Source organism: Streptomyces sp. SM18 (genome assembly GCF_002910775.2).
GTDB lineage: Bacteria > Actinomycetota > Actinomycetes > Streptomycetales > Streptomycetaceae > Streptomyces > Streptomyces halstedii.
On record NZ_CP029342.1, the window covers coordinates 1715618 to 1830055 of the forward strand.

Here is a 114438-nt window from a genome sequence, read left to right on the forward strand (position 1 = left end):
GAAGGCGGGGCTGCGCGCCGGGGACATCATCACCCGGATCGGTGACACCGCCGTCATGACCATCACGTCCCTCTCGGAGGCCCTGGCGGGTGACAAGCCGGGCGAGAAGGTGACGGTGACGTACACCCGGGGCGGTACGAAGAAGTCGGCCGAGGTGACGCTGGGCGAGGTCTGAGACCGGCGGGACCGTCCGTCGGGCGGTCCCGCCGGGGTGGCCGAGGGCTGCCCTCAGGCTCCCTGGAGGCTCATCGGGCCGTAGATCTTCGCCCCGTCCTCGAAGAGCGTCACCTGGTCCGCGCCGCCTTCCAGGAGTTCCTTCCAGAACTCACCGATCCAGGACTCCGCGTCCCCCTGGGTGGTGAATTCCTCCGGCTGAAGGGCCGGCTCCGTCTCCGTACCGTCGGACTTCTCGAACCGCCACGTCCACGCCATGTCCGCCTCCTGGGTCGTATCGCTGTGCGAAGCCTAGTGGGTGGGGTCCGGCCGGGTCCCGGAGCCGCGGTTCCCGCGCGGTGACCCGGGTGTCCGGTCCCGGGCGCGCAGGCGGGGCGCGGACGCGGGAGGATCAGGACCGTGGAACTGACTCTGCTCGGCACCGGAGCCCCCGAAGGGCTGCCGCGCCCCGACTGCCCCTGCGCCGTCTGCGCGTCGGCCCGCGGCACCGGCGCGCGGGCCGCGACGGCGCTGCTCGTCGACGACGCGCTGCTGCTCGACCTCACCCCGGGTGCCCTGTTCGCCGCCGCCCGCGCGGGCCGCTCCGTCACCGCCGTACGCCAGGTGCTGCTCACCCACCCGCACGACGGCCCGGCCATGGAACTGCCCGCCTCGCTGCCCCCGGCCGGGCGGGTGCCGGACGGCCAGGAACTGACGCTGATCAGCGGACACCGGATCCGGGCGGTGGCGATGGACGCCCCGGGTACCGGGTACGAGGTGACGTCACCGGCGGGCGAGCGGCTGCTCTACCTGCCGCCGGGCGGTGCCCCGGCCGGGCTGGCCGACCGGGCCGCCGACCCTTACGACATGGTCGTCTGCGATGTGGTCGGACGGCCCGACGCCGTGGCCCGGCTGCGGGCCGTGGGCGCGGTCACGGCGGCGACGGAGGTGATCGCCGTGCATCTGGACCATGACGCGCCCCCCGGAGACCAGTTGGACCTGCGGCTGGCGGCGGGCGGGGCGCGGGCGGTGCCGGACGGCACGACGCTGCCGGTGGGTGAGTACCGGGCGGTGCCCGAGATGCCCCGGCGCACGCTGGTGACGGGCGGGGCGCGCTCCGGGAAGTCGCTGGAGGCGGAACGGCGCCTGGAGACGTTCCCGGAGGTGGTGTACGTGGCCACCGGCGGCCGGCGCGAGGGCGACGCGGAGTGGGCGGCGCGGATCGGGCTGCACCGGGAGCGTCGGCCCGCGGTGTGGCGGACCGAGGAGACGTGCGAGCTGGTGGAGTTGCTGGAGGCGGACGGGCCGCCGCTGCTGATCGACTGCCTGTCGCTGTGGCTGACGGACGCGATGGACCGGTCGGACGCCTGGGACGAGGCGCTGTGGGCGGGAGGCGGCCGCGACCGGCTGCGGGCCCGGGTCGCCGGTCTGGTCGGGGCGGTGCGCGGGACGCGCCGTACCGTCGTCGCGGTGACCAACGAGACCGGCTCGGGCGTGGTGCCGGCCACGCCGTCCGGGCGGCGCTTCCGCGACGAACTGGGCCGCCTCAACGCCGCGTTCGCCGCCGAGTGCGAGCAGGTGCTGCTGGTGGTGGCGGGGCTGCCGGTGGTGCTGCGGGGCTGATCCGGGGGCGGTACGAGGGCCCGGGGGCGGGGGAAGGCCGCCGGGTACTGTTTCCGCACAGGAGCCCGCCGCCGGGCTCCGGCCCACCCTGTGACGACCCGCGAGGCAGACCCCCGTGAATCTGGACGACTTCTCCGACCTGATCGAACGCCCCGACGGAGGCGTGCGCCGTGATGCCGAGGAACGCCGGGAACGGCTCCTCGTGCCCCCGGGTTCCCTGGGCCGCCTGGACGAGCTGGGCGAATGGCTGTCCGCCGCCCAGCAGTCGGTGCCGGTCAAGCCGGTCGACCGGCCCCGGGTGGTGTTGTTCGCCGGTGACCACGGGGTGGCGGAGCTGGACGTGTCCGGCCGGGCGGCCGGCGGCGCGCACGAGCTGGTGCGGGCGGTCCTGGACGGTTCGAGCCCGGTCGCGGTGCTGGCCCGCCGGTTCTCCGTACCGGTGCGGGTCGTCGACGCCGGGCTGGACTGCGACCCGGAGCTGCTGCCCGAGGCGGTCGTACGCCACCGGGTGCGGCGCGGCAGCGGCCGCATCGACGTCGAGGACGCGCTGACGGCCGAGGAGGCCGAGCAGGCGGTGCGGCTGGGGATGCGGATCGCCGACGAGGAGGCCGACTCCGGCACCGATCTGGTGGTCCTCGGCGATCTCAGTGTCGGCGGGACGACGGCGGCCTCGACGCTGATCGCCGCGCTGTGCGGGACGGACGCCTCCGTGGTCACCGGGCGCGGCGGCGCGGGCATCGACGACCTGGCCTGGATGCGCAAGTGCGCGGCGATCCGGGACGCGCTGCGCCGGGCCCGGCCGGTGCTCGGGGACCAGGTGGAGCTGCTGGCCGCGGTCGGCGGCGCGGACCTGGCGGCGATGACCGGTTTCCTGCTCCAGAGCGCGGTGCGGCGGATGCCGGTGGTGCTGGACGGGGTGGTCTCGGCGGCCTGCGCGCTGGTGGCCCAGCGGGCGGCGTTCCGGGCGCCGGACTGGTGGCTGGCGGGCCAGGTGAGCGGTGAGCCCGCGCAGGCGAAGGCGCTGGACCGGATGGCGCTGACCCCGCTGCTGGACCACGGCCTGACGGTCGGTGAGGGGAGCGGGGCGCTGCTGGCGCTGCCGCTCGTCCAGGCCGCGGCGGCGCTGGCGGCGGAGCTTCCGGAGCGCGCCGGGGAGACGGAGGACGTGGAGGGCGGGGAGGCCGGGGACGCGGCCGGACCGGGTGAAGCGGCGGAGGACGCGGCGGAGGCCGGGTCCACCGCCTGAGCCGAGCCTGCCGGGGCGGCTTGGGGAGAGCCGCCGGAGCCCTGAGGGCCACCCGCGGAGAGCCACCCGGGGAGAGCCGCCGGACGCGGTCAGGGCCGGGGCCCCGGGAGCGGTGTCCGGTCCGGGGCCCCGCCGATCAGGTCCTGGAACCTGCGGCGCGGGCCCGCCCACCGCACGTCGTGGTGGTAGGCCCGCAGGATGGACCGGGCGCGGGCCCGGTGCCGGCGGCGGTAGAGCCGCCGGGCCCAGGGAGAGGCGGGCCGGGCCAGCCGTACGGCGGCGATCACGGCGACGAACGGGACCAGGGTGCCGATCACGGCCATCCGGACCTTGCCCTTGAACAGCGCGACCAGGACGCACCCGAAGTTGGCGGCGTACGTCAGGACGACGCCCAGCCTGCCCTGCTGCTGATCCCCGCTCAGGTCCTCCACGCCGAGGGGCGAGAAGCCCGCGAGGACGAGCAGGACCAGGGACGCGGTGAGGACGACCACCTCGACGCTCTGGCGGCCCTCCTCGGTCCAGTACACGTCGTCGAGGTGGAGGATCAGGGCGAACTCGTCCAGGACCAGGCCCGCGCCGGTCCCGAAGACCACCGCGCAGACCCCGGCCGCCACGCCGTGCGTGCCGCTCGTGACCGCGCCGAAGCCGCCGACCACCGAGAGCACCACGCCCGGCACCACGTGGTGGATGTGCATCCCGCCGGGGGTGATGTTCCGGAAGGGGCCCTTGCCGGCCCGGATCATCCGGGTGACGAACCGGGTGACGGCGAAGGTGAGCACGAAGGCGGTCAGAGCGAGGAGCAGCGGGAGCTTGCCCGGTTCGACGATGTTCTGGTGCAGCCAGTGACCCATCCCACCCGCTCCTGAGAATCCGGCTCGCGGCTTTTGCGGCGTTCCGCCCAATCTAGTGCCGGACCGCACCGGCTAGCCTGCCCGCGGTGACCTCCCTGAACAGCCACGGCGTCCGTTTCGCCTTCGGCACCCTGACCGTGCTCCCCGTCCGCGTCTCCCGCTGGGACCGCGGGACAGCGCGGGCCGGCATGCTCTGCGCGCCGCTCGCCGGACTCGTGGTGGGGCTGCTCGCCGCCGTCCCCGGGGCGCTGCTCTCCCTCGCCGGGGCCGGTCCCCTGCTCGCCGCCGTCGCCTCCGCGGCGCTGCCCGCCGCCCTGACCCGGGGGCTGCACCTGGACGGGCTGGCGGACACCGCGGACGGCCTGGGGAGCGGGAAGCCGGCCGAGGACGCGCTGCGGATCATGAAGCAGTCGGACATCGGCCCGTTCGGCGTGATCACCCTGCTGTTCGTGCTGCTGGCCCAGGTCGCCGCCCTCTCCGAGCTGTACGGCCGGGGCTGGGCGCACGGTGCCCTCGGGGCCCTCACCGCCGCCACGGCGGCCCGGCTGGCGCTCACGCTGGCCTCCCGCCGCTCGGTCCCGGCCGCCCGGCCGGAGGGGCTGGGGGCGGCGGTCGCCGGGACCGTTCCGGCCGGTGCGGCGGCGGCCGTCGCCGCCGTGGTGGTCGCGGGCTGCGCGGCGGCGGGCGCGGCGACCGGCGGGTACGGGGCGGCGCGGTACGCCCTGGCCGTCCTGGCGGGCCTGGCGGCGGCACAGCTGCTGCTGCGGCACTGCGTACGGCGGTTCGGCGGGGTGACCGGCGACGTGTTCGGGGCGCTGGAGGAGACCGCGGCCACGGCGGTGCTGGTGGTGCTGGTGCTGGGCGGGTGACCGGGCGCCGGGGTGGTGACCCCCTCAGACCCCCTCAGCAGCCCTTACGCCAGGCGTCCAGCTCGTACTTCTTGAGCAGGGAGCTCAGGCGCAGCCGCCGGGACTCCGGGCAGAAGTCGGCCACCGGCAGTTCGTACTCGGCGTGGAGGACGGCCTTGCCCGCGTCGATGAACGGGGTCAGCTCCTCGCACTCCTCGTACTGGGCGCACTGCTCGTTCACCGCGAAGTCGAAGTCGTCGACCAGTTCGGGGATCTGCGGGAGGTCGTTCTTCAGGCCCACGGCCATGCCGTGCCGGTGGGCCAGGTCCGCGATCAGCCGGTTGTAGCGCAGCTGGTGGGCGGCGGTGAGCGGGAAGCCCGTGTCGTTGAGGTAGCCGTCCATGTTGTCCGGCTCCACCGCGTCGAAGCCCTTCTCGGCGCACATCTCGATCCGCTTCTCCATCAGCGGCTCCAGGACGTCGGTGCGGCGGATGTCGAGCCACCACTCCCCCTCCCAGCCGTTGCTCTTGCCGCGTACGGAGGCGGGGAACGCGTCGGCGTCCGGGCGGAAGTCCTCCCAGGCGCCGGTGGAGAGGTAGCAGATGACCTTGCGGTCCTCGGCGTGCAGCGCGGCGACCGTCTTGGCGTCCTGGTCGAAGCCGTCGATGTCGTACACCGGGGCGTCCACGGAGGTGTCGATCCGGCCGGAGAGCTGCCACTGCCAGTCCACGCCGGGCTCCGGCCGCCAGTGCTCGGCCGCCGGTGGCCGGGAAGCCGCGTCCTGGTCGCCGGAGGCGGTGCCCGGGTCGGTGGCGCAGCCCGCGAGCAGCACCGCCAGGAGGGGGACGGCGCGGAGCACCCACCTCGTCCGTGTACCGCCCGACCTGCCGCGCATGGTGCTCCCCCACTCGATCCGTACCGGTGAACGACCCTATAGGCGCTTCGGGTTCCTCCCGCACCGGGCCGGGCACAAGGGCCGTGGCCGAAGGGACGGGAGCACGGACGGACGTGCCCCCGTGAGCGGGACACAAAGGCGCGCGTAGGCTCATTCCCGGCACATTGCGGCGAGGCATACGATGCGCCGGGCACGGTCGGCCCACCCCTCGACCGGCACAGAACTCAACGGAAGCGAGATTTCACCACCGTGACTGCTCTCACTCTCAGCACTGCCGGTGCGGCGACGCTGCGCGCGGACGCGCTCGTCGTCGGCGTAGCCAAGGGCGCGAAGGGGCCGGTCGTGGCACCGGGCGCCGAAGCCGTGGACAAGGCGTTCGACGGAAAGCTCGCAGCCGTCCTGGAGACCCTGGGTGCCAGTGGTGCCGAGGGCGAGGTGACGAAGCTTCCCGCCCCGTCCGGCCTGAAGGCCCCCGTCGTGCTGGCGGTCGGCCTCGGCCGCGCCCCCGAGCGGGACGGCGCCTACGACGCCGAGGCACTGCGCCGGGCCGCGGGCAGCGCCGCCCGCGCGCTGTCCGGTGCGAAGAAGGCCGGTTTCGCGCTGCCCACCGAGTCCGCCGAGGACGCCGGGGCCGTCGCGGAGGGCGCCCTGCTGGGCGCGTACGCCTTCACCGCCTACCAGGGCGGCGAGGACAAGGTCGCCCCCAAGAGCTCCAAGTCGGCCAAGAAGTCCGGCCCCAAGCAGCCGCTGGGCGAGGTCGCCCTGCTCGGCGCGAAGCCGCGTGACAAGGCGTTCAAGGCCGCCGCCGACCGCGCCGTCGCGGTCGCCGAGGAGATCAACCGGGCCCGCGACCTGATCAACACCCCGCCGAACGACCTGTACCCGGAGTCCTTCGCCGCCGTCGCCACCGCGGCCGGCAAGGAGCACGGCGTCAAGGTCCAGGTACTCGACGAGAAGGCCCTGGTCAAGGGCGGCTACGGCGGTCTGATCGGCGTGGGCCAGGGCTCGACGCACGGCCCCCGCCTGGTCAAGCTCGCCTACACGCACCCGAAGGCGGAGAAGACCCTGGCCCTGGTCGGCAAGGGCATCACCTACGACTCGGGCGGCATCTCGCTGAAGCCGGCCGGGCACAACGAGACGATGAAGTGCGACATGAGCGGCGCCGCCGCCGTGTTCGCGACCGTCGTCGCGGCCTCCCGTCTCGGCCTGCGGGTCAACGTCACCGGCTGGCTCGCCCTCGCGGAGAACATGCCGTCCGGCAACGCCACCCGGCCCGGCGACGTGCTGCGCATGTACAGCGGCAAGACCGTCGAGGTGCTCAACACCGACGCCGAGGGCCGGCTCGTCCTCGCGGACGCGCTGACCCGCGCCTCGGAGGAGGCCCCGGACGCGATCGTCGACGTGGCGACGCTGACCGGCGCCATGGTGGTCGCGCTCGGCAACCGCACCTTCGGTGTCATGGCCAACGACGACGCCTTCCGCACGGCGGTCCACGAGACCGCCGAGGAGGTCGGCGAGGCCTCGTGGCCGATGCCGCTCCCGGACGACCTGCGCAAGGGCATGGACTCCCCGACCGCCGACATCGCCAACATCGGCGAGCGGATGGGCGGCGGCCTGGTGGCCGGCGTGTTCCTGCGGGAGTTCGTCGGTGAGGGCATCGCCTGGGCCCACCTGGACATCGCCGGCCCGGCCTTCCACGAGGGCGCCCCGTACGGCTACACCCCCAAGGGCGGCACCGGCTCCTCGGTCCGCACCCTGGTCCGGCTGGCCGAGCGCACGGCCGCGGGCGACCTGGGCTGACGCCCCGCGCGCGGCGTCCGCCGAGGACGTCCGCGCGCACCACCCGCCCGCGCCGTCCGCGGGCGGCGACACGGCCCCGGGCATACGTCCGGGGCCGTGGGCGTTCACCCGGACGGCGCCCACCGGCCGATTTTCCGAAACTTTGTACGCTTGGACCCCGGTGCGGGCCGCAGGCTCGCCCGCCCTGGACCAGGGGCCCGCGTCCCGTCCGTCCCCAACAAGTGCGAAGATGGGTTCTCGGCAGGACAGGGCCCCCACCACAGGGCCGACACTCACCAGCGGCCGCACACCAGCCGACCGGCCGGTCACACCCCAGCGACGGGGCCCGGCGTACGGCGCACATGCATGGAGGACGTGACGTGGCGAACGACGCCAGCACCGTTTTCGACCTAGTGATCCTCGGCGGCGGCAGCGGCGGTTACGCCGCGGCCCTGCGCGGAGCGCAGCTGGGCCTGGACGTCGCACTGATCGAGAAGGGCAAGGTCGGCGGCACCTGCCTGCACAACGGCTGCATCCCCACGAAGGCGCTGCTGCACGCCGGCGAGATCGCCGACCAGGCCCGTGAGTCGGCCCAGTTCGGTGTGAAGGCCACCTTCGAGGGCATCGACATGGAGGCCGTCCACAAGTACAAGGACGACGTGATCTCCGGTCTGTACAAGGGCCTGCAGGGTCTCATCGCCTCGCGCAAGGTCCACTACATCGAGGGTGAGGGCCGTCTCTCGTCGCCCACCTCGGTGGATGTCAACGGCCAGCGCGTCCAGGGCCGCCACGTGCTGCTCGCGACCGGTTCCGTACCGAAGTCGCTGCCCGGCCTGGAGATCGACGGCAACCGGATCATCTCCTCGGACCACGCGCTGACGCTGGACCGCGTCCCGAAGTCCGCCATCGTCCTGGGCGGCGGCGTGATCGGCGTCGAGTTCGCCTCGGCGTGGAAGTCCTTCGGCACCGACGTCACGATCGTCGAGGGCCTCAAGCACCTGGTCCCGGTCGAGGACGAGAACAGCTCGAAGCTGCTGGAGCGCGCGTTCCGCAAGCGCGGCATCAAGTTCAACCTCGGCACCTTCTTCGACAAGGCCGAGTACACCGAGGACGGTGTGCGGGTCACCCTCGCCGACGGCAAGACCTTCGAGGCGGAGGTGCTGCTGGTCGCGATCGGCCGCGGCCCGGTCTCGCAGGGCCTGGGTTACGAGGAGGCCGGGGTCGCCATGGACCGCGGCTACGTCCTGGTGGACGAGTACATGCGGACCAACGTGCCGACGGTCTCCGCCGTGGGCGACCTGGTGCCGACCCTCCAGCTGGCGCACGTCGGTTTCGCCGAGGGCATCCTCGTCGCGGAGCGGCTGGCCGGTCTCAAGACCGTGCCGATCGACTACGACGGCGTCCCGAAGGTGACGTACTGCCACCCCGAGGTCGCCTCGGTGGGCATCTCCGAGGCCAAGGCCAAGGAGATCTACGGTGCGGACAAGGTCGTCGCCCTCAAGTACAACCTCGCGGGCAACGGCAAGAGCAAGATCCTCAAGACCGCGGGCGAGATCAAGCTCGTCCAGGTCAAGGACGGTGCCGTGGTCGGCGTCCACATGGTCGGTGACCGCATGGGCGAGCAGGTCGGCGAAGCCCAGCTGATCTACAACTGGGAGGCGCTGCCGGCCGAGGTCGCGCAGCTCATCCACGCCCACCCGACGCAGAACGAGGCGATGGGCGAGGCCCACCTGGCCCTCGCCGGCAAGCCCCTTCACTCCCACGACTGATCCAGTCCCGGGCGCGACGACCGACCACTTCCGCATTTTCGTAAGGAGCAACTGAAACCATGTCGGTTTCCGTAACCCTTCCGGCGCTCGGCGAGAGCGTCACCGAGGGCACTGTCACCCGTTGGCTGAAGGCCGAGGGCGAGCGCGTCGAGGCCGACGAGCCGTTGCTCGAGGTCTCGACCGACAAGGTCGACACCGAGATCCCCGCACCGGCCGCCGGTGTGCTGACCTCCATCAAGGTCGCCGAGGACGAGACCGTCGAGGTCGGCGCCGAGCTGGCCGTCATCGACGACGGCTCGGGCGCACCGGCCGAGGCCCCGGCGGCCGAGGCCGCCCCGGCCGCCGAGCCCGCCGCCGTCCCGGCCCCGGCCGCCCAGGAGGCGCCCGCCGCGCCCTCCACCGAGACCGAGGCCCCGGCCCAGGCCCCGTCCGCGCAGGACACCGCCGGCGCCTCCTCGGCCTCCGGTACGGACGTCACCCTCCCGGCGCTCGGCGAGAGCGTCACCGAGGGCACCGTCACCCGTTGGCTGAAGGAGATCGGCGAGGAGGTCGCGGAGGACGAGCCGCTGCTGGAGGTCTCCACCGACAAGGTCGACACCGAGATCCCCGCACCGGTCGCCGGTGTGCTGCTGGAGATCGTCGTCGCCGAGGACGAGACCGCCGAGGTCGGCGCCAAGCTCGCCGTCATCGGCGCGCCGGGTGCCGCTCCGGCCGCCGCCCCGGCTCCGGCCGCTCCGGCGCCCGCCCCCGCCGCCGAGAAGCCGGCCGCTCCGGCCGCTCCGGCTCCGGCCGCTCCCGCCGCCCCGGCCGCGGCCCCCGCCCCGGCCGCCCCGGCTCCGGCAGCACCGGCTCCGGCACCTGCGGCACCCGCCGCTCCGGCTGCCCCGGCCGCTCCCGCCGCTCCGGCTGCCCCGGCCGCTCCCGCCGCGCCGGCCGCCCAGGCCCCGGCTGCCCCGGCCGCCCCGGCTGCCCCGGCTCCGGCCGCGACCGCCGGTGACGACGGCGCGTACGTCACGCCGCTGGTCCGCAAGCTCGCCGCCGAGAACGGCGTCGACCTGGGCGCGGTCAAGGGCACCGGCGTCGGTGGCCGCATCCGCAAGCAGGACGTCGTCGCCGCCGCGGAGGCCCTCAAGGCCGCCGCCGCGGCTCCGGCCCCGGCTGCCGCCGCCGCTCCGGCCGCCTCCAAGGCGCCGAAGCTGGAGGTGTCCCCGCTGCGCGGTCAGACGGTCAAGATGACCCGCATGCGCAAGGTCATCGGCGACAACATGATGAAGGCGCTGCACTCGCAGGCCCAGCTGACCTCGGTCCTCGAGGTCGACATCACCAAGCTGATGAAGCTGCGCAACCAGGCGAAGGAGTCCTTCGCCGCCCGTGAGGGCGTCAAGCTGTCCCCGATGCCGTTCTTCGTGAAGGCGGCGGCCCAGGCGCTGAAGGCCCACCCGGTCGTCAACGCCCGGATCAACGAGGACGAGGGCACCATCACGTACTTCGACTCGGAGAACATCGGCATCGCTGTGGACGCCGAGAAGGGTCTGATGACCCCGGTCATCAAGGGCGCGGGCGACCTGAACATCGCCGGGATCGCGAAGAAGACCGCCGAGCTGGCCGGCAAGGCCCGCGGTGGCGGCCTGACCCCGGACGACATGTCCGGTGCCACCTTCACGGTCAGCAACACCGGTTCGCGCGGTGCGCTGTTCGACACCGTCATCGTGCCGCCGAACCAGGCCGCGATCCTGGGCATCGGCGCCACCGTCAAGCGTCCGGCGGTCATCGAGACCGCCGAGGGCACCGTCATCGGTGTCCGCGACATGACGTACCTCTCGCTCTCCTACGACCACCGTCTGGTGGACGGCGCGGACGCCGCCCGTTACCTGACCACGGTCAAGGCGATCCTTGAGGCAGGCGAGTTCGAGGTCGAGCTGGGCCTCTGAGCCCCCGGGTCCTCGGTGGGTCGGGATCCGCGCGATCCGTCCGAGAGGCCCCGGCTGTAACGAGCCTCACCTGCGGCGCCCCCGTCCGGAACACTCCCGGGCGGGGGCGCCGCCGTATTGTCTAGGCACCACCGGCCGTTCCGGCAGCCGTGTTGGTGTATGCAGCACCCGGTTTGCCCCGAAGGAGCCCTTCATGACCCCGCCCGTCGTCCACTCGCTGCGCGAACAGATCCGCGAGCACATCGTGGACGGGATCGTGAGCGGACGCTGGAAGCCGGGCGAGCGCATCGTGGAGCGCCGGATCGCGACCGAGCTGGAGGTCAGCCAGACCCCCGTCCGTGAGGCGCTGCGCGAGCTGGAGACCCTGCGGCTGATCGAGTCGGCCCCCAACAAGGGCGTACGCGTCCGCAATCTCACCGCGGCCGACCTGGAGGAGAGCTACCCGGTGCGCGCCGGGCTGGAGCAGATCGCGGCGGAGCTGGCCGCGCCGGTGCTGGGCGAGGACTGCTCACGGCTCACTCCGCACGTGGCGGCCCTGTACGAGGCGGACCGGACCGCCGACGGGGAGGCCCAGGTGCGGCACACGGTCGCCTTCCACCGGGAGATGGTGCGGGCGGCGGGCAACGCGGTGCTGCTGCACACCTGGGAGGGGCTGGGCATCGAGGTGTTCACGGCCCTGTCGATCCGCTGGCTCGGCACGGTGCAGAAGTCGTACGCCGAGGAGCACCAGGCGCTCATCGACGCGTTCCTGCGGCGGGACCCGCGGATAGCGGTCCTGGTCAAGGAGCATGTCCTGGGGTGCGCCCCCCGCGCCTGAGGCGTGTGCCGGCCGATCGCCATCTGTGTCCCGTCACGCTCGTCCGTGCAGCTCAGCGCCCCTTTTCGACCTAATCGCACCGTCACTCCGTGCCCCGTTACGCGGCACCCCATGCCACTTTTCTTCATATCGAGAAGTTTTGCCTTTCACCCTTTGATCGATCATCGATCGGCCCCTTACAGTTCACTCACGGGCCCACCGGCCCTATCGCCCTGTCCTGCCAGCCAGGGACCTCTCCACCCCCTCCCACTCCGGAAGGCGGCGATCATGACCGACCCCGTAGCACAGCTTCCGAGCGAGCTCGACCAGCTCCCGGACCGCGACCCCGAGGAGACCGCCGAATGGGCGGCCTCCCTGGACGCCGTCACCAAGGCCGCGGGCCCGCACCGTGCCGCGTACCTCATGCGGCGCTCGCTCCAGCACGCGGAGGGCGCCGGTATCGCGCTGCCCAAGCTGCTGGAGACCGATTACATCAACACCATCCCCACCTCCGCGGAGCCCGCCTTCGACGGCGACCTGGAGATGGAGTCCCGGATCACCGCCTGGAACCGCTGGAACGCGGCCGCGATGGTCACCCGGGGCGCGCGCTACGGCGTCGGCGGCCACATCGCCACCTTCGCCTCGGCCGCCTGGCTGTACGAGACGGGCTTCAACCACTTCTTCCGCGGCAAGGAGGGCGACGGCTCCGGCGACCAGATCTACGTCCAGGGCCACGCCTCGCCCGGCGTCTACGCCCGCGCCTTCCTCGACGGCCGCCTCAGCGAGCAGCAGCTCGACAACTTCCGCCAGGAGTCGGGCGGGGACGGTCTGCCGTCCTACCCGCACCCGCGGCGGCTGCCCTGGCTGTGGGAGTTCCCCACCGTGTCGATGGGCCTCGGCCCGCTCTCGGCGATCTACCAGGCGCGCTTCAACCGCTACCTGACGAACCGCAAGATCAAGGACACGTCGAACTCGCACGTCTGGGCCTTCCTGGGCGACGGCGAGATGGACGAGCCCGAGTCGACGGCCGCCCTCGCCCTCGCGGCGCGTGAGCAGCTCGACAACCTGACCTTCGTCATCAACTGCAACCTCCAGCGCCTCGACGGCCCGGTCCGCGCCAACTTCCGCGTGGTCCAGGAGCTGGAAGGCGCCTTCCGGGGCGCCGGCTGGAACGTCGTCAAGACGCTCTGGGGCACCGCCTGGGACGAGCTGTTCCAGCTGGACACCACGGGCGCGCTGGTCCGCCGGCTCCGCGAGGTGCCGGACGCGCAGTTCCAGACGTACGCGACCCGGGACGTGGCCTACATCCGCGAGCACTTCTTCGGCGCCGAGCCCGCGCTCGCCGAGCTGGCGAAGCTGCTGAGCGACGCGAAGATCGCGGAGTGCTTCTACTCCTCGCGCGGCGGCCACGAGGCCCGCAAGGTGTACGCGGCCTACCGCGCCGCCCTGGCGCACAAGGGCGCGCCGACCGTGATCCTGGCGCAGACGGTCAAGGGCTACACGCTCGGCAAGGGCTTCGAGTCCAAGAACGCCAACCACCAGATGAAGAAGCTGTCGGTCGACGAGTTCAAGAGCATGCGCGAGCTGCTCGGGCTCCCGATCCCGGACAGCGCCTTCGCCGACGGCCTGGTCCCCTACGGCCACCCCGGCGCCGACTCCCCCGAGGTCCGCTACCTCCAGGAGCGCCGTGCCGCGCTCGGTGGCCCCGCCCCCGCCCGCCGGGTGCACTCGGTGACCCTGCCCGCGCCGGAGGAGCGCGCCTTCAAGGCCCTGTACAAGGGGTCCGGCAAGCAGGAGATGGCCACCACCATGGCGTTCGTGCGCCTGGTGAAGGACCTGATGCGGGACAAGGAGACCGGCAGGCGCTGGGTGCCGATCGTCCCGGACGAGGCCCGTACGTTCGGTATGGAGTCGCTGTTCCCGTCGGCCGGCATCTACTCGCCGCTGGGCCAGACGTACGAGCCGGTCGACCGCGACCAGCTGATGTACTACAAGGAGGCCAAGGACGGCCAGATCCTCAACGAGGGGATCACCGAGGCCGGTGCCATGGCCGACTTCATCGCCGCCGCCACGTCGTACGCGACGCACGGCGAGACGATGATCCCGTTCTACATCTTCTACTCGATGTTCGGCTGGCAGCGGACAGGCGACCAGATGTGGCAGCTCGCCGACCAGCTCGGCAAGGGCTTCATCGTGGGTGCCACGGCCGGCCGTACGACCCTGACGGGTGAGGGCCTCCAGCACGCGGACGGCCACTCGCACCTGCTCGCCTCCACGAACCCGGCGTCGCTCAACTACGACCCGGCGTTCGCCTACGAGATCGCGGTCATCGTCAAGGACGGTCTGCGCCGGATGTACGGCCAGGCGGCCCCGGGCGAGGACTCGAACGTCTTCTACTACCTGACGGTCTACAACGAGCCCAAGCAGCAGCCCGCGATGCCCGAGGGCGTCGAGGAGGGCATCGTCAAGGGTCTGTACCGCTTCAAGGAGGGCACGCCCGCCTCGGCGGACGCCCCGCGGATCCAGCTGCTCGGTTCCGGTACGGCGATCCACTGGGTGCTGGCCGCCCAGGAGTTGCTGGCCGCCGACTGGGGGGTCACGGCCGACGTCTGGTCCGCCACCTCGTGGGGCGAGCTGCGCCGTGACGCGCTGGAGTGCGACGAGGCGCTGCTCCACGGTGAGCAGCGGGTGCCCTACGTGACCCAGGCGCTCTCCGGCGCCCCGGGTCCGGTCCTCGCGGTGAGCGACTGGATGCGTGCGGTCCCGGACCAGATCAGCCAGTGGGTGGAGCAGGACTGGTCCTCGCTGGGCACGGACGGCTTCGGTCTCTCGGACACCCGCGAGGGTGCCCGCCGGCACTTCGGTGTGGACCCGCAGTCGGTCGCGGTCGCCGCGCTGGCCCAGCTGGCCCGCCGTGGGGAGATCCCGGCGTCCAAGGTCAAGGAGGCCCGGGAGAAGTACGGGCTCTGACACGGGGTGCGGGGCGGCCTTCCGGGTGTTCCCCGGGGGGCCGCCCCGTCGTCGTGTCCGGGCGGGCACGGCCCGCACAATGGCCGCATGCGTGCTGCCCGGCTCATCAAGATGGTCCTGCTCCTCCAGTCCCGGTCCGTCATGACCGCCGCCGAGCTGGCGCGGGAGCTGGAGGTCTCGGAGCGGACGGTCACCCGGGACGCCCAGGCGCTGTCGGAGGCGGGCGTGCCGGTGTACGCGGGCCGGGGCCGGGCCGGCGGCTACCGGCTCGTCGGGGGCTACCGGACGCGGCTGACCGGGCTGGCCCGTGAGGAGGCCGAGGCGCTGTTCCTGTCGGGTCTGCCGTCCGCGCTGCGCGAGATGGGGCTCGACGACGCGGCGTCGGCGGCGCGGCTGAAGGTGACGGCCGCCCTGGTCCCCTCCCTCCGCGACGCCCCCCGGACGGCCGCCCGGCGGTTCCATCTGGACGCGCCGGGCTGGTTCCACGAGCCGGCCGGCCCCGGGCTGCTGCCGGAGATCGCGGAGGCGGTCTGGGACGACCGGCTCGTCCGCGCCCGCTACCGGCGCGGCTCCGGGGACGAGGTCGAGCGCGAGCTGTCCCCGTACGGGCTCGTGCTGAAGGCGGGCGTCTGGTATCTGTGCGCCCGGGTGGAGGACGACGTCCGGGTGTACCGGGTCGACCGGTTCACGGCGGTCGAGGTGTCGTCCACGCGTTTCGAGCGGGACGAGGACTTCGACCTGCCCGGTTTCTGGGAGGAGCGGGCCGCGCAGTTCGCCCGGTCCCTCCTGCGCACCGAGGTGACCGTCCGGCTGTCCGGGGCGGGGATGGAGCTGCTGCCGCGTGCGGTGGACCGGGCGGCCCTGGACGACGCGCTCGCCTCGGCGTCCGCACCGGACGCGGACGGTCTGCGCACGCTCGTCCTGGCGGTGGAGTCGGAGGAGGTCGCCTACGACCGGCTGACGGCTCTGGGGCCTGAGGCGGAGGTCCTGGCGCCCGGCACGCTGCGGGCCCGCTTCGCCGGGGCCGCCGCACGGCTGCACGCCCTGTACGGCTGAGCGCCTGTCACCGGTTCCCGGTCGTGCCGTCTTTGCCCGCTGGGCGTGCGTGGCCCGGCGTCAGGGCGGATGCTGGAGCGGTGATGGACGAGACGGAGTTCTGGGAGATCGTCGACAGCACCCGCGAGGCCGCCGAGGGCGACCCCGACGACCACGCCGAGGTGCTCGTCGAGCGGCTGGTGCGGCTCGATCCCGAGTCCGTGCTGGACTTCGCCCGGCACTTCGAGGCCCGCTACAACCGCGCCTACCGCTGGGACGTGTGGGGCGCGGCGGCCGTCCTGCTGGGCGGTGCGGACGACGACGCCTTCGACTCCTTCCGGTGCTGGCTGATCGGGCAGGGCCGGGAGGTCTTCGAGGGCGCCGTGCAGGACCCGGACACCCTCGCGGAGATCCTGGAGGACTTCGACGAGGAGTTCGACGGCGACGGCGAGGAGCTCGGCTACGCCGCCGACGAGGCGTACGAGCAGCTGACCGGCGTGGTCTCCCCGGACCTGGGCCTGCCGCCGCAGCCTCAGCAGCCGGAGGGCACACCGGTGGAGCCGGACGACGAGGCGGCCCTCGCGGAGCGGTTCCCGATGCTCTGGGAGCGTTTCGGCGCGATGTGACCGGCCGGTCGTGCCGAGCGCCGTCTCACGGGGTCGGCGAACGGTCGCGCCCGGCGCCGTCTCACGGGGTCAGCGAACAGCCCATCAGGACGTCGTCCACGTACCGGCCGTCCAGGAAGATCTCTCCGGGCAGCACGCCCTCGACGGCGAACCCCTCCGAGGCGTAGAGGGCCCGCGCGGGCGCGTTGTGCCCGAGGACCCGCAGGGTCAGCCGTACCGCGCCCTGCCGCCGCGCCTCGGTGTGGGCGGCCCGCAGCAGCGTCCGGGCGAGGCCCTGCCCCCGCGCCCACTCGGCCACGGCCAGGCCTTGTATCTGCCGTACGTGGGCGGTGGCGGCGAGCGGGGTGGGGCAGGCCAGCCGGATGTACCCGGCGAGCCGCCGTCCGCCGTCGTCGGTGTCCGCCTCCGCGAGGAGGAACTCCTCGGGCCGGTGCCGGTCGTCGAAGAACGGGGGGTACGGGGGCCGGGGCCTCGGCTGTACGGAGTGCAGCGTGGACCAGGTGGCCCGGTCGAGCTCCGCGAGCGCGGGCTCGTCGGCGGGACGTGCGGGACGGACGGGGCACAGGGAGCGGAACTGCGGTGCGGACGGCATGGCTGCCACTGTGTCACGCCGTCGCGGTCCGGCGGTGTGGCGGGAGTGGGTGACGTGCCCGCGTACAGGCCGTGTGACCGGCCCGGTGACGGGACTCATGGGGCAGGATGGGCCCATGCCGCCCTCCCGTATCGCCGTCAGCGGATCGACCGGACTCATCGGAGCGGCGCTCGTGCGCTCGCTGCGGACCGACGGGCACGAGGTGGTGCGCCTGGTGCGCCGCCCCGCCACCGCCGGGGACGAGGTGGAGTGGGACCCGAAGCGCCGGTACGTCGACGCGGCGGGGCTGGTCGGCTGCGACGCCGTCGTCCATCTCGCCGGTGCCGGGGTCGGGGACCACCGGTGGACCGAGGCGTACAAGCGGGAGATCCGGGACAGCCGGGTGGACGGGACCGCGGCGATCTCCGAGGCCGTCGCCTCCCTGGACACCCCGCCGAAGGTGCTGCTGTCCGGGTCGGCCGTCGGCTACTACGGCGACACCGGGGACCGGGCCGTCGACGAGAGCGCGCCGCCGGGCGAAGGGTTCCTGCCGTCCGTCTGCGTGGAGTGGGAGGAGGCCACGGCGCCCGCCGAACAGGCGGGCGTCCGCACGGCGCACGCCCGAACCGGCCTGGTCGTCGCCCGCGAGGGCGGTGCCTGGGGCCGTCTCTTCCCGCTCTTCCGGGCGGGCCTCGGCGGCCGGATGGGCAACGGCCGGCAGTACTGGAGCTTCATCGCCCTGCACGACCACGTGGCCGCGCTGCGGCACATCCTGGACACCGAGGCCCTGTCCGGCCCGGTCAACCTGACCGGGCCCATGCCGGTGACCAACGGTGAGGTGACGGCCGCCATGGGACGGGTGCTGCACCGCCCGACCCTCTTCACCGCTCCGGCGCCCGCCTTGCGGATCGCGCTCGGAGAGTTCGCCGGGGACGTGCTGGGCAGTCAGCGGGTGCTCCCCGGCCGGCTCCTCGACTCGGGCTTCACCTTCGCCTTCCCCGGCATCGACGCCGCCCTCCGCGCGGCGCTGCGGTGAACGCACGGTCGTGCGACCCCGTGCACCGGTGCCCGGGTGGTGCGCGGCTGGGCCCCGCCCGGTCCCCGTCCTAGTTTCGAGCGCGGACCCCGGTATTCCGGGGGCCTGTTGGGGGCAGGAGGCACCCAGCGGTCGCGCCGACTCGGGGAGGGGCACGTGCTCAGGGCAGACACGGCACACCACGCGGACGTGGTGGTCATCGGGGCCGGGACAGCCGGCCTGACAGCCGCCCACCAGCTGATCAGCGCGGGGGTGGACACTTGCGTCCTGGAGGCCGCCCCGCGCGTCGGCGGGCGGATGGCCACCGAGGACATGGACGGCTTCCGGCTCGACCGCACCGGTCCCCTGCTCAGCTCCGCCTACCCGGAGCTGCGGCACACCCCGGGGCTCCAGGGGCTGGCGCTCCGGGACTTCTCCCCCGGAGTTCTCGTGCACAGCCGGGGCCGCCGCTACCGGGCCGGTGACGTACGGAGCGCGAGGGGCGTACTGCGAGCGGCGCGCTCCCGTTCGAGCGCCCCTCGTGCCCCGCTGGGGGGTGCGATCGAACAGGCCAGGCTGGGCGCCTGGCTCTCCCGGCTGGCCACCACACCGGTCTCCCGCATCCTGGCCAGGCCCGACGGGCCCGCGCTCGACGCCCTGTCCTCACGGGGCCTCCCACCGCGCACGGTCGACGGGTTCCTGCGCCCCCTGCTCTCGGCGCTGCTCAGCGATCCGGTCCTCGACACGTCGAGCCGCTGCGCCGATCTCGCCCTGCGCAGTTACGCGCGCGGCGGGATCTGCGTACCGGCGGGGGGTGCCGCGGCGCTGCCCGGACTGCTCGCCGCCGCGCTCCCTCCGGGGACGGTGCGGACCGGGGTGCACGTCACGGCCGCCGACATCACCTCCGTACGCACCAAGGAGCACGGTGAGCTGAGCTGCCGCTCGCTGCTGCTGGCCACCGGCGCGGGCGCGGCCGCCGAGCTGCTGCCGGGGCTGCGGGCGCCCGCCTTCCACCCGGTGACGGTGCTCCACCACACCGCGCCCGCTCCCCCGCCGACGGGGGCCCGGCTGCTGCTGGACGCGGACCGGTCGGGGCCGGTCGCGCACACCGCGGTGATGAGCGCGGTCGACCCGTCGCGCGCGCCGCTGGGCCGGACCCTGATCACGTCCACGGTCCTCGGTCCCCCGCCGCCCGACCTGGACCGGGCGGTCCGGGACCACCTCGCCGTGCTGTACGGCGTCCCGACGTACGACTGGGAGCTCCTGGCCGCGCACCACGACCCGGAGGCGGTGCCGGTCATGGCACCGCCGCACGACCTGCGCCGGCCGGTGCGGGTGCTCGCCGGGCTGTACGTGTGCGGCGACCACCGTGACACCAGCACGGTCCAGGGCGCCCTGCACTCGGGGCGCAGGGCCGCCGCGTCGATCCTGGCGGACCTGGGGGTGCGCCCGAAGCCCGCGGGCGGGGAGAGCCTGCCCGCCGCCGCCTGACCGGGGAGCGGCCGGAGGCCGGGCGGCCCGGCCGGGACCGGCCCGGGTCCGGGCTCGGCCCGGGGTCCGGCCGGTTCAGCCCAGGGCCAGGGCCGCGACCCGGTCGCGGTAGCCGCGTACGGCGACCGCGTCCCGGTACGGCTCCAGGCGGCGCTCGAAGTCGCGCACGTACTCGGTGGCGCGCGCCGACCGCATCTCCGACGCCTGCTGGGCCGCCTCGGCACCCAGCAGGCAGGCCTGGTCCAGCTCCCCGGTGCCCAGCCGCGCGGAGGCGAGCACCACCCGGCAGAACAGCCTGCTCCGGGCGTACGCCGGGGCACGCAGCTGGAGCGAGCGCTCGGCGTGCTGGGCGGCGGCCCGGTACTGCTGGAGGTCGAGGTGGCAGTGGCCGAACTCGTCGGCCAGCTGGGCCTCGTCGAAGTGGCGGGCCCAGGGCGGGGTGTCGTCGCCGGGACGGGCGCTCTGCAGGGCGCGTTCCGCCCGTACGAGCGCGGCGACGCAGGCCCTCGTCTCACCTAGGACGCCGTGCCCCCGGGCCTCGACCGCGTGCAGCAGGGCCATGACGACGGGCGGGGCCGAGGAGCCGATGCCCTGCTGGGAGACCCGGGCGAGCTGGACGGCCTCCCTGCCGTGCCCGAGGTAGACGGCCTGCCGGCTCATGGTGATCAGCACGAAGGAGCCGTACGCCCGGTCGCCCGCCGCCTGCGCGAGCCGGAGCGCCTGCACGAAGTAGCGCTGCGCCAGGCCGTGCGCCCCGATGTCGTACGAGGTCCAGCCGGCCAGCCGGGTCAGGTCGGCGGCGGCCGAGAACAGCCGCCGGCCGACCGCCTCGCCGTAGGTCCCGCGCAGCATCGGCTCGGCCTCGTGCTCCAGGTACCTGACGAGGGCCTGGCGGGCGTGGCCGCCGCCGTAGGCGTGGTCCAGGGCACGGAAGAGGTCACCGACCGAGTGCAGGGCGGCGATGTCACCGCTGCCGACCCGCTGCCCGGAACCGCGCTCGGCCCCCCGCTGGCGCGGGACGACGGGGTGCCCGGTCCCCGGGGCGCCGGGCGGGCGGGTGGGGGCGGGGCCCCTGGAGGCGGGCCGGGCCCCGGGAGCGCCCGTGCCGTGGGCACCGGATCCGTGGGAGCCCGCGCCGTGCCCGTGGCCGGGGGCGCCCGTACCGTGCGCGGGGGTCTGGCCCTGCTCGTGGCCGGTCTGGGTGCCGGGGCCGCCCCGGTGTCCCGGGGCGGCGAGGTGGCCGCCCGTCCCGGGGCCGTGGCCGGGGAGCACGCCGTTGGTGCGGGGGCCTTCGGCCGTGCGGGGCCGGTGGGTCTCGACGGAGGGGCGCGGGGCCGGGAGACCGGCCGTGTTCGCCGCCGGGCTCCCGGACTCGCCGTGGGCGACCCATTCGTCGGGCCGCCCGATCAGCCAGTCCCGGCTGGGGACGACCAGTCCGGCCGGGGTGAAGGCGATCTTGCGCAGCTCCGACTGGCTGCCGGAGTCCTTCCGCCACAGCCCGCTGACGATGTCCACGGCCTCGGCGGGCGTGGCCGCGAATTCGAGGCCGGCGTAGACGGGCGCGCAGGCGTCCAGGCCGAGGTCCTGGGCGGAGAGCCTCCGCCCGAGCCGCCGGGTGAACACCTCGGCGATCAGCGCGGGCGTCGTACCGCGCGGCTGCTGGCCCCGCAGCCAGCGGGTCACCGAGGTCTTGTCGTACCGCAGATCGAGTCCGTGTTCGAGGCCCAGCTGATCCACCCGCCGGGCCAGGCCCGCGTGGGAGAATCCGGCTTCCGCGATGAGCGCAGCGAGCCGCCGGTTGGGGGTGCGCTGCGGAGGTCGTTCCGACATCAGCTGTACGGTCTCCTGCCTTCGGGGCCGGGCCGGCGGCCCTAAGGGAACGGCGCGAATGTAACTGCCCCGCCACCACCCCTACCGGCGTTCGCTCCACATTCATCCGATCGTGTGAGGATTGCGTAGCTCGCTGACGCCGGTCCGGGACCCGGGTCCGTCGTCCGGGAGTCCGTGCCGCCCGCCCCGGGGGACCGCTCCAGCGCACGGCCCCGGGGCCGGACATCCGTGACGAACCTGCCGGACGCCTCCCTCCAGAGCGGTCGTACAGTGGCTCGGGGCCCGTATCGGTGCACGGTGACGTGGGTCCGGGAGCGGCCCCGGCCGCCGGCACCCGCGAACAGGAAGGCATCCGAAGTGAGTGAGCTGCGGTTCGTCCGCGCCGGATTCGGCGAGGAGGCGGTGGACTACCGGGAGGCCTGGCAGATGCAGCGCGAGGTGCACGCCGCCCGGTTCGAGGACACCGTCCCCGACACCTGCCTGCTCCTGGAGCACCCGCCCGTCTACACGGCGGGTCGGCGTACGACCGACAGCGAACGGCCTCTGGACGGCACCCCGGTGATCGACGTCGACCGTGGCGGGAAGATCACCTGGCACGGCCCCGGCCAGCTCGTCGGCTACCCCATCCAGAAGCTGCCGCGTCCGGTGGACGTCGTCGCGCACGTACGCCGGCTGGAGGACGCCCTGATCCGTACGGCCGCCGACTTCGGCGTGGAGACCTCCCGGGTCGAGGGCCGCAGCGGGGTCTGGGTGCTCGGGGACCCGGTCGAGGAGCGCCCCTCGCCGGGCGGGCTGTCGCTCGACTTCGACCCGCGCCTGCACGACGAGGAGTTCGACCCCCGGCTGAACGGCCCGGAGTACGCGCCGTCCAACGCCGGCCAGCGCCGTGAGGACCGCAAGCTGGCGGCGATCGGCATCCGGGTCGCCAAGGGCGTGACCATGCACGGCTTCGCGCTCAACGTGAACCCCGACAACACCTGGTTCGACCGGATCGTGCCGTGCGGGATCCGGGACGCGGGCGTCACCTCGCTCACGTACGAACGGGGCCGCGAGATCACGATCGCGGAGGTGCTCCCGGTCGTGGAGAAACACCTCCGGGACGTCCTGGAGAACGCGGAACTCGCGCCCCGGGCCGTCGGGGCGCCGGAGGCCGCCTCCCCCGCCTGACCCGGCGCCGGGGAATAGGCCCTGCCGGCCACAGGTTGGGCAGGCGTAAGACCGTTCTAACGACGGGCGTACCCTGGTGTTCGCCGAAGAATCCAATGCAGTGAAAGCAAAGGGGAGTGCCGGAGTGTCCGCTGTCGCACCCGACGGGCGCAAGATGCTGCGCCTGGAGGTCCGGAACAGCCAGACCCCCATCGAGCGCAAGCCCGAGTGGATCAAGACCCGGGCGAAGATGGGCCCCGAGTACAACCAGTTGCAGAAGCTCGTGAAGAGCGAGGGTCTGCACACGGTGTGCCAGGAGGCCGGGTGCCCCAACATCTTCGAATGCTGGGAGGACCGCGAGGCCACCTTCCTCATCGGCGGGGACCAGTGCACCCGGCGCTGCGACTTCTGCCAGATCGACACGGGGAAGCCGCAGGCCCTCGACCGTGACGAGCCGCGCCGCGTCGGCGAGTCCGTCGTCACGATGGACCTGAACTACGCCACCATCACCGGCGTCGCCCGCGACGACCTGGAGGACGGCGGCGCCTGGCTGTACGCGGAGACCGTCCGCCAGATCCACGCGCTGACGGCCGGGCGGGAGGCGGGCGCCACCAAGGTCGAGCTGCTGATCCCCGACTTCAACGCGGTGCCCGAGCAGCTCGCCGAGGTCTTCTCCTCGCGTCCCGAGGTGCTCGCGCACAACGTCGAGACGGTGCCCCGCATCTTCAAGCGGATCCGTCCGGGCTTCCGCTACGAGCGGTCCCTCGACGTCATCACGCGGGCCCGCGAGGCCGGCCTGGTGGCCAAGTCGAACCTCATCCTCGGCATGGGCGAGACCCGCGAGGAGGTCAGCGAGGCGCTCAAGGACCTCCACGACGCCGGCTGCGAGCTCATCACGATCACGCAGTACCTGCGGCCCTCCCCGCGGCACCACCCCGTCGAGCGCTGGGTGAAGCCGCAGGAGTTCGTGGAGCTGAAGGACGAGGCCGACGCGATCGGCTACTCGGGTGTCATGTCGGGTCCGCTGGTGCGTTCCTCGTACCGCGCGGGGCGCCTGTTCCAGCAGGCGATGGAGCGGCGCGGCGGCACCGCCGCGACGGCCTCCGGTGCTCAGGCGTCCGGTGCCCCGGCGCCGTCCGCGCCCGGTGTGTGAATTCGCGCACAAGCGGCTGTCGAACCGTAGAGACCGAGGCGACGCGGTCCGTACGCCCCCGCAGGTCGGGGCCCGTATGGGCCGCGTCGGCGTGCGCGGCCACGCGATCAGGGTTTCATTGGTGTTTGACCGACCGGTCATGCACTGGTAACACCGAGCAGTGACCCTAGGTACACGGACAGCGGCGGCTTCCCACGGCCGTCGCCGTCACTGCTTCCCGCTACTCAGCGCGCCGAGCGCGCACCCGCTCCGAGGGGGAACCACCACCATGCATGCCGCACCGGTCCGGGCCCACGCGATCCCGTCCGTCACCAACGCCCTGCGCGCCGTGGAGTCGCTGCTGCTGAGCGGCGGCCAGCGCACCGCCCGCCGCAACGCCTGGACCGCGGTCCTGGAGGACCGCCGCCGGGCCAAGGACCGGGTCGAGGCGGAGCACGTGCTGGAGGCCGTGGCCGCCCACCGTTCCTAGGTCACTCAGGGGCCACGTAAACTTCGCTGCATGGCGAGGAAGGCAAACACTGACGGCGCGGACAGCGCCGAGAACGCGGGGCGGCTCAAGCAGATCGCCCTGACCTACAAGATGACCAGGCGGACCGACCCCAAGGTGGGTCTTGTCGTCGCGGGTGTGGGAATCGTCACCTTCGGCGTCTTCCTCGCGATCGGCTTCCTGATCGGCCACCCCATCTACGCGGGCATCCTGGGCTTCGTGCTGGCCTTCCTCGCGATGGCGATCATCTTCGGACGACGTGCCGAGCGCGCGGCCTTCGGGCAGATGGAGGGTCAGCCGGGCGCGGCGGCGGCCGTGCTGGACCGGGTGGGCCGCGGCTGGACCACGACCCCGGCGGTCGCGATGAACCGCAGCCAGGACGTCGTCCACCGCGCCGTCGGCAAGGCGGGCATCGTGCTGGTGGCGGAGGGCAACCCGAACCGGGTGAAGAGCCTGCTGGCGGCCGAGAAGAGGCGGATGGCCCGGATCGTGGTGGACGTGCCGGTGCACGACATCATCGTCGGCGACGGCGAGGGCCAGGTGCCGCTGAAGAAGGTGCGCACCACGATGCTGAAGCTGCCGAGGATCCTGACCGGTCCGCAGGTCACCGCGGCCAACGACCGGCTGCGGGCAATGGGTGACCTGATGAGCAACATGCCGCTGCCGAAGGGGCCGATGCCGAAGGGCATGCGGATGCCGCGCGGCGGAAAGATGCGCTGAGCGTACGTATCGGATGGAACAGGGGGCTGCCCCGGACGGGAAACCGTCCGGGGCAGCCCCCTGTCACACGTACAACGGCCCACACGCACGACGGCCACACCGACAACGGTCACACGCACGACCGGACGACCCGGACCGCGCGCCCCGGACGCGGCTCAGATACGGACCTGGACCGCGCGGGCGAGCCGGTCGTGGAGGCCGCGGCTGTCGCGGTCCCAGACGAGGGCCGGGATCACCAGCAGAAGCAGCACGGTCCGCAGCAGGACCCGCCCGGCGCCGAGCCGGGAGCCGTCGTCGGCGACGACCCGCAGGCCGCAGATGCGCTTGCCGGGCGTGAATCCGACCGTGGTGACGGTGAGCAGGCTCAGCGCGAGGAAGATGCCGAGCGCCCAGTTGCCGGCACTCTGCTGGTCACCCCGGGCGAACAACCCGTATGCGATCAGCATGCAGGCGGCCCAGTCGATGAAGAGGGCCCCGAAGCGGCGGCCGAGCGGGGCCACCGACCCCGGGCCCTCCTGGGGCAGGCCGAGGCGCTGGCCCCGGTAACCGAAGTCGGCGCCCATCTCTTCGGCGGCCGCGCGGGGGCCGGAGAGCCACGATCCGATTGCTTGCCTGTTGTCCACCCGTCCACGGTACTGCGCCCCCGTGTACGACCGGCCGGGCGGGGCACACGAACACGTCGTTGAGGTGCCGCTCACAACCGGGCTGGTTAACTTGAGCGAAACAAACGGGTCATGCTGGAGAAATCCTGCCTGCCTATGGTCGGGGCCGGCGTGTGCCACCGCACTGGCCGCACAACGAGCCGCAACCCCGCCCTTTCCCGGGTCGGGAGTAGGAGGAGTTGGATGTTCCAGAACGCCGACGAAGTCCAGAAGTACATCGCCGACAACGACGTCAAGTTCATCGACGTCCGGTTCTGCGACCTGCCGGGTGTGATGCAGCACGTCACCATCCCCGCGGCGACCTTCGACCCGGCCGAGGAACTGGCTTTCGACGGCTCGTCGATCCGTGGCTTCCAGGCGATCCACGAGTCGGACATGGCGCTGCGCGCCGACCTGTCGACGGCCCGGGTCGACCCGTTCCGCCGCGACAAGACGGTGAACATCAACTTCTTCATCCACGACCCGATCACCGGCGAGTCGTACAGCCGTGACCCGCGGAACGTGGCCCGGAAGGCCGAGGCGTACCTCACCTCGACCGGCTTCGCCGACACCGCCTACTTCGGTCCCGAGGCCGAGTTCTACGTCTTCGACAACGTCCGCTTCCAGACGTCGGCGAACGAGAGCTTCTACCACATCGACTCGGAGGCCGGCGCCTGGAACACCGGCGCCCTGGAGAACAACCGCGGGTACAAGGTCCGCTACAAGGGCGGCTACTTCCCCGTCCCGCCGGTCGACCACTTCGCGGACCTGCGCGCCGAGATGTCCCTGGAGCTGGACCGCAACGGCCTCCAGGTCGAGCGCCAGCACCACGAGGTCGGCACCGCCGGCCAGGCCGAGATCAACTACAAGTTCAACACGCTGCTCGCCGCGGCCGACGACCTGATGCTCTTCAAGTACATCGTGAAGAACGTCGCCTGGCGCAACGGCAAGACCGCGACCTTTATGCCGAAGCCGATCTTCGGCGACAACGGCTCGGGCATGCACGTCCACCAGTCCCTGTGGTCCGGCGGCACCCCCCTCTTCTACGACGAGCAGGGGTACGCGGGCCTCTCGGACATGGCGCGCCACTACATCGGCGGCATCCTGAAGCACGCCCCGTCGCTGCTGGCGTTCACCAACCCGACGGTGAACTCCTACCACCGCCTGGTCCCCGGCTTCGAGGCCCCGGTCAACATGGTGTACTCGCAGCGCAACCGCTCCGCCGCGATGCGCATCCCGATCACGGGCTCCAACCCGAAGGCCAAGCGCGTCGAGTTCCGCGCCCCGGACCCGTCCTCCAACCCGTACCTGGCGTTCTCGGCCCTGCTGATGGCCGGCCTGGACGGCGTCAAGAACAAGATCGAGCCGCCGGAGCCGATCGACAAGGACCTCTACGAGCTGGCCCCCGAGGAGCACGCGAGCGTCGAGCAGGTCCCGACCTCGCTCCCGGCGGTCCTGGAAGCGCTGGAGGCGGACCACGAGTACCTCCAGGCCGGTGGCGTCTTCACCCCGGACCTGATCGAGACGTGGATCGACTACAAGCGCATGAACGAGATCGCCCCGATCCAGCTGCGCCCGCACCCGCACGAGTTCGAGCTCTACTTCGACCTCTGAGCCGCGGATCCCGCACGAAGGCCGCCACCCCGCTCCGGGGCGGCGGCCTTCGCCGCTTCCGGTCGTCATGGCGGTGAGGGCGCACGACGGGGTGACCGGCCGGCTCGCGCGCCCGGGGTGCCGCTCCGGTCCGGGGCGGGTCAGCCTCGCGGTGTGGTGGCCGCGGCGGCGATGCCGGCGGGGAGTACCCGCGCGGCGCAGTGTCGCTCAGCTCAGGTCGATGACGGGGCGCGCGGTGACATAGTCGGACGCCTCTTCGTCCTCCTGGTCGTCGAGGAGGTCGGCCATGGACCGGCTGCGGTGGGCGGTGGCCAGGGGGAGCCATTCCAGGAAGGTGCCGTAGCCGCCGCAGGCCGCCTCGCCGCCGTCACCGCCGTACACGGAACGGGGGTCGGAGGTCAGCTCCGCGGAGTCGTAGACGTCGAAGGCGACGCGCAGTCCGAGGGCGTTCACAAGGCGGTGCGGGCCGGTGCCGTCGGTGCCGTACGGGACGGTGTCGGCCGGGTAGGCGTCGCCCCAGTGGAACAGGGTCGTGGCGCCCGCGCCGCAGGCGTGCTCCCACTCCTCGGGGCTCGGGAGCCGCAGACCCCGCTCAGCGAGCAGTCCCGGGACCAGGCCGGGTGCCCCGGGGAGCGGGGCGGCCTGGACGGCCATCAGGACGGTGGGCAGGGTCGCCGTACGCCGGGGGCTCAGCACGCGCGCCAGGTGGTCGCGCGGGTCCTCGTCGAAGCCGAAGCCGCCCGCGAGGCTCTCCTCGCGGTAGGAGGCGAGCTGTTCGGGCAGCGGCCGCCATGCCTCCGGGTCGAAGCCGACGGTCACCGTGCCGCCGGGTATCAGCGCGTAGGTGTCACCGGCCCGTTCGATCAGGGCGCGGTGGGCGCCGCCGGGGCGGGGAGCGGCGTCCAGCCGGACGAACCGGCCGTCCACCCGGTGGGCGGCCTCCTCGGCGTACCGCGTGGCCGTGCCGCGGTCCAGGGTGCGCCAGTGGTCGAGGGTCAGGCCGGTGAGTGACATGGCGTGCAGTCTGGCATCCGGGTCTGACACCGCGTCCGTGCCCCGGAGGAACACTCGGGGCACGGACGGGGCGTGCGCGGGCGTGGACGGGGGTGTGTCAGCGGCCGTAGCGGATCAGGGCGCGCACCATGCGGCAGGTGGTGTCGGACGGCGGGTGGATGGCGAGGCGCCCGGCCATCGCGTGGATACGGGCGTTGTCGGCGCTCGACGGGTGGTACACACCGGTGTCGAGCAGGGCTATCGCCAGCCGCATGGCCTTCAGGCGGCGGTTGTGCGAGACGTACCACTCGCGGGGCCGGCCCGCGGGGAGCGGGGCCTTCCGCAGGGGTTGGTGCAGCGGCTCGGTCGTGGCTGTGGCAACGGCCATTCGGCAACCTCCTGGCACTGGGTGGAACCCTCACGAACTGCCTCCATCTTACCGCCCGCCACTGACAATCAGCCCTGGCCAGAGGCCATTTCGGCGGTCACTCCCGTACCGTGGGCACCATGGAGATCTGGATCAATCCCGCCTGTTCCAAGTGCCGTGCCGCGGTGGATCTGCTCGACGCCGAGGGTGCCGAGTACACCGTCCGCCGCTATCTGGAGGACGTCCCCTCCCCCGACGAGATCCGCGACGTGCTCGGCCGGCTCGGACTCGATCCGTGGGACATCGCCCGGACCCAGGAGCCGGCCGCGCGGGAGCTCGGTGTCAAGGAGTGGCCGAGGGAGGCCGGTTCGCGCGAGCGGTGGATCACGGCGCTGTCCGAGCACCCGGAGCTGATCCAGCGGCCGATCATCACCGCCCGGGACGGGAGCGCCGTGGTGGCCCGGACGGACAAGGCGGTCAGGGACGCGCTGGGGCGGTGAGGAACTCCTCGCCAGGGCGGGTGCGTTCGGCCGCGACGGCGCGAGCGTGGGCCCGGTCCGGCCCGGCCCGGCTGTGCTGGGCGAGCGGGCCGGGCGTGCCCGGTCCGGTGCGGGCGGGCGTGTGTCCGCCGCCCCTCCGTTCAGGCGGTCGCCTGGTCGAGTTCCGCCTCGGCCTGGGCGAGCACCTCCGTCAGGCGGAGCCCGAACCGTACGTCGCAGGGGTGCGCCACCCCCGTACGCGCCGCGTCGGCCAACGCGTCCACGGCCCGGTGGAAGGCGTCCGGGGCGCCCCCACCGCCCGGGGGCAGGGCGGACACCCCGTGCTCGCCCCGGAATTCGACCTCCGTGCCCGCCGCGCCCCGCGGTGCGTCCAGGGCGAGCGTGACCGTGCTGGACGCGCCGGAGGTGTGGCGGAGCACCAGATGGGTGGCGTCGGCCGGTCCGCGGGCCGCCACCACCTCCGTCACATCGCCGAGGACCGGCATCAGCACCGACAGGGCGTGCGGGCCGCAGTCCCACAGGCCGCCCTTCTCCCGGCGCCAGGGCGAGGCGGCGAAGGCGTTGTCGGTGCCAGGGGCGAACAGCGCGGCGAGCCAGGTCGCGCGAGCGGTGAACCAGCCTCCGGCGGCGGCCTGTTCGGCGATCCAGTCGGCCGTGCCGGCGGCGAACCGGAGGGTGCAGAAGACCACCGAGGCCACCTGGGCCCGTGCGGCGGCCTCCGCGACCTCACGGGCCGCGGCCACGGTGGTGGCCACCGGTTTGTCCAGCAGCAGATGACGGCCGGCGGCGGCCGCACGGGCGGCCAGCGGCGCCTGGACGTCCGGCGGTACGGCGAACGCCACCGCGTCACTCGCGGCGAAGAGCGCGTCCAGGCCCTCCTCACCCGTGTACGCCTCGGTGCCGTGGGCGGCGGCGAGGACCTCCGCCGCCTCGGGCCGCCGGCCCCAGACCCCGCCGAGTACGGCACCGGGGTGGGCGGCGAGCGCCGGGGCGTGGGTCAGGCGGGCCCAGGGTCCCGCTCCGACGAGTCCGACGCGCATCGGTGTTCCGGGGGCGGCCGGGCCGGAAGGTGCTGGTGTGGTCATGCGGCCAGTGTGCCCGGTGGGACCCGGCACGGAACGTATCCGGTCCGCCACCGGTGGCAGGACTCCGGGCGGGCGGGCGCGGGGCCGCGCGACCACCGGCGAAAAGCCCGGTAACACCGGGTTCACACACGGGCAACGGCCGGGAAATCGCGTCTTGCCAAGCTGCGCGGTAGAGACCGCAGCACCCGCAAAGGATGGTTTCCGTGACGTTCAAGGCTGAGTACATCTGGATCGACGGCACCGAGCCGACCGCCAAGCTTCGCTCCAAGACCAGGATCATGGCCGGGAGCCCCACCGAGGACGTGGCGGACCTCCCCCTGTGGGGCTTCGACGGTTCGAGCACCGGCCAGGCCGAGGGCCACGCCTCCGACCGGGTGCTCAAGCCGGTCTTCCGGTGTCCGGACCCGATACGCGGCGGCGACGACGTCCTCGTGCTGTGCGAGGTCTTCGAGATCGACATGACGCCGCACGCGTCGAACACCCGCGCGGAGCTGCGCCCGGTGGCCGAGCGGTTCGAGGGCCAGGAGCCGGTCTTCGGCATCGAGCAGGAGTACACCTTCTTCGACGGCCACCGCCCGCTCGGCTTCCCCGAGGGCGGCTTCCCGGCCGCGCAGGGCGGCTACTACTGCGGGGTCGGCTCGGACGAGATCTTCGGCCGCGACATCGTCGAGAAGCACCTCGACAACTGCCTCAGGGCGGGCCTGGGCCTCTCCGGCATCAACGCTGAGGTCATGCCGGGCCAGTGGGAGTTCCAGGTGGGCCCGCTGTCCCCGCTGGAGGTCTCCGACCAGCTGTGGATCGCCCGCTGGCTGCTCTACCGCACCGCCGAGGACTTCGACGTGTCGGCGACGCTGGACCCGAAGCCGGTCAAGGGCGACTGGAACGGCGCGGGCGCGCACACCAACTTCTCCACCAGGGCGATGCGCGAGGGCTACGACGCGATCATCACCGCGTGCGAGTCGCTGGGTGAGGGCTCCAAGCCGCTGGACCACGTCAAGAACTACGGCGCGGGCATCGACGACCGGCTGACCGGTCTGCACGAGACCGCCCCGTGGAACGAGTACAGCTACGGCGTCTCCGACCGCGGCGCGTCGGTCCGCATCCCGTGGCAGGTCGAGCGGGACCGCAAGGGGTACATCGAGGACCGCCGCCCCAACGCCAACGTCGATCCGTACGTCGTCACCCGGCTGATCGTCGACACCTGCTGCACCGCGCTGGAGAAGGCCGGCCAGGTCTGATCCCTCCGGTACCGGTCCGGTCGGTCCGGTCAGGGGCGCCCACCACCGTGGTGCGCCCCTGACGCGTCCGGGCCCTCGCCCCCGGAGCGGGAGGGCTCTCACGGGGCGTTCCGCCGGGCCGGTGCGGGCCGGTTCCAAGCCAGTCCGGACCGGTTCCGGGCCAGTTCCGGCCGGTTCCGGGCCGGACCGTACCGACGGGTGAGAGGGCGCTGCGGCGCCGCCCCGACATCTGCTTCAATGGGCGCATGGCCAGCTTCCAGCACACCGCGTCGGGTCGCAGCGACCTCGAACCGTTCTGGCCCTCCCGTCAGCACCACGACTTCGACCGGGTGTGTTGCCGCGCGTGGAACGCGCAGGCCCTCTAAAGCCGCCTTTGACGGCCTTCGGCCCGCGCGCACGACGTACGTCCCCAGACGACTCCTCGCGCGAAAGAGCTGACTCCATGGCGAACACCCGTGCCTTCTCGACCGCTTCCACCGCAGTGGCGGCGGACTCCACCCGCACCGTCCCCTCCCCCGCCCGGCACCGGCTGCGTGCCGTCGACCGCGACGAGGTCGTCGAGGTCCCCGACGTGGCCGGGTTCCTGCCGCCGGGCGCCACCTGGCTCCCCGCGCCGCAGCACACGCTCCCGGCCCTGCCCGGCCGGCCCCCGATGGTCGGCTACCTGGTGCTCGTCCCCGCCGACCAGCAGCCCGCCCTGGCGGGGGCCGTCGCCTCGGCCCGGCACCGCCGCGTCGTACCGGAGGAACCGGCTCCCGACGTACCGGCCGGTCCCGTGGTGATCGACTCCACGCGGCGCACCGCCTTGGTGGACGGCTCCGCCCTCGACCTGACGTATCTCGAATTCGAGCTGCTGGCCCACCTGGTGGCGCATCCGCACCGGGTGCACACCCGCGACCAGCTGGTCACCACGGTGTGGGGCTACGGGCACGTGGGCGACGGGCGGACCGTCGATGTCCATGTCGCCCGGCTGCGCCGGAAGCTGGGCGCGGAGTACCGCCACGCGATCCAGACCGTCCGGCGTGTGGGGTACAAGTACGCCCCCTGAGCAGCAGCCGTCCTGAGCAGCCGCCGTATGAGCAGCCGCGGTATGAGCAGCCGCCGTATGAGCAGCCGCCGTCCCGGCCCGGACAGGGCACGCCGACGGGAGGCCCCGGGCAGGTCAGGGGTGCTGCCAGGTACACCCCCCGGCCGGGGGCGGGACGGCTGACGTCCGGCTCCCGGTCCGGGCGACACTGTGCGTGGGCGGGTCCAGCGGGGGTCCGGTGAGGAGGAGCGGCCATGACGCAGGCGGTACACGGACGGATACGGGGCACGCTGCTGGCCGGCGGACGGGCGTTCGTGCTGATGTTCGCGAGCATCGCGGGCTCGGTCACCCTGTTCGTCCTGGCAACCGTGTCCATCGCGTTCGTCCTGACCGGGGTGGGGCTGGTCACCACGCCATGGACGCTGGACCTGGTCCGCGCGCACGCCAACCGGCGCCGGCTGCTCGCCGCCACCTGGTCGGACGTCCGTATCCCCCTCGGCTACCGGCCGTTCCCCAAGGATCTGCGCACCGGGTTCACCGGCCAGGTGGAGCGCACCACGCTGATGCTGAAGGACCCGGCGACCTGGCGTGATCTGCGGTGGCTGCTGGTGGACATGACGGCGGGCTGTGCGGTGCTGGTCCTCGCCTTCGGGCTGGTGGTGTACCCGGTGGAGGGGCTGGTCCTGGCCGCCGGGCTGTGGCGGGTGTTCGAGGACAGCACGTACTGGTACGGGTTCGTGCCGGTGGAGAGCCAGCTGACCGGGCTGATCGCGGCGGCGCTCGGCCTCGTGCTGTTCTGCGTCTCCCTGTTCGCCACCCGTCCCCTGCTGCGGCTGCACTTCGTGCTCGCCCAGTCGGTGCTGGCACCCACCCAGGAGCAGGAGCTGGCCCGCCGCGTGGACCGGCTCACCGAGACCCGGCACGAGGCCGTGGACACGGCGGCGTCCGAACTGCGGCGCATCGAACGGGACCTGCACGACGGGGCGCAGGCACGGCTGGTCGCCATGGGCATGCACCTGGGCACCGTCGAAGCCCTCATGGAGAAGGACCCGGCCCAGGCGAAGAAGCTGCTGGCGACGGCCCGGGAGTCGTCGGCGGAGGCGCTGACCGAGCTGCGCGACCTGGTGCGGGGCATCCACCCGCCGGTGCTCGCCGAGCGGGGCCTCGGGGACGCCGTGAAGGCCCTGGCACTGCGGCTCCCCCTCGCGTCCGAGGTGGACGTGGACCTGGCGGGCCGGGCGGAGGCGCCGGTCGAGTCGGCGGCGTACTTCGCCGTCAGCGAGACCCTGACCAACGTGGTGAAGCACGCGGGCGCGGACCGGGTCTGGGTGGACCTGCACCACGCGGACGGCATGCTGCGGATCTCCGTCACGGACAACGGCGGGGGCGGTGCCACCGTGGGAGGCGGCTCCGGGCTCAGCGGGATCGAACGCCGGCTCGGTACATTCGACGGCGTCCTGGCCGTCAGCAGTCCCGCGGGCGGCCCCACCATGGTGACCATGGAGCTGCCTTGCGCGTTGTCCTAGCCGAAGACCTCTTCCTGCTCCGCGACGGTCTGGTGCGCATGCTGGAGGCGTACGACTTCGAGATCGCGGCGGCGGTGGAGAGCGGGCCCGAACTGACCAAGGCGCTGGCCGAGCTGGAGCCGGACGTCGCCGTCGTCGATGTGCGGCTCCCGCCGTCCCACACCGACGAGGGGCTCCAGTGCGCGCTGGCCGCCCGGCGGGCACGGCCCGGACTCCCGGTGCTGGTGCTGTCGCAGCACGTGGAGCAGTTGTACGCACGGGAGTTGCTGGCCGACGGCAACGGCGGCATCGGCTATCTGCTGAAGGACCGGGTCTTCGACGCGGACCAGTTCGTCGACGCGGTGCGCCGGGTCGCGGCGGGCGGCACGGCGATGGACCCGCAGGTGATCTCGCAGTTGCTCTCGCGGCGGTCCAGGGACAAGCCGATGGAGGGTCTCACGCCGCGCGAGCGTGAGGTGATGGAGCTGATGGCGCAGGGCCGGTCGAACGTGGCGATCGCCGCGCAGATGGTGGTCACGGAGCGGGCGGTGGCCAAGCACACGTCGAACATCTTCGGCAAGCTCGGCCTGCCCCCGTCGGACGACGACAACCGCCGGGTGCTGGCGGTGCTCGCGTACCTCGACCGGGGCTGAGCGGGGCCAGGCGCGCCCGCACCCGGCGGCGGCGGGAGGCCGCGCGCCGGGCGGTGGGGCGGTGGGCTCAGGGGTGGGTGACGGCCAGGCTCACCGTGTAGCGCTCCTCCACCACGCCGTCCGGGAAGAGCGCGGCCAGCCGCTCCCGTTCCGGTTCGAGGAAGGCTCCCGCCGCCTCCGGACCGATCATCAGGAAGTCCGAGAAGCTGCCGAGATTGGCCAGATGGACGTCGAGGGGCACCCGCCGGGTCCAGGGAATCCGGCGGGTGGTGAAGTCGAGTCCGGCGGGCAGCCGGCGCGGGAAGCCGCCGTCCTCCGCCGGGCCGCCACCCTCCTGGGCCGCCGCCGTCTCCTCGGCGCCGAAGAAGCGGCGTAGCCGGGCGTCCTGGGCCGCCACCCAGGGCACGGTGGCGTCCGAGTCGTTCCACCAGAGCGCGAGTCCACCGCCGGGGCGCAGCACGCGCCGTGCCTCCGGTACGGAACGCTCCGGGTCGGTCCAGTGCCAGGCCTGGGCGTACGTCACCAGGTCGCAGGAGCCGGACCGCAGGGGGAGGCGGTCGCCGTCGCCCCGGACGAGCGGTACCCCGGGCAGGGTGCGGCGGAACTGGGCCGCCATGCCGTCGCCCGGCTCCACGGCGGTCACCCGGGCGCCACGCGCGTGCAGGAGTGCGGTGCCGAGGCCGGTCCCGGCTCCGACATCCGCGACGCGGCTGCCCGCGAGGCCGAAACCGGCCAACTCCTCGACGGCGTCCAGGAGGGCCGGAGGGTAGGAGGGGCGGTTGGCCGCGTAGACGGCGGCCGCCGCGTCGAAGGAACGTGCCTGCGTAGGGGTCGTCATGGCGCCATCATCGACCCTTCGAGGCTTCGGCCGTGCCGCCAGGGCGAAATCGAGCCTCTGGGGAGGGCGTGTCCCGGGGCATGCCGGAGTGACCATCCCATCATTCGCTCGTTCAGCTGAACGTGCCCCCCCTACGCGCTGAACCGCCGTCCGCCGCCCGCCTCCCCGGGGGCCCGGCGGAGCTGACCGACGCCGAGCGGGCCGAGGCCGCCCTCAGCGAGCACTACGCCCGGCTGACCCGGATCGGCTATCTCCTGCTGCCCCCCTCGCTGGGGCGCAACCGCCGGGTGCTGACCGCGCACTGGCTCGTCCAGCGGTCCCTGCCCCGGGCGCACGCTCCGGAGCACGCGGGGGCACTGCCCGGGGAGCACGAGGACCCGGGGTGCGCCTACGCGTACGTACGGCTGAGGGTGGTGCGCTCCGCGCTCACGGCGGGGCTGCCGTTGCGCCGGTTCGCGCGGCCCCGGCGGGCGCAACTGCCGCCCCTGCTGCCCCAGGTGTGGGGGCTGCGGCTGTTCCCGCACTCCTGCGGAACGGACGCGCTGGCCCTGGAACGGGCGCTGTCCGAGGTGTCCGGGGCCGGCCGGGCCGCGCACGTGCTGCGCGGGCTGGAGGGTCTGACGGACGAGGAGGTGGGCCAGGTGCTCCGCGCGGCGGGGGTGGCCGATCCCCGGGCCGCGCTGGCGGAGGCGGACCGGCTGACGGCCCCTCACGCCCTGCTGGCCTCCCCGGAGTTCGATCCCTGCGCGCTCCAGGTCAGGCCGACCGATCTGCTGCGCCGGCGGAGGCGTGCCCGGACGGTCCGGGCGGGGCTCTGCGCGCTGCTGGTGTGCGGGACGCTGGTGCTGCTGCCCCGGGACGGTCTGGGCGGCCGGCCCACCGCCTCCGGGCCGCCCTCCGCGTCGGGCACCACCGTGGGGCACGCCCCGGACCCCGCGGCGGTGCGCCGGGTGCCCTCGGAGGCCTGGCGGAGTGCGGGCCGGTACGACTTCACGGTGTGGCCGACCCGCGGCGACCGTGCCCAGGACGCCGGACTGCTGGGGCGGGCGCTGGCCGCGTGGGCGGGTCCACGGGCGGGGGTGGCCTCCTCGCACACCCCAGGAACGCCCGTCGGTCCCCCGGTGGGCCCGCCGCAACTGCTGTACGCGGGCGATGTCGGCCCCGCCTCGGTGGTGCTCTTCCACGACGGACTGCGGGTCGTGCGGTACGCCGAGCCCCGGGGCACCGGCCCGTCGCGGGGCCAGGACCCGTCGCGGGGCGCGGTCGTGGACTTCGCCCGGGTGGACGGCGCGGACGAGGTGGCCGCGAGCGCCCTGGTCGTCCAGCGCCGCGACGGCCGCGTCCGCTATCTGACCGCGCCCTGGGTGCGCGGTGTCCTCGTACGGGACCTGCGGGCACCGCACGATCCGGCGCGGGCCCTGCGCCGCCGCGCCGACGGGGTGACGGACCCGCTGCCCGGTCCGCAGGGAGACACGCCGGACTGCGCGTCCTGGCACGCGCTGGAGGTCCGGGACGGCACGGCCTCGCGGCTGATGACGGATCTCGGCGAGCTGACCCCCGCGCGCCTGACCTCCGGGCCGCCGTCCGCACCGCACGACGTGTCGGACCGGGCGGACCGGGAGAGCTGGGCGCGCACCGCCTGTCTGCTGCGTACGGTCCGCGCCAACGGTGTCCGGTCGGTGAACTCCTGGGCCTACGCGAGGCAACCGCTGCCGGAGAGCGGCGGTTCCGCGCTCTGGCTCTGCACCCGGGCGGAGACCTGGCGGGGCGCGGGCAGCAGGGTGCTGGCGCAGTTCCAGGCCCCGCCCGAACTGTCCGGCGGGGCCGCCGCGTCGGGTGCGGTCGCGGCCCGCGCCGAGGACACCCCCGACTGCGGGCCGCGCCGTCCCCGGGTGCTGGCGGGCGTGCTGTGGAAGTCCGACGCCGGGCGGTGGTACGTGCTCGCGGCGGGGTCCCGGCAGTTCGTGTCCGTCGCGGCGACGGGCGGTGTCGAGGGGCGTGCGCGGGGACGGCTGCTGGCCGTTCCGGCCCAGGAGGGCGACCGGGCGCGGCTCGACGGGCTCCTGGCGGACGGCACCCGGGTACGGGCGCTGCGCTGAGCGGTCCGCCCCGCCGCCGGACCCCCTGCCGGAAGGGCCCCGCGGAGCCTTTCGTTACGCTTACCGGCATGACGACCGGTGTGCGGCGCAGGATGGGCGTCGATGAGCGCAGAGCCCAACTGATCTGCGTCGCACTGGAGTTGTTCAGCCGCCGCTCGCCCGACGATGTGTCGATCGACGAGATCGCGGCGGCGGCGGGCATCTCGCGCCCGCTGGTCTACCACTACTTCCCGGGCAAGATGAGTCTGTACGAGGCGGCGCTGCGGCGGGCCGCCGACGATCTGGCGGGCCGCTTCCTGGAGGCGCACGAAGGGCCTCTGGGGGCGCGGCTGCTGCGGGTGATGGGCCGGTTCTTCGACTTCGTCGAGGAGCACGGGCCGGGTTTCTCCGCGCTGCTGCGCGGTGGCCCCTCGGGCGGCCCGTCCACCGCCAACGTGATGATCGACGGGGTGCGGCAGGCCGCGTACGAGCAGATCCTTTCCCATCTCCGGGTGGTGTCGCCGCCCGCCCGGCTGCAGCTCGTGGTCCGTTCCTGGGTGTCGCTGGCCGAGTCGACGGCCCTGCTCTGGCTGGACGGGCGGCCCGTTCCGCGTGCGGAGCTGGAACTCCAGCTGGTGCACGACTTCGCGGCGCTGGTGTCGGTGAGCGCGGCGTACGACGGGGAGGTGGCCGCCATCGCGCTGCGGATCTTCGCGCAGGAGCCGGCGGACGGGCCGTTCGGTGATCTGCTGGGCCGGCTCACGGCCCTGTCACCCGGCGGGGAGGACCGGCCGCCGTCCGGCGCCTGCCGCCCGGCGCCGTCGGACCCGAGGGCCGGCACCGCCGCGCTCGCCTGACCGGGCGGGCGTCCGCCGGGTCCCTCACCCCTTGGTGTAGGACGGGTCGAGGTCGCGGATCTCGGCCGAGACGTGGACGGTGAGGCCGTCCACGGGCTTGAGGTGGCCGGCCAGCAGGTCCAGTACGGCCTGGGTGAGCCGCCCCTTGATCTCGGGCGTGCGGCCGGGCAGCAGCGCGATGGAGACGTTGACGATGGCGTCCCCCGCCGGGGCGTCCCCCACGACGGTGTCCTCCGCCCGGCGGAAGCGGCTCTTGCAGGCCGGGACCGTGGTGGACACGGTCTCGGCGACGAGCGGGTGCAGGGCCAGGGCGAAGCCGCGGCGGTCGAAGCCGGTGTCGAGCTCGGCGGAGTAGTCGACGGTGATCTGCGGCATCAAGCGCTCCTGGGAAGCAGAGTTCGGTTCACGTGCGGGGTCAGCTTCGCGCGGGCGCGCCGGACACACAAGGCGGTCCCGCCGTACGAGACCCGGCCGGCCCCGGTCCCGGTCCCGTGGAGGGGGCGCGGGGCCGGGGCCGGCCGGGGTGCGGGGCCCGTTCAGCGGGTGAACACGGCGACCGTACGGCCCGGGACGGTGAAGCCGCCCGTGGAGCGGTCGTACGCCGCCTTCTTGACGGTCCGGTCCGCGCCCGACGCCTGGACCGGGTGCAGCCGGTACGCCGTACCGGCCGGCCCGGGAACACGCTGGCTCACGGTGCCGGGGGTGGCGTTCATGACGACGACCAGCTTGCCCAGGCGCATGGTGATCACGCCGGGCGTCTCCTTCGTACCCGAGAGCGGGAAGGACAGGGCCTTCTGGACCTGTGCCGCGGTGGCGAGGCCGAAGTCCTTCTCGCTCGTGCGGATGGTCAGGAGGTCCTGGTACGCGGCGGACGCGCCGGTGATCTCGGCGCATCCGGGGCGCGGGGCGGCGGAGGCCAGCAGCGGCTTGCCGTAGGACCACTTGTCCTGGTTGTCGGCGGCGGGCGGCAGCCCCCGGCCGAAGCCGTTGCCCTTGCGGCAGTCCCAGTGCAGGGCGTTGAACCAGTCGCCGCTGTCGTAGGAGTTGCGGTCCAGCGACTTGGAGCGCAGCAGGTCGGTACCCGCCTGGGAGAGCGAGGGCCCCTGGGAGAGGGTGGCGGTCGCCATCGCCACGACCTGCATACGGGCCCGGTCGGCCGCCGTGGTGCCGGCGGGCAGCTTGAAGGTGAGGGCGTCGTAGAGCGTTTCGTTGTCGTGGGCGTCGGCGTAGGCCAGGGCGTCGCCGGGCGCGGCCGCGTATCCGGCGGGGGCGCCGTTGTAGTCGACGGCCGAGCCCTTGACCGTGCGGCCCTGGGTGTCGGTGAAGGTGTAGTCGGCGAGGTTGCCGGTGAGGCCGACCTTGATCAGGTCCTGGTAGTGGAGCAGCCGGGCCTTCTGTTCGGCCGGGGTGCCGTTGGCGGGTGAGGTGTTGGGGTCGGTGTAGAGGCCGGAGGCGAAGCCCTGGACGCGGGGGTCCTCGTCGAAGGGGCCGCCGCCGCGTACGGCGTCGCGGGCCCGGTCGGAGAAGGTGGCGATGCCGGTACCGGCCATGTTCGCCTGGGTGGCCTGGACGAAGTGGGCGTCGTCGGCGATCTCACCGAAGTTCCAGCCCTCGCCGTACAGGACGATCTTCTTGCCGTCGACGCCGTCCTTGGCCAGGGTCAGCGCGTCCAGCGCCGCGCGGACGGCGAGGATGTTGGCCTTGGGGTGGTGGCCCATCAGGTCGAAGCGGAAGCCGTCCACCTTGTACTGCTTGGCCCAGGTGACCACGGAGTCCACGACGAGCTTGCCCATCATGGTGTTCTCGGTCGCGGTGTCGGCGCAGCAGGTGGAGGTGGAGACGGTGCCGTCCTCCAGGAGCCGCTGGTAGTAGCCGGGCACGATGCGGTCGAGGACGGACTTGTCGTCCTGCCCGGAGGCCACGGTGTGGTTGTAGACGACGTCCATGACGGTGCGCAGTCCGGCGCCGTTGAGGCCCTGGACCATCTGCCGGAACTCGACGGTGCGCCTGGTGCCCTCCGGGTCGGAGGCGTACGAGCCCTCGGGGACGGTGTAGTGCAGCGGGTCGTAGCCCCAGTTGAACCCGTCCTCGGCGGCGGCCGCCGTGACGCAGGCCTGCTGTTCCTCGGAGTCGGGGGCGTAGACGGACAGGTCGCAGGCGGGCTTCTTCTGGTCGGACTTCTTCTCGGGGATGGTGCCGATGTCGAAGGCGGGCAGCAGGTGGACGTAGCTGGTGCCGGAGTCCGCGAGTTCCCTGAGGTGCTTCATCCCGTCGGAGCGGGTGTCGGTGAACGCCAGGTATTCACCGGGGTGCTGGGAGGTCGGGTCCGTGATCGAGAAGTCACGGATGTGGAGTTCCTGGATCTGGGCGTCGCGCAGCGGGACGGCCGCGGGCTTCCTCAGCCCGGACCAGCCGCGCGGGGCCAGCTCCGGGTCGGAGAGGTCGGTGACGAGGCTGCGGGCGGAGTCGGTGGTCAGGGCGGTGGAGTAGGGGTCGGTGACCTTGTTGGTGACCATCTTCCGCACGGTGGGCGCCCAGACGTCCACGACGTACCGGTAGGGCTTGCCCGTCCACTTCTTCGTGCCGGTGACGGACCAGACGCCGGTGCGGTCGTCGCGCCGCATCGGGAGGGTGCGGCCGTCGAGTTCGAGGGCGACCGTGCGGGCGGTGGGCGCCCAGACGGAGAGGGTTGGGCTGCCCTTGCGAAAGACCGGGCCGAGCGCGGCCTTGCTCGCGGCCTTGCCGTACAGGTCGTCCAGGACCCCGGCGGTCTGGACGCCGGTGGCGGCGAGCAGGGCGCCGTTGGCGGCGCGCTGGGTGGCGATCAGCTGGCCGCGCAGGGAGGCGCGGACCCTGTCCCGGTCGCGCGGGTCCACGGTGAAGGCGGGGTACTCGGCCAGGTGCGGGTACGCCGCCTTCTGGGCGGCGGTCAGCTCGGTGGTACCGAGCCGGATCCACCGGCCCTCGTCGCTGAGGGCCCCGTCCACGACGGAGATCCCGCCGTTCTCCGCGTACACGAGCTGCTGGCTGGTGGCGGCGGTGGCCTTCACCTTCCAGACGACGGTGTCCGCGTCGATCCACTGCGCCTCGGCCTTGGTGAGGTCGGGGGCGGGGGCGCCGCCGGTCTGCGGCAGCAGGTATCCGGGCTTTCCGCCGAGCATCCAGACCTCGTGCCCGTAGGTGGCGAGGTCGAGCGACTGGTCGCTGGGCAGGTCCTTCTCGTCGCCCTTGTGCAGGATGTAGCTGAGTGCGGTGGCGCCCTCGGTGAGCGGCACCTCGAAGGTGGCGCCGTAGGCGTCGGTGCTCACCGGCAGCAGGGGCTTGGCCCAGTCGGTGGGTGCGGCGGCGCCGGTCCAGGTGTGCAGGCCCCAGCCGTCGTAGTCGCCGTCCGCGCGGTGGTAGTGCAGGACGGCCTTGGAGGTGTCCTGCGGCGGGTACGCGCCTTCAGGTGCCTCGGTGGCCTGGCCGTCCTCGCCCTCTTCGACCCAGACCTGGCCGGTCCTCGCGAGGTCGATCGTGCGCGCGGGGCCGTCCGCGGTGCCGTTCTTCTCCACGGTGTACCGGACGGTGGAGGCGGCCTCGCCGAGGTCGATCCAGGCGAAGGCGCCGTAGGCGTCGCGGCCGGCGAAGTCGGCGGTGGTGTCCCCGGACACGAGCTGCCAGCCGTCGTAGTCGCCGTCCGCGCGGTGGTAGTGGACGACGGCCCTGTCCCGTTCGACGGCGACGGGCTTGGCGGCGGGCGGGGCCTGGCCCGCGGTGGTGGAGGCGAGGGCGCTCGCGGTGCGCCCGGCGCGGTCCACGACCACGGCCTTGTAGCGCAGCGGGGTCCCGGCCTTCACCGAACCGTCCACGTACTGGGTGACCTTGTACGGGGCGTGGTCGGCGGTGCCGAGGGTGTGCCACGCGCCGTCGCCGGTCTGCGCGGCGAACACGACGCGGTTGAGGCCTCCGCCGTCGACGTCGGCGGTGATCTCGACGGTGCCGGTGGCTCCGGCGGCGGGTGCCGTCAGGCTGACGGACGGCTTGGTGGCCGGGGTGGACAGCTGCTTGTCGGCGCGCAGCACGGTGCTGGAGAGGGCGGGCACGGTGACCCGGACCTTCGTGTCGGCGCCGCTGCGGACGGTGCCGGAACCGCCGTACAGCGTACGGAAGTTCATACCGGCCGACGCGGTGGTCAGCTCGACCGTCCTCGGTGCGGTGGAGTTGTTGGCGGCGACGAGGTATTCGTAGGGCCGCGCGGCGTCCGTACGCGAGTAGGCGTACACGGAGTCCTTGGCATACCGCTCGGTCTGGACGCCGTCGCGGAGCGCGGGGTGGTCCCGGGTGAGCTTGGAGAGCGCGGCGACCGCCCGGTAGAGCGGGTGGTTCGTGTCGTACGCGTCGGAGGCGTGGGTGCGGTCGGTGCCGAGCTGGTCGTCGTCGAGGTAGTCGGCGGTCTTCGAGGCGAAGAGCGGCTGGCGGGCGTCCTTGTCGCCGCCCGCTCCGGTGTAGCCCTGCTCGTCGCCGTAGTAGATCACCGGGTTGCCGCGGCCGAGGAACATCAGCTCGTCGGCGAGGCGTGCGCGGGCGAGGAGTTCGGCGTCACCGGCCTTCGGGTTGTCCTCCTTGAGGAAGGTCCCGATGCGGCCCATGTCGTGGTTGCCGAGGAACGTGACCTGCTCGTAGGCGTTGGCCTTGTCCGTGGTGTAGCGGTAGTCGTCCCCGTAGACGGCGGCCAGCTTCGAGGCCGGGGCGCCCTGGGAGGCGAACTGCCGGGCGGCCTCCTGGAACGGGAAGTCGAGGGTCGCGTCGAGCCGGCCCCGGGTGACGTAGGGCGAGGTGACCTCGGTGTCGGCGGAGTAGACCTCGCCGAACATGAAGAAGTCGTCGCGGCCCCGCTTGGCCGCGTAGGCGTCGAGCGCGGTGGCCCACTGGGTCCAGAAGTCGAGGTCCACGTGTTTGACGGTGTCGATGCGGAAGCCGTCGATGTCGAAGTCGCGGACCCACTTCTCGTAGATCTTCTCCATGCCGGTCACGACCTCGGGGCGCTCGGTCCACAGGTCGTCCAGGCCGGAGAAGTCGCCGTACTCGGTGGACTCGCCCGCGTAGGTGGAGTCGCCCCGGTTGTGGTACATCGTGGGGTCGTTGAGCCAGGCGGGGACCTTTGTGCCCGTGGTGACGGGGGTGTACGGGAAGGAGGCGGCGTCCACCTTCCGCATGCCGTCGCTGTCGTCGAAGGGGCGGCCCTCCGTGTCGAGGTAGGGGTAGGCGCCCTTGGGCTTGTAGCCGTACTCCTTCTCGGCGTAGTCCACGGTGTCGGCGGTGTGGTTGGTGATGACGTCGAAGAAGACCTTCATGCCCTTGCCGTGGGCCTTGTCGATCAGCTTCGACAGGTCGGCGTTGGTGCCGAAGTGCGGGTCCACCTGGGTGAAGTCGGTGATCCAGTAGCCGTGGTAGCCGGCGGAGGCGTCCTTGCCGGTGCCCTGGACGGGGCGGTTCTTGAAGATCGGGGCGAGCCAGATCGCGGTGGTGCCGAGGCCCTTGATGTAGTCGAGCCGCTGGGTGAGGCCCTTGAGGTCGCCGCCCTGGTAGAAGCCCTTGTCCGTGGGGTCGAAGCCGGTCTCCAGCCGTGAACCCCGCAGCCCGCCGCGGTCGTTGGAGGTGTCGCCGTTGGCGAAGCGGTCGGGCAGCACGAAGTAGAACTGCTCGCGGGTCAGGTCGTGCCGGGCCGGTTCCCGGGCGAGCTTCGCGTCCGTGGGTGGTGACGGGGGCCGGGGCGCGGCGGACGCGGTGGCCGCCGCCGGCACGACGGGCAGCAGCGCCGCGCACAGCGCGGCGACGGCTCCCCGCCTCAGGGTGGTTCGGGACACGGGCGGGTTCTCCTCGGCGTTCAGGGGTGGGTGGAGCGGTGCGGGCCGGGGACGCGTGAGGCGTCCCCGGCCCGTGGGGTGGTGGGATCTCAGCCGCGCCAGACGTCGGCGGTCAGCGTGACCTTGCCGGAGGCCGGCACGGTGGCGGTGCGGTTGGCGCCGTTCTCCCAGGTGACGTTGCCGGCCGCGTCCTTGCGGACGTACTTGTACTCGAAGGCGGTCCCGGCGGGCAGGGCGACGTCGAGCTTCCAGACGGGGTACGTCGCCGGGTCGAGCTTCAGGGCGCTGCCGGGGTTCCAGTTGCCGAGGGCGGCCTGGTTGCCGGTGACGTAGATGTTCTGGCCCATGACCGTGGTGGCGTTGACGCCGAAGGAGGCGCCGGACTGGCCGGTGCCGCCGTTGTCACCGCCGCCGTCGGTGCAGGTGCGGGCGCCCACGTGCAGGGCGACCGCGGTGTCGGCGCCCAGGGTGGCGGTGAACTGGCCGGAGCCGTTGACGGTGACGCCCTTGCCGGACTGGACGTCGCAGTAGTCACCGGCGGGCAGTGACGTCTGGAACGTACGGGTCAGCGAGGAACCCTCGTGGTTGATGGCCACGTACGCCTTGGAGCCGCGCCCGAAGGCGATCCGGTCGCCGCCGTCGTCCCACCAGTCGGTGACGCCCTGGCCGCGCGCGGCGTTGCGGAAGCCGACCATGGAGGAGATCTCGGTCCAGGCGTGCTGGCACTTCCACCCGTCGCTGTAACAGGCGTTCACCTGGCCGCCGTTGGGCGGACCGGCGTCCTTGTCGGACCACTCGTAGCCGGAGTGGACGTCCGGGGAGCCGTAGGGGTACGCCAGCATGAAGACGCTCGCCAGCGTGTAGTTCGCGCCGTTCTTGTAGTTCAGCGTCTCGCCGTTGCGCTCGGTGTCGTGGTTGTCGACGAAGACCGCCGACCTGCCCGACTCCATGAAGCCCCAGCCCTCGCCGAAGTTCTTCAGGTTGGCGAGGTTCTCATTGAGGAAGGTCTGCTTGAGGGAGCGGGCGTAGCGGAACTCCTGCACGTCGCCGGTGCCGAGGTACTCGGTGGGCGAGACCGCCTCGCCCGCGCCGTAGATGGCCTCCTGCTTCCAGTACGCGTTCGGGTTGCTCAGCCGGGACTTGATGTTCGCGAGGTCCTGGGCCGGCATGTGCTTGGCGGCGTCGATCCGGAAGCCGTCCACGCCGAGCGAGAGCAGGTCGTTCAGGTACCCGGCTATCTTCCCGCGTACGTACTCCTCGCCGGTGTCCAGGTCGGCGAGCCCGACGAGTTCGCAGTTCTGGACGTTGGCGCGGTCGCCGTAGTTGGTGATCTGCGACTGGCAGTCGTTCATGTCGTTGACGGAGTAGAGGCCCGGGTAGTCGTACTTGGTGTACGAGGACCCGCCCGTACCGGTGCCCGAACCGGCCGACATGTGGTTGATGACCGAGTCGGCGACGACCTTGACGCCCGCGCCGTGACAGGTGCTCACCATGTTCGCGAAGGACGTACGGTCACCGAGCCGGCCGGCGATCTTGTAGCTGACGGGCTGGTAGGAGGTCCACCACTGCCCGCCCTGGATGTGCTCCTGGGGCGGCGAGACCTGGACGTATCCGTATCCGGCGGGCCCGAGGCTGCCGGTGCACGCCTTGGCGACGGAGTCGAACTTCCACTCGAACATCACCGCGGTGACGTCCTTGTCGCCGGGCGGGGCGGCCTGGGCCGTACCGGCGGTGCCGAGACCGGCGGGGAGGGCGAGGACGGCGGCGCCCGTGACCAGGGCGAGCGAGGCCGACAGTGATCTTCGAGCCATGATTCCTCCTGCGGTGGGGGGAGGTACGGGGAAGGGCGGAGCAGCCTCACATGGCAACGCGCCGTGCCCTCAAGGCTTTGAAGGTTCTTGCAGCAAGGATGCAAAACCTCGTGCGCAGCAGACCGTACGAGCCTGACCTGGCCTGGTCAACCCCCTGGACACGACGCGATGACGTCCCGCTCACATCCACGAAATCTCGGAGATTCTTTCCTGCAAGGACTTACGCAAGATATTGCGGCCCTGTTAAGTTCGTCCCGACTCCGGCCCGGCCGGCCGGGGGTCCGGTCCGCCGGGCCCCACGCGCCCGGCCGGCCGGGCCGGTCACGGCGCGGAGAGGTCCGGACGTCGCTTCCCCGCCGGCCCGACCTGGGCCGACGTCCGGACCTCTTCCGCGCGGGGGACGGTCCCCTTCCGCGCATGGGACGGCCCCCTTCCGCGTGGGGACGGTCTCCTTCCGCTTCCGCGCGTCACGCCTCGCTCAGGCCGCGTGCCGGCCGGTGCGCAGGGGGGTGCCGGCCGCGAGGCCTTCCGGGTCCAGCGCCAGCGACAGGGCGGCGGTGGCCCCGATGTCCGCCAGGCTGTGGGCGTCCGGAAGGAGTTCCACCCCGCGCGCGCCCGGTCGGTGGATCAGCACCGGCACGTACTCACGGGTGTGGAGCGCGTGGCCGATCGTGGGGTCGTTCCCGTGGTCCGCGGTGACGATCAGCCGGTCGCCGGGGTCCGCGAGCAGCGCCATCAGCCCGGCGAGGCCCGCGTCCACCTGCTCCAGCAGACGACCGTACCGCTCCGGGTCCTGCTGGTGCCCCGCCAGGTCCGTCTCCTGGACGTTCGCGACCACGAGGGCGTCGCCCTCGGCGCGTACCGCCTCCAGGGTGTGCGAGAGCACGTCGGCGGTGGCGACGGCCGGACGGCGCGTCGCCGCCCCGCACTCCAGGATGTCGGCGGCCTTGCCCACCAGCACGACCGGGATCCCCGCCCGGACCGCCAGTTCGGGAAGCTGGCGGGTGTGGTCCAGTTCGGCGCCCAGGTGCCGCACCTGGAGGCCGCCGTTGCGGTAGAACCCGGTGGCGGGCGTGTCCAGCCCGATCGTCCCCCCGTCGCCGGGACGGACGTGGTCACGGAGCGGGCCGTCCGCGTGGCCGCCGACGGCGATGACCCGGGCGACCGGCGCGACGGCGCGCACCGTACGGGCGACGGCGAGGATGCCGTGGGGTCCGTCGAAGGGCAGGTCGTCCAGGCGGCCGGAGGCGTTCCAGTTGATGCCGGGGTCGGCCTCCAGGTTGTCGTGGACCAGGACCGTCCCGTCCACCACGAGCAGCGGCCGCCCGTCGAGCCGTTCGACCCGGTGGCCGGCGGCCGTGAGCGCGTCGGTCACCTCGTCGATGTGGTCGGCGAGCCTGGCCACCGTCACCCGGCTGAAGTCGGCGCCCATCATGGTCTGGTGGCCCGCGAAGGTGTCCGCCCCCGGGTAGCCGAGCGCGGCCCTGCCCGCGGCCACGGGCAGGCGGGTGCGGCGGGCCAGATCCGGGTGCGGGTGCACCAGCCCGAGCCCCAGCGCCCCGAGCACCGGCAGTCGCAGCGGCCGCCCGAACGCCGTGCGGCAGTGGTCGAGCACGTGTCGGCAGGTGTCCGCGGCGAGGTCGCCGGGGCGCAGGTCGCCCGCGTCGGGCATGGCACCGACGCCGAATCCGTCGAGGACGACGATGACGGTCTTGGCCATGGGGTGCTCCTTACAGGGCTCGGCCGTGGGAGTCGTACAGCCCGTTCAGCCGGGGGTTGCCGGAGGACAGTCCGGAGACGACGGCGACGGTCGACCGGGTCACGAAGATCTGGGTACGGAAGGCGAGCAGCGCGGTGTCCCCGACACGGACGTCCGCCGCGCGCTCGGGCGGGTCGAGCAGCCGGTAGTAGTCGATGTTCTCGGCGGGCGCGGACCGCACGCCGAGCCGGACACCGGTACGGGGAAGGAGGGCGCTGCGGATGTGGGAGCGGCTGTAGAAGCCCCCGCCGTGCAGGGCGGGGCGGCCGTCGTCCAGGGTGTGGGCGACTTCGCTGACGTACACGTAGGCGGGCTTCTCCGGCTGGCCGGGGTCGAGGGCGTGCAGCGGGGTCGTGCCGGTCAGGGCGTGGCCCGGCTCGCCGTGGGTGGCCCCCAGTCCGGCGAGCAGCGGCAGGGAGGCCATCGAGGTGGCGCTGGGGGCGCTGAGCTTGAGGTCGTGGTGTCCGCGCGCGGCCAGGAGGTCGCGGGCCTTCAGCGCCAGGCCGAAGTTGGGTGTGGCGGTCGGTACGCCCGTCGCGGGGTCGCACAGGACGCACGGGAAGGCGGTGACGCCCGCGATCCGGATGCCGTCCAGTTCCTCGGCGTCCTTGGCGAACGCGTCCAGGCGGTCGAGGGGGACGCCGCCCTCCTGGCCGGGGTAGGCGGCGCCGTCGGCGGCTTCGAGCCGGACCAGGACGTCCTGGACGAAGCCCAGGCCGCGTGCCGCCTCGGCGACGGCGCGGGCGTTGGCCAGGTCGAAGACCGTGACGGCCTCCGGACGCCAGGCCAGCATCTCCGGCAGTGCCCGAGGGGGGATCTGGACGAGGTGGCCGAGGTTGCCGGGCCGCGCGCCGGCGGCGTGCAGGGCACGCGCCTCCGCCGGGTCGATGGCGGCCGAGCGGGGGATGTGCCGGGCGACGGCCCGGATGAGTTCGGGGTTGCGGCCGATCTGCTTGACGACGAACCAGAGGCTGACGCCGAGGCGTTCGGCCTCCGCCGCCAGCAGCGCGGCGTTGGCCTCGACGGCGTCCAGGTCCATGACGTAGGTGTCGGGCGGGATCTCGCCGTCGCGGTGGAGCGCGGCCGCGGCGTCGACGAGCCCGGGGTTGCGGGTGAGCACGGTGTCGAGAAACACGGTCAGTCGTCCTCCGGGGCGTCCAGGGCGGCCAGCGAGCGGCGCAGGATGTCGATGACGAGATCCGCGCCCGCCCGCATCGGGTTGACGCGTACGGTCCAGTCGGCGAGTTCGGGGAGGTCGTCGAGGGCCGAGCTGGACATCCGGTAGAAGAGCGGGGCGATCTCGTAGCGGGAGTTGGAGCCGACGGGGTAGGGCGCGGCTCCGAAGCGCGCGGCGACGGAGGGGAGCCGCGCGGCGACGGGCCGGTCGAGCCGGACGAGGAGGCAGCGGTCCTGGGCGTTGGCGAGGCGCACCTCGGCCACGCCCTCCACCTCACCGGCCGTCAGCCGTCGTGCGACCTCGGCGCCCACCCGCGACTGCACCGCCCACATGACGGGGACGTGGGTGAGGGCGCGCAGGGCGTCGAGTGCCTGGTGGCCCTGGACCTGCCCGCCACCGGAGTAGTTGTCGCGGCGGACGTGCGCGACCAGGTCGCGGGCCCCGACGACAACGCCGACGCCCTCCGGTCCGTGCAGTTTGAACAGGGAGAAGCAGGAGGCGTCGGCTCCCAGTTGCACACCGGCGGCGGGGGTGCGCATCACGGCGTAGTTGTCGTCCACGATCGTGCGGACCCCGGCCGCCCGGCAGGCGGCGATGACCTCGGCCGGATCGTAGGAGTCGGCGAGCCGCTGGCGGGTGTGCTGGATGTACGCCCAGCGGAACCGGCCGGACGCCAGGGTCTCGTCCAGGGTCCGGGCGTCGTTGAAGTCGGCGTCGAGGGTCCGCACGCCGATGCCCCTCAGCGTGACCTCCGTGGTGCGGTAGACCGGGGCCCGGTGGATGAGCAGCGGGTCGCCCGCGCGGACGGCCGCGTTGAGCGCGGCCCGGATGGCGCCCGTGCCCGCGCCCTGCACGAGGGCGGCGTCCTCGGCACCGAAGAAGTCGGCGAGCACCGCTTCGACACGTGCCGTGGTGCGGGGGCGGCCGAGGCCGGGGACGACTCCGGCGTCGGCGGCGAAGAGCTCGTGGCCCTCGAAGTGTGCCGCGGTCGCCTCCAGCAGCCGGAACTGTGTGGCGACGGCGTCCTCCAGGCCGACGGTCGCCAGCGGGAAGGTGGGGGGAAGTCCGGGTGGTACGGGGCTCATGTCAGTTCTCCTCGTCGCTCGCGCCGCTCAGGAAGCGCAGCGGGTTGCGGCGGGTCAGCAGGTCGATCAGGTCGTCGTCGGCGCCCGCCGCCCGGAGTGCGGGCAGGAAGTGGCGGAAGAGGTGCCCGTACCCCTGGCCGCCCTCGTCACGGAGGTAGCCGTGGCGCGAGATGTCGCAGCTGAGCAGGGCCCGGTCGGCGTGCCCGGCCTCCATCAGCGCGACCAGCAGCCGCAGCCGGGTCCGGTCGCTCTGGTAGGAGGACTTGCCCACCGTGTCGAAGGCGACGTACGCCCCTCTCGCGGCGATCTCCCGGTGGACACCCGGGTCGTCCAGCAGGTCCTGGTGGCCGATGCTCACCCGGTGGGCGGGCAGCCCCTCGGCGGTGAGCAGTTCCAGCTGGGCGAGTCCGCCGCGGCCCAACTGCGCGTGGGTGGCGAGGGAGAGGCCGGTGGCCCTCGCGGCCCGCGCGCCGGCTCGCAGCACCGTGGCCTCGGCGGCGGAGGGGACGTCCCCGTGGCTGCCGAGTTCGCCGAGGACGCCGGGGCGGACACCGGTCGCGCCGATGCCGTCCTCGATCTCGCGGACCAGAACCGCGGTGAGCGCTTCCACGTCGGCGCCGTCGATCTCGGGCGTGTGGAACGGCTCGTAGTACCAGCCGGTCGCGGCGACCACCGCGACCTGGGCGTCCCGCGCGATCGAGGCCAGGGTGCGGACGTCGCGTCCCATGCCCCGGCAGGTCAGTTCGACGACCAGGGAGAGTCCGAACTCCTCGCGGAGCTCGCTCAGTTCGGCGGTCACCGCGGCAGCATGGAGGCGTGGGTCGAGGACGGCCGCGCCGTCGCCCCGCTGGTCCAGGTCGAGGACGAGGTGTTCATGGGCGAGGACGGGGCCGCGGACGGCCTCGGTCGCGAGGTCACCGCCGACGGTGCGCAGGGTGTGCCGGGCGGAATGGTTCATCGTGGGGGTTCCTTCTTCGCGTACGGCCCGGTCCGGATCAGCCCTTGAGGGGGGTGAACAGGTCGAGCCAGTACAGGATGTTGAGCAGGACGCCGCCGACGATCACGGCCGCGGGTGCGGCGGCCATCTTCACGACGGGACGGCCCATCGCCTCGTTCAGCAGGTACAGCCCGCCGACGACGAGGATGCCGAGCCCGCCGCCCATGGCGTTGGCGGCCATCAGCGAACCGAAGAGGATCGCCAGCTGGAGGGTGTCGCCGATCGCGCTGCGCAGGTGTTCGGAGGAGTCGCGGACGCTGGGCAGCTTGCCGAGGGCCCTGCCGATCAGGGAGAGGGCCAGCACCTCGACGGCGAACACGAGCGCACCGACGACGGCCGCCACGAACGGGTTCGGCATCAGGTAGCCGATCGGGTACACCAGCGTGAAGCCCGCGATGCCGTACGCGCCGGAGGCGAGCGCGGTGGTCGCGATCAGCGGGACGAAGCCGAACACCCGGTAGAAGTCGACCTGGGCGGCCTCGGAGTACTGCCCCTTCGCGATCAGGAAGCTGGTCGCCTCACCACCGCCGAATATGTGCATCTGGGCGAGCACACAGACTCCGGCCCCGAGCACCATGAACAGCGGCAGGTACCGGCGCAGCCGGGCCGCGCTGGCGCTGAACAACGACGCCATCGGGTCGTCCGCCTCCGCCACGACGGTCTCCTCGACGCCCGCGGCCCGGTCGGCCCGGCGCTGCCGTATGTCCTTGGAGACGGCCAGTCCGATGAGCATCAGCACACCGGCGGCCATGGCCAGCGCTCCGGCGAACATGTTCGGCCAGAGCTTCATGGTCATGACGACGAGGGCCAGTTCGAGGACGCCCGCGACTCCGCCCCACATGCGTCCGAACTGCTTGGTGATGGCGAGCACCGGGAACAGCGTGAAGAGGAACAGGATCGGCGTCGACATCTGCTGCATCGCGGTCAGGAAGTCGACCGGCAGGTCGTGGGCGACGTTGTTCGCGCCGTTCAGACCGAAGACGACCACCGCGCCCCAGGCTCCGCCCAGCAGCGGGGCCAGCCACTTCTTCGGCGCCAGGATCCCGAGGATGTCGGTGGGCAGGAAGACCAGCCACGGGTTCAGGACCCCGGTGGACAGGGCCATCGGGGCACCGAGCCCGAAGATGAACCCGGCGGAGAGACCGAACGAGACAGCCGTGGTCGCGTTGCGCGTGGTGCGCCCCTGGATGAAGTCCAGCATGAAGGGACGTACGCCGTCGTTGAAGACGGCCAGGGCCATGTGCGAGATGTAGGCCGTCAGCGCACAGAGGGCTATCACCGTGAGCTGCTGGGCCAGCGTGAAGTCGAGGCCGGCTCCGGCGGCGAGTGTGGTACTCACGAGTCACTCCTTGGTGCCCGGGTGGTGGGAACAGGCTGGGATCAGCCGCGGGCGGCGATGGCGCGCGCCATGAGGGGGGCGATGACGTCGGTCTGGTCCATCGAGAAACCGAAGACCTTCTTGCCGTCGGCCAGCAGTGCGGTGACCTCTTCCTCGGTCGGGACGCTCCGCCCGAAGGTGTGGCAGGCGGCGCTGCCCATCAGGCCGACGAGCACGCCCAGGGAGGCGCCGGCGCCCGTGTGGCAGGTGCCCAGGTAGTAGTCGGCCTGTCCGGCCCGCAGCTTCATCGCGGCGTCCATGTCGCTGGAGGCGACGACCTCCAGCGTGTCGATGCCGAGCTTGCCGATGACCGCGGTGACTTCGGCCTTGCCGACTCCGCCGGTGAGGATCTTCGTCATGACTGTTCTGCTCCCTCTGTGTCGGTCGTTCTCTGTCACGGTCGTTCTGAGTGACGGTCGTTCTGAGTGACGGTCGTTCTCTGTGACGGTCAGCCGGTTCTTCGGTTCTTTTCGGTTCGCGCCGGGGCGGGAGCGGCGTCGCCGCCTGCCGCGGCCGGTCAGGATCCGGGGGCGGCAGGGGGCCGCTGGGCCAGTACGGCCAGGTGCATGCCGAGGAAGTTGACCTCGGACTCGGGGAGCGGGGCCCCCAGTTCCCGTTCGGCACGTGCCGAGACGGCTCGGGCGCGGGCGACGGCGCCGGGATGGCCGGCCAGCTCGGCGGCGACCTGTTCGTCGGTGAGGAACTGCTCGATCGGCTCGCCGTCCAGGATCCGGCCGAGCGCCATGATCAGATGGCTGGTCAGCATCCCCGCCGTCGCTTCGGTGACCGTACGGCCCTCGGCCTCCAGAGAAGCCAGCTCGGCGGTGACGAAGTCCGCCACCTCGGGCCGGACCTGGCCGCCTTCGCGGAAGAGCTGGATCCGCAGTGCCAGCTGGTCGTCCATGGTGATCCTCCCAAAATCAACAGTAACCAGGATTTTGTATTCTGAGCCCGAGCGAATCTCGGGAGTGGTGAGACACCGGTCACTGAACCGGCCGGTCAGTACCCACCGAGCCCGCCGGGCCGCGCGGACCCGCCGCTTCAGTACGAGGGGACACGCTCACCACGCAGCACCTCGTTCTGAAGCCGCGTCACCAGGGACAGATCCAGCGAGTCTCGGACCGCGGCGAGCGCCTTGGCACCCTCCGACCGGCCGATGACCGCGGCCGTCGAGTTGCGCAGCGCCAGCCCCCGGGTGACCTCGCCCCCGAGCGGCAGCACATCGACCCCGACACCGAGCCGGTCCTGCGCCTCGTCCAGATTCCAGACCGTCGCGTCCACCTCGTCGCGGGCGAACAGATCGGCCAGCTGCATGTACGAGACCTCCCGCCACTCCACGTCCTCGCGGTCGGCGAAGACCAGCTCCACCAGCATCCGCAGATCCTCCGACGCGTGGTCCACGGCCACCCGCAGCCCCGGCGCGTCCAGGTCCACGCCGTGCCGGACCAGCATGCCGTGCGCGCCCACGTAGGTGGCCGGCCCCAGGTCGGCCACCAGCTCCACCGGGTGCTCGGCGATCAGCTGGTCGGCGGCGAAGCGCGACAGGACGACCAAGTCGACCTTGCCCTCCAGCAGCGCGGCGGTCCGGGCTCCGGCGCCCCGCATGAACGTGATCGCGAACGGCGCGCCCGCTTCCTCGAACGCACTGCGCAGCCCGGTCGCCAGGCCCTCGTACCGCCGTGAGTACGGAAGCGGCATGGCCGCGAGCAGGGTCCCCAGGCCGGACAGCCGCCAGAGAGCGGCGCGGTCGGAGTGGACGAGGAACGTACCGAGGTGGCCGCGGGCGGTCGTGGAGATCGCCCCGGCCTCCTCCAGCAGACGGAGAGCGGCCTGGACCGTGCCGTTTCCGCACCCCAGCTCCTCCGCGAAGTCACGCACTCGGGGCAGGCGGGTGTCCGGCTCGTGGTGCAGGAGCAGGACTGCGAGCTGCCGCGCGGCGAGACCGTTGCGCGTGAGGAAGCGGTCGTCGAGATCGTTCACAAACCAAACAGTAACCAGGATTCTGTATACTGACAAGGGTCGGATGCGGGCCACTTGTACGGGCTCGCGGCCGGCCCCGGGCCGGCCCCCGTGATCCCCGCAAGCGGGCCGGACAGGCCGGTCCCCCGCGAGAGGCTCACGGACAGCCGGCCCAAGACGTCAACCGGACCGCTGCTCACCGTCTCGCGGTCCACGGTGGAACGCGTGGTGCAGAGCACGCATCCGGTCGGTCAGCTCCGGCGCGGGACCACGCACCTCCAGGCCGGGGACCACATCGCCGATCGCCATGCAGCGCACCGGGGACGACGGCACGCCCAGTTCGTCCAGCCAGCGCGCCAACTGGGCTGCCGAGTGGGCGTACACGACGGCCCCCAGCCCGGCCCAGCCGTGCGCGGCGGCACACATGGGGCAGTGCTCACCGGAGGTGAAGACCGTGGCCCGCGCGCGCTCGCTCTCGGTGAGATGGGCCGTGGCCCACCGCACCAGCTCGAATTCCGGGTGCCACGTCGGATCACCGAGCGTATGGACACGATTGCGTTCCTCCGCCAGGACCGTCCCGTCGGCGCCGACCAGAACCGAGCCGAACGGCTCGTCCCCGGCACGCAACGCCTCGGCCGCGAGATCGACGGCACGTTCCAGACAGGGCAGGTCACCAGCCGCCGGTGCGGTGGGGCGGACGGTCGGTTCGTCAGAATGCACAGCTTCCTCTCAGAGAATCCGGGCCGGCCCCCGCCGACACGACGCTCGTCACCGTTGCGGCGCTTCCGCCGGAGCCCTGACCCCGGCCACGGTCCCGCACGGCCACCTACACGGTACGACGCACGGACACCCGCGCCCGCCGTGGCGCGAAGCACGCACCAGCACTCCCGCTACGGCGGCATACCCCCGCGACCAGGGCCCGCCGTGAGGTGCCCACTACACTCACCGCTCATGTGGCCAGGACAGCAGTCGACTTCCGGACAGCCCAACCCGCAGGGAGGGCACCCCGGTTCAGCTCCCCCGCAGCCCGGCGGGCCGGGCCCTGAGTGGCATGCCGCACCCACGGTCGGCATGGGCGCGCCGGAACCGCCCCGCCGCTCCTGGAACCGGACCACGGTCGCCGCCGTGGCCGCTGCCGCCGTGGTCGTGGTGGCATGCGGAGTGACCGGTTTCCTGGTGCTCCGCGACGACGGGGGCGGTACGCCGGACACGAAGCCCACGGCGGCGGACGCGTCGAGCACCGACACCACGGACCGGACGGCCGCCAAGGGCGGCTCCGGCCCGCTCGTCCCGGGCTGGAACACCGTCGTCAACCCCAAGCGGGGCATCACCTTCGACGCGCCGGGCTCCTGGTCGCGGCAGTCCCCGGACTGGGTCAGCTATGTCGCGGAGAAGGGCGATCCCGAGGAGAAGCCGCTGGTCGCGATGATGGCCCCGGCGGTCCTCAAGGAGAAGTGGTGCACGTCCGACGACGACAAGAACGGCACCCAGGAGGACACCCCGCTCGCCTCGGTCGGCACCACCGGGGAGAAGGGCGCCAAGAGCACCGCCGAGGCCGCCGAGGACACCGCGAAGACGTGGGTCTACGGCGCGTACACGCAGCCCGACAGCACCCGTCTGACGATCGGTGAGCCGGAGACCTACCGGACGAAGTCGGGCATCGAGGGCAGCCTCGTGACGGTCACCTCGTCCGGTGTTCCGAAGAAGGGCACGTGCGACAGCGACGGCAAGGCGGTGACCTTCGCCTTCAAGAACGCGGAGGGCGCCTTCGTGTCGTGGACCTACGTCGGGGCACACGGGGTGTCCGACGAGGTGCCCGACGCCACGATCCGCGAAATCCTCAGCACGGTACGGCTCTACGAGGAGGGCGACGGGGACGACTGAGGGCGAGCGCGGGCGGTGGTGGCGGCGCCGGCGGTGGTGGCGCCCTCGCCTCCCTGATGGCCCGGGGGCGCCGCCGGCCGGGTGACGACTCCCCCGTGCCCTCTCGCGTCGCTACCGGGACGGCGCGGGTCCCCGATCCGTGGGCCCCTCACCGAAGACCTCTGCGGCGGTGTCGGCCACGATCGCACGGCCCAGCCAGTGACGCAGAAGCTCCATGTCACCGCAAGTGGCGACCCTCCCCCTCATCTCGTCGGTGACGTCGATACCCCGCACGTCGAAGACGTACAGAATGCCTTCGACCCAGGCTTGGACGCGGCCCTCCTCGCGGATCTCTTCGGACAAGGGCGAGATGTAAAAGGAGAGATCAGCCACCGGGGGCCTCCGCCGCTGTGCGCCCGGCCCGATGCCGGTGCGCCGTACGGGACGAGCGGGATCGGAACGCCGCGCTACCGCTCCAATCGGCGGAAACGTCACTCACCGAAGATCTCTTCGGCAGTCGTGGCGAAAAGTGCGCGACCCAGCCACCGCTGGAGGAGCTCCGGATCAGTACAGGCGGTGATCTTCTCGCGGATGGTGTCGGTGACGCCGATACCCCGCCTGTCGAGGACGAAGAGAACAGCCTTGGCTTGGCCCTCGACACAGCCTTGGGCACGCCCCTCGGCACGGCCTTCGTCGCGGATCTCTTCGGAGAGCGGCGAGGTGTAGAAGGAAAGGTCCACGGCCACCAGGTTCCTCCACTGTTGTGCGGCGGGGCGGTTGCCCAAGCCTTGTGCGATGAGTTCGACGAAGGGTTCTGCGATCGATTCCGGTGTGTCGCGCAGGGCGACGGACATCGTCTTCAGTATGGCATCGACGTCCGGATTGTCGGCGTGTGTGATGGCCGAGAGCGTGGCGAGAGCGAGGTCCTTGCGGGCCTCGGCCACATCGGTGATCACGGGCATGTTGTGGGGCCCCGCGACGAGCGGGCGGGTCGTGACGGTCGGCCACTGGGGCAGGCCGATGGTGAGGGGGCGCGCGGCCCAGGTCGCGGTGGCGTGGTCCTGGCAGATGACGAGCAGCAGCACCGGGAGCCGGTACTTGTTGTTGAGGTAGGTGACGTAGTACGGCCAGCTGGCCGTCTTGCCGGGGTCTTTCTTGCCCTGGGCCTCGACGACGAGGAGGAACGGGCCGTCGCCCTGTGTCTCGATGCGCAGCAGGGTGTCCACGCGTCGTTCGAGAGGTTCGTTCTCGGTCAGGTCGACGGTCAGGGGCTCGGACGACGCCACGGGCGGGAGGTGGAGCCCGAGGACGTCGGAGAGCCGTGTGAAAAGGCCCGGGTATTCCTGGAAGACGCGGTGCATCGCTTCGTGAGGTGCACTGACCATGGGTTTCCGTTCGGGAGCAAGCTGCTGTCTCTGGCGGTTCCGGTTTCCCGGTAGGCGTCCAGCAGGACACCGATGCCGGTCTTGGCTCCGGAGGGTCGAATGGATGCGCGCGGCCGGACAGATCGCGGTGAAGAGGATCTGTGGCGCGCTGCATGTGACACCAGCATATGCAGCGCAACCCGGGGTCTATCCAGTCCAGTTGGCCTATATCACCCGACTGGGTGATCAAGCAGATTTACCGACTTGGCGGCGGTCACCGCACCAGGTCGATTTCGGCCCAGACCGTCTTGCGCGGGACGGGTCCGGCCTCGACGCCCCAACGGTCGGCGAGCGCCTCGACGATGAGCAGGCCGCGCCCCGACTCGGCCTCACCGGACGGAGGTTTGACGGCGCCGGGCACGGGAGGCAACCGCTCACCCAGAGTGTGGTCACCTCGATGCGGAGGCGTACACCGCGATGGACCGCGAGCCGCAATCGGAAGTCGCGACCGGGCACGCGCCCGTGGAAGGCGGCGTTCACGGCCAGTTCGACCACGATCTGCGCGGCCGGCTCGGTGGGCATCCCCCAGTCGCCCAGATGCGCTGTGGCCAGCAGACGAGCGAGTCTGGCCCCCCGGCGGGTGGGAGACAGCAGCACCGTGAACTGCCGGTCGAGAGCGGAATGTTCGGTTCGGGTGATTTCTTGGGTCACATCACCCAGCGTGGCCTCGTCCGCGTACCTTGAGGAGCGACAAGGCGGTTACGTACGGTGAGTGTCCCGCTCTTGTTCCGTGTTGTCCCGGCTGTACAGGGTGACCCCCGGGGGACGGCTGAGGTTGGGTGGGGACTGCAAGCGCGTCAGAAGTGGGGCACGGATGAGCGTGGACGAGGCTGGTACGGAACGCGGGGACAGCGATGTGGACGACTCCGGTTGGGACATCGATCCTGACGACGAGCCAGGGGCCGCGATGGTCGCCACCGTAGGCCGTCAGATCAAGGCCTGGCGGGAGGCTGCCGGCATGCGGGCCGGTGAGTTCGGGGCCGCGCTCGGATATGGCGAGAATCTGGTCTACAAGGTGGAGGGCGGCAGACGCATCCCCCGTCCCGAGTTCCTGGACAAGGCGGACGAGGTACTGGGAGCGGGCGGCAAACTCGCCATCCTGAAACGCGAGATGGAGGAGGCGCGCTACCCGAAGAAGGTACGGGATCTGGCGAAACTGGAGGCCCGGTCGGTGGAACTGCTGGCCTACGGCAACAGCAGCTTCCATGGCCTGTTGCAGAGCGCCGAGTACGCGCGTGCGTTGTTCGCGATGCGGCAACCTGCTTACCCGCAGGACGAGATCGAGCGAGGCGTGGCGGCGCGCGTGGCCCGGCAAGCGATCTACGAGCGGACGCCCGCCCCGACACTTGGGTTTGTCCAGGAAGAGGTGGTGCTCCGGCGCCCACTCGGAGGCAAGATGGTATTGCGACGCCAGCTCGAACGTCTGCTGAAGAGCAGCGAGTTGCGGAACGTCACGATTCAAGTGATGCCGATGGACCGTGAGGAGCACGCGGGCGTAGACGGGGAGATCCAGGTGCTGAAATTCAAGGACGGTACGGCGGTGGGACGTTCCGAGGGGGCGTTCGGCGGCCGCCCCGTCTCCGATCCGAAGCAGCTTCGGATCCTTGAACTGCGGTATGGCATGATCCGGGCTCAGGCTCTCACTCCTCGGGAGTCGACGGCCTTCATCGAACGCATGCTGGGAGAGACATGATCCGCAAGCTTTCCGCTGAGGATGCTTCCCCGTTGAAGTGGGTGAAGAGCAGCTACAGCGACAGCAGCAATGGCAGCGAGTGCGTCGAGGTGGCAACAGCACCCGGCACCGTGCATGTGCGCGACTCCAAGAGCCTTCCCGGGCCCCGCCTCGGGTTCGCCCCCGCCGCATGGGAAGCATTCCTGACACACGCTTCCGAGCACTGATCACCCATGCCGGCCTCCATCGGCACCGAGCCGGTGCCGGGAGCGACGTGATGCGTAAGCACGCACAGCCGCACTGGCACAGAAGCAGCTACAGCAGCAGTGGTGACGGCAACGACTGCGTCGAGGTGGCAACCGCACCCGGCACCGTGCAAGTCCGCGACTCCAAGAACCTTCCCGGGCCCCGTCTCGGGTTCGCCCCGGCCGCATGGGAAGCGTTCGTGACGCACGCCTCCAAGCACTGATCGCCCATGCCGGGATCCGTCGGCACCGAGCCGGTCCCAGGAGAGACATGATGCGTAAGCACGCACAACCGCACTGGCACAGGAGCAGCTACAGCAGTAACAGCAGCGAGGCCGACTGCGTCGAGGCGGCTCCCGGCCCCGGCGGCATCCACCTCCGCGACTCCAAGAACGCCTCCGGACCGCACCTGAGGTTCGCCCCCACCGCATGGAACGCCTTCGTGGCGCACACGGCCGGGCGCTGAAAGGCCGGGTCCTCCCCGGACCCGGCCTTTCAGCCCCGCGCAGGGCACACGCCTCAGGCGCCGCGCACCGCCGCCGTGGAGCCCCGTACCACCAGCTCCGGCTGGAACACGTACTCCGTGCGTTGTACGGGGCTTCCGCCGATCTCCTCCAGCAGGGCGCCTACCGCCGCCGAGGCCATCGCCTGGACCGGCTGGCGCACCGTGGTCAGCGGCGGGTCGGTGAACGCGATCAGCTGGGAGTCGTCGAAGCCGACCACCGACACGTCACGCGGGACGTCCAGGCCGCGGCCCCGGGCCGCCCGGACCACGCCGAGCGCCATCAGGTCGCTGCCGCAGACGATGCCCGTGCATCCCGCGTCGAGCAGGGCGCCGGCCGCGACCTGGCCGCCTTCGACGCTGAACAGCGTGGAGCAGACGAGGAGTTCGGCCTCGCTGCGGTCCATGCCCAGGACCGAGACGGCCGCGTCGATGAAGCCCTCGCGCTTGCGGCGGGAGGGCACGTAGCGCTGTGGCCCGATCGCCAGGCCGACGCGGCGGTGGCCCAGTTCGGCGAGGTGTCCCACCGCCATCCGTACGGCGGCCGGGTCGTCCGGGGAGACGAACGGGGCGCTGATGCGCTCGTTGTAGCCGTTGATCAGGACGAACGGCACCCCGCGTTCGCTGAGGGCCGCGTAACGCGCCGGGTCCGCCGAGGTGTCGGCGTGCAGGCCCGAGAGGAAGACGATGCCGCCGACGCCGCGCTCCACGAGCTGTTCGACCAGCTCGTCCTCCGTGGCTCCGCCGGGCAGTTGGGTGCACAGTACGGGCGTGTAGCCGTGCCCGGCGAGCACCTGTTCCACGGACTGGGCGAACGCCGGGAAGATCGGGTTGGTGAGTTCGGGCGTCACCAGCCCGATCAGCCCGGCACTGCGCTTGCGCAGCGGTACGGGGCGTTCGTAGCCGAGGATGTCGAGCGCCGCGAGCACCCGCTGACGCGTGGTGCCCGCGACGCCCGGCTTCCCGTTGAGGACCCGGCTGACCGTGGCCTCGCTGACAGCCGCCTGGCCGGCGATGTCGGAGAGCCTGGGGGCCGGCCCGGTCCTCGCCGTGGGGACGGTCACACCGTCCACCACACCGTGGTGTCGGCGGGCAGCTCGACGGTGCCGCCCTCGACGGCGACCGGGACGCTGGCGAGCAGCAGGGTGCCGGGGACGGCCAACTCCACCGGCGCGCCCGTGGTGTTGACGGTGCAGACGAAGCCGGGGCGGCGCAGGACGAGCACGCCCTCCGGGGCGCTCTCCCACTCCACGTCGCTGCCGGCGCCGAGCCCGGGGTGTGCCCGGCGGGCGGCGATGGCGGCCCGGTACAGCTCCAGGGTGGAGCCCTCCGCACCGGTCTGCGCCTCGACGGAGAGGTCGCCCCAGCCGGCGGGCTGCGGCAGCCAGCTGCCGCCGTCGCCGAAGCCGTACGAGCTGCCCTCGCGGGTCCACGGGATCGGCACCCGGCAGCCGTCGCGGAAGCCGTCCTGGCCGTCGGCGCGGAAGAACGACGGGTCCTGGCGGGCCTCGTCGGGCAGGTCGGTGACGTCGGGCAGGCCGAGCTCCTCGCCCTGGTAGACGTAGGCGGAGCCGGGTAGTGCCAGCATCAGCAGGGTCGCGGCGCGGGCCCGGCGCAGGCCCTTGTCCCGGTCGCCGGGGGTGCGGATCTGGGTGCCCAGGCCCGGCGGGTTGGCGAAGCGGGTGGCGTGCCGGGTGACGTCGTGGTTGGAGAGCACCCAGGTGGTGGGCGCGCCGACCGGGCGCATCGCGGCGAGTGAGGAGTCGATGACCGTGCGGAGCTCGGCGGCGTCCCAGGCGGTCGTGAGGTACTGGAAGTTGAACGCCTGGTGCATCTCGTCGGGCCGCACGTAGTTGGCGGTGCGCTCGACGGTGGGCGTCCACGCCTCGGCGACGAGGATCCGCCCGCCGTCCGAGGAGGGCCCCGCGGGGTACTCGTCGAGGATGGTGCGCCAGCTGCGGTAGACCTCGTGGACCCCGTCCTGGTCGAAGAACGGCATGACATCGTTGCCCAGCAGTTTCAGCTGGTCGTGGGAGCCGAGGTCGGGCAGGCCGTCCGCCTTGACGAGGCCGTGGGCGACGTCGACGCGGAAGCCGTCGACGCCCATGTCCAGCCAGAAGCGCAGGATGGAGCGGAACTCGTCGGCGACGGCGGGGTGTTCCCAGTTGAAGTCGGGCTGCTCGGGCGCGAAGAGGTGGAGGTACCAGTCGCCGGGGGTGCCGTCCGGGTCGGTGGTCCGGGTCCAGGCGGGTCCGCCGAAGATGGACTCCCAGTCGTTGGGCGGGAGTGCGCCGTCGGCGCCCTTGCCGGGCCGGAAGTGGTAGCGGTCGCGCAGGGCGGAGCCCGGTCCCTCGGCGAGGGCGCGCTTGAACCACTCGTGCCGGTCGGAGGAGTGGTTGGGCACCAGGTCGACGATGACGCGCAGGCCGAGTGCGTGGGCCTCGCGGAGCAGGGCGTCGGCGTCCGGCAGGCTGCCGAACATCGGGTCGATGGTCCGGTAGTCGGCGACGTCGTAGCCGGCGTCGGCCTGCGGGGAGGCGTAGAAGGGGCTGAGCCAGACGGCGTCGACACCGAGGTCACGGAGGTACGGGAGCCGCGCGGTGACGCCCGCGAGATCCCCCATGCCGTCGCCGTTGCCGTCGGCGAAGCTGCGTGGGTACACCTGGTAGATCACCGCGTCCTGCCACCAGCCGGTGCGGTGGCCCGGGGCGTCGGTGGACGTGCCGGTGGAGGGGGCAGCGAGGTGCTGGGTCATGTCGTCCCTGGGGTGTCTGGGTGGGGAGCGGCGCCGGGACCGGGTCGGAGATCCGGCGCCGCCGTGACGGGTGCGTACGGTCGTGCGGCCTGGTGGGGGTCAGCCCTTGACGGCTCCGGCGGACATGCCGGTGACCAGGTGCTTCTGGGCGAACAGGAAGACCAGGGCGGCCGGGATCGCGATCAGTACGGAGGCCGCGGTCATGGGGCCCCACTGGGCGCCGTACTGGTTGACGAACTTCTGCAGTCCGCCCGCGAGCGTCAGGTTCTCGTCACCGACCATGAAGGCGGAGGCGTACGCCACCTCGCCCCAGGCGGTGATGAAGGAGTAGAAGGCGGTGACGGCGAGGCCGGGCTTGGCGAGCGGCAGGATCAGCCGCCAGAACGTGCCGAACGGGGTGAGGCCGTCCACCTGTCCCGACTCGTCGATCTCGCGCGGGATCGTGTCGAAGAAGCCCTTCATCATCCAGGCGCAGAAGGGCACGGAGATGGTGAGGTAGGTGATGACGAGCCCGGCCGGCTGGTTGATCAGGCCCATGGTCGACATGATGTTGTAGATCGGCACGATGAGGACGGCGACCGGGAACATCTGGGTGACCAGCAGCGTCCACATCAGCCCGCGCTTGCCGGGGAAGCGGAAGCGGCTGACGGCGTAGCCGGTGGTGGCGGAGACGAAGACACCGAGGACGGTGGTGAGTCCCGCGATGACCACGGAGTTGCCGAACCAGGTCAGGAACTCGGTGTCCCTGATCAGGTTGGTGTAGTTCTCGAACGTCGTGTCCTTGAAGAAGTCCGTGGTGGTGGCGTAGTTCGCGGGCTTCAGCGAGGTCAGCAGGACCCAGAGCACCGGGAAGACGGCGATCACGGACGCGACGATCAGCGTGAGGTGCAGGGCCACGGAGGCGCCGGGCGAACGCTCGCCGCGCCGCCGGGGTGTGCGGGCCGGGCGCCGGGTGGCGGGCTTCGCCGTGGTGGTGGCGGGGGCGGCGGTGGTGGGTGCGGCGGTGGTCACCAGTTGTCTCCCTGCGTGCGGAGCACTCGCCGGTAGACCACGGCGAAGAGCATCAGGAGTACGAGGATCAGGACGCCCCAGGTGGAGGACTGCGCGAAGTCGCGCGGGCTGATCTCGAAGGAGAATTTGTACGCCTGGGTGACCAGGATCTGGGTGGACTCACCGGGTCCGCCCCGGGTCAGCAGGAAGATCACCGGGAACATGTTGAAGGTCCAGATGGTGGAGAGCAGGACCACCGTGGTGGAGACCGGGCGCAGTCCCGGCAGGGTGACGTGGCGGAAGCGCTGCCACGCCGTGGCGCCGTCCATCTCGGCGGCCTCGTACTGCTCGGAGGGTATGGACTGGAGTCCGCCCAGCAGCGCCACCATGATGAAGGGGATGCCCAGCCAGACGTTGACGGCGATGACGGAGAACTTCGCCCAGGTGGGGTCGTTCAGCCACGGGACGCCGTCGATCCCGGCGCCGCCGAGGATCTTGTTGAGCAGGCCGCGCTCCTCGTTGTAGAGGAAGCGCCAGGCGAAGACGGAGACGAAGCCGGGGATGGCCCAGGGCAGGATCAGGGCCATCCGGTAGGCGGAGCGGCCGGCGATCTTGCGGTTGAGGATGTTGGCGAGGGCCATGCCCAGGCAGAAGGTGATGGCCACGCAGGAGACCGTCCACACCAGCGTCCAGCCCAGTGTGCCGAGGAACTGGCCGCCGGTCAGGGCGTCGACGTAGTTGTCCAGACCCACGAACTCGTAGGTGGCGGGCATGTCGTTGACGCCGATGGACCGCGCGACGTTGCGCTCGTTGGCGTCGGTCATCGACAGCCAGATACCGCGGACCAGCGGGTATCCGATGATCACGCCGATCACGATGACGACCGGGGCGACCATGGTCCAGGCGTACCAGTGGACCGACAGGGCCCGCCGGAGCCTGCCGGGCGGCGGGGGGTTACCAGTACCGCGGCTCCGGCCGCGGGCGACGTCGTCGCCCGCGGCCTTCGCCACCGACTGGCTGGTGTGGACAGCCATCAGCCGGCCTGCCTTCCTGGGTTACTTCCAGCCCTTGAGGAGCTTGCGGTAGGAGTCGCCGGTCGCCTTGGCGGCCTTCTCGGGCGTGGTCTGGCCGGTGAGGACGTTGGTGTACTCGGTGTTCAGCGGGGCGAAGAGGCTGCCGGTCTCCGGGATCCAGGGACGCTCGACGGCGGTCTCGACGACGGGCTTGAAGAACTGGACGATCTCGCTGTCCACGGCCTGCTGCTTGGAGTAGGCGGAGGTGCGGGTCGGCAGCAGGTTCAGCTCACCGGCGGTCTGCGCCTGGGCCTCGACGGAGGTCATGTACTCGACGAAGGCGTAGGAGGCCTCCAGGTTCTTGGAGCCCGCGTAGACGGCGAGGTTGTGGCCGCCCTGCGGGGCGCCCTGACCGGCGGAGCCGGCCGGGACCGTGGAGATGCCGAGGTTCGCCTTGTCGGAGAACTCCTTGCCGGTCAGCGTGTCGGCCACGGCCCAGGGGCCGTTGATCATCATCGCGACGTCGCCGTTCTTGAACGACTGCATCATGTTCTCCCAGCCGTCCGTGGCGTCAGTCTTCGCCGCCCCGGAGTCGACGAGGTCCTTCACGACGCCGAACGCCTTGGCGCCCGCGGCGTCGTCGACGGTGACGGTCTTGGAGGACGCGTCGACCAGGTCGCCGCCCTCGCCGTAGAGGAAGGAGAGGAAGTAGTACGAGTCGTCGCCGCGCAGGTAGAGGCCGGTCTTGCCGGTCTTGTCCTTGATCTTCTTGGAGACGGTCTTCAGCTCGTCGATGTTCGCGGGCGGCTCGACGCCGGCGTCCTTGAACAGCTTCTTGTTGTAGAAGACGCCCATGGAGTCGATGACCTGCGGGACCGCGTAGGTCTTGCCGTCGTACTTCGTGGAGGCGACGGCCTGCTTCAGGAAGTCGTCCTGGTCCTTGAGGGCCGCGGTGCCGTCCAGCGGGGCGAGGTAGCCGAGGTCGGCGAACTCGGGGGTCCAGGCGACCTCGGAGCGGATGACGTCCGGGGCGCCGGAGCCGGCCTGGGCCGCGTTCTTGAACTTGTTCTGCGCGTCACCGAACGGGACGCTGACGTACTTGACATCGACCTTCGGGTGCTTCTTCTCGAAACCCTCGGCGATCTTCTTGAAGACCTTGTCCTCACTGCCGACGTTCGAGGTGTCCCACCACGTCACCGTGCCGGAGAGCTCACCCGAGCTCTTGCTGCCGCCGCCGGACTCGTCGTCACTGCCGCAGGCGGTCGCCGCGAGCGCCAGGGCCGCGACCAGGGCGGTGGCCGTTATGCCACGTCGCATCTGAACTCCTTCAACTGCCGTACCGCTCCGTCGCGGCGCCGGGTCGACGTGAACGTAACAAGGATGAAAGCTGACCGAAAGACCTTGCGGAAGATTTCTGCAAGGCCCGAGGATCGTTACATTGGCGTGTCCTCAAGGTTGCCGTCAAGACTCTTGACGGAACCGGTCCTCCCCTGCCCTTCCCAGGCCAGGCGCCGTGTCCGGGCGCTGCGGGGATCCTGCGGGAACGGATGGACGGTGACCGCAAGTCCTTGCAAGAGGTTTCCGTACGGGGGCCGACGAGCCGGATCGGCCGGTCCCCCGGAGCCCGGATCCGGTGGCCGGTGAGCAAGATCCGGTAGGCGGTGGGCATTCCGACACCCGCCCGGTACAGTCCCCTCATGACCGCACGGCTTGCCGATATCGCAGCTCAGGCGGGGGTCAGCGAAGCGACGGTCAGCCGCGTGCTCAACGGCAAGCCCGGTGTCGCGGCGGCCACCCGCGAATCCGTCCTCGCGGCGCTCGACGTCCTCGGGTACGAACGCCCACTGCGACTGCGCCGGCGCAGCGCCGGTCTGGTCGGACTGATCACCCCGGAGCTGGAGAACCCGATCTTCCCGGCGCTGGCCCAGGTCATCGGCCAGGCCTTGACCCGGCAGGGATACACACCGGTGCTGGCGACGCAGACCCCGGGCGGTTCCACGGAGGACGAGCTGACCGAAATGCTCGTGGACCGCGGGGTCTCGGGCATCATCTTCGTCTCCGGCCTGCACGCCGACACCTCGGCCGACATGCAGCGCTACGAACAACTGCGGGCCCAGGGCGTGCCCTTCGTCCTGGTCAACGGCTTCTCCCCCAAGGTGCAGGCGCCGTTCATCTCGCCGGACGACCGGGCGGCGATGCGGCTGGCGGTCACGCACCTGGTGGCCCTCGGCCACGAGCGCATCGGCCTGGCGGTCGGCCCGAAGCGCTTCGTCCCGGTGCTCCGCAAGATCGAGGGCTTCCACTCCACGATGCGGGAGCAGCTGGGCCTCACCGCCCCGGACGTCGAGGAGTTGATCCAGCACTCCCTGTACACGCTGGAGGGCGGACAGGCGGCGGCCTCGGCGCTGATGGAACGCGGATGCACGGCCGTGGTGTGCGCGAGCGACATGATGGCGCTGGGCGCGATCCGGGCCGCGCGGCGGCTGTCGCGGGAGGTTCCGCGCGATCTGTCGGTGGTCGGGTACGACGACTCCCCGCTCATAGCGTTCACCGATCCCCCGCTGACCACGATCCGGCAGCCGGTGACGGCCATGGGGCAGGCGGCGGTGCGCACACTGCTGGAGGAGATCGGCGGCACCCCCGCGCCGCACAGCGAGTTCGTGTTCATGCCGGAGCTGGTCGTGCGCGGTACGACCGCCTCGGGGCCCGGCCCGTCCGCCGGCCCGGCCCCCCGGGGCTGACCCCGCCCGATGTGCGGGGGTCACGGGTCCGGAGGATCATCGGGCTGAGGGGGACGTATCTGGCAGACTGAGCGCCTATGGGTGATGCGTACGTGACGACACAGGAAGACCGCGGGGCGGTCACCCCGTCACTCGCCGAGGACGGACCGAGGTCCGCCGCTCCGGCCGGTTCCGCCGGTCCGAGCGGTTCGACGAGGACGTGGCCCTCCCGCGCGCGCCTGGGTTCACCGCGCGCCCCGCGCCGCCCCCGTCTCTGGTTCGAAATCCTGCTGATCGCGGTGAGTTACTGGCTGTACTCGCTGGTGCGCAACGCCGTGCCGGAGCAGAAGGCGGCGGCCCTGCGCAACGCGGACCGCGTCTGGTCGCTGGAGCACACCCTGGGGCTGGCCTTCGAGCAGAGCGTCAACCATGCCGTCAATTCGGTGACATGGCTGATCGTGGCGATGAACTACTACTACGCGACCCTGCACTTCGTCATCACGATCGCGGTACTGGTGTGGCTGTTCCGCCGGCAGCCGGGCCGCTACGGGGCGGCGCGGCTGGTCCTCTTCGCCACCACGGCCGTGGCCCTGCTCGGTTACTACCTCTTCCCCCTGGCGCCACCCCGTCTGATGCACGGCGGTTCCTTCATCGACACGGTGCTGCTGCACGAGACCTGGGGGTCGATGGCCTCGGGCAACTTCAAGCAGATGTCGAACCAGTACGCCGCGATGCCGTCGATGCACATCGGCTGGTCGCTCTGGTGCGGGCTGACGATCTTCGCGCTGGCCCGTGCGCCCTGGGCCCGCGTCCTGGGCCTGCTGTACCCCACGCTGACCCTGGTGGTGATCGTGGCCACGGCGAACCACTTCTGGCTGGACGCGGTGGGCGGCATGGTCTGCCTGGCGTTCGGTTACGCGGTGTCGTACGCCTGGTACGGATCGCTGCCGCACCGGCTGCCGAGGACGGTACCGGCCCGGAGACGTCCGGGGCGCCCGCGTGTCCCGCACCGCCCCTGGGGCCGGGTCGCCCTGCGGCGCCGCCCGGGTCCCTCGGCGCCGGCCGCGTCCCGCCCGGTGGCGCCCCGGCGGTCCGAGCCCGACCCGGCGGCCGCGGTGCCGCCGACGCCGCCGGGGGCGTAGCGGCACGGAGCGCGCGCGGGCGACTCCGTACCGTCACCGGCCGTGCCTCATGGGCCCGTTCGGCACCCCGCCGCGCACCTCGGGCCCCGGACCGTCATCCCGCCGCGCCGTAGAACAGCTCCTCCACCACGGCACGGGCCCGCCGGGTGATCCGCCGGTAGTCGTCCAGCATGTCCCCGACGTGCCCCGGCTCGTACCCCAGGTACCGGCCCACCGCCGCCAGCTCACGTGGGGCGGACGGGAAGGTGTCCGCCGGGCGCCCCCGGACGAGCATCACCGCGTTCCGCACCCGGGTCGCCAGCACCCACGCCTCGTCGAGCGTGCGCGCCTCCTCCTGCCCGATCAGCCCGGCCGCGCACGCCGCGGCCAGCGCCTCACGGGTGCTGGTGGTGCGCAGCCCGGGTTCCGCCCAGCCGTGCCGCATCTGCGTGAGCTGGACGGTCCACTCGACGTCGCTGAGCCCGCCCCGGCCCAGCTTGGCGTGGAGTGTGGGATCGGCGCCCCTCGGGATGCGTTCGGTCTCCATCCGCGCCTTGAGCCGGCGGATCTCCCGTACGGCGTCGTCGCCGATCCCCTCCGCCGGGTAGCGCAGCGGGTCGATCATCTCGACGAAGTCCCGGCCCAGGTCCGCGTCCCCGGCCATCGGCTCGGCGCGCAGCAGCGCCTGGCTCTCCCAGACCGCCGACCAGCGGCGGTAGTAGGCGGCGTACGACTTCAGGGTCCGCACCAGCGGTCCGCTCTTGCCCTCCGGGCGCAGGTCGGCGTCGATCAGCAGCGGCGGGTCGGCGGTGGGGAGCTGGAGCAGCCGGCGCATCTCGGTGACGACGGCGTTCGCGGCGCGGGCCGCCTCCTCGTCGCCGACCCCTTCGCGGGGCTCGTGCACGAACAGCACGTCGGCGTCGGAGCCGTAGCTCAGCTCGTGCCCGCCGAAGCGGCCCATGCCGATGACGGCGAACCGGGTCGGCAGGGTGTCGCCCCACCGCTCGCGTACGGCGGCGCGCAGGGCACCGGAGATGGTGGCCGCGTTCAGGTCCGTGACGGCGGGGCCGACCCGGTCCACGAGGGCGCCGGGGTCGGGTTCGGCGGGGTTCTCCTCGGTGCCGTAGGAGCCGATCAGGTCGGCGGCGGCCGTACGGAAGAGTTCCCGGCGCCGCACCCCACGGGTCACCGCGACCGCCGTCTCGGCGTCGGGGGCGCGCCGGACGGCGGCCAGCACCTCCTGTTCCAGGTGCTCCCGGCTGCGCGGCCTCAGCCCTTCGGGGTCGCCCAGGATGCTGACGGCCTCGGGGGCGCGCATCAGGAGGTCGGGGGCGAGCCGGCCGGCCGACAGGACCCGGGCGAGGTTCTCGGCCGCCGCGCCCTCGTCCCGGAGCAGCCGCAGGTACCAGGGGGTCTTGCCGAGCGCGTCGGACACCTGCCGGAAGCCGAGGAGTCCGGCGTCCGGGTCGGCGGAGTCCGCGAACCAGCCCAGCAGCACCGGGAGGAGGGTGCGCTGGATGGCCGCCTTGCGCGAGACCCCGGAGGAGAGGGCCTCCAGGTGGCGCAGGGCGGCGGCCGGGTCCGCGTATCCGAGGGCCTCCAGCCGGGTGCCGGCGGCCTGGGCGCTGAGCCGCCGCTCGCCGGGTGCCAGCTGGGCGACGGCGTCCAGCAGCGGCCGGTAGAAGAGCTTCTCGTGCAGCCGCCGCACCACGGAGGCGTGCCGCCGCCACGCCCGGTTGAGCTCGGTGACCGGGTCGGTGCGCAGGCCGAGGGAGCGGCCGAGCCGCCGCAGGTCCGCCTCGTCCTCGGGGACCAGGTGGGTGCGGTGCAGCCGGTAGAGCTGGATGCGGTGCTCCATGGCCCGCAGGAAGCGGTAGGCCTCGTCCAGCTGGGCCGCGTCGGCCCGCCCGACGTATCCGCCGTCGGCGAGGGCGGCGAGGGCCTTCAGGGTGGAGCCGGAGCGCAGGCTGCTGTCGCCGCGTCCGTGGACGAGCTGGAGCAGCTGGACGGCGAACTCCACGTCCCGCAGTCCGCCCGGTCCGAGCTTGATCTCGCGGTCGACCCGGTCGACGGGGATGGTGGCGACGACCCGGCGGCGCATCTTCTGCACGTCGGCGACGAAGTTCTCCCGGTCGGCGGCCTGCCACACGAGCGGTGAGACGGCCTCGACGTACTCCGCGCCCAGGGCGGGGTCCCCGGCGACCGGGCGGGCCTTCAGCAGCGCCTGGAACTCCCAGGTCTTGGCCCACCGCTGGTAGTAGGCGAGGTGCGAGGACAGGGTCCGCACCAGCGGCCCGTTGCGGCCCTCGGGGCGCAGGTTGGCGTCCACGGGCCAGATGGTGCCCTCGACGGTGGTGTCGGAGCAGATCCGCATCATGTGGGCGGCGAGGCGTGCGGCGGCCTGGACGGCCTTGGTCTCCTCGACCCCGTCGACGGGCTCGCCGACGAAGATCACGTCCACGTCGGAGACGTAGTTCAGCTCGTGACCGCCGCACTTGCCCATCGCGACGACGGCCAGCCGGCACTGCGCGGCGTCGGCGGGCGCCTCCGCGCGGGCGAGCGCGAGGGCGGCGCGCAGAGTGGCCGTCGCCAGGTCGGCCAGCTCGGCGGCGACCTCGGAGACGTCGGTGGTGCCGCACACGTCACGGGCCGCTATCGAGAGCAGGGCGCGGCGGTAGGCCACCCGCAGCGAGTCCGGATCCACCACCTCATCGAGCATCCGTTCGAATTCGGGTACTCCGGGGTGCAGATCGGTGGCCTCGTAGGTGACGAGCGCCTGCCAGTCGTGGGGATGCCGGGCCAGGTGGTCCCCGAGCGCCTCGGAGGCGCCCAGCACCCCGAGGAGCCGGTCGCGGAGCGGTTTGGCGGTGATGACGGTGTCCAGCAGGATCTGCCGCTCCCCCGGCTCCTGTGCCTCGGCGAACCGTACGAGACCGCGCAGCGCCAGGTCGGGGTCGGCGGTCGCGCCGAGCGCTTCGAGCAGGACGGGGTCGGCCCGTACGGAGGCGAGTTCGGGGAGGTCGAGCAGCCGCTCGGCGGCGGACGGGTCGGTGAAACCGTGCCGCAGCAGTCGGGTGAAGGTACTGCTCCTGCGTCCCGGCACCGATGTCATCCCGCGCTCCCTGCCCGCCGACCCACATATCCGTCTCCCGAGCCTACGGGCTGCGCATTCGCCGCGCGCCGATGACTCCCGGGCGTCGGCGGAGTCCACCCTGGACGGACACGACGACCGGACCCGCCCCACCGAGGAGACCCACCATGACGGACAGGAACGACGGCCCCAAGACCACGCTGGATCCGCACTACAGCGGAGCGGACGCGACCGCCCGCCCGTGGGCGGACGCGGTCACCCTGCTGACCGGGGCGGAGCTGTACTGGCTCTCCACGGTCCGCCCCGACGGGAGGCCGCACGTGACGCCGCTCATCGGTCTCTGGTCGGACGGCGCGCTGCACTTCTGCACGGGCCCCTCGGAGCGCAAGGCCCGCAATCTGGCCGGTGATCCGGAGGTCGTCCTGACCACGGGCACCAACACGCTGAACGAGGGGTTCGACGTGGTGGTGGAGGGCCGGGCGGTGCGGGTGACGGACGAGGAGCGGCTGATCGCGCTGGCCGAGGCGTGGGAGGAGAAGTACGGCGCCGACTGGCACTTCGGCGTCACGGACGGCATGTTCTCCAACGGCGCGGGCGGCCGCGCGCTGGTCTTCCGGGTGGCGCCCCGCACGGCCTTCGGCTTCGCGAAGGGCACGCCGTTCGGCCAGACCCGCTGGCACTTCGGCTGACGGGGGCGCGTCCGCCGATGGGGGCGTCCACTGATGTGCCGTCACATCGGCTGCTACGGAGGGCGCTTCGTCTGACCGGAGGCCCTTCAGCCGACGTGCCGTCACATCAGACGCCACGGGGGGGCGTCGGGCCCGGTCACGCGTCGTCCCGGCCGGGCCGGGTCCCGGTCACGACGGTGGCGTACAGCTCCTCCGAGACGACCACCCGGGGGACCAGCCCGCCGGCGCGGAGCGTCTCCTCGGCCACGGCGGCCTGCCGCTCGCTCGTCTCCACCAGCAGGCTGCCGCCCGGGGCCAGCCAGTCGAGCGCCGCGCCCGCCACCCGCCGCATGACGTCGAGCCCGTCCCCGCCCCCGTCGAGCGCCACCCGCGGCTCGTGGACCCGGGCCTCGGCGGGGAGCAGATCGACGTCGCCGGTGGGGACGTACGGCACATTGGCGAGCAGGACGTCCACGCGGCCCCGCAGCGACGCGGGCAGCGGCGCGAAGAGGTCGCCCTCGTACACCTCGCCCAGCCCGGCCAGATTGCGGCGGGCCCAGCGCACGGCCGCGGGATCGACGTCGGCGGCGTGCAGTTCGACCCCGGCCAGGGTGGAGGCGAGTACGGCGCCCAGCGCCCCGGAGCCGCAGCAGAGATCGACGACGACCGGGCGGGCGGGGGCGACGGCACCGGCCTGCCGGACGAGGAACTCGCTGCGCCTGCGGGGTACGAAGACACCGGGGCCGACGGCGATCCGCAGCCCGCAGAACTCCGCGAAGCCCAGGACGTGTTCGAGCGGCAGCCCGTCGGCACGGCGCTCCACCATGGCGGCGAGGTGGGCGGGGCCGGTGGCCGTGGAGAGCAGGAGAGCGGCCTCGTCCTCGGCGAAGACACAGCCCGCGGCGCGGAGCCCGGTGACGATCGCGGAGAGGGTGAGGGGTGACGCGGGTGACGACATCGTGCGGAGCCTTTCGGTGAACCGATGGGCGCTCCGCGGTCGTTCAGGCCGGTCGGGCCACGCGACGGCGAGGGATGAGCACCCGGCCTGCTGAAGCGGTAATGGGTCTCACCTCCTGGAGTCGGGTCCCGGGATCGGGGAGGCGTCACACTACCCGAATCCGTCCGCCCGCCCCACCCTCGCCGTCAACGCGTCCGGTGGGTGCCGGGGGTGTGTCCGTAGGCCCGGCGGAAGACGTCGATGAAGGCCCCGGCGGACGACCAGCCGCAGGTGTGCGCCACGGCGGTCACCGGGGCGCCCTCAGCGAGCAGGACCAGGGCGCGGTACAGGCGGAGTTGGGTGCGCCACTGCGGGAAGGTCATGCCGAGGTCGGCCCGGAAGAGCCGGGACAGGGTGCGTTCGCTCGCCCCGACCTGCCGGCCCAGCGCGGCCAGGGTGCGGCGCTCGCCCGGATCGGCGCGCAGGATCGCGCAGAGGGCGACCAGCACGGGTGCGGTGGGTGACGGCAGGTGCACCGGCTGCTGGGGCGAGGCGCTCAACCGGTCCAGGAGCACGGCCCGTAGCCGCTCCCGGGCCGGATCGCCGTCGTCGGGGGCGCGGGTGTAGGCGAGGATCAGTTCCCGCAGCAGGGGTTCGACCGTCAGCACGGCCGGCTCGTCCAGACCGAGCGGGTTGTCCGTCGCGTCCAGGCCCACCAGGTGGAGTTCGAGGCCGCCGTGGGCGTGGTGGGCGTGCTCGGTCCCGGCGGGGATCCAGACGGCGCGGTTGGCGGGCGCGACCCAGGTGCCCGCGGCGGTGGTGACGGCCAGCACGCCGCGCGCCGCGTAGACGATCTGGTGGTCGTCGTGGCGGTGGGCCGTGATGGCTCCGCCGGGCTCGATCCACTGGCGGCGGGTGGGCGCGTGCGGCAGGAGGCGGGTTTCCGGCATCGACCGGCAGATTATCGGAAGCGCGTCAGGGGCCGGTGCCCGGACGATGGCGGGGTGGCAGCGAACAGAACGATCCTCCTCCTGTCCGTGGGGCACGGCTGCGTCGACGTGTACCAGGGTGCCGTCGCCGCGCTCGTCCCCTTCTTCGTCGCCGAGCGGGCGTACGGCTACGCCGCGGCCTCCGGCATCGTGCTCGCCGCGTCGCTGCTGTCCTCGGTGGCGCAGCCGCTGTTCGGCGCGCTGACCGACCGGCGGGCGCTGCCCTGGCTGCTGCCGGTGAGCACGGTCGTGGGCGGGCTGGGGGTGGCGGCGAGCGGCCTCGGCGGTTCGTACGGGCTGACCCTGGTGTGCGTGGCGGTGTCCGGGGTGGGGGTCGCCGCCTACCACCCGGAGTCGGCCCGGGTGGCGCGGATCGCCTCCCGGGGCAGTCACACCTCGATGGGCTGGTTCTCGCTGGGCGGCAACCTCGGCTTCGCCGCGGCGCCGCTCCTGGTGACCGCCGCGGTGAGCGGCGGGGGTCTGCGGTGGACCCCGGTGCTGGTGCTGCCGGCGCTGGCGGGCAGTGTCCTGTGCCTGCCTGTCCTGCGCGTGCTGACCGACCGGGCGGCGCCCGGCACCGCCTCGTCGTCCCTGCCCGAAGTGGCCGACGACGTACGGTCGTTCGTGAAGCTGTCGGTGGCCGTGGCGGCCCGTTCCGTGGCGTTCATGGGCCTCGGCACCTTCGTGGCGCTCTACGCCCGGCAGCGCACGGGCGGCGGTACGGCGGCGGGCACGGCGGCGCTGACCGTGCTGTATCTGGGCGGGGCGGTGGGCACCGTACTGGGCGGCAGGCTCGCCGCGCGGTGGGACCGGGTCACGGTGGTGCGCGGGGCGTATCTGGCCGGTGTCCTGGCGGTCGCCGGTGTCGTCCTCGTACCGGGGCCGTCCCTCTACGGGTGCGTCGCGCTGGCCTCCGGCTGTCTGTACGTGCCGTTCTCGCTCCAGGTGACGCTGGGTCAGGACTATCTGCCCAGCCGGGTCGGTACGGCGAGCGGGGTCACCCTCGGGCTGGCCGTCAGCGTCGGCGGGGTCGCCGGCCCGCTCATCGGGACGCTGGCCGACGCGACGTCCCTGCGCACGGCCCTGGCCCCGCTGGTCCTCATGCCGGCGGTCAGCTACCTGATGGCGCGTACGCTCCCCGAGCCACCCGTGCACCGTCTCGCGGCACCCCCGGCCGTACGGCTGCGGCAGGCGTAGGAACGCCCCGTCCCCCCGCGCCGCGAGGGCACGGGGGGACGGGGGCGGGACGGTCCCGGGGTCAGAGGTCCACGCTGTCGCGCAGCTTCGTCGGCGTCAGGAAGAGCGACGCGACGACACCGATGACCGCGATACCGGCCGAGATCAGGAAGATGTGACCGGTGGCGTCACCGTACGCGGCGCGCACCACCTCCTGGATCTCCGGCGGCATGGCGGCGATGTTCAGCGTCGAGCCGCCCGAGGAGGCGGCCGGGTCGACGCCCAGCTCCCGCAGTCCGGCGGTGATCTTCGTGCCGACCTGGTTGGCGAGCACCGCGCCCAGCACGGAGACGCCGATGGTGCCACCGAGCGAGCGGAAGAAGGTGATCGCACCGCTGGCCGCGCCGAGTTCGCTGAGCGGGACGGTGTTCTGGAGCACCAGCACGAGGTTCTGCATCGACATACCGACACCGATGCCGACGGCCAGCATGCCGAGCGAGACGATGACCAGCGAGGTCTCGTGGTCGATCGTGGACAGCCCCAGGAAGCCGAGGGTGAGCACGACGACACCGGTGATGATGTACGGCTTGACCTTGCCGGTCTTGGAGACCAGCCGTCCCGCGACGGTGGAGGAGACGAGCACCCCGAGCATCAGCGGGATGGTGAGCAGCCCGGCCTCGGTCGGCGTGTTGCCGCGGCCGATCTGGAAGTACTGGCCGAGGAAGACGGCTCCGCCGAACATCGCCATGCCCACCGAGAGGCTCGCGACGATGGCCAGGGCGGGGTCCCGGCGGCGTACGACGTGGAGCGGGACGACCGGCTCCTTGACGCGCGACTCGACCAGGACGGCCAGGGCGAGGATCAGCACGCTGCCGCCGACCATGACACCGGTCTGCCACGAGATCCAGTCGAAGTTGTTGTCGACGAAGGTGACCCAGAGCAGCAGCAGGCTGACGCCGGCGGCGATGAGGGAGGCGCCCAGGTAGTCGACCCTGACCTCGGGGCGGCGGATCTCCGTGAGGTGCAGGGTGCGGGTCAGCAGCACGAAGGCGACGAGTGTGAAGGGCACGGCGACGAAGAAGCACCAGCGCCAGCCGAGCCACGAGGTGTCGGTGATGAACCCGCCGAGCAGCGGCCCGCCGACGGTGGCGACGGCCATGACGCCGCCGAGGTAACCGTTGTAGCGGCCCCGCTCCTTCGGGCTGATCATCGCGGCGATGATCACCTGGACGAGGACCTGGAGCGCGCCCATGCCGAGGCCCTGGATGACACGGAAGCCGATCAACTGGCCGGTGGACTGGGCGAATCCGCAGGCGATCGACGAGATGACGAAGAGGCCGATGGCTATCTGGAGCAGCAGCTTCTTGCTGAACAGGTCGGCGAGCTTGCCCCAGATCGGGGTGGAGGCCGTGGAGGCCAGCAGGGTCGCGGTGACGACCCAGGTGTACTGCGACTGGGTGCCGTTCAGCGATCCGATGATCTGCGGGAGGGCGACCGAGACCACCGTGCTGCTGATCATCGCCACGAACAGCACGATGAGCAGGCCGCTCAGGGCCCGCATCACGTGGCGGTGATCCATGGGCGCGGCCTCGGCGGGCGCGGCCGTGTGTGCGCTCACGCGCAACCTCCGGAAGGTTCGAACAGATGAGGGAAGGCTTCACTGTACATGCGCAATGGGCAATTTTGCACATTGCGCAATCTTTACCGAGGCGTGGACAATGGGGGCATGGAAAGCCCTGTGGGACTGCGTGAACGCAAGAAGGCGGCCACCCGCCAGGCCGTGCACGAGGCGACGCTGCGCCTGACCGTCGAGCACGGATTCGACCATGTGACGGTGGAGGCGGTCGCCGACGCCGCCGGCATCTCCCGCAGAACGTTCTCCAACTACTTCACCAACAAGGAGGACGCCCTCCTCTACGGCGAGGAGCAGCACATCAGGGCCCTGGTCCAGTCGGTCCGGGACCGCCCCGCCGAGGAGTCGGCCTGGACGGCGCTCCGGGCGGCGGTGGCCCAGTTCGCGGAGCGCATGTCACCGCCGGAGCGCGAATGGGCCGTCCGCACCCGGCTGGCCATGCGCCACCCCTCCCTGCTCGCCCGCCAACTCGCCAACCACGCCGCCCTGGAACGCGACCTGGCCGACGCGGTGGCCCTGCGCACCGGCCCCACCGACGCGCCGCCGCGCCCGCTGGTCATGGCGGCGGCCTTCCTGGCGTCGGTGCGGATCGCGATGCGCATCTGGATCGAGGAGGACGAGACCCGGGGCCCGGGCGCGGTGATGGACGAGATCCTGGACGAGATGGGACAGCGCTTCACCTGAGCGGGGGCGGGTGGGGGGCCCCGGGCGTACGGCAACAAGGAGCCGAGAGGTGCCGAAAGTTTCGGAGTCCATTCCGAAACTGACCGGAACACCCTGTTGCGGCCACGCCCGCTCGGCGCCCGCCTCAGCCGATTTCCAGCCATCCGCCCCTCTTTGACACCCGCCCACCCCTGTCGGCGGAGTGCGAGAACGGCCAACCTCAGTCGGCCCCTGCCCGTGTGTTGTCACGCCCTGACGGGCCTCCCTAAGCTCGGGAGCGCTCCCACAGCTGGTCGGCGGACCCGACCGGGGAGCCCGTGTACGTATCCGGCTCACCCCACACGCGGCACCCCCGCGCGGCCGAAACCGTATCCCCCGTCCCGCACCCGTCCCCCGGCGCGCGCATCCGCGACGTCCCGCCCCGCACCTGCGGTACGCACCGGTCACGCGCCCCGCTCTGGAGGTCCCCCATGCGTGTGTCCTTCCGGTACCGGCACAGACCCGGCCTGGTGGCCGCCACCGTCCTGGCGGCGGTGGTGAGCCTGGCCGCCCCCTCCCTCACCGCTCGGGCCGACGCGCCTTCCGGCGCACGTTCCGACGTACGGGCCGAGGCCGTACGAGCGGCACCCGGCGTCGAGGACGACGGCGCCGGCTGCCCGGTGCCCGGCACGGTCCCGTCGACGAACGACGCCAAGCTCCCCGACCCCTTCAGGAGGCTGGACGGCACCAGGATCTCCTCCACCTCCGACTGGCGGTGCCGCCGGGCGGAGATCAAGGAACTCGCGGAGCGGTCGGTGTACGGCAAGAAGCCCGCGAAGCCGGCCAGTGTGACGGGGACGGTCTCGGCGAGCACCCTCACGGTGAACGTGACCGATCAGGGCAAGTCGGCCTCCTTCTCCGCGAAGGTCGAACTGCCCAGCGGCATCGGCCCGTTCCCTGCTGTCGTGGTCATCGGAGGGCTCGGTGCGGACACCGCGACCATCAAGGCCTCCGGCGCCGCCGTCATCAACTTCGACCCGTACACGGTGGGACGTGAGGGCACGGCACGGAACAACAAGCAGGGCGCGTTCTACAGCGTCTACGGCTCGTCGAGCGGCACGGGACTGCTGATGGCCTGGTCCTGGGGGGTGAGCCGCATCATCGACGTCATCGAGCAGTCGGGCGGCAGCCTGCTCACGGCGGACGCGACCGGTGTCACCGGGTGCTCGCGCTTCGGCAAGGGGGCGTTCGTCGCGGGGGCGTTCGACCAGCGGATCGCGCTGACCATGCCGATCGAGTCCGGCTCGGGCGGCGCCCCGGCCTTCCGGGGGCTGGCCTCGGAGAGCGGTGCGCAACCGCTGAGCAGTGCCTACTCGGAACAGCCGTGGCTCGGCGACGCGTTCGGCTCGTACACGGGCAACCCGGCAGCGCTGCCGGTGGACACGCACGAGATCGTGGCCATGGTCGCACCGCGCGGGCTGTTCCTGATGGAGAACCCGCACGTCGACTGGCTGGGTGCGAGGTCGGGAAGCGTCGCGGCCCTGGGCGGTGCCGAGGTCTACAAGGCCCTGGGCGTGCCCGGCAACATCAGCTACTGGTCCGACGTCCAGGACGGCACGCACTGCGCCGCCCGGTCCGAGTGGCGGACGCCGCTCCAGCAGAACATCCAGAAGTACCTGCTCCACTCGGGCAGCGCCTCCGGGGTGTTCCGTGTCTCGCCCCTCAAGTCCGGCAGCCTGTCCGGGTGGCGGGACTGGCAGACGCCGGCCCTGACCGAGGGCGGCGGCACCCCGGGGGACGGGGGCGGCCCCGGCAACGGTGGCGATCCGGGCGACGGAGGCGGCTCGGACGGCACCTGCACCGCCCGCTACGAGACGCTCAACGCCTGGTCCGGCGGCTTCCAGGGCGAGGTCACCGTACGCAACGACGGCTCCTCGGCCCTGACCGGCTGGACCGTCGGCCTGAACCTGGCGCCGGGCCAGTCGATCAGCAGCCTGTGGAACGGTGAACACAGCGGTACCAGTGGTCTCGTCACCGTACGGAACACCTCCTGGAACGGCCCGACGGCACCCGGCGCCACCGCCGTTTTCGGCTTCACCGCCACGGGCAGCTCCACCCCCGCCCCCTCGGGCCTGACCTGCACCGGACGTTGAGCCCCGTGGCGCGTCCGCCCGCCCTGCCCGAGCGGACGCGCCACGGCTGTCCCGCCCCGGCGTCGGTGATCCGCCCTGGGGCGCCGGTCCGTGAGCCGTCCCGCCGGGCGGTTCACGGACGCGACGCCTCGTCGCGGTCAAAACCGGCCGTCTCCAGCGCGCCGAGCACCCACGGCATGGTCTTCTTCCGGGTGACGACGAGCACCGGTACGCCGTCGTCCTCGCACTCCAGGACCACGGCCTTGCCGTCGTAGTCGGGGAGGTCGGGGTCCAGCCGGTAGCGGGGGCGGACCCGGACCGGCCTGAGGCTGCCCGGCACCGCGCGGCGGAAGGAGGCGCCGGTCGGGTCGGGGGTCGTGGCGAGCGTGCCGGGCCCGGCCACCAGCCATCCGCCTCGGCCCTCGTAGGGCACCTCACCGACCACCACGCCCTGGAAGCACCGCTCCTTCTCCGGCACGGAGGGCGTGAGGCGGATGGTGTCGTCGCCCCGCTGCCGGCGCGCCGCGATCAGTGCGGCCACCGCGCAGACGGCCACCACCACCGGGGCGCATACGCCGACGAGCCGGAGGGCTTCTCCGGGGCTGTCGGTGGGCCACGGCGCGAACGCCCCGATCGCGGTGAGGGCGATGCCGCCCGCGGTCGGGACACCGGCCTGCCACGGAAAGGCCCTGCGCGAGAGGTGGCTGAACCGGGTGCCCCAGAGCCACAGCCACAGGTGGAGGAGGCTGTAGAGGCCGAGACCGAGACCCACGGCGCAGTACGCCTTGTAGTCGCCCCGCGGGTCCGCGGTCGTGTACCGCCGCTCGGACCCGAACTCCACGTACCGGATCTGGTCCCGCCAGTACGTGACCTGGACGGTCTTCCCCGCCCCGACCCCCGGCACCTCGTCGGCGCTCCCCCTGAGCCGGGTGCGGGTGGACGTCCCGTCCGGCTCGGTGACGTACACCCAGAACGTCGGGGTCTTCTTCCCCTCCCGCTTCTCGGTACGGTCCACCCGGACCGTGACCGTACGCAGGCAGCCGTCCGCGTCCTCATGGGCGCCGCCACCCCGCGAACAGGCAACCGCGTCCCGGAAGGCGCGTTCGTCGTCGAGCGCCCCACGCATGGGGACGAGCAGCATGAACGCCGCCACCAGCACGCACACACAGCCCACGACGGCACCGACGAGGGCCCCGCGGCGCTCCTTCGGGCTGAGCGGCGGGGCGGGCGGAGTGGACGGGACACTCTTCTCGGGAGTCACCGGTCCATCGTGCACCGACGCCTCCCCGACCACTACGGAGGGCCCAAGCATCGTTCGACGCGGGCTCGTTGCCGGACGTCAGCAGCGACGCCCGGCCACACTCGGCCGAGGGTCAGGGCTTCGTCTCACCGAGGGCGGTACGCAGCCAGTCCAGCGGCCCCTGCCCGAGAAGTTCGTCGGCGAGCCGCCGGCCGGTCTCGGTGACCAGGCGGGCCCGGCTGTTGTCGATCCAGCGCTGCGCGTTCTCGTATCCCTGGGCCTTGTACTCGATGCCCTGGAGCATGCACTCCAGCTTGTCCGCGTCACGGGCGCAGACGGCCTCCGGTGACTCCTTGGCCTCGTACTCCGCGACGAGGTCCCGGATCGCGGTGGCCAGCGCCTCAGGCATACCGGCCGTCTGGTCCGCGGTCACCGCCTGCGGGTCACCGGCCGGCGCGTACTTCTTGCCGAGGTGGTTGACGTCCCCGGTGCGGGTCTCCTGCGTGTCGTGCCACACGGCGAGGTAAGCCGCCTTCGCCGGGTCGGCGCCTTCCAGCTTCGCGATGAGCGAGGCGATCAGCGAGGCACGCCACGCGTGTTCGGCGACACTTTCGGGGTCCCGGACCCCTGCCATCCACCAACCGGTCCGGCGCGTGTGCTTGAGGGTGCCCGCCTCGTACAGGAAGCGTCCCACCGCGGACAGATCGTCAGCCACGTCCGACTCCTCTTCACGCCTCGGCGAGACGTATCGCGTACCGGATGCCTTCCAGTTCCCGGCGCGCACGCACCGACAACTCCTTGCCATCCAACATCACGGGGAGGGGCACCACCCAGGAGGTCCGTGGTACCCGTGGCAGCGCAGTGCCGCACACGCCCCCTGGTGGCTGCATGCCTATCCGTCCGGGCAACTGCCCGACCATAGGCGTGGAGCCAGTCCCGCATCAGATAACGTTCGCCCTGTAGCACCGCTGGAAAACTCGTCAGAACAGTGTCCTCGCCGGAGCCCTGGAAGGTCCCGTCCTGGCTCCTGGTGGGTGGCTGAGCGGACGCAGGGTCCGGGTCTGGGGTGGGTTGCTTGCCAGTGCCCTCCGGGGTTCGCAGCAGCCCGTTCCAGTCGTCGCCATATCCCGCCCGACCTGGTCTTTCATCATCCTCGCTCCTATGGTCGACCCGGTCGAAAGGGGGGCCGGATGGACCGGACCGTACGTACCGTCGAGGACGTTCTCGCGCTCTTGGACGGGCTCTTCACGTCTGAACGCGAGGCCGACCGCTTGGCGACGGGTGACGGCAAGGACTTCTGGGATCGCTTCTACACCGACCGGTCAAGGCCGGTCCCGTTCTTCGCGTCGAAGCCGGACGAGAACCTGGCCGCCTACCTCGACCAGGGTCTGATCGCTCCTGGCCGGGCCCTGGACCTGGGGTGCGGGGCGGGCCGCAATGCCCTGTACCTCGCCTCACGTGGCTTCAAGGTGGACGCAGTCGACCTCTCCCCGGTGGCCGTCGCCTGGGGCGAGGACCGGGCTCATGAAGCCGGGGTCGACGTCCGCTTCCTGTGCGGTGACGCTTTCGCCGTCCCTGCCGCCGAGTTGAGCGGTCCGTACGACCTGGTCGTCGACTCAGGCTGCTTCCACCACCTGCCGCCCCACCGCCGGGTCAGCTACCTGGCCCTTCTCGACCGCGTCCTGGCCCCCGGCGGCCATCTCGCGCTCACCAGCTTCGCCGCGGGCGAGCAGGGCATGGGGTCGGATCTCGCCGACGCGGACCTCTACCGCCGGCGCGATCTGCAGGGTGGCCTGGCCTACACGCCCGCATCACTGCGCTGGATCTTCTCCGACCTGGTGGAGGTGCAACTGCGCCGCATGCGGGAGGAGCCTCCCGAGTCGGCATTGTTCGGCGTGACCTTCCTGTGGACCGCATTGTTCCGTCGGAGTGCGGCTGCCTAAGGCGACGTTCGCGAGCGCGGCGATGGCGGCCTGGGCCTGGTACTCGCCCAGCCGGTCGCGGGCAAGCGCCGACTGGAGAATCCCGATGCCCTCGGCGACGGTCCCGGTGTCTCAGCGGCCACGGTCCTGCTCGGCGAGTGGTGCCAGGCTGCCGTCAGGCGCGGTCCGGGCGGCGCGCCAGGCATGGTGCGGCAGCATGAGGGCGAGCAGCCCCACCACCTCGGAGTGGTCGACGGCGGCCGCGAGTTGCCGGGTGAGCCGGATGGCGTCGGCGGCGAGGCAGAACTTTCTTCGGCGGGGTGCCACGCCGCTCCCGAGCGGGAGAGGGATGCGCCGGTGCCGCCCCGTGCGGGCCCCGGCAGGTGCTCGACGAGGAAGAAGAACCGGTAAAAGCCCAGCTCTACGCGTCGAAGTCGTACTCAAGGATGTAGGAGGCGGAGTCGAGCGTCATCTCGTTCACCTCGACGGGGCGGCCCTCATCGGCGAACGCCGTGCGGCAGATCAGCATGACGGGAGTGCCCGCCGAGAGCTCCAGCTCGCCCGCCTCGGCACTTGAGGGCATGCGCGAGCGGATCTCCTCCCGGAAGTGGACGGGCTCGTATCCCAGCTCGGCGAGGCGCGCGTACGTGCCTCCGGGGCCGGTGTCCTCCCGGGTGATCGCGGACCCCGCCACCAGGGAGGCGGGGAGGTACGAGGTGGCCAGCAGGATCGGCTTGCCGTCCAGGACGAAGCGACGGCGCCGTACGCAGACGGCACTCCCCGGCTCGATGCCCAGCACCCCGGCGATGCGGTCGGGCGCGGGCTCCTCGGTGACCTCCACCCCGTCCACCACGAGGGTCCGGTCTTCCGTGTCCGTCGCCCAGACCGAGCGCCCCTCGCCCCACCCGGACCGGGCCAAACGCTTGATGCCCTGACGCCTCAGCGGGCGGAACGAGCGCACGAACACTCCCGCGCCCCGCCGGGACTCGGCGATCCCTTCGCTCTGGAGAACGCCGAGGGCCTGCCGGGCGGTCATGCGCGCCACGTCATGCTCGGCCATCAGATCGTTCTCGCCCGGCAGCCGGTCGCCGGGGCCGTACCGACCTGCCTGAATGGCATCCCTCAGCGCATCAGCGATCCGCTGGTACTTCGGCTGCCGCTTGGCGCCTTCGGTGGCCATGGATGATCTCTCCTTCTCCTCTCTAGACAGCCTAGAGGTTCGTTTCACGAGACGAACGTACGTTTCACAGGAGGAACGAGGCCGGCCTGACGGGCTCGCATCCCCCGGCTTCTACGAATTACCTGATCCCCCACAGGCGTTGACATCTCTAGAGAACATCGCTTCACTGAGATGTCTAGAGAGGTTGCCGAGTGGGGCGACCTCCAGACCATGGGACACACGCATGCCGTCGTTCACGATTGATGACCCGGCGCCGCAACCCTCGGGCGATCCCGGCGCTGCCCTTCCACCTCCTTGCCGGTGCGTGGAACGGAACCCGCGCGGTTCGCTCAGGACGGTGTCGTGATGCGGTGCACGCACTGGCGCCGCTTACCACCGGAGCTGGCACGAGAAGCACGGGAGCGATCGGCCTCGGGATGCGTCGACAGCGCGGTGCGGTGCCAACTGTCGGCACACGACACCGGCGAGCACTACGGCCTGCTCGACGACCTGGAGTACGGCACCGCGCTGTGGCTTCACTGGTGTGAGACCGGCGTGGCCCTGGCCGTACTACCGGACTGCCCCACCGTGGGGGCAGGCCCCGACCGGGAGGGCTGCCGTCTGTTCCTCGACCATGCCGAGCGGCACGCCTGGGCGGATACAGAGGGGGAGGACTCAGGGGGCAGCTGACCCCGACTCCACACAAGGTTGCGTCCTGATCGCCGCCCGGCACGCGCGGGGACACGGATCCCCCGAGCGCTCTACGGGCAGCTCGCATCGGTGGGCTTCGGGTCGACGGTGTGGCACCGTCAACCCGGACCCCCCGTACGGGCGTTACAACACCGGCAACAGGTTCTTCAGCTCGAAGGCCGTGACCTCGCTGCGGTACTCCTCCCACTCCTGCTTCTTGTTGCGCAGGAAGAAGTCGAAGACATGCTCGCCCAGGGTCTCCGCGACCAGTTCGCTCTTCTCCATCAGCGCGATCGCCTCGCCCAGGTTCTGCGGCAGCGGTTCGATGCCCATCGCGCGGCGTTCCGAGTCCGAGAGGGCCCAGACGTCGTCGTCGGCGCCGGCCGGGAGTTCGTAGCCCTCCTCGATGCCCTTGAGGCCTGCGGCGAGCAGGACCGCGTACGTCAGGTACGGGTTGGCGCCCGAGTCGATGGAGCGGACCTCGACGCGGGCCGAACCGGTCTTGCCGGGCTTGTACATCGGGACGCGGATCAGCGCGGAGCGGTTGTTGTGGCCCCAGCAGATGTACGAGGGGGCCTCGCCGCCGGCGCCCGCGGAGCGGCTGGAGCCGCCCCAGATGCGCTTGTAGGAGTTGACCCACTGGTTGGTGACGGCGGAGATCTCCGCCGCGTGGGTGAGCAGGCCCGCGATGAAGGACCGGCCGACCTTGGAGAGCTGGTACTCGGCGCCCGACTCGTAGAAGGCGTTGCGGTCGCCCTCGAAGAGGGAGAGGTGGGTGTGCATGCCCGAACCCGGGTACTCCGAGAAGGGCTTCGGCATGAAGGTGGCCTGGACGCCCTGTTCCAGCGCGACCTGCTTCATGACCAGGCGGAAGGTCATGATGTTGTCCGCCGTGGAGAGGGCGTCGGCGTAGCGCAGGTCGATCTCCTGCTGGCCGGGGGCGCCCTCGTGGTGGCTGAACTCGACCGAGATGCCCATGGATTCGAGCATGGTGATGGCCTGGCGGCGGAAGTCCATGCCGACGTTCTGCGGCGTGTGGTCGAAGTAGCCGGAGCTGTCGGCGGGGGTGGGGCGGGTGCCGTCGACCGGCTTGTTCTTCAGCAGGAAGAACTCGATCTCGGGGTGGGTGTAGAAGGTGAAGCCCAGGTCCGAGGTCTTGGCGAGGATGCGCTTGAGGACGTAGCGCGGGTCGGCGAAGGACGGCGAGCCGTCCGGCATGAGGATGTCGCAGAACATCCGGGCGGTGCCGGGGGCCTCCGCGCGCCAGGGCAGGATCTGGAAGGTGCCCGGGTCCGGCTTGGCGATCATGTCGGACTCGTACACGCGGGCGAAGCCCTCGATGGCCGAGCCGTCGAAGCCGATGCCCTCGTCGAAGGCCTGCTCCAGCTCGGCGGGTGCCACAGCCACGGACTTGAGGAACCCGAGCACATCGGTGAACCACAGCCGCACGAAGCGGATGTCGCGCTCCTCAAGCGTCCTGAGGACGAATTCCTGCTGCTTGTCCATTGCCACATCCTTGCAGTTCAGACGGTCTGTGCACCACCGCCCGGGGGAGAGGGGACACTCCAGTATCACGACCCGGGATTTCACCCACATTACGCACTCGGTGGGAGAGGGAGCACTCGGCCACCCACTACGATCGGCGCGCGTGGTACGCGGGGGACACCGGTGCCTTCGGAGGGCCTTCGGGCCCGTGTTCCGCGCGCCTGTTCCGACCCCTTTTCCCTGTCCCTCCCCACCCCTGGCAGAAGGACCGACGACATGAGCTTCGACCGCAGTGACCGTGTGGAGCAGACGCCCGGCGACGACCGTGCGCGTGGCCGGCGTAACCGTGCCGTCGCCATAGGCGTGGGCGCCGTCGTGGTCGCGGGGCTGCTCGGCTTCGGCTCGTACACGCTGCTGGACAGGTCGGAGGCGAAGGAGCGGGGCCAGGACTCCTCGGCGCAGGACGCCAAGCAGCCGGAGAAGGCGGAGGCCACGCCGCTCGACGGGCCGATCGCGGGCGAGAGGACCTGGGACGCCAAGAAGCTGACCCGCGACCACGTCACCACCGAGGTGACGTATCCGATGGAGCCTCCGGTGGGCGGCGACCACAACCCGGCCTGGCTCAACTGCGACGGGGTCGTGTACGAGAAGGCCGTCCCGAACGTCAACGCGGTGCACGCCCTGGAGCACGGGGCGGTGTGGGTGACGTACAACGGGAAGGCGGCCGACGCCGATGTGCGGGAGCTGGCGTCCCGGGTCGAGAAGACCGCGTACGCGCTGATGAGCCCGTACGAGGGCCAGGCCGGGGCGATCATGCTGAGCGCCTGGGGCAAGCAGGTCACGGTGGACGGCGCGGAGGACCCGCGGGTGGAGCAGTTCTTCACGAAGTACGTCCAGGGGGCGCAGACGCCCGAGCCGGGCGCGCCCTGCACGGGCGGGGTCGACGGGTGAGCCCGGCGCGCGTCCGGCGGACGCGGTGGCTGGCGGGCTCCGTCGTGGGGGTCGCCGTGTTGTGCGCGGGGGCGGCCGCCGTCGCCACCGCGCGGGACGAGGGGCCCGCGCCGGCCGCCGCGTCCGCCCCGCGTACGCCGTCGGCGGGATCGGCGGACGCGGGCTTCGCCCGGGAGATGGCGGTGCACCACCAGCAGGCCGTGGAGATGTCGTTCGTCGTGCGGGACCGTACGAAGGACGAGGACGTACGGCGGCTCGCGTACGACATCGCCAACACGCAGGCCAACCAGCGCGGCATGCTGCTCGGCTGGCTGGACCTGTGGGAGCTGCCGAAGACGACGCCCGCCGGGCAGGAGCCGATGGCCTGGATGTCCGGGCACCCTGGTGGTCACGCGGGCGGCCATGGCGGACACGGCGGCGGCGAGGCCGGGTTCGAGGCCCATGACGGGGCCCTGATGCCGGGCATGGCGACGCGTACGGAGCTGAAGGCGCTCGGTGCGGCCGAGGGCGTCAAGGCCGAGGTCCTCTTCCTCCAGCTGATGACGGACCACCACAAGGGCGGTGTGACGATGGCCGAGGGCTGCGCCGAACTGTGCGCGGTGCCGGCCGAGAAGCGGCTGGCCCGGGGGATGGTGGAGGCGCAGCGCTCCGAGTTGGATCTGATGGCGGACATGCTCGCCGCACGGGGAGCCGCACCCCGGCCGTGAACTCCCGGCCCCGCGCCCCGGCCGCGCCCCGTCCGTGCACCCGGTCCGTGGGCGCACGGCCACGCGCCCTGCCTCACCGCACCCGGTCCGTGGGCGCCCCGCCCCCCGCGCATACACCCGCGCGAGTGATGTCGTGCGTCTCGTACGGCGTACACCCGCGCGGGTGATGCTCAGCGGTGGCGGCGTCCGGTGGCGGCCACCACAATGGACGTACTCGGGGTCGTACGGCATGCCCACCGGCACGCAGGAGGAGATCCATGACCACCGCCAGGGACATCATGACCACCGGGACCCAGTGGATCCCGGCCCACGAGACGCTCGACCGCGCGGCCCAGATGATGCGGGACCACAAGGTGGGCGCGCTTCCCGTCTCCGCCAACGGTGAGCAGGACCGGATGGTCGGCATCATCACCGACCGCGACATCGTGACCAAGTGCGTGGCGTCGGGGCACAACCCGTCACAGGTGACGGCCGGCGAGCTGTGCGACGGCACACCGCGCTGGATCGACGCGGCCGCGGACGTCGAGGTGGTGCTGGAGGAGATGCAGAGCCACCGCATCCGCCGGCTCCCGGTCATCGAGGACAAGAAGCTCATCGGCATGATCAGCGAGGCCGATCTGGCCCGGAACCTCTCCGACGAACAGATCGCGGGCTGGGCGGAGCGGGTCTACTCCCACCTCTGACCCGCTCCCCCGCCCCGGCGCCCGTGGCGCCCGACAGGCCCGGTGTCCGCGTGGACGTACGAGAGGCGTGGAGACGCGCCCGGGTTACGCACGAGGACACCGGGCCGACGGGTGTTTCGGGGCGGGGCTCCTCTACCCCACAGGGGTAGCGTGCGCAATATGTCTGAAATGCCCAATCGTCGCGCCGTGCTCGGCGCAGGTATCGCCCTGGCGGGAGGGGCGGCCGCCCTGACCACCCGGGCCGCCGACGCCGCGCCCCTCCCCCTCCCCACGCCCGGCCCCTCCCGCTCCCCGGCCGCACCGGCCGTCGCCGCCGACACCTATGTCGCCCCCGACGGGCCGGAGGTCATGGCCCGGGAGGCCGAGCGGGGCGCGGGCCCGCTGCGGAAGGTCTCGCTCACCGCCACCGCCTCGCGCTTCGAACTGGGTGACGGCGTCACCGTGCCCACCTGGTCGTACGGGGACCGGCTGCCCGGCGAGACGGTCCGGGTCACGGCGGGCGACACCCTGGAGCTCACCCTCGCCAACCACCTGACCCAGTCCACCTCGCTGCACTGGCACGGCCTCTCGCTGCGCAACGACATGGACGGGGTGCCGGGGCTGACCCAGCGGCCGATCGAGCCCGGCGCGGAGTTCACGTACCGCTTCGCGGTCACCCAGCCGGGCACGTACTGGTTCCACCCGCACTCGGGCGTCCAGTTGGACCGGGGGCTGTACGCGCCGCTGATCGTGGACGACCCCAAGGAGCCGCTCGCGTACGACAAGGAGTGGGTGGTCGTCCTCGACGACTGGCTCGACGGGGTGGACGGCTCCACCCCCGACGCGGTCCTGGACGAGCTGACCCACGGCGCGGGCAGCAGCCACGACCCGGCCGGGCACGGCGCCCCCGCCCCGGCGAAGGGCACCGGCGAGGCGCCCTCACGGCTGCTGACCGGCGCGGAGAGCGATCTGCTCGGCGGTCACGCGGGTGATGTGGACTATCCGCACTACCTGGTCAACGGCCGTACGGCGGGGTCCCCTTCGGTCTTCGAGGCGCGCCCTGGCGACCGTGTGCGGCTGCGTGTGATCAACGCGGGCGGGGACACCGCGTTCCGGCTGGCGCTCGGCGGTCACCGGATGACCGTGACGCATTCCGACGGCTTCCCGGTCACGCACACCGAGACCGACGCCCTGCTGCTGGGCATGGGCGAACGCTACGACGTGCTGGTGACGGCCGGGGACGGGGTGTTCCCGCTGACCGCGCTCGCCGAGGGCAAGGGCGCCTCGGCGCTGGCCGTGCTGCGGACGGGCACGGGGGCGCTGCCGGCGGCCAGCGTACGGCCGAAGGAGCTGGACGGCCGGGTGCTCACGGCCGAGCGGCTGACCGCCGACGCGTCGGTGGCGCTGACGGCGCGTGAGCCGGACCGGACGGTCCCGGTCACGCTCACGGGCTCCATGGCCGCGTACGACTGGGCCTTCGACCGGAAGCCGTACGACCCGGCGGTGCGGATGCCCGTGCGGGCGGGTGAACGGGTCCGGCTCACCTTCGCCAACCGCACCGCGATGTGGCATCCGCTGCATCTGCACGGCCACACGTTCGCCCTGGCCGGGCCGGGCGGCGGGGCTCCCGGGGCCCGCAAGGACACCGCGGTGATCCTGCCGGGCCGCTCGCTGACCGTGGACCTCGACGCGGACAACCCGGGGCTGTGGATGCTGCACTGCCACAACCTCTACCACGCCGAGGCGGGCATGATGACGGTCCTCGGCTATCTGCGCTGACCCACGCCCGGCGGGTCTCCGGGGTGCCCCGGCGGCCCGCCAGGACATCGCGTCAGTCAGACGATTACACTGGGAACCGTGCCTCAACTACGTCTCGCACTGAATCAGATCGACTCCACCGTCGGTGACCTCGCCGGCAACAGCGAGTCGGTCGTCCACTGGACCCGGCACGCCGCCGAGCAGGGCGCCCACCTGGTGGCGTTCCCCGAGATGGTGCTGACCGGCTACCCCGTCGAGGACCTGGCCCTGCGCTCGTCCTTCGTCGAGGCGTCGCGCCGGGCGCTGCGCGCGCTGGCCACCCGCCTGGCCGACGAGGGCCTCGGCGAACTGCCGGTCGTCGTCGGCTACCTCGACCGCTCGGAGCACCCCGCGTCCCGGTACGGGCAGCCCGCAGGCTCCCCGCGCAACGCGGGCGCCGTGCTGCACCGGGGAGAGGTGGCGCTGAACTTCGCCAAGCACCACCTGCCCAACTACGGCGTCTTCGACGAGTTCCGGTACTTCGTGCCGGGCGACTCGATGCCCGTGGTGCGGGTGCGCGGCATCGACGTGGCGCTCGCGATCTGCGAGGACCTCTGGCAGGACGGTGGCCGTGTGCCGGCGACCCGCGCCGCCGGGGCCGGGCTGCTGCTGTCGGTCAACGCCTCACCGTACGAGCGGGACAAGGACGACACCCGGCTCGAACTGGTCCGCAGGCGCGCCCGGGAGGCCGGCTGCACGACCGCGTACCTGGCGATGATGGGCGGCCAGGACGAGCTGGTCTTCGACGGGGACTCGATCGTCGTGGACAAGGACGGCGAGGTCGTCGCCCGTGCCCCGCAGTTCTCCGAGGGCAGCGTGATCCTCGACCTGGAGCTGCCGGCCGCCCCGGCCGAGGCGCCCTCGGGGGTGGTGGACGACGGGCTGCGGATCGACCACGTGGTGATCTCCGGCGAGCCCCTCCCGGCGTACGAGCCGGAGCTGGCGGGCGGGTACGCGGAGCGGCTCGACGACGACGAGGAGCTGTACTCGGCCCTGGTGGTGGGTCTGCGGGCATATGCCGCGAAGAACGGTTTCCGCAGCGTGCTGATCGGGCTCTCGGGCGGTATCGACTCGGCGCTGGTCGCGGCGATCGCCTGCGACGCGGTGGGCGCGGAGAACGTGTACGGCGTCTCGATGCCGTCGAAGTACTCCTCGGAGCACTCCAGGAGCGACGCCGCCGAGCTGGCCCGGCGCACCGGACTGAACTACCGCACCGTGTCCATCGAGCCGATGTTCGACGCGTACATGGGAGCGCTGGGGCTGACGGGTCTCGCCGAGGAGAACCTCCAGTCGCGGCTGCGCGGCACGACGCTGATGGCGATCTCCAACCAGGAGGGCCAGATCGTGCTCGCGCCGGGCAACAAGTCGGAGCTGGCGGTCGGTTACTCCACGCTCTACGGGGACTCGGTCGGCGCGTACGGGCCGATCAAGGACGTGTACAAGACATCGGTCTTCCGCCTCGCGAAGTGGCGCAACCGTGCCGCCGAGGAGCGCGGGCAGACCCCGCCGATCCCGGAGGCGTCCATCACCAAGCCGCCGAGCGCCGAGCTGCGCCCGGACCAGATGGACACGGACTCGCTGCCGGACTACGACGTGCTGGACCGGATCCTGGAGATGTACGTCGACCGGGACCAGGGCCGGGACGCGATCGTGGCGGCCGGGTTCGACCCGGAGCTGGTGACGCGGACGCTGCGGATGGTGGACACGGCGGAGTACAAGCGGCGGCAGTACCCGCCGGGCACGAAGATCTCCCCGAAGGGCTTCGGCAAGGACCGGCGGCTGCCGATCACCAACCGGTGGCGCGAGTCGGGCTGAGGGCTCAGCCGGCCGGCCGTCACGGGGGCGCACGGGGGCGGGCCTTGCCCGGCCCGCCCGCCGGTCGGCCGCCCCCGTCAACTCGCGCCGTGCTTCTGCCCGTTCGGGTGGGATGCGGGGTGCCGGGTGGATTCGGGAACGGGCAGGGCAGCCTCCAGGGGACCGACACCGGGAGGGGAGCCGTGGGACTGTCACGTGGTTACGGGCGCGCTTCGATCACCGAGGGCCCGACACCGGCCGATGCCGCGGGCATGCCCGCCCTGCCCTACCCGGACGGCTGGTTCGCCCTGGCCTTCTCCGAGGAGTTACGCCGGGGCACCGTGCTCACCCGGCCGCTGGCGGGGCAGGACGTGGTGCTGTACCGGCTCGGCACGAGGGCGGTCCGCGCCGTCCGGCCGTACTGTCCGCACCTCGGGGCCCATCTCGGGCTGGCGAGCGTGGAGGGCGAGGACCTCGTCTGCCCGTTCCACCTCTTCGCCTTCGGGCCCGACGGCGCCTGTGTGCGTACGGGGTACGACACACCCCCGCCACGGTCGCCACTGGCCCAGTTGCCGGTGCACGAGGTCAACGGCGTCGTGTTCGTCTGGCGGCACCACGACGGGCGGGCCCCTGACTGGTTCCTGCCCGACTGGCACGAGATCGGCCACCGGCCTGCCCGCAGCGCGGCCTGGGAGATGGCGGGCAACGTCCAGGAGGTCATCGAGAACACCGTGGACCTGGGGCACTTCGCCACCCTGCACGGTTGGACCAAGGCGGAGATCGGCGGTCCCGTGATCTACGACGACGCCACGTTCCACGCATCCGTGCGGGCCCACGAGTCGGCGCCGCTGCTGGGTGACTTCGTCGCGCACGTGGAGGTGGACGGCTACGGACTGGGCTGCCTGCACGTCGATGTGCACACCCCCCGGATGGGCCTGCGGATGTGTACGACGGTGCTGCCGACGCCGGTCGGGCCCAACCGGATGCAGTTCCGGCAGCGCAACCGCATCGCCTTCGACGAACCGGCCCGGCTGCCCCCGCCCCTGGCACGGGCCGTGAGCCGGACGGCGGCACGGCTGCTGGAGGGGGCCGTCTTCCGGTCCAGCTGTGAGTTCACCGCCGCCGACTTCCCGATCTGGCACCACAAGGAGTACCGGCATCCTCCCCGGCTCGCCGCGGGCGACGGTCCGATCGGGCCGTTCCGGCGCTGGGCCCGGCAGTTCTATCCCCCGGCCCCGGTGGAGCGGGGCGGCGGGCAGGTGGTGCGGCAGGGCGGTGACGAGCGGGTCCCCGGGCCCGGTGTGCCGTCCGACACGGGGCCACCGCCCCTGTACCGGTCACCCGGCCGGTGAGGCCATGAGGCCGTGTCAGTGGACGGCGGCGGTCGTCCGCTGGTCGGTCCGCCGCTCGCCGGTCCGCCGCTCGCCGGTCCCCCGCTCGTCGCGCGCCGTCGTGCCGCCCGCGACGATCCGGGAGGCTCCGGGCGTCCGGTCCAGCGCGCCCGCCGTGACGGCCACCGCCAGGCCGGCGACCGCCAGGACCGCGCCGACCAGGGCGGGGGACGTCCAGCCCCAGCCCGCCGAGATCGCCATACCGCCGAGCCAGGCGCCGCCCGCGTTGGCCAGGTTGAACGCGGAGTGGTTGGAGGCGGAGGCGAGAGTGGGGGCGTCCTTCGCCTTGTTCATCACCAGCATCTGGAGCGGGGTGGTCGTCATGAAACCGACCGCGCCGAGCAGGACGACCATCACCAGTGCCGCCCACTTCACCTGGGCGGCGAAGGGGAAGACGACGAGCACGACGGCCAGGGCGCCGAGCGATCCGTACAGGGTGGGCCGCAGCGCCCGGTCGGTGAGCGGTCCGGCGGCCAGGGCGCCCAGCGTCATCCCGATGCCGAACAGCGCCAGGACGACCGTCACCGAGGACGCGCCGAAGCCCATCGCCTCGGTGGTCATGGAGGAGAGGTAGGAGTAGACGGCGAACACGCCCGCGAAGCCGAGGACGGCGGTGCACAGGCCGAGGACCACCTGCCGGTTGCCCAGGGCGCGGATCTCGTGGCGTACGTCCTGGTGCGCCTCACGGGGGATCCGCGGGACGAGGCGGGCGAGCGCGGCCATGGCGGCCAGGCCGATCACCGCGACCACCAGGAAGGTGGCGCGCCAGCCGAGGTGCTGGCCAAGCAGGGTGGCCGCCGGTACGCCGACGATGTTGGCGACCGTCAGGCCGAGGAACATGGTGGCGACGGCCCGCGCCTGCCGGCCGTGGGGCACGAGGCGCGCGGCGACGACGGCGCCGACGCCGAAGAACGCCCCGTGCGGCAGCCCGGCCAGGACCCGGCCGGCCAGCAGCCAGCCGTAACCGGGGGCGAACGCCGAGGCCAGGTTGCCGACGGTGAAGAGGGCCATCAGCAGCACGAGCATCCGCTTGCGCGGAATCCTGGAGCCGAGACCGGTGAGCAGCGGGGCACCGATGACGACGCCGATCGCGTACGCCGAGACGAGATGTCCGGCGGTGGGTACGGACGTTCCCAGGTCGTCCGCGACGTTGGGCAGCAGCCCCATCATCACGAACTCGGTGGTGCCGATGCCGAAGGCGCTCACAGCGAGGGCGAGCAGGGCCAGGGGCATGGGGAGAACCTTTCGGGGCGGGGGCGGCGGCCGGTCCGTGGCGGACCGGAGGGCGGCGGTGGGGTACGGGTGCGTCGGCGTCGTTGCTCGACCGGAATATGTATCCCGTCGGAACAAAGTCTCTCAGACGTTTGATGCCCGGAGGTGAACGAACCGTTGCCGCAGGGTGTGATGTGGACGTCACTCGGCACGGACGTCGCTGAGGACGCGCGGAAGTCACTCGGCACCGGCCCCGCGCTTCCCGCCCGGCCGGGCGGGAAGCGCGGGGCCACCCGGCCGGGAGCGCGGAGGGTCCGTGTCGGCCGCCAGGGACACCCGGCGGCTCAACTCGGCCGCCCGCAGGGGAGGTTCAGCCGTCCGCCGGAGAGGTGCGGCCGTCCGCGCGGGGAGTGACGCCTCCCAGGCCCGGACGCGCCGGAGCCGCGGAGGTCGCCCGGAGCACGGCCGCTCCGGCGAGGGCCGCACCCATCAGCAGGGCGCTCACCCAGACCGGCGCCCGGAAGCCGAACCCCGCGCCAAGGGCCAGTCCGCCCAGCCAAGGCCCGGCCGCCGCACCCACGTTGAAGGCAGCCGTGGCGAAGGAGCCCGCCAGGGTGGGGGCTTCGGGCGCCTGCTGGAAGACCCTGCTGATCAGCGCCGTGCCCGTACCGAAGGCCAGCGCGCCCTGGACCAGGACCAGGGCGAGGACGGCGGCCGGGTGGGCGGCGGTGAGGGCGAGCGCGGCCCAGCCGGCCGTCAGCGCCACCAGACCGGACCCGATGACCGCCTTCGGACGGGAGTCGGCCAGCTGCCCGGCCAGCGTGACCCCGGCGAACGAGCCCGCGCCGAAGAGCGCGAGCACCACGGGCACCCAGCCCGCGCCGAACCCGGTGACCCGGGTGACCAGCGGCTCCAGATAGGAGAAGGCGCAGAAGGTCGCCCCCTGCACGAGCGCCATCACCAGCAGGGTCAGCAGCAGCCGGGGGCGCGCCAGGGCGCTCAGCTCGGTTCGGGCGCTCGCCGGCGGCACCTCACCGTCCCGGCCGCCCGGCACGGCCCACAGCAGCGCGAACGCCGCCGGCAGGGAGATCAGCGCCACCGCCCAGAACGCCGAGCGCCAGCCCCACAGTTCGCCGAGCACCGCACCGGCGGGAACGCCCACCACACAGGCGACCGTGACCCCGCCGACGACCACGGCGGTCGCCCGTGCCCGCCGTTCCGGCCCGGCCAGGTCCATCGCGGTGACCAGCGCCACCGCCCAGAAGCCGGCGTTGGCCAGCGCCCCGACGACCCGGGTCGCGAGCAGCACCCCGTACTCGGTGGTCAGGGCTCCGACGACATGGACGGCGACGAACACCCCGAGGAAGAACAGCAGCGCCCGGCGCCGGGGCCAGGCACGGCCGGCCAGGGCGGTCAGCGGTGCGCCGACCACCATCCCGACCGCGAACGCCGAGGTCAGCAGGCCCGCGGCGGACAGCGAGACACGCAGGTCGTCGGCGATGCCGGAGAGCAGGCCGGACAGCATGAACTCCGAGGTGCCCTGGGCGAAGACCGCCAGCCCGAGCACGTAGACAGCGAATGGCATGAGAAAGGACCCCTTGTGCGGAACCGTCGGAGGAACGAGCGGTGTACGCGGGGGTGCGGGCCACACCCGTCCCGGTGCGCGGCGGCGCGGGACGGCGAGGTGGCGGAATGCCCGGTGTACGCACGGGACATGACGCGGACGGGAGGTCCTGGACGGGGTGGGTCGCCGGACGCGCGTGTCCGGGGCGCGTCCGGCGCACCTGACCGTCGTGTGTGCCTGACGCGCGTATCGGAACCGCGTGTCCGACGGGACGTCCGGACGGGAATGTCCGCTCGCACCGCCGCGGGATCCGGCGGCGGGCGACGGCGCGACGGGGGAAGGGCGGTGACCGCTGGGGTCAGAGGCCTTCGGCGTCGCGGATCGGCCACCGGCGGACCGGTGGCCTGAGTCTGTCGGACTCGGGGCAGGACATGGGCGGGACCCTACCCCATCCGCCTCCTGCGGCGGACGGGGCGGCCGTCACCGGCCCTTCCTCGGCCCCGGCTCCGGGCGGCGGGGTGTCACAACTGGACGCGCGCCGCGATCGGGAGGTGGTCGCTGTCGGTCGCCGGGAGGGTCCAGGAGGAGAGGGGTTCGACGCCCCTGACCATGATCTGGTCGATCCGCGCCATGGGGAACGCCGCGGGCCAGCTGAAGCCGAAGCCGTCGCCCGCCGCGCCCTGGGTGGAGCGCATCTGGGCGGTGACGGCGTTCAGGGAGCGGTCGTTCATCGTGCCGTTGAGGTCACCGAGGAGCACCACCCGCTCGATGGGGTCGTGGGAGATCGTCTCGCCCAGCGCGTCGGCGCTCCGGTCACGCTGGTTGGCGGTGAAGCCGGCGTCGATCTTGACGCGTACCGAGGGCAGATGGGCGACGTAGACCGAGACGGGGCCCTGGGGCGTCGCGACCGTGGCCCGCATGGCGCGGGTCCAGCCCAGCTTGATGTCGACGGGGCGGGAGTCGCTCAGGGGGTACTTGCTCCACAGGCCGACGGTGCCCTGGACGGAGTGGTGCGGATAGTGGCCGGCGAGCGCGCTCTCGTACGCCTTCACCTTGCCGTCGGGGAGTTCCTGGAGGGCCACGACGTCCGCGTCCGCCCCGGCGATCTGCTGGGCCGTGCCCGCCGGGTCGGGGTTGCCCGCGTTGACGTTGTGGGTGGCGACGGTGAAGTTGCCCCCGGTGCCGGACTTCTCGGCGAACAGCAGCCCGCCGAAGAGGTTCAGCCAGACGGCCACCGGCAGGATCAGGGCGATGACCGCGGTCGCCGAGCGGCGGAGCAGCCCGAGGAGCAGCAGCGGCGGGACGAAGAGCCCGAACCACGGCAGGAACGTCTCGATGAGGCTGCCCGTGTTGCCGATGGTGTTGGGGATCTTCGCGTGGAGCACCATCACCAGCGTCAGGAGGACCGAGCAGAGGGCGAGCACGATGCCGCGCCGCCAGATGCCACGATCCGTGGCCAGTCTGTGGCGCAGGGCTCTCAGCCGGGTGCCGGGCCGCCGCGGCCCCGGGTCGGCGTTCTCGGTTTCCGCCCTGTACGCCTGCACCATCGCGCTGTCCTCACTGCTTTGCCGTACACACACATCGCCGCGCCTCATGACCCTAGGCGATGGACGACGCCGATCCTGCCGCCGACGGCGGACGTTCTGCCATCAGGACGAGCGGGGCGGTACGGGGAGTTCCGGTGGGGCGGGGCGGGTGAGGCGGCTGTGACAGAACGCTCACATCGGACCGGTCACCGGTCCACCCGCCGCGACCTGCGCTTTCGGGGCCAGACCCTGGAGCAGGGCGTGGATGAGCCGGTCCACGAGATCGTCGGGCAGCGGTGCTTCGGGGTGGTGGAGGGTGCGCATGAGCACGGGGCCGAGGAACAGGTCGTTCATCAGCTCCGTGTCGAGGTCGTCGCGGAGTTCGCCCGCGTCCACGGCCCGCCGTACGGCCTCCAGCATGGCGGCGCGGCGCGGCGCGATGACGGTGCGCTGGTATTCGGCCCACAGTCTGGGGTGGCTCTTCATCTGTGCGACCACGTTGTGCAGGAAGACCGAGGAGCGGTGGGCGAGTCCGCGCGTACGGACCCACTCCAGCATCAGGCGCAGGTCGTCCAGGCCCGCCGTGCCGGAGACGACGGGGTCGGAGGGTTCGACGGCGCGCAGGACGTCGACGAACAGCGCCTCCTTGTCGCTCCAGCGGCGGTAGATGGTGGCCTTGCCGACGCCGGCGGTGCGGGCGATGCGCTCGATGGACAGCCTGGCCAGGGGTTCGCCGGCCTCCAGGAGCTCCACGACGGCGTCCAGGATGGCCCGTTCGGCGGCGGCGCTGCGGGGGCGGCCGCGGCGGGGTTCCGGGCCGTGGGCGGAGGCGGGGCCGCAGTGCCGGGCCGGGTCCGGACCGCGGTCCCCGGCCTCGTCAGGGCCGTGGCCGGTCCGCCGGTCCGCCGTACCGTCGCCGGACGGGCGGCCCGTGCCGTGGCCGGACGGGCGGTCCGGGTCGTCGCCGGACGCGCGGCCGGTGTCGTGGCCGTGGCCGCCCTGCCGGTCCGGGCCGTCGCCCGGGATGGGGTCCTGGGGCGTTTCCTGTGCCGCCTGCACGTGGGTCACCTCTCGCCGAGCCGTCCGCCGGTCACCGGTCGCCGTACGCCGGTCACCGTCCGTCGTTCGCCGTCCCCGCACCGTTCGTGCGCCGGTCACCCGTGATTCTCGCCGACCGCCGGTGGCCGGGGCGAACGGCCGGGCGGCACGGGGTCCGCCTCGGCCCCGTACCGCCCGGTCGTGCTGCCGCCCGGAGGCGAGGTCACTCGGCCGGGGCGGCCTCCGCCGTCCGCTCCGCCGGGGCGGGCTCCTGGCCCCGTGGCTCCTGGGCCGGGGCCCCGGCGCGGCCCGGCAGGAACAGGCCCACCACGACCGCGCCGATCAGCGCCACCGCGGCCGATCCGAGGGCCGTGACGTGCATCGCCCCGATGAACGCGTCGTTCGCGGCGGCGACCAGCGGCTTGCCCGCCGGGCCCAGCTTCGCCGCGACACCGAGCGTCGCCTCGATCGACTCCCCCGCCACGCCCCGGGCGGCGGCCGGGACCCCGTCGAGGTGCTTCTCGATGTCGCCCCGGTAGACCGTGGAGAGCACCGAGCCGAGCACCGCGACACCGAGCGCCCCGCCGACCTGGCGGAAGGTGTTGTTGATGGCCGAGCCGGAGCCGGCGCGTTCCCGGGGCAGTGCCTGCATCACCGCGACGGTGACCGGCGGCATGACGTGCGCCATGCCCGCGCCCTGGACGAAGAAGATCACGCACATCACCCAGACGGGTGTCTCCGCGTCGAAGACGGCGAACGCCGCCAGGCCTCCCGCGACCATCAGCATGCCCACCGCGCAGACGGCGCGGGCGCCGAAGCGGTCCACGACCAGCCGGGCGCGGGGTGCGAAGACCATCTGCGCGACGGCCAGCGGCAGGACGAGCAGACCGGACTGGAAGGCGCTGTAGCCGCGCACGCTCTGGAGGTAGAAGGCGGAGAAGAAGGTGACGCCCATCAGCGCGAAGAAGACCAGCGCGACGGCGGCGACGGCGGCGGAGAAGGCGGGCTTGCCGAAGTACGAGATGTCGATGGCCGGGTGGCTGCTGCGCTTCTCGTGCCACACGAAGCCCGCCAGCACCACCAGTCCGCCGATCGACGGGGCGAGCACCGTCACGTCCGTGAAGTCGGCGAGTTCACCGCCCCGGATGATGCCGTAGACGAGCAGGACCAGGCCGACGATGGACAGGACGACGCCCACCGGGTCGACCTTTCCTGGCGCGGGGTCCCTGGAGTCCGGCACGAGGACGGCCATGGCGATCAGTGCGATGACCACGACGGGCACGTTGACCAGGAAAATCGAGCCCCACCAGAAGTGCTCCAGGAGCGCCCCGCCGGTGATCGGGCCGATCGCGATGCCCAGGCCGACGCTGCCGGCCCAGATGCCGATGGCCTTGGGCTGCTCGTCGCGTTCGAAGACGTTCATCAGGACGGCGAGGGTGGCGGGCATCACGAACGCCGCGCCGAGCCCCATCAGGGCCCGCCAGGTGATGAGTTCGCCCGGCGACGAGGAGAACGCGGCCAGCGCGGAGGCGAGGCCGAAGACGGATATGCCGCCCAGCAGGACCTTCTTGCGGCCGACGCGGTCGCCGAGCAGGCCCGCGGTGAACAGCAGGCCGGCGAAGACGAGCGTGTAGGAGTTGATCGCCCACTCCAGCTCGCTCTGGGTGGCGCCGATGCCGGTCGGGGCGGGGGTGGCGATCGTCTTGACCGCGACGTTCAGGATCGAGTTGTCGAGGACGACGATGAGCAGGCTGAACATGAGGACGGCGAGGATCGCCCAGCGCCGGCGGTGGACTGCCTCGGGGACACGGGACACGGCGGCTGGAGCGCCGGACGGTAGGGACATGGGCAACACCCTAAGGGGCTTCCAATACGATACCGTCTCGTATTGGAAAGTCTTTACCCGAGCCCCGGACCCGGACCGCGCCCGGCGCCCCGGACACCCCCGCATCCCGGCCCCATGCCCGAAGTCACCCCGGACGACGGCCCGGGCCCACTTCACGCGAGCGCCCGCGGGATGCCACCATGGAAGGGATCCGGGGACGCCGTCAGGGCGCCTCGAGATGACGAAGGAGCCGTTGGCCATGTCGCTTCAGGCTGCGCAGAATCAGGCCGCCACATCCGCCGCCCCGCCCGCCGCGGGCCCCCCGTCCGCCACGGGACCCTCCGCCGGCGCCGGGAAGGCACTGTACGGGGGCAAGAGCTCCCGCCGTGTCACCGTCCACGACATCGCCGCCGCCACGGAGCGCGGCGAGAAGTGGCCCATGCTCACCGCCTACGACGCGATGACCGCGTCCGTCTTCGACGAGGCCGGTATCCCGGTCATGCTCGTCGGCGACTCCATGGGCAACTGCCACCTCGGCTACGAGACCACCGTGCCGGTGACGATGGACGAGATGGCCATGCTCTCCGCCGCCGTCGTCCGGGGCACCAAGCGCGCCCTCATCGTCGCCGACCTGCCCTTCGGCGCCTACCAGGAGGGCCCGGTCCAGGCCCTGCGCAACGCCACCCGGCTGGTCAAGGACGCCGGGGTCGGCGCGGTCAAGCTGGAGGGCGGCGAGCGGTCGCACGAGCAGATCCGCCTGCTGGTCGAGGCCGGCATCCCGGTCATGGGCCACATCGGACTGACCCCCCAGTCCGTGAACGCCATGGGCTACCGGGTGCAGGGCCGCGGCGAGGAAGCCGCCCAGCAGTTGCTCCGCGACGCCAAGGCGGTGCAGGACGCGGGCGCGTTCGCCGTCGTCCTCGAACTCGTACCGGCCGAACTGGCCGCCGAGGTCACCCGCTGCCTGCACATCCCGACCGTGGGGATCGGCGCCGGGCCGGACACGGACGCCCAGGTGCTGGTGTGGACCGACATGGCCGGGCTGACCGGTGGCAAGGTGCCGCGCTTCTCCAAGCAGTACGCGGACCTGCGCCAGGTGCTCGGCGACGCGGTCAGGAGCTACGCCGAAGAGGTCGTCGGCGGAACGTTCCCGCAGCCCGAGCACACCTTCCACTGAGGGCCGCCGGCCACCGGCCGGCACGCTGACCACCGCCGCACCACCGACAGCCCGCCGACTTCCCCCATCGGCGGGCTGTCGCCCGTGCGCACACCCGCGCAGCCGGTCTGTCGGCGTGTCTTGAGCGATGTCGGCGATATATCGGCGGGCTGTCGGTGAGAGCTGGTCTCATGGTGGACATGACGCGAAACGACAAGAACCCCAGGAGCGGCGCCAACGCCGTCGAGGTGCGGGGGCTGGTCAAGCACTACGGCGAGACCAAGGCACTGGACGGCGTGGACCTCGACGTGCGCGAGGGCACCGTCCTGGGCGTGCTCGGGCCCAACGGCGCGGGCAAGACCACCCTCGTACGCTGCCTGTCCACCCTGGTCACGCCGGACGCCGGACACGCCGTCGTCGCCGGCTACGACGTGGTCCGCCAGCCCCGGCAGCTGCGCCGCACCATCGGCCTGACCGGCCAGTACGCCTCGGTGGACGAGAAACTGTCCGGCCGGGAGAACCTCTACATGATCGGGCGGCTGCTCGACCTGCCCCGCAAGACCGCCCGCGCCCGCGCCGACGAGCTGCTGGAGCGCTTCTCGCTCACCGAGGCGGCCAAGCGCCCCGCGATGGACTACTCCGGCGGCATGCGGCGCCGGCTGGACCTGGCGGCGTCGATGATCGGCAGCCCGTCGGTCCTCTACCTCGACGAGCCGACGACCGGGCTCGACCCGCGCACCCGCAACGAGGTCTGGGACGAGGTGCAGCGGATGGTCGCGGAGGGGGCGACCGTGCTGCTGACCACGCAGTACATGGAAGAGGCCGAGCAGCTCGCCAACGAGCTGACGGTGATCGACAAGGGCAAGATCATCGCGCGCGGCGGGGTGGACGAGCTGAAGGCCAAGGTCGGCGGCCGCACCCTCCAGATCCGCCCTTCGGACCCGGCCGAACTGGCCGCCATGGCCCAGACGCTCCGGGAGGCCGGGCTCGACGGGATCGCCGGTGCGCAGGCCGTGCCGGACGAGGGCCTGCTCTACGTGCCCATCCTCAGCGACGAGCAGCTGACCGCGGTCGTCGGACTGCTCGGCTCCCGGGGCTTCTCCCTCGCCCACATCGCCACCGCGCTGCCCAGCCTGGACGAGGTGTTCCTGGCCATCACCGGCGAGAAGACCGCTCACTCCACCGACACGATCCCCGAGGAGGTCGCGGCATGAGCACGACGACCCTGACGCCCGCTCCCACCGACTCCGTCCCGGTGAAGGCCGCCCCCGGCGGGGAGGGCCGGATCGGACTGCGCGCCAACCTGCGGCACATCAGCGCCCTGGTGCGCCGCAATCTGCTCCAGATCAAGAAGGATCCGGAGTCGATGTTCGACGTCCTGCTGATGCCGATCGTCTTCACCCTGCTCTTCGTCTACGTCTTCGGCGGGTCGGTGGGCGGAAGCCTCGGCGGCGACCGGCAGGACTACCTCAACTACCTGGTCCCCGGCCTGATGGCGATGATGGGCATGAACATCGCCTCGGCCGTCGGCACCGGTGTCAACGACGACTTCCGCAAGGGCGTCATGGACCGGTTCCGTACGATGCCGATCGCCCGCTCCTCGGTGCTGATCGCGAAGATAGTGGTCGAGCTCGGCCGCATGCTGGTGGCCATCGCCATCCTGCTCGCCATGGGCTTCGCGCTCGGCATGGAGCTGGGGACCTCGGTGGGCGGCCTGCTCGAAGCGATCGTCCTGGCCGGGGTGTTCGGCGCGGCCATCATGTGGATCTTCATCCTGCTGGGGTTGTCCATGAAGACGGCCCAGTCGGTCCAGGGCGTGGGCTTCCTGGTGCTGATGCCCCTTCAGTTCGGCTCGTCCATCTTCGCGCCGACGCAGACGATGCCGGGCTGGCTCCAGACGTTCACCGACTACAACCCGCTGTCCAATCTGGCGGACGCGGTGCGCGGCCTGATGATGGGCGGGCCCGTCGCCCACTCGGTGTGGATCACGCTCGCCTGGGCCGTGGGGATCACGGTGGTCGTGGCGCCCCTCGCGGTGCGCAAGTTCCGCAAGCGGACCTGATCACCCCCGGGTCACCCCGCCTCGGTCTCCCGTACGTGCGCGTCCATCAGGGCGGTGGCCTCCTCCAGCGTGAGGCCGCCGCCCTCGGCGTACGCCCGGTCGCGGGCCTCGCCGTCCGGCAGGCCCGCGCGGACCAGTTCCTCCGTCAGCAGCAGGTTGGTGCGCTCGCTCGCCGTCGGTACGTAGCCGGCGGGCAGCAGGGCGTCGTGCAGGGCGAGCAGCCGTGCCGCGTCGGCGGCGCGCCGTTCACCGCCGAGCCCGGCCAGCGCCCAGGCGACGGTGACCAGGTGGATGGCCGTCATCTGGGGGGCCACCATCTGCGCCATCCCCTCCCGCGACAGGCTCAGCGCGCGGACGGCCCGGCCCAGAGCGGTGCCGTGGAGGCCGTCGAGATTGTCCAGCCAGGACTGGACGCCCAGCACGAATCCCTCGAAGAGGTCCACCGCGTCGGCGGGGGGCACCCCGAGCATCGATTCCAGGTACTCCCGCGCCTCGGCGGTGCGGCCCGTCCGCCCCAGCCACAGGGTGAGGTAGAGCCGGGCCGCGGGCCGGGCCTCGGGCCCCGAGCCGCGGTCGTCGGCGATCACCTCGCGCAGGATGCGTTCCCCCTCCTCGCCGCGGCCCGTCTCGCAGAGCGCGGAGGCGTACCGGGCGCGCAACATCGCGACCTGGGCCTGGGCCCCGAGCCGTTCGGCGTACGCGACGGCCGCGCGGAAGTCCTCGGCGGCGGCCGCGCTGTCACCGGCGCGTTCGTTGGCCTCGCCCCGGGAGGAGAGCGCCTCGGCGGCGCCCCACGCGTCACCCAGACCCTCGTAGATCCCCAGGCTCTCGTCGGCGTCCCGCCGCGCCTCTCCCGCCCAGTCGGGCCGGTTGGCGAGCGCGTTGGCCCGCATCTGGAGGGCGGCGGCCAGCTCCCACACGTAACCCAGCTCGCGGCAGGCGCGGACCGTCTCGTCCAGGAGTTCGCGGAACCCGTGCAGGTCACCGGTGAACATGACCGCGAACAGCCACAGCGAGCCGGGCGCGCGGCAGGTCTGCGGCTGGCCCGGCCGGTAGGTGCGGGCGACCGCCCGCAGCCGCTTCCTGCCCGCGCTGGTCATCCACTCGTTCGCCTCGTGGTCCATGCTGACCAGCTGGATCAGCCGCACCCCGCGTCTGGCCTCCTGGAGCTGCTCGGGCACCATCGGCGGCGGGCTGTCGGTGCAGCGGGCGAGCAGGGAGGGGGCGGGTTCGACGGGTTCGGCGAACGGGTCGGGGCCGAGTTCCGCGACGGCGTCGGCCCACTGCCGGGCCTCGGCCCGCAGGTCCCGCATCTGCCAGTACCAGGCCAGGGAGAGGACGAGGCAGAGCGCTTCGTGCTCGTCCCCGGTGGCGACGGCGTGCCGCAGGGCGGTGCGCAGGTTCTCGTACTCGCGCCGGAAGCGGGCGAGCGCCGCGAGCTGTTCCGCGCCGCGTAGCGCGGGGTCGGTGGTGCGGGCCAGCTCCCGGAAGTGGACGAGGTGACGCCACTCGGTGGCGGCCCGCTCGCCGGCTTCGTCGAGGCGTTCGGCGGCGTACTCCGCGACGGTCTCCAGGAGCCGGTAGCGCATGTCGCCGTCGTCCCCGGACGCCGCGACGACCAGCGACTTGTCGACCAGCGAGCCGAGCAGTCCCGCCACGTCGAAGGGGCCGATGCCGTCACCGGCGCAGACCTCCTCGGCGGCGGCGAGGGCGCAGCCCCCGGAGAACACCGACAGCCTGCGCAGCACGGCGCGTTCGGCCGGGTCGAGCAGGTCCCAGGACCAGTCCACGACGGCCCTGAGGGTCTTCTGGCGGGGCAGCACGGTACGGCTTCCGCTGGTCAGCAGGCGGAAGCGGTCGTCCAGCCGGTCGGCGATCTGGCGCGGGCCGAGCATCCGCAGCCGGGCCGCCGCCAGCTCGATGGCGAGCGGGAGTCCGTCGAGGCGGTGGCAGATCTCGGCGCAGGCCGCGGCGGTCTCCGGGTCGGCGTCGGTGCGGAAGCCGGGCCGGGCGGCGGCGCCCCGGTCGGCCAGCAGCCGCAGCGCCACGGGGTCGGGCAGCGGATCGAGGGGGCGTAGCAACTCCCCAGGGACGCCGAGGGGTTCACGGCTCGTCGCCAGGATCGTCAGGCCGGGGCAGTGGGCCAGCAGGTGGTCGGCAAGCCGCGCCGCGGCCTCGATCAGGTGCTCGCAGTTGTCGAGGAGCAGCAGCATCCGGCGCTTCGCGCAGTGCTCGGTGAGCTGGGCGAGCGCCTGCCCGGCGGACCCCTTCGTGCCGCGTTCGACCGCCCGCAGCTCCTCGGCCCCCGCGCCGCGCAGCACGGTCTCGCGGGCGTCGAGCGCGCTCAGGACCGCCTCGGCGACCACCGCCGGGTCGTCCACCGGGGCCAGCTCGGCCAGCCAGACCCCGTCGGGCCAGGAGGCGGCGACGGCCTCGGCGGCCTCCTGGGAGAGCCGTGTCTTCCCGGCGCCGCCGGGCCCCAGGAGGGTGACCAGGCGGGCGCGGGAGAGGTCGTCGCGCAGGGCCGCGATGTCGGCCTCCCGGCCCACGAAGCTGGTGAGCCGGGCCCGGAGGTTGCCGCGTGGCGGGGTGCGGACGGCGGGCGCGGGAGCCTCGGCCGGGGCCGGGGCCGGGGGCAGGGGGTCCTGGCCCTGGTGGAGCAACTCCCCGTACAGAGCCCGCAGTTCGGGTCCGGGGTCGGTGCCGAGCCGGTCGGCCAGTACGGTGCGCACCTCGTCGTACGCGGCGAGGGCCTGGGCGGTGCGTCCGGCGCGTGCCAGGGCCTTGACGCGCAGGGCCTGGAGGGGTTCGTCCAGTGGGTGGTCGGCGCAGAGGGCGACGAGGTCAGGCAGGGCGTCCTCGGCCCGGCCGAGGGCGAGTACGGCGCCGGCCCTGGTCCGCCGGGCGTCGAGGCGCCGGGCCTCCCAGCGGGCGGCGGGCGCCTCCCGGTCGGGCAGGTCGGCGAGGGCGGGGCCGCGCCAGAGGGCGAGCGCTTCGTCGAGGAGGGCCAGGGCCTTCGCCCCGTCGCCGTCCTCCAGGGCCCGCGCCCCCTCCCCCGCGAGCCGTTCGAAGCGGCTCAGGTCCACGCGGTCCGGGTCGGTGACGAGCCGGTAGCCGTTCTCCACGGATTCCACGGCGTCCCGGCCGAGCGCGCGCCGGAGCCGGCCCACGAGCGCCTGGAGGGCCCCCGGCGCGTCGGCGGGCGGGTCGCCGTCCCACACCTCGTCCACCAGCGCCCCGGCGGGAACCGCCCGCCCCGGGTACAGGGCGAGCACGGTGAGCAGGGCGCGCAGCCGTGCCCCGCCGAGGGAGGCGGGGGTGCCGTCGTCGCGGAACGCCTGGGTGGTACCGAGGATGCCGTAGTGCACCGGCCCATTGTCCTGCACGGCCGGGCGGGACGCGGACCCCGGTGGGGGCCGCGTGCGGCGGGGGCGCCGAGGGGGTGGAGGCGGCTGCCCGTCCGGGGTCACGCCTTGAGCGCCGCCACCGTCCGCACCCTCTCCCCCATCTCCCGCACGGCCCGCACCTGTCGGTGCGCGGCGAGGCTGTTCCGCATCGTCGCGAAGTGCTCGTCCCCCCGAGAGGTGGAGAGCACCATGTAGTCGTCGAGGAAGATCCCCCACGAGGCACACGCCTCTTCCACGTGTCCCAGCTCGCACTGCCGCTGGGCCAGCACGGCGTTCGCGTGCAACCGGCCCTGGCGCTCCTGACGGGGCATGGCCGTGATCGACTGCTTCAGCGTGGCGATGGAGGCCGGCAGGTCCCGGCCCTCGTAGTGCACGTGCGAGACGTGGAAGAGGTAGGCCGCGCGGTCGTACCCGCCCACCGCCTCACGCCGGGAGTCGGCCTTCGACAGGGCGGTCTCCGCCTCCCGGAGCCGTACGAAAGCGGTCTTGTGGTCCTGGACCATGGCCGATGCGTGCGCCTGCTGGCCCCGGAGGAAGGCGACCAGCCGAGGCCCCGCCTTGGGCGCGGCCTCGGCCGCCGCGTCCGCGAGGTCGAGGGCCTTGCGGCCGTGGCGCAGATGGGATGCCTGCAGACTCATGCCGCGCAGTGTCCGGCAGTAGGTGAGCTGGTCCTGCGACTCACCGGCCAGCTTGAGCGCCTGGAGGTAGTACTTCTGTCCCAGCCCGTGGGCCCGTTCGTACATGGCCATCCAGCCCGTCAGGTACGTGAGGTCCGAGGCGGCCGACAGCATCTCCCGGTGGACCGTCTCGCGCGCACCTGCCCGGAGGTAGGGCGCCACGGTGTTCACCAGGAAGGCGGCGGCCATGGGACGTGCGTGCCCGCCGCCCAACTCGTCCAGGATGTCGGCGATCTTGTCGGTCATCCGCCGGACGACCTCGACCTCTCCCGGGCCGATCCGTGCGGCGGGCCCGGTGATCCGCTCCCGTTCCCCGGCGTTCGCGACGTCGGCGAACAGCGGGACGGAGAGCGCGGCCGAGTAGACGCTCGCGGTCAGGAGACCGCGCCGGGAAGGGTTCATGTCGTCCTTTCCGAGACCGAGCAGGGACTCGACGGTGTCACGGGGTTCGTCACCCGCTGCCGACTCCGGGCGGACGAGACCGAGTTCGTCATAGGTGACCGGTCGCCCCAGCTTGCGCTCGAACGCCGCGACGACCAGGGGCCGGACCCGCTCGTTCGGCTGGGACCCCCTGATCCAGGCGGCCACCGACGGCTGGCTGTAGGTGAGGCTCATGCCGGCCTCCGTCCCCAGGCGGTTGACCGCGTGCGCGAGCTTCGTCTCCGACCAGTCCGCCTGGTGGAGCAGGCTGCGGAGTGCTTCGTTGCGCTGCCGTCCGGACACTTCCGTCACGTCATCTCCCCGCGCGTTTATGGGATTCATGCTGTGCCCTCGCTTCCACGGTACCCGTCCGGGCACGCTGCGCGGTTAGCTCTACACGCACCGCAGTCGAGCGGTGCCGAGGGCCGACCCCCTCCGCCCCCGTGGAAGGACCGCGCGATGCCTCCGTACGACCGACCCCGTCACGACGAACCCCCGCTCCGGTTCCCCGAACCGCCGCCGCCCCCCAGCCCCGCTCTCCTGCGCCGTGCGGAGCGGGGCTGGGCGAAGTTCCTGCGCCGGGCCGAGGGATCCGTCAGGACGGGGGGCGCCTCGTGAACCCGTCCGGCGCCTCCGGGTACGAACCGCACCCGCTGCTCCACACCCGTGTCCGGGACATCCCCAGCCGTACCGAGGGCGAGTTGACGGCCGTCACCCGGGAACACCACCGCGGCGGTGTCCGGCGCATCGCGCACATCCGGCCCGCCGGCGGCGTCGAGTTCGCCACCTCGGCCGAGAACATCGAGCCCGCCCCCGGACCGGCGCCTCCTCCCGGTGACCCGCGCTGAACGCACGCCTCCGGGCGGGGCGGGCGGCTTTGGGTACTGTTGCCATCCCGCCCTCAGGAGTCGCTCATGACCACCGCCTACCGCCGGAGCGACCGCAGCGACCGGCGGATCAGTCCGATCTTCCTCGGCATCGTCGCCGTGACGGCCGTCGCGGGGTGGGCGGTGTGGACGGACTTCGCCGGGCAGGCCGGATTCGCGGTCTTCCTCTTCGTCACCGCGGCCTGGATCGTCTCGCTCTGCCTGCACGAGTACGCGCACGCGCGCACCGCCCTGCACAGCGGGGACATCTCGATCGGGGCGAAGGGCTACCTCACGCTCAACCCGCTGAAGTACACGCACGCCCTGCTGAGCATCGTGCTGCCGGTGCTCTTCGTGATCCTGGGCGGCATCGGTCTGCCGGGCGGCGCCGTCTACATCGAGCGGGGCCGGATCAGCGGGCGGTGGAAGCACAGCCTGATCTCGGCGGCCGGTCCGCTGACCAACGTGCTGTTCGCGCTGGTGTGCACGGCGCCGTTCTGGCTGCACGCGCTGGACGGGGTCCCGTTCACCTTCCGGCTCGCGCTGGCGTTCCTGGCGCTGCTCCAGGTGACGGCCGCGATCCTGAACTTCCTGCCGGTGCCGGGCCTGGACGGATACGGCGTGATCGAGCCGTGGCTCTCCCACCGGGTCCGGAGCCAGGTGGCGCCGTTCGCGCCGTTCGGGCTGATCGCGGTCTTCGCGCTGCTGTGGGTCCCGGAGGTGAACACGGTGTTCTTCGACGCCGTGCACGCGCTGCTGCGGGGGCTGGGGGTCAGCGAGTTCGAGACGTACTGCGGGCTGGACACCTACCGCTTCTGGCAGGAGTGGTTCGGCGACCAGAGCCCGGTGTGCGCGGTCCGGGGGGCCTGAGTCAGGCGGCCGCCTCCGCGCGCATCCTGTTCCGGCGGACGTAGAACCACGTCATGTTCGACGAGAGACCGACCAGCAGCACCCAGACGATCCCGAGGACGATGCCGCCCTGGACGAAGGAGACCACCGCTGCCACCAGGGCGAGCAGGCAGACGACGAGGGAGTAGAGAGCGAGGCGGGGCATGGGGGCGGGTACTCCTGTCGGGGGACGGTGCGCGGTCCCGTCCAGTGTCCCCCATGCCCGTACCGCCTCGGGGAGGGGCTCGCTCACACGTCGGTGGTACGCAGCCCGGCGTGCGCCTTGTAGCGGCGGTTGACCGAGATCAGGTTCGCGACCAGGGACTCGACCTGGTGGGCGTTGCGGAGCCGGCCGGCGAAGATCCCGCGCATGCCGGGGATGCGGTTCGCGAGCGCCTGCACGGTGTCGGTGTCGGCGCGGGCCTCGCCCAGGACCAGGACGTCGGTGTCGATCTCCTGGACCGACTCGTCCTGGAGCAGGACCGCCGACAGGTGGTGGAAGGCGGCGGTGACCCGGGAGTCGGGCAGCAGGGCGGCGGCCTGCTCGGCGGCGCTGCCCTCCTCGGGCGTGAGGGCGAAGGCGCCCTTCTTGTCGAAGCCGAGCGGGTTGACGCAGTCGACGACGATCTTCCCGGCGAGGTCCTCGCGCAGGGCCTCCAGCGTCTTGGCGTGGCCCTCCCACGGCACGGCGACGATGACGAGGTCGCTGCGGCGGGCGCACACGGCGTTCTCGGCGCCCTCGACGCCGTGGCCGAGTTCTGCGGCGGCGGCCTCGGCGCGTTCGGCGGCCCGGGAGCCGATGACGACCTTCTGCCCGGCGCGGGCGAGGCGGTAGGCGAGGCCACGGCCCTGCGGTCCGGTGCCGCCGATGACACCGACGGTCAGGCCGGAGACGTCGGGGAGGTCCCAGGGGTCCTTGGCGGGGGGCTTGGGGGCGCTGCCGCTGTCATGCGTAGTCATGGCCCCGACACTACTGCCAGGTAGGGGCCGTCCCCGGAGCGGCTGCCACTGTGTGGGACCGGTCACCGCGACGGGTGACCGGAGGCCGACCGCCGGAACTCCCCGTTCGAGTGGTCCGGTGGGACAAGCCCTCGCCCCGGGGCGGTCGGCGGCATGATGCCGGACCATGGATGCCGTACGTGTCGCGACGCTGCGTGAAGTACTCGCCGGAACCCGGTGGCCCACGGCCGCCCGGGGGTTCGCCCGGACCCTGCGGTCCTCGGTCGAACCGCAGGGCGGCGGGCTGTTACTGGTCGGGACGGAGGTGTACGAACCGTGGCACATGGCCGCCCATCTGGTGGACGAGTCCACCTGGTCGGGCCTGCCGCAACTGCGTCCCACGCTGGTACGCCACCGGGCCCGGCCCGACGACCCGGCGCACCTGGCGGTCGGCCTGGGCCGGATCGAGGCGGCCGGGCGGGGCGAGACGCTGCTCGTCGTCGCCCCGCAGCGCCCGCGTGGCAGCCTTCTGGAGCGGGTGCACGACGCCCGCCGCGCGGGGGCGACCGTCCTGGCTCTGGAGGGCGGCGACCCGGAGCTGCGGAGCCTGGCGCACGAGGCGCTGACGGTGACCGCCGAGGACGAGGTGGACCTCGACACCGTCCAGCACCTGGTGAGCGCGGCGGCGGGAGAGAACGGCACGCCCACACGGGGCCGGGGCACGTTCCGGGACCGGCTGTCCCGGCTGGCCCACCAGCTGACGGCCCCGCCCCCGGCACGCTGGTGACGGTGGCGGCGCGGGTCGGGGTCCCGGCGCTCAGGGGCCGGGGGTTCCAGGGGCAGCGCGCCGGGGTTCCGGGGGCGTCGCGCGCCGCCGACCTGCCCGTTTCGGAGATCGGGGCCCGGGAAACACAGTTGCCTCCGACCGGCCGGCCCGCGCACCATGGCCCTTCGTGATCTCCCGTCTGCTGCCCGACCTCTCCCCCTGGCGCTCCTCCGCCGACTTCCGGCTGCTCTGGATCCAGGGGCTGGTCACCTACTTCGGCAGCTTCATGGCACTGATCGCCCTGCCGTTGCAGATCAAGGACCTCACCGGCTCGCCGCTCGCCGTCGGGGCGATGGGCGCGGTGGAGCTGGTGCCACTGGTCGTCTTCGGGCTGTACGGCGGGGCGCTGGCCGACTCCGCCGACCGCCGCAAGGTCATCCTGGGCACGGAGGCGGGACTGGGCCTGCTGGCCGTCATCCTGCTGGCGAACGCCCTCGCCCCGGACCCGTCCCTCTGGCCGCTGTACGTGGTGGCCGGCGGGGTGTCCGCGCTGGCCGGGCTGCAACGGCCCGCGCTGGACTCGCTGATGGCCCGGATCGTGCCGCACGAGCAGCAGACGGCGGCCGCCGCGCTGAACTCGCTGCGCTGGCAGGTCGGCGCGATCGCGGGCCCCTCGCTGGCGGGTCTCGTGGTGGCCTACGCCGGGCATGCCACGGCGTACGGGGTCACCGTCGTCACCTTCGGCCTCTCCGTGGTGCTCTGCCTGCGGCTGACGGCGGCCCCGCCCGCCCGTGACGCCCGGAAGCCGTCGCTGCGGGGCATCGCGGAGGGCGCGCGGTACGCGTGGAGCCGGCCCGTCCTGCTGGGGACGTACGCGATCGACATGGCGGCGATGTTCTTCGCCTTCCCGAACACGATCTTCCCGTTCCTCGCGGACGAGCTGGACGCGCAGTGGTCGTTGGGGCATGGGGGCACCTCCCATGCCCTTTAGGCTATGGGGGAGTACGCGGCCGGGTCGGTGGGTTCGCTGGTGCTGGGGCTGACCAGTGGGTGGACCTCGCGGGTGCGGCGGCACGGGCTGTTCGTCGTGGGGGGCGCGGCGGGCTGGGGACTGGCCATCGCGGCGGCCGGATGGTTCGACGACGTCTGGCTGGTGCTGCTCTGTCTGGGCTTCGCCGGGGCGGGTGACATGCTCAGCGGGCTCGGCCGGTCCACCATCTGGAACCAGACCGTCCCGGACGAGCTGCGCGGCCGCCTGGCGGGCATCGAGGTGCTGTCGTACAGCGTGGGCCCGCAGCTGGGGCAGGTCCGGGCGGGCGCGATGGCCGGCTGGACGGGGACCCGGTCCGCGATCTGGAGCGGCGGGGTGGCGTGCGTCGCCTCGGTGGCGCTGCTGTCGGCCGCGCTGCCGAAGCTGCTCACGTACGACTCCGCGACGGACGAGGACGCGGCCCGCAGGCGAGCGGCGCACGCCGACCGCACCGGCCACGCCCCGGAGTCCGACGCCCCGCCTGCCGTGGAACCGGGCGCCTCACCCGCCGCGGAGTCCGGCGTCCAGGGCGTGTTTCGAACGTAGCGCCGTCCGCCCGGAGGGCGGGGCCCGCGGCGTCCGGTGCGTGCGATCGCAAGGCGGAGGATCGCCCTCGTACTGGACGTACTCGGGCGACTCCGACAACGCGGCGAGCGTGCGTGCCGGGCGTCGCGGGCCAGGCGGGACTTTCGAAACACGCCCTGGGTGTACTGAGGGAGCCGGTCGGGGGCTGCCGTGGCCCGGACGCGGGGACGGCGGCTGGCGCCGCGGACGCGGGTTGGGGAGGCCTCCCGGTCGCCCATGTCAGGCCTCCTTGGCGGCACGGCCCAGGCGCAGGGCCGAGATGAGGAAGAAGACGCCGCCGGGGACGGCGTAACCGACGGCGCCGGAGAGCGAGGGGTCGTCCGCGCCGGCGGAGGCGACGAACGAGGCGCCGGCGAGCACGGAGATGCCGCCGCTGAGGATCATCGGCCACTGGCCGCCCATCGTGCGACGGGACACGGCCACGATCAGCTGGACCAGACCGGACACGATCGCCCAGGCTCCCCAGACCCGCAGCACCGCGGGGATTCCGGAGGTGGCGGCGATGCCGATGCCGACGGCCGCGACGAGGCTGACCGCCATGTTGAGGTAAAGCAGCGCCAGCGGCCGGTGCTCGCGCGAGGTGTTGGCGTCGACGACGGCCGCGCCGACGTCGAACAGCGGGTAGATCACCAGCAGCACGCCGGCAACCGGGCCGATCTCCTTGGCCATGGTGAACATCACCAGGGCCCAGACGATGGCGAACGCGAACCGGACGAAGTACAGGCTCCGCAGGGCGGAGGCGGTCCCGGTGGTGGAGGGC

Annotated in this window: 97 protein-coding genes and 4 pseudogenes (2 of these 101 only partly in view); 51 read left to right on the forward strand and 50 right to left on the reverse strand. The window is 72.5% G+C overall.

The window, feature by feature from the left end:
* Positions 1 to 175 carry the 3' portion of a S1C family serine protease gene (locus tag B9S64_RS07620; RefSeq protein WP_103489825.1) on the forward strand. Its footprint begins 902 nt before the window's first position, so only the last 175 of its 1077 coding nucleotides appear in the window; the start codon falls outside the window, past its left edge; its stop codon occupies positions 173 to 175.
* 53 nt (positions 176 to 228) lie between these two features.
* Here the strand turns inward: B9S64_RS07620 and B9S64_RS07625 are convergent, their stop codons facing one another.
* On the reverse strand, positions 229 to 432 hold the full coding sequence (locus B9S64_RS07625) for a hypothetical protein (RefSeq protein WP_028440102.1): 204 nt from the start codon (positions 430 to 432) through the stop codon (positions 229 to 231).
* Between the two features lie 141 nt (positions 433 to 573).
* Between B9S64_RS07625 and B9S64_RS07630 the strand changes: the two genes are divergently transcribed.
* Both B9S64_RS07630 and cobT read left to right on the forward strand, forming a co-directional pair.
* Complete coding sequence (locus B9S64_RS07630; RefSeq protein ID WP_103489826.1) at positions 574 to 1776, forward strand: bifunctional adenosylcobinamide kinase/adenosylcobinamide-phosphate guanylyltransferase; 1203 nt, start codon at positions 574 to 576, stop codon at positions 1774 to 1776.
* A 115-nt stretch (positions 1777 to 1891) separates the two neighbouring features.
* On the forward strand, positions 1892 to 3022 hold the full coding sequence (cobT, locus tag B9S64_RS07635) for a nicotinate-nucleotide--dimethylbenzimidazole phosphoribosyltransferase (protein ID WP_103489827.1): 1131 nt from the start codon (positions 1892 to 1894) through the stop codon (positions 3020 to 3022).
* 89 nt (positions 3023 to 3111) lie between these two features.
* Here cobT and B9S64_RS07640 read toward each other — a convergent pair whose 3' ends face one another.
* On the reverse strand, positions 3112 to 3873 hold the full coding sequence (locus B9S64_RS07640; RefSeq protein ID WP_103489828.1) for a hypothetical protein: 762 nt from the start codon (positions 3871 to 3873) through the stop codon (positions 3112 to 3114).
* A gap of 86 nt (positions 3874 to 3959) precedes the next feature.
* Between B9S64_RS07640 and B9S64_RS07645 the strand changes: the two genes are divergently transcribed.
* Positions 3960 to 4742 (forward strand): adenosylcobinamide-GDP ribazoletransferase, encoded by a 783-nt coding sequence (locus tag B9S64_RS07645; RefSeq protein WP_109492006.1) that lies wholly within the window; start codon positions 3960 to 3962, stop codon positions 4740 to 4742.
* A 34-nt stretch (positions 4743 to 4776) separates the two neighbouring features.
* Here the strand turns inward: B9S64_RS07645 and B9S64_RS07650 are convergent, their stop codons facing one another.
* Positions 4777 to 5616, reverse strand: a complete 840-nt coding sequence (locus tag B9S64_RS07650; RefSeq protein WP_103491405.1) for an endo alpha-1,4 polygalactosaminidase — start codon at positions 5614 to 5616, stop codon at positions 4777 to 4779.
* 249 nt (positions 5617 to 5865) lie between these two features.
* Here B9S64_RS07650 and B9S64_RS07655 point away from each other — a divergent pair, with 249 nt between their 5' ends.
* The 7 genes from B9S64_RS07655 (at position 5866) to B9S64_RS07685 (ending at position 16522) form a co-directional block, all read left to right on the forward strand.
* On the forward strand, positions 5866 to 7416 hold the full coding sequence (locus tag B9S64_RS07655) for a leucyl aminopeptidase (RefSeq protein WP_103491404.1): 1551 nt from the start codon (positions 5866 to 5868) through the stop codon (positions 7414 to 7416).
* Between the two features lie 359 nt (positions 7417 to 7775).
* Entirely contained in the window at positions 7776 to 9164 is a 1389-nt protein-coding gene (lpdA, locus tag B9S64_RS07660; RefSeq protein WP_028440095.1) for a dihydrolipoyl dehydrogenase, read from the forward strand.
* Between the two features lie 59 nt (positions 9165 to 9223).
* Positions 9224 to 11095, forward strand: a complete 1872-nt coding sequence (gene sucB / locus B9S64_RS07665) for a 2-oxoglutarate dehydrogenase, E2 component, dihydrolipoamide succinyltransferase (RefSeq protein ID WP_109492007.1) — start codon at positions 9224 to 9226, stop codon at positions 11093 to 11095.
* Between the two features lie 193 nt (positions 11096 to 11288).
* The gene (locus tag B9S64_RS07670; RefSeq protein ID WP_028440093.1) at positions 11289 to 11912 is read left to right on the forward strand and encodes a GntR family transcriptional regulator; all 624 of its coding nucleotides are present in this window, start codon (positions 11289 to 11291) and stop codon (positions 11910 to 11912) included.
* Between the two features lie 267 nt (positions 11913 to 12179).
* Positions 12180 to 14861, forward strand: a complete 2682-nt coding sequence (gene aceE / locus B9S64_RS07675) for a pyruvate dehydrogenase (acetyl-transferring), homodimeric type (RefSeq protein WP_103488959.1) — start codon at positions 12180 to 12182, stop codon at positions 14859 to 14861.
* Between the two features lie 87 nt (positions 14862 to 14948).
* Positions 14949 to 15917 carry a YafY family protein gene (locus B9S64_RS07680; RefSeq protein ID WP_103488960.1) on the forward strand — a complete coding sequence of 323 codons (969 nt, stop codon included), beginning with the start codon at positions 14949 to 14951 and terminating at the stop codon, positions 15915 to 15917.
* A gap of 83 nt (positions 15918 to 16000) precedes the next feature.
* Positions 16001 to 16522 carry a DUF4240 domain-containing protein gene (locus B9S64_RS07685; RefSeq protein WP_103488961.1) on the forward strand — a complete coding sequence of 174 codons (522 nt, stop codon included), beginning with the start codon at positions 16001 to 16003 and terminating at the stop codon, positions 16520 to 16522.
* 61 nt (positions 16523 to 16583) lie between these two features.
* On the opposite strand, the gene B9S64_RS07690 is transcribed toward B9S64_RS07685, so the two are convergent.
* Positions 16584 to 17114: a GNAT family N-acetyltransferase gene (locus tag B9S64_RS07690; protein WP_103488962.1), complete on the reverse strand. Its 531-nt coding sequence runs from the start codon at positions 17112 to 17114 to the stop codon at positions 16584 to 16586.
* A gap of 115 nt (positions 17115 to 17229) precedes the next feature.
* Between B9S64_RS07690 and B9S64_RS07695 the strand changes: the two genes are divergently transcribed.
* Both B9S64_RS07695 and B9S64_RS07700 read left to right on the forward strand, forming a co-directional pair.
* A complete protein-coding gene (locus B9S64_RS07695; protein ID WP_103488963.1) occupies positions 17230 to 18129 on the forward strand; it encodes a TIGR01777 family oxidoreductase in 900 nt (299 codons plus the stop codon).
* Between the two features lie 156 nt (positions 18130 to 18285).
* Positions 18286 to 19599 (forward strand): FAD-dependent oxidoreductase, encoded by a 1314-nt coding sequence (locus tag B9S64_RS07700; protein WP_103488964.1) that lies wholly within the window; start codon positions 18286 to 18288, stop codon positions 19597 to 19599.
* 75 nt (positions 19600 to 19674) lie between these two features.
* Here the strand turns inward: B9S64_RS07700 and B9S64_RS07705 are convergent, their stop codons facing one another.
* Complete coding sequence (locus B9S64_RS07705; RefSeq protein ID WP_109492008.1) at positions 19675 to 21429, reverse strand: regulator; 1755 nt, start codon at positions 21427 to 21429, stop codon at positions 19675 to 19677.
* Between the two features lie 357 nt (positions 21430 to 21786).
* Between B9S64_RS07705 and lipB the strand changes: the two genes are divergently transcribed.
* The 4 genes from lipB to B9S64_RS07725 all read left to right on the forward strand — a co-directional run bounded on the left by lipB (position 21787) and on the right by B9S64_RS07725 (position 24935).
* Positions 21787 to 22596 carry a lipoyl(octanoyl) transferase LipB gene (gene lipB / locus B9S64_RS07710; protein WP_103490036.1) on the forward strand — a complete coding sequence of 270 codons (810 nt, stop codon included), beginning with the start codon at positions 21787 to 21789 and terminating at the stop codon, positions 22594 to 22596.
* Between the two features lie 124 nt (positions 22597 to 22720).
* Entirely contained in the window at positions 22721 to 23728 is a 1008-nt protein-coding gene (gene lipA / locus B9S64_RS07715; RefSeq protein ID WP_103490035.1) for a lipoyl synthase, read from the forward strand.
* 268 nt (positions 23729 to 23996) lie between these two features.
* Positions 23997 to 24197, forward strand: a complete 201-nt coding sequence (locus tag B9S64_RS07720; RefSeq protein WP_103490034.1) for a hypothetical protein — start codon at positions 23997 to 23999, stop codon at positions 24195 to 24197.
* A gap of 30 nt (positions 24198 to 24227) precedes the next feature.
* Complete coding sequence (locus B9S64_RS07725) at positions 24228 to 24935, forward strand: DUF4191 domain-containing protein (protein ID WP_103490033.1); 708 nt, start codon at positions 24228 to 24230, stop codon at positions 24933 to 24935.
* A gap of 155 nt (positions 24936 to 25090) precedes the next feature.
* Here the strand turns inward: B9S64_RS07725 and B9S64_RS07730 are convergent, their stop codons facing one another.
* Positions 25091 to 25558, reverse strand: coding sequence for an RDD family protein (locus B9S64_RS07730; RefSeq protein WP_103490032.1), 468 nt, complete (start codon positions 25556 to 25558; stop codon positions 25091 to 25093).
* Between the two features lie 222 nt (positions 25559 to 25780).
* Between B9S64_RS07730 and glnA (B9S64_RS07735) the strand changes: the two genes are divergently transcribed.
* Positions 25781 to 27190, forward strand: a complete 1410-nt coding sequence (glnA, locus tag B9S64_RS07735; RefSeq protein WP_103490031.1) for a type I glutamate--ammonia ligase — start codon at positions 25781 to 25783, stop codon at positions 27188 to 27190.
* A gap of 207 nt (positions 27191 to 27397) precedes the next feature.
* On the opposite strand, the gene B9S64_RS07740 is transcribed toward glnA (B9S64_RS07735), so the two are convergent.
* Both B9S64_RS07740 and B9S64_RS07745 read right to left on the reverse strand, forming a co-directional pair.
* Complete coding sequence (locus tag B9S64_RS07740; protein WP_103490030.1) at positions 27398 to 28204, reverse strand: hypothetical protein; 807 nt, start codon at positions 28202 to 28204, stop codon at positions 27398 to 27400.
* A gap of 97 nt (positions 28205 to 28301) precedes the next feature.
* A complete protein-coding gene (locus B9S64_RS07745; RefSeq protein ID WP_103490029.1) occupies positions 28302 to 28571 on the reverse strand; it encodes a hypothetical protein in 270 nt (89 codons plus the stop codon).
* A gap of 119 nt (positions 28572 to 28690) precedes the next feature.
* Between B9S64_RS07745 and B9S64_RS07750 the strand changes: the two genes are divergently transcribed.
* A complete protein-coding gene (locus B9S64_RS07750) occupies positions 28691 to 29050 on the forward strand; it encodes an ArsC/Spx/MgsR family protein (RefSeq protein WP_103490037.1) in 360 nt (119 codons plus the stop codon).
* A 140-nt stretch (positions 29051 to 29190) separates the two neighbouring features.
* Here the strand turns inward: B9S64_RS07750 and B9S64_RS07755 are convergent, their stop codons facing one another.
* The gene (locus B9S64_RS07755; RefSeq protein ID WP_258037754.1) at positions 29191 to 30135 is read right to left on the reverse strand and encodes a Gfo/Idh/MocA family protein; all 945 of its coding nucleotides are present in this window, start codon (positions 30133 to 30135) and stop codon (positions 29191 to 29193) included.
* A 203-nt stretch (positions 30136 to 30338) separates the two neighbouring features.
* Here B9S64_RS07755 and glnII point away from each other — a divergent pair, with 203 nt between their 5' ends.
* From glnII to B9S64_RS07775, 4 genes are all read left to right on the forward strand, one after another.
* The gene (glnII, locus tag B9S64_RS07760; RefSeq protein WP_103490027.1) at positions 30339 to 31373 is read left to right on the forward strand and encodes a glutamine synthetase; all 1035 of its coding nucleotides are present in this window, start codon (positions 30339 to 30341) and stop codon (positions 31371 to 31373) included.
* A gap of 442 nt (positions 31374 to 31815) precedes the next feature.
* The gene (locus B9S64_RS07765; protein ID WP_103490026.1) at positions 31816 to 32421 is read left to right on the forward strand and encodes a winged helix-turn-helix domain-containing protein; all 606 of its coding nucleotides are present in this window, start codon (positions 31816 to 31818) and stop codon (positions 32419 to 32421) included.
* Between the two features lie 233 nt (positions 32422 to 32654).
* Entirely contained in the window at positions 32655 to 33926 is a 1272-nt protein-coding gene (locus B9S64_RS07770; RefSeq protein ID WP_103490025.1) for a sensor histidine kinase, read from the forward strand.
* Positions 33911 to 34558, forward strand: a complete 648-nt coding sequence (locus B9S64_RS07775; RefSeq protein WP_103490024.1) for a response regulator transcription factor — start codon at positions 33911 to 33913, stop codon at positions 34556 to 34558. The genes B9S64_RS07770 and B9S64_RS07775 overlap by 16 nt, the downstream gene beginning before the upstream one ends.
* A 67-nt stretch (positions 34559 to 34625) precedes the next feature.
* Here B9S64_RS07775 and B9S64_RS07780 read toward each other — a convergent pair whose 3' ends face one another.
* On the reverse strand, positions 34626 to 35396 hold the full coding sequence (locus B9S64_RS07780; RefSeq protein WP_103490023.1) for a class I SAM-dependent methyltransferase: 771 nt from the start codon (positions 35394 to 35396) through the stop codon (positions 34626 to 34628).
* Between the two features lie 122 nt (positions 35397 to 35518).
* Here B9S64_RS07780 and B9S64_RS07785 point away from each other — a divergent pair, with 122 nt between their 5' ends.
* Both B9S64_RS07785 and B9S64_RS07790 read left to right on the forward strand, forming a co-directional pair.
* On the forward strand, positions 35519 to 37495 hold the full coding sequence (locus B9S64_RS07785) for a hypothetical protein (protein WP_103490022.1): 1977 nt from the start codon (positions 35519 to 35521) through the stop codon (positions 37493 to 37495).
* A 68-nt stretch (positions 37496 to 37563) separates the two neighbouring features.
* Entirely contained in the window at positions 37564 to 38331 is a 768-nt protein-coding gene (locus B9S64_RS07790) for a TetR/AcrR family transcriptional regulator (RefSeq protein WP_103490021.1), read from the forward strand.
* 24 nt (positions 38332 to 38355) lie between these two features.
* Here B9S64_RS07790 and B9S64_RS07795 read toward each other — a convergent pair whose 3' ends face one another.
* The 12 genes from B9S64_RS07795 to B9S64_RS07850 form a co-directional block, all read right to left on the reverse strand.
* A complete protein-coding gene (locus B9S64_RS07795; RefSeq protein ID WP_103490020.1) occupies positions 38356 to 38706 on the reverse strand; it encodes a 5-carboxymethyl-2-hydroxymuconate Delta-isomerase in 351 nt (116 codons plus the stop codon).
* 161 nt (positions 38707 to 38867) lie between these two features.
* Positions 38868 to 44180, reverse strand: coding sequence for a pullulanase-type alpha-1,6-glucosidase (pulA, locus tag B9S64_RS07800; RefSeq protein ID WP_103490019.1), 5313 nt, complete (start codon positions 44178 to 44180; stop codon positions 38868 to 38870).
* Between the two features lie 89 nt (positions 44181 to 44269).
* The gene (locus B9S64_RS07805; protein ID WP_103490018.1) at positions 44270 to 45991 is read right to left on the reverse strand and encodes a carbohydrate-binding module family 20 domain-containing protein; all 1722 of its coding nucleotides are present in this window, start codon (positions 45989 to 45991) and stop codon (positions 44270 to 44272) included.
* A gap of 478 nt (positions 45992 to 46469) precedes the next feature.
* A complete protein-coding gene (locus B9S64_RS07810; protein ID WP_103490017.1) occupies positions 46470 to 47711 on the reverse strand; it encodes a phosphopentomutase in 1242 nt (413 codons plus the stop codon).
* Between the two features lie 10 nt (positions 47712 to 47721).
* Positions 47722 to 48885: an alanine racemase gene (locus B9S64_RS07815; RefSeq protein WP_103490016.1), complete on the reverse strand. Its 1164-nt coding sequence runs from the start codon at positions 48883 to 48885 to the stop codon at positions 47722 to 47724.
* A gap of 2 nt (positions 48886 to 48887) precedes the next feature.
* Positions 48888 to 50012 (reverse strand): aminotransferase class V-fold PLP-dependent enzyme, encoded by a 1125-nt coding sequence (locus B9S64_RS07820; protein ID WP_103490015.1) that lies wholly within the window; start codon positions 50010 to 50012, stop codon positions 48888 to 48890.
* A gap of 1 nt (position 50013) precedes the next feature.
* On the reverse strand, positions 50014 to 50970 hold the full coding sequence (locus tag B9S64_RS07825; RefSeq protein WP_103490014.1) for a phosphotriesterase: 957 nt from the start codon (positions 50968 to 50970) through the stop codon (positions 50014 to 50016).
* A 37-nt stretch (positions 50971 to 51007) separates the two neighbouring features.
* Complete coding sequence (locus B9S64_RS07830; protein ID WP_103490013.1) at positions 51008 to 52348, reverse strand: YhfT family protein; 1341 nt, start codon at positions 52346 to 52348, stop codon at positions 51008 to 51010.
* 41 nt (positions 52349 to 52389) lie between these two features.
* Positions 52390 to 52746: a DUF2620 domain-containing protein gene (locus tag B9S64_RS07835; protein ID WP_103490012.1), complete on the reverse strand. Its 357-nt coding sequence runs from the start codon at positions 52744 to 52746 to the stop codon at positions 52390 to 52392.
* Between the two features lie 158 nt (positions 52747 to 52904).
* A complete protein-coding gene (locus tag B9S64_RS07840) occupies positions 52905 to 53291 on the reverse strand; it encodes a transcriptional antiterminator (protein ID WP_103490011.1) in 387 nt (128 codons plus the stop codon).
* Positions 53292 to 53428: 137 nt separating this feature from the next.
* Positions 53429 to 54367, reverse strand: a complete 939-nt coding sequence (yhfZ, locus tag B9S64_RS07845; RefSeq protein ID WP_103490010.1) for a GntR family transcriptional regulator YhfZ — start codon at positions 54365 to 54367, stop codon at positions 53429 to 53431.
* A 159-nt stretch (positions 54368 to 54526) separates the two neighbouring features.
* The gene (locus B9S64_RS07850) at positions 54527 to 55066 is read right to left on the reverse strand and encodes a nucleoside deaminase (protein ID WP_103490009.1); all 540 of its coding nucleotides are present in this window, start codon (positions 55064 to 55066) and stop codon (positions 54527 to 54529) included.
* Between the two features lie 351 nt (positions 55067 to 55417).
* Here B9S64_RS07850 and B9S64_RS07855 point away from each other — a divergent pair, with 351 nt between their 5' ends.
* The gene (locus B9S64_RS07855) at positions 55418 to 56230 is read left to right on the forward strand and encodes a hypothetical protein (RefSeq protein ID WP_103490008.1); all 813 of its coding nucleotides are present in this window, start codon (positions 55418 to 55420) and stop codon (positions 56228 to 56230) included.
* Positions 56231 to 56341: 111 nt separating this feature from the next.
* Here B9S64_RS07855 and B9S64_RS07860 read toward each other — a convergent pair whose 3' ends face one another.
* The 3 genes and pseudogenes from B9S64_RS07860 to B9S64_RS07870 all read right to left on the reverse strand — a co-directional run bounded on the left by B9S64_RS07860 (position 56342) and on the right by B9S64_RS07870 (position 58284).
* On the reverse strand, positions 56342 to 56602 hold the full coding sequence (locus B9S64_RS07860; RefSeq protein ID WP_103490007.1) for a hypothetical protein: 261 nt from the start codon (positions 56600 to 56602) through the stop codon (positions 56342 to 56344).
* A 98-nt stretch (positions 56603 to 56700) separates the two neighbouring features.
* Positions 56701 to 57594, reverse strand: coding sequence for a hypothetical protein (locus B9S64_RS07865; RefSeq protein ID WP_103490006.1), 894 nt, complete (start codon positions 57592 to 57594; stop codon positions 56701 to 56703).
* Positions 57595 to 57847: 253 nt separating this feature from the next.
* Positions 57848 to 58284, reverse strand: a pseudogene (locus B9S64_RS07870) (ATP-binding protein).
* A gap of 163 nt (positions 58285 to 58447) precedes the next feature.
* Here B9S64_RS07870 and B9S64_RS07875 point away from each other — a divergent pair.
* Genes B9S64_RS07875 through B9S64_RS07890 form a run of 4 tightly spaced genes read left to right on the forward strand, consistent with a single transcriptional unit; the run spans position 58448 to position 60016 of the window.
* On the forward strand, positions 58448 to 59326 hold the full coding sequence (locus B9S64_RS07875) for a helix-turn-helix transcriptional regulator (RefSeq protein WP_103490005.1): 879 nt from the start codon (positions 58448 to 58450) through the stop codon (positions 59324 to 59326).
* Positions 59323 to 59532, forward strand: a complete 210-nt coding sequence (locus B9S64_RS07880; RefSeq protein WP_078551735.1) for a DUF397 domain-containing protein — start codon at positions 59323 to 59325, stop codon at positions 59530 to 59532. The genes B9S64_RS07875 and B9S64_RS07880 overlap by 4 nt, the downstream gene beginning before the upstream one ends.
* Positions 59533 to 59582: 50 nt before the next feature.
* Positions 59583 to 59774, forward strand: a complete 192-nt coding sequence (locus B9S64_RS07885; RefSeq protein ID WP_078551733.1) for a DUF397 domain-containing protein — start codon at positions 59583 to 59585, stop codon at positions 59772 to 59774.
* 50 nt (positions 59775 to 59824) lie between these two features.
* Positions 59825 to 60016 carry a DUF397 domain-containing protein gene (locus B9S64_RS07890; protein ID WP_258037753.1) on the forward strand — a complete coding sequence of 64 codons (192 nt, stop codon included), beginning with the start codon at positions 59825 to 59827 and terminating at the stop codon, positions 60014 to 60016.
* Positions 60017 to 60069: 53 nt separating this feature from the next.
* Here the strand turns inward: B9S64_RS07890 and B9S64_RS07895 are convergent, their stop codons facing one another.
* The 5 genes from B9S64_RS07895 to B9S64_RS07915 form a co-directional block, all read right to left on the reverse strand.
* The gene (locus B9S64_RS07895; protein WP_103490003.1) at positions 60070 to 61128 is read right to left on the reverse strand and encodes a LacI family DNA-binding transcriptional regulator; all 1059 of its coding nucleotides are present in this window, start codon (positions 61126 to 61128) and stop codon (positions 60070 to 60072) included.
* Positions 61113 to 62807: an alpha-amylase family glycosyl hydrolase gene (locus B9S64_RS07900; protein WP_103490002.1), complete on the reverse strand. Its 1695-nt coding sequence runs from the start codon at positions 62805 to 62807 to the stop codon at positions 61113 to 61115. The genes B9S64_RS07895 and B9S64_RS07900 overlap by 16 nt, the downstream gene beginning before the upstream one ends.
* A gap of 99 nt (positions 62808 to 62906) precedes the next feature.
* The gene (locus tag B9S64_RS07905) at positions 62907 to 63818 is read right to left on the reverse strand and encodes a sugar ABC transporter permease (RefSeq protein WP_103490001.1); all 912 of its coding nucleotides are present in this window, start codon (positions 63816 to 63818) and stop codon (positions 62907 to 62909) included.
* Positions 63815 to 64831 carry a carbohydrate ABC transporter permease gene (locus tag B9S64_RS07910; RefSeq protein ID WP_103490000.1) on the reverse strand — a complete coding sequence of 339 codons (1017 nt, stop codon included), beginning with the start codon at positions 64829 to 64831 and terminating at the stop codon, positions 63815 to 63817. The genes B9S64_RS07905 and B9S64_RS07910 overlap by 4 nt, the downstream gene beginning before the upstream one ends.
* 21 nt (positions 64832 to 64852) lie before the next feature.
* The gene (locus B9S64_RS07915) at positions 64853 to 66127 is read right to left on the reverse strand and encodes an extracellular solute-binding protein (RefSeq protein WP_103489999.1); all 1275 of its coding nucleotides are present in this window, start codon (positions 66125 to 66127) and stop codon (positions 64853 to 64855) included.
* A 380-nt stretch (positions 66128 to 66507) separates the two neighbouring features.
* Here B9S64_RS07915 and B9S64_RS07920 point away from each other — a divergent pair, with 380 nt between their 5' ends.
* Positions 66508 to 67551 (forward strand): LacI family DNA-binding transcriptional regulator, encoded by a 1044-nt coding sequence (locus B9S64_RS07920; protein ID WP_103489998.1) that lies wholly within the window; start codon positions 66508 to 66510, stop codon positions 67549 to 67551.
* 92 nt (positions 67552 to 67643) lie between these two features.
* On the forward strand, positions 67644 to 68672 hold the full coding sequence (locus tag B9S64_RS07925) for a phosphatase PAP2 family protein (protein ID WP_375153027.1): 1029 nt from the start codon (positions 67644 to 67646) through the stop codon (positions 68670 to 68672).
* Between the two features lie 94 nt (positions 68673 to 68766).
* Here B9S64_RS07925 and B9S64_RS07930 read toward each other — a convergent pair whose 3' ends face one another.
* Positions 68767 to 71763, reverse strand: coding sequence for a bifunctional [glutamine synthetase] adenylyltransferase/[glutamine synthetase]-adenylyl-L-tyrosine phosphorylase (locus B9S64_RS07930; RefSeq protein ID WP_103489680.1), 2997 nt, complete (start codon positions 71761 to 71763; stop codon positions 68767 to 68769).
* 146 nt (positions 71764 to 71909) lie between these two features.
* Here B9S64_RS07930 and B9S64_RS07935 point away from each other — a divergent pair, with 146 nt between their 5' ends.
* Positions 71910 to 72431 carry a pyridoxamine 5'-phosphate oxidase family protein gene (locus B9S64_RS07935; protein WP_103489679.1) on the forward strand — a complete coding sequence of 174 codons (522 nt, stop codon included), beginning with the start codon at positions 71910 to 71912 and terminating at the stop codon, positions 72429 to 72431.
* Positions 72432 to 72567: 136 nt separating this feature from the next.
* Here B9S64_RS07935 and B9S64_RS07940 read toward each other — a convergent pair whose 3' ends face one another.
* Both B9S64_RS07940 and B9S64_RS07945 read right to left on the reverse strand, forming a co-directional pair.
* Positions 72568 to 73368: a putative protein N(5)-glutamine methyltransferase gene (locus B9S64_RS07940; protein ID WP_103489678.1), complete on the reverse strand. Its 801-nt coding sequence runs from the start codon at positions 73366 to 73368 to the stop codon at positions 72568 to 72570.
* A gap of 185 nt (positions 73369 to 73553) precedes the next feature.
* Positions 73554 to 74297 (reverse strand): helix-turn-helix transcriptional regulator, encoded by a 744-nt coding sequence (locus B9S64_RS07945; RefSeq protein WP_103489677.1) that lies wholly within the window; start codon positions 74295 to 74297, stop codon positions 73554 to 73556.
* Between the two features lie 54 nt (positions 74298 to 74351).
* Between B9S64_RS07945 and B9S64_RS07950 the strand changes: the two genes are divergently transcribed.
* Positions 74352 to 75533, forward strand: a complete 1182-nt coding sequence (locus B9S64_RS07950) for an MFS transporter (protein ID WP_103489676.1) — start codon at positions 74352 to 74354, stop codon at positions 75531 to 75533.
* Positions 75534 to 75594: 61 nt separating this feature from the next.
* On the opposite strand, the gene B9S64_RS07955 is transcribed toward B9S64_RS07950, so the two are convergent.
* The gene (locus tag B9S64_RS07955) at positions 75595 to 77091 is read right to left on the reverse strand and encodes an MDR family MFS transporter (RefSeq protein WP_181012177.1); all 1497 of its coding nucleotides are present in this window, start codon (positions 77089 to 77091) and stop codon (positions 75595 to 75597) included.
* Between the two features lie 147 nt (positions 77092 to 77238).
* Here B9S64_RS07955 and B9S64_RS07960 point away from each other — a divergent pair, with 147 nt between their 5' ends.
* Together B9S64_RS07960 and B9S64_RS07970 are read left to right on the forward strand one after the other, a co-directional pair.
* Positions 77239 to 77829 (forward strand): TetR family transcriptional regulator, encoded by a 591-nt coding sequence (locus B9S64_RS07960; protein ID WP_103489674.1) that lies wholly within the window; start codon positions 77239 to 77241, stop codon positions 77827 to 77829.
* A gap of 449 nt (positions 77830 to 78278) precedes the next feature.
* Positions 78279 to 79940 carry a cellulose binding domain-containing protein gene (locus B9S64_RS07970; protein WP_103489672.1) on the forward strand — a complete coding sequence of 554 codons (1662 nt, stop codon included), beginning with the start codon at positions 78279 to 78281 and terminating at the stop codon, positions 79938 to 79940.
* A 112-nt stretch (positions 79941 to 80052) separates the two neighbouring features.
* Here the strand turns inward: B9S64_RS07970 and B9S64_RS07975 are convergent, their stop codons facing one another.
* The 3 genes and pseudogenes from B9S64_RS07975 to B9S64_RS34910 all read right to left on the reverse strand — a co-directional run.
* Positions 80053 to 81180: a hypothetical protein gene (locus tag B9S64_RS07975; protein WP_103489671.1), complete on the reverse strand. Its 1128-nt coding sequence runs from the start codon at positions 81178 to 81180 to the stop codon at positions 80053 to 80055.
* A gap of 112 nt (positions 81181 to 81292) precedes the next feature.
* A complete protein-coding gene (locus B9S64_RS07980) occupies positions 81293 to 81874 on the reverse strand; it encodes an HD family hydrolase (protein ID WP_103489670.1) in 582 nt (193 codons plus the stop codon).
* A 13-nt stretch (positions 81875 to 81887) separates the two neighbouring features.
* Positions 81888 to 81980, reverse strand: a pseudogene (locus B9S64_RS34910) (transcriptional regulator); the annotation flags it as partial.
* Between the two features lie 369 nt (positions 81981 to 82349).
* On the opposite strand from B9S64_RS34910, the gene B9S64_RS07990 reads away from it, so the two are divergent.
* Positions 82350 to 83102 carry a class I SAM-dependent methyltransferase gene (locus tag B9S64_RS07990; RefSeq protein ID WP_103489669.1) on the forward strand — a complete coding sequence of 251 codons (753 nt, stop codon included), beginning with the start codon at positions 82350 to 82352 and terminating at the stop codon, positions 83100 to 83102.
* Between the two features lie 12 nt (positions 83103 to 83114).
* On the opposite strand, the pseudogene B9S64_RS07995 reads toward B9S64_RS07990, so the two are convergent.
* Positions 83115 to 83381, reverse strand: a pseudogene (locus B9S64_RS07995) (DUF6596 domain-containing protein); the annotation flags it as partial.
* Positions 83382 to 83502: 121 nt separating this feature from the next.
* Positions 83503 to 84261, reverse strand: coding sequence for a GntR family transcriptional regulator (locus B9S64_RS08000; protein WP_103489668.1), 759 nt, complete (start codon positions 84259 to 84261; stop codon positions 83503 to 83505).
* Between the two features lie 345 nt (positions 84262 to 84606).
* On the opposite strand from B9S64_RS08000, the gene B9S64_RS08005 reads away from it, so the two are divergent.
* Positions 84607 to 84930 carry a hypothetical protein gene (locus B9S64_RS08005; protein WP_103489681.1) on the forward strand — a complete coding sequence of 108 codons (324 nt, stop codon included), beginning with the start codon at positions 84607 to 84609 and terminating at the stop codon, positions 84928 to 84930.
* A gap of 144 nt (positions 84931 to 85074) precedes the next feature.
* Here the strand turns inward: B9S64_RS08005 and glnA (B9S64_RS08010) are convergent, their stop codons facing one another.
* On the reverse strand, positions 85075 to 86436 hold the full coding sequence (gene glnA / locus B9S64_RS08010) for a type I glutamate--ammonia ligase (protein ID WP_028440030.1): 1362 nt from the start codon (positions 86434 to 86436) through the stop codon (positions 85075 to 85077).
* 255 nt (positions 86437 to 86691) lie between these two features.
* On the opposite strand from glnA (B9S64_RS08010), the gene B9S64_RS08015 reads away from it, so the two are divergent.
* From B9S64_RS08015 to B9S64_RS08040, 6 genes are all read left to right on the forward strand, one after another.
* Complete coding sequence (locus B9S64_RS08015; protein ID WP_103489667.1) at positions 86692 to 87366, forward strand: DUF3105 domain-containing protein; 675 nt, start codon at positions 86692 to 86694, stop codon at positions 87364 to 87366.
* Positions 87363 to 88073, forward strand: a complete 711-nt coding sequence (locus B9S64_RS08020) for a DUF305 domain-containing protein (protein WP_109492010.1) — start codon at positions 87363 to 87365, stop codon at positions 88071 to 88073. The genes B9S64_RS08015 and B9S64_RS08020 overlap by 4 nt, the downstream gene beginning before the upstream one ends.
* A gap of 257 nt (positions 88074 to 88330) precedes the next feature.
* A complete protein-coding gene (locus B9S64_RS08025; RefSeq protein ID WP_103490045.1) occupies positions 88331 to 88756 on the forward strand; it encodes a CBS domain-containing protein in 426 nt (141 codons plus the stop codon).
* Between the two features lie 159 nt (positions 88757 to 88915).
* Positions 88916 to 90514: a multicopper oxidase family protein gene (locus B9S64_RS08030; RefSeq protein ID WP_103490046.1), complete on the forward strand. Its 1599-nt coding sequence runs from the start codon at positions 88916 to 88918 to the stop codon at positions 90512 to 90514.
* A gap of 78 nt (positions 90515 to 90592) precedes the next feature.
* Positions 90593 to 92347 (forward strand): NAD+ synthase, encoded by a 1755-nt coding sequence (locus tag B9S64_RS08035; protein ID WP_103490047.1) that lies wholly within the window; start codon positions 90593 to 90595, stop codon positions 92345 to 92347.
* Positions 92348 to 92529: 182 nt separating this feature from the next.
* Entirely contained in the window at positions 92530 to 93678 is a 1149-nt protein-coding gene (locus tag B9S64_RS08040; RefSeq protein ID WP_103490048.1) for a Rieske 2Fe-2S domain-containing protein, read from the forward strand.
* Positions 93679 to 93693: 15 nt separating this feature from the next.
* Here B9S64_RS08040 and B9S64_RS08045 read toward each other — a convergent pair whose 3' ends face one another.
* From B9S64_RS08045 to B9S64_RS08065, 5 genes are all read right to left on the reverse strand, one after another.
* On the reverse strand, positions 93694 to 94950 hold the full coding sequence (locus tag B9S64_RS08045) for an MFS transporter (protein ID WP_103490049.1): 1257 nt from the start codon (positions 94948 to 94950) through the stop codon (positions 93694 to 93696).
* Between the two features lie 349 nt (positions 94951 to 95299).
* A complete protein-coding gene (locus B9S64_RS08050) occupies positions 95300 to 96514 on the reverse strand; it encodes a Cmx/CmrA family chloramphenicol efflux MFS transporter (protein WP_103490050.1) in 1215 nt (404 codons plus the stop codon).
* 500 nt (positions 96515 to 97014) lie between these two features.
* Positions 97015 to 98040, reverse strand: a complete 1026-nt coding sequence (locus tag B9S64_RS08055; protein WP_103490051.1) for an endonuclease/exonuclease/phosphatase family protein — start codon at positions 98038 to 98040, stop codon at positions 97015 to 97017.
* A 171-nt stretch (positions 98041 to 98211) separates the two neighbouring features.
* Positions 98212 to 99087, reverse strand: a complete 876-nt coding sequence (locus B9S64_RS08060) for a TetR/AcrR family transcriptional regulator (protein ID WP_375153028.1) — start codon at positions 99085 to 99087, stop codon at positions 98212 to 98214.
* A 193-nt stretch (positions 99088 to 99280) separates the two neighbouring features.
* Entirely contained in the window at positions 99281 to 100903 is a 1623-nt protein-coding gene (locus B9S64_RS08065) for a DHA2 family efflux MFS transporter permease subunit (protein WP_103491028.1), read from the reverse strand.
* Between the two features lie 238 nt (positions 100904 to 101141).
* Between B9S64_RS08065 and panB the strand changes: the two genes are divergently transcribed.
* The 3 genes from panB (at position 101142) to B9S64_RS08080 (ending at position 104100) form a co-directional block, all read left to right on the forward strand.
* Entirely contained in the window at positions 101142 to 102059 is a 918-nt protein-coding gene (gene panB / locus B9S64_RS08070) for a 3-methyl-2-oxobutanoate hydroxymethyltransferase (RefSeq protein ID WP_103491029.1), read from the forward strand.
* Between the two features lie 170 nt (positions 102060 to 102229).
* Positions 102230 to 103252, forward strand: a complete 1023-nt coding sequence (locus B9S64_RS08075; protein WP_103491030.1) for an ATP-binding cassette domain-containing protein — start codon at positions 102230 to 102232, stop codon at positions 103250 to 103252.
* A complete protein-coding gene (locus B9S64_RS08080; RefSeq protein WP_103491031.1) occupies positions 103249 to 104100 on the forward strand; it encodes an ABC transporter permease in 852 nt (283 codons plus the stop codon). Before B9S64_RS08075 ends, B9S64_RS08080 begins: the two co-directional genes overlap by 4 nt.
* A gap of 11 nt (positions 104101 to 104111) precedes the next feature.
* On the opposite strand, the gene B9S64_RS08085 is transcribed toward B9S64_RS08080, so the two are convergent.
* Positions 104112 to 107468: a BTAD domain-containing putative transcriptional regulator gene (locus B9S64_RS08085; RefSeq protein WP_103491032.1), complete on the reverse strand. Its 3357-nt coding sequence runs from the start codon at positions 107466 to 107468 to the stop codon at positions 104112 to 104114.
* Positions 107469 to 107566: 98 nt separating this feature from the next.
* Positions 107567 to 108907, reverse strand: coding sequence for a hypothetical protein (locus tag B9S64_RS08090; RefSeq protein ID WP_258037834.1), 1341 nt, complete (start codon positions 108905 to 108907; stop codon positions 107567 to 107569).
* Positions 108908 to 109218: 311 nt separating this feature from the next.
* Between B9S64_RS08090 and B9S64_RS08095 the strand changes: the two genes are divergently transcribed.
* Positions 109219 to 109452, forward strand: a complete 234-nt coding sequence (locus B9S64_RS08095; RefSeq protein ID WP_103491034.1) for a hypothetical protein — start codon at positions 109219 to 109221, stop codon at positions 109450 to 109452.
* Between the two features lie 66 nt (positions 109453 to 109518).
* Complete coding sequence (locus B9S64_RS08100; protein WP_103491035.1) at positions 109519 to 110340, forward strand: site-2 protease family protein; 822 nt, start codon at positions 109519 to 109521, stop codon at positions 110338 to 110340.
* A gap of 1 nt (position 110341) precedes the next feature.
* On the opposite strand, the gene B9S64_RS08105 is transcribed toward B9S64_RS08100, so the two are convergent.
* Together B9S64_RS08105 and npdG are read right to left on the reverse strand one after the other, a co-directional pair.
* Positions 110342 to 110524, reverse strand: a complete 183-nt coding sequence (locus B9S64_RS08105) for a hypothetical protein (protein ID WP_103491036.1) — start codon at positions 110522 to 110524, stop codon at positions 110342 to 110344.
* 83 nt (positions 110525 to 110607) lie between these two features.
* Positions 110608 to 111318 carry an NADPH-dependent F420 reductase gene (gene npdG / locus B9S64_RS08110; RefSeq protein ID WP_028440012.1) on the reverse strand — a complete coding sequence of 237 codons (711 nt, stop codon included), beginning with the start codon at positions 111316 to 111318 and terminating at the stop codon, positions 110608 to 110610.
* A 166-nt stretch (positions 111319 to 111484) separates the two neighbouring features.
* On the opposite strand from npdG, the gene B9S64_RS08115 reads away from it, so the two are divergent.
* On the forward strand, positions 111485 to 112084 hold the full coding sequence (locus B9S64_RS08115) for a hypothetical protein (RefSeq protein ID WP_103491037.1): 600 nt from the start codon (positions 111485 to 111487) through the stop codon (positions 112082 to 112084).
* A gap of 166 nt (positions 112085 to 112250) precedes the next feature.
* Positions 112251 to 113639 (forward strand): annotated as a pseudogene (locus tag B9S64_RS08120) (MFS transporter).
* A 258-nt stretch (positions 113640 to 113897) separates the two neighbouring features.
* On the opposite strand, the gene B9S64_RS08130 reads toward B9S64_RS08120, so the two are convergent.
* A protein-coding gene (locus tag B9S64_RS08130; protein ID WP_103491038.1) for a hypothetical protein crosses the window boundary here: on the reverse strand, positions 113898 to 114438 show its 3' portion. It continues 20 nt past the right edge of the window; only the last 541 of its 561 coding nucleotides appear in the window; its start codon lies off the right edge, out of view; it ends in the stop codon at positions 113898 to 113900.

Excerpts from the sequence above, each read along its gene's own strand:
- B9S64_RS07625 (WP_028440102.1), bottom strand. The coding sequence starts at position 432 with ATGGCGTGGACGTGGCGGTTCGAGAAGTCCGACGGTACGGAGACGGAG.
- B9S64_RS07640 (WP_103489828.1), bottom strand. The coding sequence starts at position 3,873 with ATGGGTCACTGGCTGCACCAGAACATCGTCGAACCGGGCAAGCTCCCG.
- B9S64_RS07650 (WP_103491405.1), bottom strand. The coding sequence starts at position 5,616 with ATGCGCGGCAGGTCGGGCGGTACACGGACGAGGTGGGTGCTCCGCGCC.
- sucB (WP_109492007.1), top strand. The coding sequence starts at position 9,224 with ATGTCGGTTTCCGTAACCCTTCCGGCGCTCGGCGAGAGCGTCACCGAG.
- B9S64_RS07670 (WP_028440093.1), top strand. The coding sequence starts at position 11,289 with ATGACCCCGCCCGTCGTCCACTCGCTGCGCGAACAGATCCGCGAGCAC.
- aceE (WP_103488959.1), top strand. The coding sequence starts at position 12,180 with ATGACCGACCCCGTAGCACAGCTTCCGAGCGAGCTCGACCAGCTCCCG.
- B9S64_RS07680 (WP_103488960.1), top strand. The coding sequence starts at position 14,949 with ATGCGTGCTGCCCGGCTCATCAAGATGGTCCTGCTCCTCCAGTCCCGG.
- B9S64_RS07685 (WP_103488961.1), top strand. The coding sequence starts at position 16,001 with ATGGACGAGACGGAGTTCTGGGAGATCGTCGACAGCACCCGCGAGGCC.
- B9S64_RS07690 (WP_103488962.1), bottom strand. The coding sequence starts at position 17,114 with ATGCCGTCCGCACCGCAGTTCCGCTCCCTGTGCCCCGTCCGTCCCGCA.
- B9S64_RS07695 (WP_103488963.1), top strand. The coding sequence starts at position 17,230 with ATGCCGCCCTCCCGTATCGCCGTCAGCGGATCGACCGGACTCATCGGA.
- B9S64_RS07705 (WP_109492008.1), bottom strand. The coding sequence starts at position 21,429 with ATGTCGGAACGACCTCCGCAGCGCACCCCCAACCGGCGGCTCGCTGCG.
- B9S64_RS07720 (WP_103490034.1), top strand. The coding sequence starts at position 23,997 with ATGCATGCCGCACCGGTCCGGGCCCACGCGATCCCGTCCGTCACCAAC.
- B9S64_RS07725 (WP_103490033.1), top strand. The coding sequence starts at position 24,228 with ATGGCGAGGAAGGCAAACACTGACGGCGCGGACAGCGCCGAGAACGCG.
- glnA (WP_103490031.1), top strand. The coding sequence starts at position 25,781 with ATGTTCCAGAACGCCGACGAAGTCCAGAAGTACATCGCCGACAACGAC.
- B9S64_RS07740 (WP_103490030.1), bottom strand. The coding sequence starts at position 28,204 with ATGTCACTCACCGGCCTGACCCTCGACCACTGGCGCACCCTGGACCGC.
- B9S64_RS07745 (WP_103490029.1), bottom strand. The coding sequence starts at position 28,571 with ATGGCCGTTGCCACAGCCACGACCGAGCCGCTGCACCAACCCCTGCGG.
- B9S64_RS07750 (WP_103490037.1), top strand. The coding sequence starts at position 28,691 with ATGGAGATCTGGATCAATCCCGCCTGTTCCAAGTGCCGTGCCGCGGTG.
- B9S64_RS07755 (WP_258037754.1), bottom strand. The coding sequence starts at position 30,135 with ATGACCACACCAGCACCTTCCGGCCCGGCCGCCCCCGGAACACCGATG.
- B9S64_RS07765 (WP_103490026.1), top strand. The coding sequence starts at position 31,816 with ATGGCGAACACCCGTGCCTTCTCGACCGCTTCCACCGCAGTGGCGGCG.
- B9S64_RS07770 (WP_103490025.1), top strand. The coding sequence starts at position 32,655 with ATGACGCAGGCGGTACACGGACGGATACGGGGCACGCTGCTGGCCGGC.
- B9S64_RS07780 (WP_103490023.1), bottom strand. The coding sequence starts at position 35,396 with ATGACGACCCCTACGCAGGCACGTTCCTTCGACGCGGCGGCCGCCGTC.
- B9S64_RS07790 (WP_103490021.1), top strand. The coding sequence starts at position 37,564 with ATGACGACCGGTGTGCGGCGCAGGATGGGCGTCGATGAGCGCAGAGCC.
- B9S64_RS07795 (WP_103490020.1), bottom strand. The coding sequence starts at position 38,706 with ATGCCGCAGATCACCGTCGACTACTCCGCCGAGCTCGACACCGGCTTC.
- B9S64_RS07805 (WP_103490018.1), bottom strand. The coding sequence starts at position 45,991 with ATGGCTCGAAGATCACTGTCGGCCTCGCTCGCCCTGGTCACGGGCGCC.
- B9S64_RS07810 (WP_103490017.1), bottom strand. The coding sequence starts at position 47,711 with ATGGCCAAGACCGTCATCGTCGTCCTCGACGGATTCGGCGTCGGTGCC.
- B9S64_RS07820 (WP_103490015.1), bottom strand. The coding sequence starts at position 50,012 with ATGAGCCCCGTACCACCCGGACTTCCCCCCACCTTCCCGCTGGCGACC.
- B9S64_RS07825 (WP_103490014.1), bottom strand. The coding sequence starts at position 50,970 with ATGAACCATTCCGCCCGGCACACCCTGCGCACCGTCGGCGGTGACCTC.
- B9S64_RS07835 (WP_103490012.1), bottom strand. The coding sequence starts at position 52,746 with ATGACGAAGATCCTCACCGGCGGAGTCGGCAAGGCCGAAGTCACCGCG.
- B9S64_RS07840 (WP_103490011.1), bottom strand. The coding sequence starts at position 53,291 with ATGGACGACCAGCTGGCACTGCGGATCCAGCTCTTCCGCGAAGGCGGC.
- B9S64_RS07855 (WP_103490008.1), top strand. The coding sequence starts at position 55,418 with ATGGGCGCGCCGGAACCGCCCCGCCGCTCCTGGAACCGGACCACGGTC.
- B9S64_RS07865 (WP_103490006.1), bottom strand. The coding sequence starts at position 57,594 with ATGGTCAGTGCACCTCACGAAGCGATGCACCGCGTCTTCCAGGAATAC.
- B9S64_RS07875 (WP_103490005.1), top strand. The coding sequence starts at position 58,448 with ATGAGCGTGGACGAGGCTGGTACGGAACGCGGGGACAGCGATGTGGAC.
- B9S64_RS07880 (WP_078551735.1), top strand. The coding sequence starts at position 59,323 with ATGATCCGCAAGCTTTCCGCTGAGGATGCTTCCCCGTTGAAGTGGGTG.
- B9S64_RS07885 (WP_078551733.1), top strand. The coding sequence starts at position 59,583 with ATGCGTAAGCACGCACAGCCGCACTGGCACAGAAGCAGCTACAGCAGC.
- B9S64_RS07890 (WP_258037753.1), top strand. The coding sequence starts at position 59,825 with ATGCGTAAGCACGCACAACCGCACTGGCACAGGAGCAGCTACAGCAGT.
- B9S64_RS07900 (WP_103490002.1), bottom strand. The coding sequence starts at position 62,807 with ATGACCCAGCACCTCGCTGCCCCCTCCACCGGCACGTCCACCGACGCC.
- B9S64_RS07910 (WP_103490000.1), bottom strand. The coding sequence starts at position 64,831 with ATGGCTGTCCACACCAGCCAGTCGGTGGCGAAGGCCGCGGGCGACGAC.
- B9S64_RS07915 (WP_103489999.1), bottom strand. The coding sequence starts at position 66,127 with ATGCGACGTGGCATAACGGCCACCGCCCTGGTCGCGGCCCTGGCGCTC.
- B9S64_RS07920 (WP_103489998.1), top strand. The coding sequence starts at position 66,508 with ATGACCGCACGGCTTGCCGATATCGCAGCTCAGGCGGGGGTCAGCGAA.
- B9S64_RS07930 (WP_103489680.1), bottom strand. The coding sequence starts at position 71,763 with ATGACATCGGTGCCGGGACGCAGGAGCAGTACCTTCACCCGACTGCTG.
- B9S64_RS07935 (WP_103489679.1), top strand. The coding sequence starts at position 71,910 with ATGACGGACAGGAACGACGGCCCCAAGACCACGCTGGATCCGCACTAC.
- B9S64_RS07940 (WP_103489678.1), bottom strand. The coding sequence starts at position 73,368 with ATGTCGTCACCCGCGTCACCCCTCACCCTCTCCGCGATCGTCACCGGG.
- B9S64_RS07945 (WP_103489677.1), bottom strand. The coding sequence starts at position 74,297 with ATGCCGGAAACCCGCCTCCTGCCGCACGCGCCCACCCGCCGCCAGTGG.
- B9S64_RS07955 (WP_181012177.1), bottom strand. The coding sequence starts at position 77,091 with ATGGATCACCGCCACGTGATGCGGGCCCTGAGCGGCCTGCTCATCGTG.
- B9S64_RS07960 (WP_103489674.1), top strand. The coding sequence starts at position 77,239 with ATGGAAAGCCCTGTGGGACTGCGTGAACGCAAGAAGGCGGCCACCCGC.
- B9S64_RS07970 (WP_103489672.1), top strand. The coding sequence starts at position 78,279 with ATGCGTGTGTCCTTCCGGTACCGGCACAGACCCGGCCTGGTGGCCGCC.
- B9S64_RS07990 (WP_103489669.1), top strand. The coding sequence starts at position 82,350 with ATGGACCGGACCGTACGTACCGTCGAGGACGTTCTCGCGCTCTTGGAC.
- B9S64_RS08000 (WP_103489668.1), bottom strand. The coding sequence starts at position 84,261 with ATGGCCACCGAAGGCGCCAAGCGGCAGCCGAAGTACCAGCGGATCGCT.
- B9S64_RS08005 (WP_103489681.1), top strand. The coding sequence starts at position 84,607 with ATGCGGTGCACGCACTGGCGCCGCTTACCACCGGAGCTGGCACGAGAA.
- glnA (WP_028440030.1), bottom strand. The coding sequence starts at position 86,436 with ATGGACAAGCAGCAGGAATTCGTCCTCAGGACGCTTGAGGAGCGCGAC.
- B9S64_RS08015 (WP_103489667.1), top strand. The coding sequence starts at position 86,692 with ATGAGCTTCGACCGCAGTGACCGTGTGGAGCAGACGCCCGGCGACGAC.
- B9S64_RS08025 (WP_103490045.1), top strand. The coding sequence starts at position 88,331 with ATGACCACCGCCAGGGACATCATGACCACCGGGACCCAGTGGATCCCG.
- B9S64_RS08030 (WP_103490046.1), top strand. The coding sequence starts at position 88,916 with ATGTCTGAAATGCCCAATCGTCGCGCCGTGCTCGGCGCAGGTATCGCC.
- B9S64_RS08045 (WP_103490049.1), bottom strand. The coding sequence starts at position 94,950 with ATGCCCCTGGCCCTGCTCGCCCTCGCTGTGAGCGCCTTCGGCATCGGC.
- B9S64_RS08050 (WP_103490050.1), bottom strand. The coding sequence starts at position 96,514 with ATGCCATTCGCTGTCTACGTGCTCGGGCTGGCGGTCTTCGCCCAGGGC.
- B9S64_RS08055 (WP_103490051.1), bottom strand. The coding sequence starts at position 98,040 with ATGGTGCAGGCGTACAGGGCGGAAACCGAGAACGCCGACCCGGGGCCG.
- B9S64_RS08065 (WP_103491028.1), bottom strand. The coding sequence starts at position 100,903 with ATGTCCCTACCGTCCGGCGCTCCAGCCGCCGTGTCCCGTGTCCCCGAG.
- panB (WP_103491029.1), top strand. The coding sequence starts at position 101,142 with ATGTCGCTTCAGGCTGCGCAGAATCAGGCCGCCACATCCGCCGCCCCG.
- B9S64_RS08075 (WP_103491030.1), top strand. The coding sequence starts at position 102,230 with ATGGTGGACATGACGCGAAACGACAAGAACCCCAGGAGCGGCGCCAAC.
- B9S64_RS08080 (WP_103491031.1), top strand. The coding sequence starts at position 103,249 with ATGAGCACGACGACCCTGACGCCCGCTCCCACCGACTCCGTCCCGGTG.
- B9S64_RS08100 (WP_103491035.1), top strand. The coding sequence starts at position 109,519 with ATGACCACCGCCTACCGCCGGAGCGACCGCAGCGACCGGCGGATCAGT.
- B9S64_RS08105 (WP_103491036.1), bottom strand. The coding sequence starts at position 110,524 with ATGCCCCGCCTCGCTCTCTACTCCCTCGTCGTCTGCCTGCTCGCCCTG.
- npdG (WP_028440012.1), bottom strand. The coding sequence starts at position 111,318 with ATGACTACGCATGACAGCGGCAGCGCCCCCAAGCCCCCCGCCAAGGAC.
- B9S64_RS08115 (WP_103491037.1), top strand. The coding sequence starts at position 111,485 with ATGGATGCCGTACGTGTCGCGACGCTGCGTGAAGTACTCGCCGGAACC.